Origin of the sequence: Clostridium algidicarnis, from assembly GCF_000703125.1 — a bacterium.
Classification (GTDB): Bacteria; Bacillota; Clostridia; order Clostridiales; family Clostridiaceae; genus Clostridium_L; species Clostridium_L algidicarnis.
In genome coordinates this window covers 513,015-628,357 of the sequence record NZ_JNLN01000001.1, presented here as the reverse complement: position 1 = coordinate 628,357, position 115,343 = coordinate 513,015, and the positions used below count along the sequence as shown (strand labels likewise).

General features: G+C 30.3%; 108 protein-coding genes and 2 pseudogenes (2 of these 110 cut by a window edge). 88 read left to right on the top strand and 22 right to left on the bottom strand.

Annotated elements, in window-relative coordinates:
* The 5 genes in view from BV55_RS14775 to BV55_RS0103050 are tightly spaced (at most 59 nt apart) and all read left to right on the top strand, a layout consistent with a single transcriptional unit that may run on beyond the window.
* On the top strand, nucleotides 1-1,173 hold the 3' portion of the coding sequence (locus tag BV55_RS14775) for a Mu transposase C-terminal domain-containing protein (protein ID WP_242850845.1). The gene continues 756 nt to the left of window position 1, outside the view; the window shows 1,173 of its 1,929 coding nt (coding positions 757-1,929); its start codon lies beyond the left edge, outside the window; it ends in the stop codon at nucleotides 1,171-1,173.
* A 26-nt stretch (nucleotides 1,174-1,199) separates the two neighbouring features.
* Nucleotides 1,200-1,376, top strand: coding sequence for a hypothetical protein (locus tag BV55_RS15790; RefSeq protein ID WP_242850844.1), 177 nt, complete (start codon nucleotides 1,200-1,202; stop codon nucleotides 1,374-1,376).
* Entirely contained in the window at nucleotides 1,366-3,048 is a 1,683-nt protein-coding gene (locus tag BV55_RS0103060; RefSeq protein WP_423752099.1) for an ATP-binding protein, read from the top strand. The genes BV55_RS15790 and BV55_RS0103060 overlap by 11 nt, the downstream gene beginning before the upstream one ends.
* 59 nt (nucleotides 3,049-3,107) lie before the next feature.
* On the top strand, nucleotides 3,108-4,988 hold the full coding sequence (locus BV55_RS0103055) for a TnsD family Tn7-like transposition protein (protein ID WP_029451290.1): 1,881 nt from the start codon (nucleotides 3,108-3,110) through the stop codon (nucleotides 4,986-4,988).
* Nucleotides 4,981-6,498, top strand: coding sequence for a Tn7-like element transposition protein TnsE (locus BV55_RS0103050; RefSeq protein ID WP_029451288.1), 1,518 nt, complete (start codon nucleotides 4,981-4,983; stop codon nucleotides 6,496-6,498). The genes BV55_RS0103055 and BV55_RS0103050 overlap by 8 nt, the downstream gene beginning before the upstream one ends.
* A 294-nt stretch (nucleotides 6,499-6,792) precedes the next feature.
* On the opposite strand, the gene BV55_RS0103045 is transcribed toward BV55_RS0103050, so the two are convergent.
* Complete coding sequence (locus tag BV55_RS0103045; protein ID WP_029451287.1) at nucleotides 6,793-7,416, bottom strand: hypothetical protein; 624 nt, start codon at nucleotides 7,414-7,416, stop codon at nucleotides 6,793-6,795.
* A gap of 597 nt (nucleotides 7,417-8,013) precedes the next feature.
* Here BV55_RS0103045 and BV55_RS0103040 point away from each other — a divergent pair.
* From BV55_RS0103040 to BV55_RS0103025, 4 genes are all read left to right on the top strand, one after another.
* Nucleotides 8,014-10,131: an ATP-binding protein gene (locus BV55_RS0103040; protein WP_029451286.1), complete on the top strand. Its 2,118-nt coding sequence runs from the start codon at nucleotides 8,014-8,016 to the stop codon at nucleotides 10,129-10,131.
* Nucleotide 10,132: 1 nt separating this feature from the next.
* Entirely contained in the window at nucleotides 10,133-11,656 is a 1,524-nt protein-coding gene (locus tag BV55_RS0103035; protein WP_029451285.1) for a hypothetical protein, read from the top strand.
* Between the two features lie 199 nt (nucleotides 11,657-11,855).
* A complete protein-coding gene (locus BV55_RS0103030; protein ID WP_242850843.1) occupies nucleotides 11,856-13,106 on the top strand; it encodes a DNA cytosine methyltransferase in 1,251 nt (416 codons plus the stop codon).
* 247 nt (nucleotides 13,107-13,353) lie between these two features.
* A complete protein-coding gene (locus tag BV55_RS0103025; RefSeq protein ID WP_029451283.1) occupies nucleotides 13,354-15,030 on the top strand; it encodes an NERD domain-containing protein in 1,677 nt (558 codons plus the stop codon).
* Nucleotides 15,031-15,386: 356 nt separating this feature from the next.
* On the opposite strand, the gene BV55_RS0103020 is transcribed toward BV55_RS0103025, so the two are convergent.
* Together BV55_RS0103020 and BV55_RS0103015 are read right to left on the bottom strand one after the other, a co-directional pair.
* On the bottom strand, nucleotides 15,387-15,797 hold the full coding sequence (locus BV55_RS0103020; protein WP_242850842.1) for a HepT-like ribonuclease domain-containing protein: 411 nt from the start codon (nucleotides 15,795-15,797) through the stop codon (nucleotides 15,387-15,389).
* Nucleotides 15,760-15,990 carry a nucleotidyltransferase domain-containing protein gene (locus BV55_RS0103015; RefSeq protein WP_198023186.1) on the bottom strand — a complete coding sequence of 77 codons (231 nt, stop codon included), beginning with the start codon at nucleotides 15,988-15,990 and terminating at the stop codon, nucleotides 15,760-15,762. Before BV55_RS0103015 ends, BV55_RS0103020 begins: the two co-directional genes overlap by 38 nt.
* Nucleotides 15,991-16,363: 373 nt before the next feature.
* Between BV55_RS0103015 and BV55_RS0103010 the strand changes: the two genes are divergently transcribed.
* The 26 genes from BV55_RS0103010 (at nucleotide 16,364) to BV55_RS0102880 (ending at nucleotide 43,909) form a co-directional block, all read left to right on the top strand.
* A complete protein-coding gene (locus BV55_RS0103010; RefSeq protein ID WP_029451280.1) occupies nucleotides 16,364-17,086 on the top strand; it encodes a DUF5058 family protein in 723 nt (240 codons plus the stop codon).
* Between the two features lie 12 nt (nucleotides 17,087-17,098).
* Nucleotides 17,099-17,815 (top strand): hypothetical protein, encoded by a 717-nt coding sequence (locus BV55_RS0103005; RefSeq protein ID WP_051652381.1) that lies wholly within the window; start codon nucleotides 17,099-17,101, stop codon nucleotides 17,813-17,815.
* Nucleotides 17,816-17,879: 64 nt separating this feature from the next.
* Nucleotides 17,880-19,046, top strand: coding sequence for a M20 metallopeptidase family protein (locus tag BV55_RS0103000; protein ID WP_029451278.1), 1,167 nt, complete (start codon nucleotides 17,880-17,882; stop codon nucleotides 19,044-19,046).
* A gap of 87 nt (nucleotides 19,047-19,133) precedes the next feature.
* A complete protein-coding gene (locus tag BV55_RS0102995; RefSeq protein ID WP_029451277.1) occupies nucleotides 19,134-20,747 on the top strand; it encodes a PucR family transcriptional regulator in 1,614 nt (537 codons plus the stop codon).
* A gap of 878 nt (nucleotides 20,748-21,625) precedes the next feature.
* Nucleotides 21,626-22,057, top strand: coding sequence for an NUDIX hydrolase (locus tag BV55_RS0102985; protein ID WP_029451276.1), 432 nt, complete (start codon nucleotides 21,626-21,628; stop codon nucleotides 22,055-22,057).
* Between the two features lie 150 nt (nucleotides 22,058-22,207).
* Nucleotides 22,208-22,981, top strand: coding sequence for an MBL fold metallo-hydrolase (locus tag BV55_RS0102980; RefSeq protein ID WP_029451275.1), 774 nt, complete (start codon nucleotides 22,208-22,210; stop codon nucleotides 22,979-22,981).
* 19 nt (nucleotides 22,982-23,000) lie between these two features.
* Nucleotides 23,001-23,276, top strand: coding sequence for a hypothetical protein (locus BV55_RS0102975; RefSeq protein ID WP_198023185.1), 276 nt, complete (start codon nucleotides 23,001-23,003; stop codon nucleotides 23,274-23,276).
* A 273-nt stretch (nucleotides 23,277-23,549) separates the two neighbouring features.
* Nucleotides 23,550-24,833: a hypothetical protein gene (locus BV55_RS0102970; protein WP_029451273.1), complete on the top strand. Its 1,284-nt coding sequence runs from the start codon at nucleotides 23,550-23,552 to the stop codon at nucleotides 24,831-24,833.
* Nucleotides 24,834-25,486: 653 nt separating this feature from the next.
* Complete coding sequence (locus tag BV55_RS0102965; protein ID WP_029451272.1) at nucleotides 25,487-26,197, top strand: DUF5058 family protein; 711 nt, start codon at nucleotides 25,487-25,489, stop codon at nucleotides 26,195-26,197.
* A gap of 21 nt (nucleotides 26,198-26,218) precedes the next feature.
* Complete coding sequence (locus BV55_RS0102960; protein WP_029451271.1) at nucleotides 26,219-26,893, top strand: hypothetical protein; 675 nt, start codon at nucleotides 26,219-26,221, stop codon at nucleotides 26,891-26,893.
* Between the two features lie 97 nt (nucleotides 26,894-26,990).
* The gene (locus BV55_RS0102955) at nucleotides 26,991-28,112 is read left to right on the top strand and encodes a M20/M25/M40 family metallo-hydrolase (RefSeq protein ID WP_035794233.1); all 1,122 of its coding nucleotides are present in this window, start codon (nucleotides 26,991-26,993) and stop codon (nucleotides 28,110-28,112) included.
* 13 nt (nucleotides 28,113-28,125) lie between these two features.
* Nucleotides 28,126-29,457, top strand: coding sequence for an amidohydrolase (locus BV55_RS0102950; RefSeq protein WP_029451269.1), 1,332 nt, complete (start codon nucleotides 28,126-28,128; stop codon nucleotides 29,455-29,457).
* Nucleotides 29,458-29,795: 338 nt separating this feature from the next.
* Nucleotides 29,796-30,368: a class I SAM-dependent methyltransferase gene (locus BV55_RS0102945; RefSeq protein WP_029451268.1), complete on the top strand. Its 573-nt coding sequence runs from the start codon at nucleotides 29,796-29,798 to the stop codon at nucleotides 30,366-30,368.
* Nucleotides 30,334-30,528, top strand: a complete 195-nt coding sequence (locus tag BV55_RS0102940; protein ID WP_029451266.1) for a hypothetical protein — start codon at nucleotides 30,334-30,336, stop codon at nucleotides 30,526-30,528. Before BV55_RS0102945 ends, BV55_RS0102940 begins: the two co-directional genes overlap by 35 nt.
* 187 nt (nucleotides 30,529-30,715) lie before the next feature.
* Entirely contained in the window at nucleotides 30,716-30,901 is a 186-nt protein-coding gene (locus BV55_RS14770; protein WP_051652380.1) for a VOC family protein, read from the top strand.
* Nucleotides 30,902-31,466: 565 nt separating this feature from the next.
* The gene (locus BV55_RS0102930) at nucleotides 31,467-32,987 is read left to right on the top strand and encodes a CoA-acylating methylmalonate-semialdehyde dehydrogenase (RefSeq protein ID WP_029451265.1); all 1,521 of its coding nucleotides are present in this window, start codon (nucleotides 31,467-31,469) and stop codon (nucleotides 32,985-32,987) included.
* A 136-nt stretch (nucleotides 32,988-33,123) separates the two neighbouring features.
* On the top strand, nucleotides 33,124-33,969 hold the full coding sequence (locus BV55_RS0102925) for a class II fructose-bisphosphate aldolase (protein WP_029451264.1): 846 nt from the start codon (nucleotides 33,124-33,126) through the stop codon (nucleotides 33,967-33,969).
* 11 nt (nucleotides 33,970-33,980) lie between these two features.
* Nucleotides 33,981-34,997: a 5-dehydro-2-deoxygluconokinase gene (iolC, locus tag BV55_RS0102920; RefSeq protein ID WP_029451263.1), complete on the top strand. Its 1,017-nt coding sequence runs from the start codon at nucleotides 33,981-33,983 to the stop codon at nucleotides 34,995-34,997.
* 12 nt (nucleotides 34,998-35,009) lie between these two features.
* A complete protein-coding gene (locus tag BV55_RS0102915; RefSeq protein WP_029451261.1) occupies nucleotides 35,010-35,798 on the top strand; it encodes a 5-deoxy-glucuronate isomerase in 789 nt (262 codons plus the stop codon).
* A gap of 40 nt (nucleotides 35,799-35,838) precedes the next feature.
* Nucleotides 35,839-37,773: a 3D-(3,5/4)-trihydroxycyclohexane-1,2-dione acylhydrolase (decyclizing) gene (gene iolD, locus BV55_RS0102910; RefSeq protein WP_029451260.1), complete on the top strand. Its 1,935-nt coding sequence runs from the start codon at nucleotides 35,839-35,841 to the stop codon at nucleotides 37,771-37,773.
* Between the two features lie 18 nt (nucleotides 37,774-37,791).
* On the top strand, nucleotides 37,792-38,805 hold the full coding sequence (gene iolG, locus BV55_RS0102905) for an inositol 2-dehydrogenase (protein ID WP_029451259.1): 1,014 nt from the start codon (nucleotides 37,792-37,794) through the stop codon (nucleotides 38,803-38,805).
* A 19-nt stretch (nucleotides 38,806-38,824) separates the two neighbouring features.
* On the top strand, nucleotides 38,825-39,721 hold the full coding sequence (gene iolE, locus BV55_RS0102900; protein WP_029451258.1) for a myo-inosose-2 dehydratase: 897 nt from the start codon (nucleotides 38,825-38,827) through the stop codon (nucleotides 39,719-39,721).
* A gap of 25 nt (nucleotides 39,722-39,746) precedes the next feature.
* Nucleotides 39,747-41,342 (top strand): solute:sodium symporter family transporter, encoded by a 1,596-nt coding sequence (locus BV55_RS0102895; protein WP_029451257.1) that lies wholly within the window; start codon nucleotides 39,747-39,749, stop codon nucleotides 41,340-41,342.
* A 47-nt stretch (nucleotides 41,343-41,389) separates the two neighbouring features.
* Entirely contained in the window at nucleotides 41,390-42,412 is a 1,023-nt protein-coding gene (locus tag BV55_RS0102890) for a Gfo/Idh/MocA family protein (RefSeq protein ID WP_029451256.1), read from the top strand.
* Nucleotides 42,413-42,637: 225 nt separating this feature from the next.
* Nucleotides 42,638-43,393 (top strand): DeoR/GlpR family DNA-binding transcription regulator, encoded by a 756-nt coding sequence (locus BV55_RS0102885; protein WP_029451254.1) that lies wholly within the window; start codon nucleotides 42,638-42,640, stop codon nucleotides 43,391-43,393.
* A gap of 126 nt (nucleotides 43,394-43,519) precedes the next feature.
* Nucleotides 43,520-43,909, top strand: a complete 390-nt coding sequence (locus tag BV55_RS0102880) for a tautomerase family protein (RefSeq protein ID WP_029451253.1) — start codon at nucleotides 43,520-43,522, stop codon at nucleotides 43,907-43,909.
* A gap of 113 nt (nucleotides 43,910-44,022) precedes the next feature.
* Here the strand turns inward: BV55_RS0102880 and BV55_RS0102875 are convergent, their stop codons facing one another.
* Complete coding sequence (locus BV55_RS0102875; protein WP_029451251.1) at nucleotides 44,023-44,652, bottom strand: DUF3267 domain-containing protein; 630 nt, start codon at nucleotides 44,650-44,652, stop codon at nucleotides 44,023-44,025.
* Between the two features lie 283 nt (nucleotides 44,653-44,935).
* Between BV55_RS0102875 and BV55_RS0102870 the strand changes: the two genes are divergently transcribed.
* The 6 genes from BV55_RS0102870 to BV55_RS0102845 all read left to right on the top strand — a co-directional run bounded on the left by BV55_RS0102870 (nucleotide 44,936) and on the right by BV55_RS0102845 (nucleotide 49,589).
* A complete protein-coding gene (locus tag BV55_RS0102870) occupies nucleotides 44,936-45,274 on the top strand; it encodes a DUF2500 domain-containing protein (protein ID WP_029451249.1) in 339 nt (112 codons plus the stop codon).
* Nucleotides 45,275-45,310: 36 nt separating this feature from the next.
* Entirely contained in the window at nucleotides 45,311-45,925 is a 615-nt protein-coding gene (locus BV55_RS0102865) for a VanZ family protein (protein ID WP_029451247.1), read from the top strand.
* A 171-nt stretch (nucleotides 45,926-46,096) separates the two neighbouring features.
* Nucleotides 46,097-48,382: a heavy metal translocating P-type ATPase gene (locus BV55_RS0102860; protein ID WP_029451246.1), complete on the top strand. Its 2,286-nt coding sequence runs from the start codon at nucleotides 46,097-46,099 to the stop codon at nucleotides 48,380-48,382.
* Nucleotides 48,383-48,488: 106 nt separating this feature from the next.
* A complete protein-coding gene (locus BV55_RS0102855) occupies nucleotides 48,489-48,716 on the top strand; it encodes a heavy-metal-associated domain-containing protein (protein WP_035794231.1) in 228 nt (75 codons plus the stop codon).
* Nucleotides 48,717-48,788: 72 nt separating this feature from the next.
* Nucleotides 48,789-49,052 carry a metal-sensing transcriptional repressor gene (locus BV55_RS0102850; RefSeq protein WP_029451243.1) on the top strand — a complete coding sequence of 88 codons (264 nt, stop codon included), beginning with the start codon at nucleotides 48,789-48,791 and terminating at the stop codon, nucleotides 49,050-49,052.
* Between the two features lie 270 nt (nucleotides 49,053-49,322).
* Nucleotides 49,323-49,589 (top strand): hypothetical protein, encoded by a 267-nt coding sequence (locus BV55_RS0102845; protein WP_029451241.1) that lies wholly within the window; start codon nucleotides 49,323-49,325, stop codon nucleotides 49,587-49,589.
* A gap of 103 nt (nucleotides 49,590-49,692) precedes the next feature.
* On the opposite strand, the gene BV55_RS0102840 is transcribed toward BV55_RS0102845, so the two are convergent.
* Nucleotides 49,693-50,250 carry a GNAT family N-acetyltransferase gene (locus tag BV55_RS0102840; RefSeq protein ID WP_029451240.1) on the bottom strand — a complete coding sequence of 186 codons (558 nt, stop codon included), beginning with the start codon at nucleotides 50,248-50,250 and terminating at the stop codon, nucleotides 49,693-49,695.
* Between the two features lie 552 nt (nucleotides 50,251-50,802).
* Between BV55_RS0102840 and BV55_RS0102835 the strand changes: the two genes are divergently transcribed.
* Nucleotides 50,803-51,105, top strand: a complete 303-nt coding sequence (locus BV55_RS0102835; RefSeq protein WP_029451239.1) for a hypothetical protein — start codon at nucleotides 50,803-50,805, stop codon at nucleotides 51,103-51,105.
* Nucleotides 51,106-51,168: 63 nt separating this feature from the next.
* Here the strand turns inward: BV55_RS0102835 and tnpB are convergent.
* Nucleotides 51,169-52,241, bottom strand: a pseudogene (gene tnpB / locus BV55_RS14765) (IS200/IS605 family element RNA-guided endonuclease TnpB).
* A 255-nt stretch (nucleotides 52,242-52,496) separates the two neighbouring features.
* On the opposite strand from tnpB, the gene BV55_RS15245 reads away from it, so the two are divergent.
* From BV55_RS15245 to BV55_RS0102820, 3 genes are all read left to right on the top strand, one after another.
* Entirely contained in the window at nucleotides 52,497-52,700 is a 204-nt protein-coding gene (locus BV55_RS15245) for a DnaB-like helicase N-terminal domain-containing protein (protein ID WP_157469692.1), read from the top strand.
* Nucleotides 52,672-53,478 (top strand): replicative DNA helicase, encoded by an 807-nt coding sequence (locus BV55_RS0102825; RefSeq protein WP_198023183.1) that lies wholly within the window; start codon nucleotides 52,672-52,674, stop codon nucleotides 53,476-53,478. Before BV55_RS15245 ends, BV55_RS0102825 begins: the two co-directional genes overlap by 29 nt.
* 121 nt (nucleotides 53,479-53,599) lie before the next feature.
* On the top strand, nucleotides 53,600-54,163 hold the full coding sequence (locus BV55_RS0102820; RefSeq protein ID WP_029451234.1) for a hypothetical protein: 564 nt from the start codon (nucleotides 53,600-53,602) through the stop codon (nucleotides 54,161-54,163).
* Nucleotides 54,164-54,292: 129 nt separating this feature from the next.
* On the opposite strand, the gene BV55_RS0102810 is transcribed toward BV55_RS0102820, so the two are convergent.
* Together BV55_RS0102810 and BV55_RS0102805 are read right to left on the bottom strand one after the other, a co-directional pair.
* Nucleotides 54,293-54,655, bottom strand: a complete 363-nt coding sequence (locus tag BV55_RS0102810) for a DUF6483 family protein (protein WP_035794225.1) — start codon at nucleotides 54,653-54,655, stop codon at nucleotides 54,293-54,295.
* 135 nt (nucleotides 54,656-54,790) lie between these two features.
* On the bottom strand, nucleotides 54,791-55,363 hold the full coding sequence (locus BV55_RS0102805; protein WP_029451232.1) for a nucleoside/nucleotide kinase family protein: 573 nt from the start codon (nucleotides 55,361-55,363) through the stop codon (nucleotides 54,791-54,793).
* 200 nt (nucleotides 55,364-55,563) lie between these two features.
* Between BV55_RS0102805 and BV55_RS15645 the strand changes: the two genes are divergently transcribed.
* From BV55_RS15645 to BV55_RS0102790, 3 genes are all read left to right on the top strand, one after another.
* Nucleotides 55,564-55,704, top strand: a complete 141-nt coding sequence (locus tag BV55_RS15645; protein ID WP_198023182.1) for a hypothetical protein — start codon at nucleotides 55,564-55,566, stop codon at nucleotides 55,702-55,704.
* Nucleotides 55,705-56,136: 432 nt separating this feature from the next.
* A complete protein-coding gene (locus BV55_RS0102795; RefSeq protein ID WP_029451231.1) occupies nucleotides 56,137-56,733 on the top strand; it encodes a hypothetical protein in 597 nt (198 codons plus the stop codon).
* A 24-nt stretch (nucleotides 56,734-56,757) separates the two neighbouring features.
* Nucleotides 56,758-57,141, top strand: coding sequence for a hypothetical protein (locus BV55_RS0102790; protein ID WP_029451230.1), 384 nt, complete (start codon nucleotides 56,758-56,760; stop codon nucleotides 57,139-57,141).
* A 151-nt stretch (nucleotides 57,142-57,292) separates the two neighbouring features.
* Here the strand turns inward: BV55_RS0102790 and BV55_RS0102785 are convergent, their stop codons facing one another.
* The 4 genes from BV55_RS0102785 to BV55_RS0102770 all read right to left on the bottom strand — a co-directional run bounded on the left by BV55_RS0102785 (nucleotide 57,293) and on the right by BV55_RS0102770 (nucleotide 59,570).
* Entirely contained in the window at nucleotides 57,293-57,724 is a 432-nt protein-coding gene (locus BV55_RS0102785; protein ID WP_029451229.1) for a hypothetical protein, read from the bottom strand.
* Between the two features lie 117 nt (nucleotides 57,725-57,841).
* Nucleotides 57,842-58,657 (bottom strand): GNAT family N-acetyltransferase, encoded by an 816-nt coding sequence (locus BV55_RS14760; RefSeq protein WP_035794223.1) that lies wholly within the window; start codon nucleotides 58,655-58,657, stop codon nucleotides 57,842-57,844.
* 276 nt (nucleotides 58,658-58,933) lie between these two features.
* On the bottom strand, nucleotides 58,934-59,365 hold the full coding sequence (locus tag BV55_RS0102775) for a hypothetical protein (RefSeq protein WP_029451227.1): 432 nt from the start codon (nucleotides 59,363-59,365) through the stop codon (nucleotides 58,934-58,936).
* Nucleotides 59,358-59,570, bottom strand: coding sequence for a helix-turn-helix transcriptional regulator (locus BV55_RS0102770; protein WP_029451226.1), 213 nt, complete (start codon nucleotides 59,568-59,570; stop codon nucleotides 59,358-59,360). Before BV55_RS0102770 ends, BV55_RS0102775 begins: the two co-directional genes overlap by 8 nt.
* 213 nt (nucleotides 59,571-59,783) lie before the next feature.
* Between BV55_RS0102770 and BV55_RS0102765 the strand changes: the two genes are divergently transcribed.
* Both BV55_RS0102765 and BV55_RS14755 read left to right on the top strand, forming a co-directional pair.
* Nucleotides 59,784-60,098 (top strand): PadR family transcriptional regulator, encoded by a 315-nt coding sequence (locus BV55_RS0102765; protein ID WP_029451225.1) that lies wholly within the window; start codon nucleotides 59,784-59,786, stop codon nucleotides 60,096-60,098.
* Between the two features lie 15 nt (nucleotides 60,099-60,113).
* Nucleotides 60,114-60,629: a DUF2812 domain-containing protein gene (locus BV55_RS14755; protein ID WP_242850841.1), complete on the top strand. Its 516-nt coding sequence runs from the start codon at nucleotides 60,114-60,116 to the stop codon at nucleotides 60,627-60,629.
* A 334-nt stretch (nucleotides 60,630-60,963) separates the two neighbouring features.
* On the opposite strand, the gene BV55_RS0102755 is transcribed toward BV55_RS14755, so the two are convergent.
* From BV55_RS0102755 to BV55_RS0102745, 3 genes are all read right to left on the bottom strand, one after another.
* Entirely contained in the window at nucleotides 60,964-62,070 is a 1,107-nt protein-coding gene (locus tag BV55_RS0102755) for a hypothetical protein (protein ID WP_029451224.1), read from the bottom strand.
* Nucleotides 62,071-62,142: 72 nt separating this feature from the next.
* The gene (locus BV55_RS0102750) at nucleotides 62,143-62,580 is read right to left on the bottom strand and encodes a GNAT family N-acetyltransferase (protein WP_029451223.1); all 438 of its coding nucleotides are present in this window, start codon (nucleotides 62,578-62,580) and stop codon (nucleotides 62,143-62,145) included.
* Between the two features lie 235 nt (nucleotides 62,581-62,815).
* A complete protein-coding gene (locus tag BV55_RS0102745) occupies nucleotides 62,816-63,829 on the bottom strand; it encodes a LacI family DNA-binding transcriptional regulator (protein ID WP_029451222.1) in 1,014 nt (337 codons plus the stop codon).
* Nucleotides 63,830-64,021: 192 nt separating this feature from the next.
* Between BV55_RS0102745 and BV55_RS0102740 the strand changes: the two genes are divergently transcribed.
* The 7 genes from BV55_RS0102740 to BV55_RS0102705 all read left to right on the top strand — a co-directional run bounded on the left by BV55_RS0102740 (nucleotide 64,022) and on the right by BV55_RS0102705 (nucleotide 72,463).
* Nucleotides 64,022-64,435 (top strand): GNAT family N-acetyltransferase, encoded by a 414-nt coding sequence (locus BV55_RS0102740; RefSeq protein WP_029451221.1) that lies wholly within the window; start codon nucleotides 64,022-64,024, stop codon nucleotides 64,433-64,435.
* Nucleotides 64,414-65,361, top strand: a complete 948-nt coding sequence (gene rbsK / locus BV55_RS0102735) for a ribokinase (RefSeq protein WP_084170483.1) — start codon at nucleotides 64,414-64,416, stop codon at nucleotides 65,359-65,361. Before BV55_RS0102740 ends, rbsK begins: the two co-directional genes overlap by 22 nt.
* A gap of 102 nt (nucleotides 65,362-65,463) precedes the next feature.
* Nucleotides 65,464-66,384: a ribonucleoside hydrolase RihC gene (gene rihC, locus BV55_RS0102725; RefSeq protein WP_029451219.1), complete on the top strand. Its 921-nt coding sequence runs from the start codon at nucleotides 65,464-65,466 to the stop codon at nucleotides 66,382-66,384.
* Nucleotides 66,385-66,411: 27 nt separating this feature from the next.
* The gene (gene dcuC, locus BV55_RS0102720; protein ID WP_029451218.1) at nucleotides 66,412-67,818 is read left to right on the top strand and encodes a C4-dicarboxylate transporter DcuC; all 1,407 of its coding nucleotides are present in this window, start codon (nucleotides 66,412-66,414) and stop codon (nucleotides 67,816-67,818) included.
* Nucleotides 67,819-68,186: 368 nt separating this feature from the next.
* Entirely contained in the window at nucleotides 68,187-69,062 is an 876-nt protein-coding gene (locus tag BV55_RS0102715) for an SPL family radical SAM protein (protein WP_029451217.1), read from the top strand.
* A 277-nt stretch (nucleotides 69,063-69,339) separates the two neighbouring features.
* A complete protein-coding gene (gene htpG / locus BV55_RS0102710; RefSeq protein ID WP_029451216.1) occupies nucleotides 69,340-71,223 on the top strand; it encodes a molecular chaperone HtpG in 1,884 nt (627 codons plus the stop codon).
* A gap of 253 nt (nucleotides 71,224-71,476) precedes the next feature.
* Nucleotides 71,477-72,463 (top strand): ketoacyl-ACP synthase III, encoded by a 987-nt coding sequence (locus BV55_RS0102705; protein WP_029451215.1) that lies wholly within the window; start codon nucleotides 71,477-71,479, stop codon nucleotides 72,461-72,463.
* A gap of 131 nt (nucleotides 72,464-72,594) precedes the next feature.
* On the opposite strand, the gene BV55_RS0102700 is transcribed toward BV55_RS0102705, so the two are convergent.
* Nucleotides 72,595-72,990: a hypothetical protein gene (locus BV55_RS0102700; RefSeq protein WP_198023181.1), complete on the bottom strand. Its 396-nt coding sequence runs from the start codon at nucleotides 72,988-72,990 to the stop codon at nucleotides 72,595-72,597.
* Nucleotides 72,991-73,359: 369 nt separating this feature from the next.
* Between BV55_RS0102700 and BV55_RS0102695 the strand changes: the two genes are divergently transcribed.
* Nucleotides 73,360-75,354, top strand: coding sequence for a methyl-accepting chemotaxis protein (locus BV55_RS0102695; protein ID WP_029451213.1), 1,995 nt, complete (start codon nucleotides 73,360-73,362; stop codon nucleotides 75,352-75,354).
* A gap of 136 nt (nucleotides 75,355-75,490) precedes the next feature.
* On the opposite strand, the gene BV55_RS0102690 is transcribed toward BV55_RS0102695, so the two are convergent.
* Nucleotides 75,491-76,246 (bottom strand): DeoR/GlpR family DNA-binding transcription regulator, encoded by a 756-nt coding sequence (locus BV55_RS0102690; RefSeq protein WP_029451212.1) that lies wholly within the window; start codon nucleotides 76,244-76,246, stop codon nucleotides 75,491-75,493.
* A 165-nt stretch (nucleotides 76,247-76,411) separates the two neighbouring features.
* Here BV55_RS0102690 and BV55_RS0102685 point away from each other — a divergent pair, with 165 nt between their 5' ends.
* The 12 genes from BV55_RS0102685 to BV55_RS0102630 all read left to right on the top strand — a co-directional run bounded on the left by BV55_RS0102685 (nucleotide 76,412) and on the right by BV55_RS0102630 (nucleotide 93,626).
* On the top strand, nucleotides 76,412-77,110 hold the full coding sequence (locus BV55_RS0102685) for a class II aldolase/adducin family protein (protein WP_029451211.1): 699 nt from the start codon (nucleotides 76,412-76,414) through the stop codon (nucleotides 77,108-77,110).
* Nucleotides 77,111-77,140: 30 nt separating this feature from the next.
* Nucleotides 77,141-78,622, top strand: a complete 1,482-nt coding sequence (locus BV55_RS0102680) for a rhamnulokinase (RefSeq protein ID WP_029451209.1) — start codon at nucleotides 77,141-77,143, stop codon at nucleotides 78,620-78,622.
* Nucleotides 78,623-78,633: 11 nt separating this feature from the next.
* Nucleotides 78,634-80,397 carry an L-fucose isomerase gene (locus tag BV55_RS0102675; protein ID WP_029451208.1) on the top strand — a complete coding sequence of 588 codons (1,764 nt, stop codon included), beginning with the start codon at nucleotides 78,634-78,636 and terminating at the stop codon, nucleotides 80,395-80,397.
* Nucleotides 80,398-80,473: 76 nt separating this feature from the next.
* Nucleotides 80,474-81,787, top strand: a complete 1,314-nt coding sequence (locus BV55_RS0102670) for an ABC transporter substrate-binding protein (RefSeq protein WP_242850840.1) — start codon at nucleotides 80,474-80,476, stop codon at nucleotides 81,785-81,787.
* Nucleotides 81,788-81,874: 87 nt separating this feature from the next.
* The gene (locus tag BV55_RS0102665) at nucleotides 81,875-82,774 is read left to right on the top strand and encodes a carbohydrate ABC transporter permease (RefSeq protein WP_029451206.1); all 900 of its coding nucleotides are present in this window, start codon (nucleotides 81,875-81,877) and stop codon (nucleotides 82,772-82,774) included.
* Nucleotides 82,774-83,622, top strand: a complete 849-nt coding sequence (locus BV55_RS0102660) for a carbohydrate ABC transporter permease (protein ID WP_029451205.1) — start codon at nucleotides 82,774-82,776, stop codon at nucleotides 83,620-83,622. Before BV55_RS0102665 ends, BV55_RS0102660 begins: the two co-directional genes overlap by 1 nt.
* Before the next feature lie 19 nt (nucleotides 83,623-83,641).
* Nucleotides 83,642-85,639: an alpha-amylase family protein gene (locus BV55_RS0102655; RefSeq protein WP_029451204.1), complete on the top strand. Its 1,998-nt coding sequence runs from the start codon at nucleotides 83,642-83,644 to the stop codon at nucleotides 85,637-85,639.
* 147 nt (nucleotides 85,640-85,786) lie between these two features.
* Entirely contained in the window at nucleotides 85,787-87,229 is a 1,443-nt protein-coding gene (locus BV55_RS0102650; RefSeq protein ID WP_029451203.1) for a leucyl aminopeptidase, read from the top strand.
* A gap of 6 nt (nucleotides 87,230-87,235) precedes the next feature.
* Nucleotides 87,236-89,905: a transglutaminase domain-containing protein gene (locus tag BV55_RS0102645; protein WP_029451202.1), complete on the top strand. Its 2,670-nt coding sequence runs from the start codon at nucleotides 87,236-87,238 to the stop codon at nucleotides 89,903-89,905.
* 328 nt (nucleotides 89,906-90,233) lie between these two features.
* The gene (locus tag BV55_RS0102640; RefSeq protein ID WP_035794220.1) at nucleotides 90,234-91,556 is read left to right on the top strand and encodes an ATP-binding protein; all 1,323 of its coding nucleotides are present in this window, start codon (nucleotides 90,234-90,236) and stop codon (nucleotides 91,554-91,556) included.
* Between the two features lie 4 nt (nucleotides 91,557-91,560).
* A complete protein-coding gene (locus tag BV55_RS0102635) occupies nucleotides 91,561-92,436 on the top strand; it encodes a DNA-binding domain-containing protein (RefSeq protein WP_029451200.1) in 876 nt (291 codons plus the stop codon).
* A 140-nt stretch (nucleotides 92,437-92,576) separates the two neighbouring features.
* Entirely contained in the window at nucleotides 92,577-93,626 is a 1,050-nt protein-coding gene (locus BV55_RS0102630) for a PTS sugar transporter subunit IIC (protein WP_029451199.1), read from the top strand.
* Nucleotides 93,627-93,888: 262 nt separating this feature from the next.
* On the opposite strand, the gene BV55_RS0102625 is transcribed toward BV55_RS0102630, so the two are convergent.
* Nucleotides 93,889-95,535: a SulP family inorganic anion transporter gene (locus BV55_RS0102625; protein ID WP_029451198.1), complete on the bottom strand. Its 1,647-nt coding sequence runs from the start codon at nucleotides 95,533-95,535 to the stop codon at nucleotides 93,889-93,891.
* 83 nt (nucleotides 95,536-95,618) lie between these two features.
* Complete coding sequence (locus BV55_RS0102620; RefSeq protein WP_084170479.1) at nucleotides 95,619-96,467, bottom strand: class I SAM-dependent methyltransferase; 849 nt, start codon at nucleotides 96,465-96,467, stop codon at nucleotides 95,619-95,621.
* Nucleotides 96,468-96,692: 225 nt separating this feature from the next.
* Here BV55_RS0102620 and BV55_RS0102615 point away from each other — a divergent pair, with 225 nt between their 5' ends.
* The 9 genes and pseudogenes from BV55_RS0102615 to BV55_RS0102575 all read left to right on the top strand — a co-directional run bounded on the left by BV55_RS0102615 (nucleotide 96,693) and on the right by BV55_RS0102575 (nucleotide 104,376).
* Complete coding sequence (locus BV55_RS0102615) at nucleotides 96,693-97,229, top strand: chromate transporter (RefSeq protein ID WP_029451195.1); 537 nt, start codon at nucleotides 96,693-96,695, stop codon at nucleotides 97,227-97,229.
* Between the two features lies 1 nt (nucleotide 97,230).
* On the top strand, nucleotides 97,231-97,761 hold the full coding sequence (locus BV55_RS0102610; RefSeq protein ID WP_423752098.1) for a chromate transporter: 531 nt from the start codon (nucleotides 97,231-97,233) through the stop codon (nucleotides 97,759-97,761).
* A 382-nt stretch (nucleotides 97,762-98,143) separates the two neighbouring features.
* Nucleotides 98,144-98,857: pseudogene (locus tag BV55_RS15240) on the top strand (ArsA-related P-loop ATPase); the annotation flags it as partial.
* Nucleotides 98,858-98,953: 96 nt separating this feature from the next.
* Nucleotides 98,954-100,012, top strand: a complete 1,059-nt coding sequence (arsB, locus tag BV55_RS0102600; RefSeq protein WP_029451192.1) for an ACR3 family arsenite efflux transporter — start codon at nucleotides 98,954-98,956, stop codon at nucleotides 100,010-100,012.
* A gap of 173 nt (nucleotides 100,013-100,185) precedes the next feature.
* Entirely contained in the window at nucleotides 100,186-100,572 is a 387-nt protein-coding gene (locus tag BV55_RS0102595) for an ArsR/SmtB family transcription factor (RefSeq protein WP_029451191.1), read from the top strand.
* Nucleotides 100,573-100,588: 16 nt separating this feature from the next.
* Nucleotides 100,589-100,987, top strand: coding sequence for an arsenate reductase ArsC (locus tag BV55_RS0102590; RefSeq protein WP_029451190.1), 399 nt, complete (start codon nucleotides 100,589-100,591; stop codon nucleotides 100,985-100,987).
* On the top strand, nucleotides 100,984-101,478 hold the full coding sequence (locus BV55_RS0102585; protein WP_029451189.1) for a GNAT family N-acetyltransferase: 495 nt from the start codon (nucleotides 100,984-100,986) through the stop codon (nucleotides 101,476-101,478). Before BV55_RS0102590 ends, BV55_RS0102585 begins: the two co-directional genes overlap by 4 nt.
* 87 nt (nucleotides 101,479-101,565) lie before the next feature.
* The gene (locus BV55_RS0102580; protein WP_029451188.1) at nucleotides 101,566-103,545 is read left to right on the top strand and encodes a WG repeat-containing protein; all 1,980 of its coding nucleotides are present in this window, start codon (nucleotides 101,566-101,568) and stop codon (nucleotides 103,543-103,545) included.
* Nucleotides 103,546-103,635: 90 nt separating this feature from the next.
* Complete coding sequence (locus BV55_RS0102575; protein ID WP_029451187.1) at nucleotides 103,636-104,376, top strand: Yip1 family protein; 741 nt, start codon at nucleotides 103,636-103,638, stop codon at nucleotides 104,374-104,376.
* A gap of 71 nt (nucleotides 104,377-104,447) precedes the next feature.
* Here BV55_RS0102575 and BV55_RS0102570 read toward each other — a convergent pair whose 3' ends face one another.
* From BV55_RS0102570 to BV55_RS0102560, 3 genes are read right to left on the bottom strand one after another with little or no spacing between them, the layout of a single operon-like run.
* Entirely contained in the window at nucleotides 104,448-105,761 is a 1,314-nt protein-coding gene (locus BV55_RS0102570; protein WP_029451186.1) for an ABC transporter permease, read from the bottom strand.
* A gap of 1 nt (nucleotide 105,762) precedes the next feature.
* Nucleotides 105,763-106,668 (bottom strand): COG1361 family protein, encoded by a 906-nt coding sequence (locus tag BV55_RS0102565; protein ID WP_029451185.1) that lies wholly within the window; start codon nucleotides 106,666-106,668, stop codon nucleotides 105,763-105,765.
* 18 nt (nucleotides 106,669-106,686) lie between these two features.
* Nucleotides 106,687-107,355 (bottom strand): ABC transporter ATP-binding protein, encoded by a 669-nt coding sequence (locus tag BV55_RS0102560; RefSeq protein ID WP_029451183.1) that lies wholly within the window; start codon nucleotides 107,353-107,355, stop codon nucleotides 106,687-106,689.
* A gap of 405 nt (nucleotides 107,356-107,760) precedes the next feature.
* Between BV55_RS0102560 and BV55_RS0102550 the strand changes: the two genes are divergently transcribed.
* The 9 genes from BV55_RS0102550 to BV55_RS0102510 all read left to right on the top strand — a co-directional run.
* Nucleotides 107,761-108,459 (top strand): hypothetical protein, encoded by a 699-nt coding sequence (locus BV55_RS0102550; protein ID WP_029451182.1) that lies wholly within the window; start codon nucleotides 107,761-107,763, stop codon nucleotides 108,457-108,459.
* 201 nt (nucleotides 108,460-108,660) lie between these two features.
* Nucleotides 108,661-108,807: a hypothetical protein gene (locus tag BV55_RS15505; protein WP_157469591.1), complete on the top strand. Its 147-nt coding sequence runs from the start codon at nucleotides 108,661-108,663 to the stop codon at nucleotides 108,805-108,807.
* A gap of 320 nt (nucleotides 108,808-109,127) precedes the next feature.
* Entirely contained in the window at nucleotides 109,128-110,309 is a 1,182-nt protein-coding gene (locus tag BV55_RS0102540; RefSeq protein WP_029451181.1) for a 1-propanol dehydrogenase PduQ, read from the top strand.
* A gap of 196 nt (nucleotides 110,310-110,505) precedes the next feature.
* Entirely contained in the window at nucleotides 110,506-110,850 is a 345-nt protein-coding gene (eutS, locus tag BV55_RS0102535) for an ethanolamine utilization microcompartment protein EutS (RefSeq protein WP_035794219.1), read from the top strand.
* An 11-nt stretch (nucleotides 110,851-110,861) separates the two neighbouring features.
* On the top strand, nucleotides 110,862-111,296 hold the full coding sequence (locus BV55_RS0102530; RefSeq protein WP_198023179.1) for a EutP/PduV family microcompartment system protein: 435 nt from the start codon (nucleotides 110,862-110,864) through the stop codon (nucleotides 111,294-111,296).
* A gap of 66 nt (nucleotides 111,297-111,362) precedes the next feature.
* On the top strand, nucleotides 111,363-111,941 hold the full coding sequence (locus BV55_RS0102525) for an ANTAR domain-containing response regulator (protein WP_029451178.1): 579 nt from the start codon (nucleotides 111,363-111,365) through the stop codon (nucleotides 111,939-111,941).
* A gap of 14 nt (nucleotides 111,942-111,955) precedes the next feature.
* Nucleotides 111,956-113,371: a histidine kinase N-terminal domain-containing protein gene (locus BV55_RS0102520; RefSeq protein ID WP_029451177.1), complete on the top strand. Its 1,416-nt coding sequence runs from the start codon at nucleotides 111,956-111,958 to the stop codon at nucleotides 113,369-113,371.
* 308 nt (nucleotides 113,372-113,679) lie between these two features.
* Nucleotides 113,680-115,116 (top strand): ethanolamine ammonia-lyase reactivating factor EutA, encoded by a 1,437-nt coding sequence (eutA, locus tag BV55_RS0102515; RefSeq protein ID WP_029451176.1) that lies wholly within the window; start codon nucleotides 113,680-113,682, stop codon nucleotides 115,114-115,116.
* Nucleotides 115,117-115,139: 23 nt separating this feature from the next.
* Nucleotides 115,140-115,343, top strand: the 5' portion of a protein-coding gene (locus BV55_RS0102510; RefSeq protein WP_029451175.1) for an ethanolamine ammonia-lyase subunit EutB. Its footprint extends 1,164 nt past the window's final position; only the first 204 of its 1,368 coding nucleotides appear in the window; it begins with the start codon at nucleotides 115,140-115,142; its stop codon lies off the right edge, out of view.

Here is a 115,343-nt window from a genome sequence, read left to right as displayed (position 1 = left end):
AAAAAAGATATTGTACTAAGAGATAGTGACAAAGAATTTAATTTGAATCACAGACCTTTATTAAGTAATTCTACAATTGAAACAGATGGGCCAGGAACAAGATTTCAGATTGATGCAACTATAGCTGATGTTTACATAGTAAGTTCTTTAAATAGAAAAAGAATCATAGGTAGACCAATTGTATATGCAATAATAGATGTATTTTCTAGATTAATTACAGGGATTTATGTTGGACTAGAAGGCCCATCTTGGCTTGGAGCCATGATGGCATTAGATAATATGATTGCTGATAAAGTTGAGTTTTGTAAAAGATATGGAATAGATATTACTGAGGAGCAATGGCCATCAAAACATTTACCAGATATTATAATAGCCGATAGAGGTGAATTCGAAGGTTATTCACCTGAAAATATAATTAATAATTTAAATGTGAAAATAGAAAATACTTCTCCCTATCGTGGGGATTTAAAAGGTATAGTTGAAAGAAATTTTAGAACCTTAAATACTAAAGTAAAGCATAAAACGCCAGGTGCGATACAAAAGGAATTCAGAAAAAGAGGAGATAAAGACTATAGATTAGATTCATCTTTAACCCTTGAAGAATTCACAAGATTATATATAAATATTGTGTTGCATCATAATAGAAGTCTTATAGAAAAATATCCTTTTGAAAAAGAAATGTTAGAAGATGAAATACTGCCAATACCTATTCAACTTTGGAATTGGGGAATTCAAAACAAAAAAGGTAGATTAAAGACAGTTGATAGAGATGTATTAAGATTAAACCTTCTACCAAGGGGAAAAGCAAGTGTTTCAAGAGCAGGAATAAAATTTAAGGGATTATCTTATAGTTCAAACAAAGCTATTAGTCAACAATGGTTTATTAAGCCCACGACTAGAAGCATTGAGATTGTACATGATCCAAGAAACGTAAATAAAGTATATATTCCACATGACAATGGTCTAGGTTATGAAGAATGCTATTTATTAGAGAGCTGCAATCAATATAAAAATTGCTTATTGGAAGAGATAATTTTTAATCAGGAGTTATTAGCAGAATTAAAGGAGAAACATTTAAGAGAGCAAAATCAAAGCAATATTGATTTAGAAAAGGAAATAGAGAAAATAGTTAAAGTGGCAGAGAAAGCAAAATTAGACAGCTTAAAGGTATAAGAAATAACAGGATTATTGAAAAAGAAATGAATAGAGAAACAGAAGCTTTTGAAATCGGTGAACACAAAAGTGATATCAATAAAGTTGCTGAAGTAATAGAGTTACCAACTAGAAATGTTGAAGTAGATGAAAAGGAAGCACTAGGTGGCAACAGAATAATGGAATTGCTTAAAAAGAAAAGAGATGAAAGACGTGAAAAATAATGAAGCAATATTTACTTTAAAAGGTGAGTATGAGAAAGCTGCTTATAAAACACAAGAGCTAGAAGAATATAAAAATAATCCCTTCATTGAAGCCTTACCTAATATTTTTAATGATGAGGATGTGGTAGATAAATTCACATTATTCCCACAGATAAACAATGAAGATAGAATTAAAGCACCAAATATAAGATACCATATTATAAAAAGAGCCAAAAATTTTGTTCAACCTTTGCCAATTCATATTATTTTAGAAAGAAGATTATCTGCATTAATAAGACGGGGATATTTAGATAGAAACCCAATAGATAAAGCTTTTTTAGAACGGTTAATGATATTAAATGAGCTAAGTGATGAAGTAGCTGATGATAAGGTTATTAATGAAAGAATGAGTCATATTAGATCAACAGCAGATAGTCTTGCAGTTATAGGAATTTCAGGTATTGGAAAAACTACAGCAATAGAAAGACTATTATTAATGTATCCTCAAATAATAAAACATGAGGAATATGGAGGGCAATATTTTAGTAGAACTCAAATAGTATGGTTGAAAATAGATTGCCCATATGATGGTAGGTTATCAACTCTATGTAAGAGTTTTTTTAAAACAATCGATGATTTATTAGGTACAAGGTATTTAGAGAAGTTTGGTTATGCTAATAGGATAACTTCAACAATGATGCTTCACATGACAACCTTAGCAAGCATGTATGGCATAGGAGTACTAGTAATCGATGAGATTCAACATTTATTAAATGCTAAAAATGATATGGAAGATATGCTTAATTTCTTTGTTACTTTAAGTAATACAGTAGGTATTCCTACAGTTTTAATAGGAACAAGTAAGGCTCAACAGTTGTTCAAGGGTAATTTTAGGCAAGCTAGGAGAGCAGCCAGTGAAGGGGCGATAATGTGGGATAGGATGTCAAAGGATAGCGAGGAATGGAGTTTCTTTTTAGAAACATTGTGGGATTTTCAATGTTTACAGGAGGAGACTAAACTTACTAAGGAAATTAAAGAAGTATTTTATGATGAATGCCAGGGGATAACTGCAGTTGCAGTTAATTTGTACATACTAGCTCAAGAAAGGGCATTATTACAAGGAAAAGAGAAAATTACAGTTGGCATTATAAGAGCTACAGCAAAAGAGGACCTATATATGATTCAACCAATGATTAAGGCGCTTAGAACAAATGATATTTTTGAAATAATGAAATATGAAGATATATCTATAATTTTAGATGAAATAGCAATCAACTATAAAAGTGATATGGAGCTTAACGGAAGAGTTCGTGAAGCCTTTAATGAAAGAAAAAAATCTATAGAATTAATGAGAAGAAGTACAGTGGAAAATCTTATCTTTGATTTAAAATCAATGGATTTATTTAAAAATTTAGATGATGTAGATATTAAAAAAATATGTGAAAGAGCTGTTAATGAAACTAACGTTAATGAGGAATACAGTAGTCTAAAGAGAGTAGTTTTACAAAAGGCTTTGGAGCAAGAAGAAAAGGATAAACAAAGCAATGAAAAAACCACAAAAATAGAAACTATAAATCAGGGGTTACTAGCTTTATATGAAAAAGCAAAAAAGGATAAAGTACATCCTTATGATGTATTGAAAAAGAATGGATATATAAAAGATCCAATTGAGGAATTTTTAAAAGTCGAATAAGTCAAATTAGTATAGGGGATGGGCGGTTAAAAATGCACAAGAAAGGATGAGTATTTACGATACATTTTTTTACCGATCCATATAAAGATGAGCTTATTTATTCTGCTGTTTCAAGATATCATTTTTATACTGGAAATATAGATTATAAGGATACTATTGAGGAATGCTTTGGGAAAAGAACTATTGTGCCATCATTTGATATAGGCAGTCCCATAGAGGAATTAGCAAAGAATATAGGTGGAAAGTACACAGCGGATTATCTAATAAAAAATCATACTATATTACCTTACTATACTCCTTTTCTGCCAATTAAAAGACGTGAAGAAATAATTAAAGAAATTAAATATAAGGATTGCAGTGGGATTTATAATAAAATTGGTATTACAGCAGGCAGTGTGTGCAAGAAAAATGGTATATATTACTGTCCTATTTGTGTCCAAAATGATATAGATACCAGTGGTGAAGCTTATATCCATAGAGAACATCAACTACAAGGGATTTTTATATGTCCTCATCATGGAGAACTATTGAAAAAATATAAGGTAATCAAAAATGATGTAAGCAGACTTGAATTTATTAGGTTTGAAAAGCAGCTGCTTGATATTAAAAGTGAACCTGAAATTGTTAAAAATTACGATATGATGCTAAAACTTTCTAAGAACGCGTACCATTTATTGCAAAATGATTTCATAAGGACTGATAAAAAAGCTATTCTGGAAAAATATAAAAATCTTCTTAATGAAAAGGGTTTAACTACTTCAGGCAATAGGATAAAGCAAAGGGAACTTTATGAGGAATTTATAAATTTTTATGGTGAAGAGTTTTTAAAAGTTATGGAATCTAGCATAGATAATGATGATGAGTATAATTGGCTTAGGGTAATAACTAGGGATTTAAAAAGAACAGTTCATCCAGTAAGGCACCTATTATTGATAAATTTCTTGTCAGGAAATATTAATAAGTTTTTCCATGATTCAAGTGATAATTATAGCCCATTCGGTAAAGGCCCCTGGCCTTGCTTAAATAAGGTAGAAAATCATTACAAAAAGGATGTAATAAATAATTTAAAGATAACAGATGATTATAAAAGTAGGTTGCCTGTTGGTACTTTCAGTTGTGATTGTGGCTTTGTATATTCAAGAAAAGGACCAGATAAAGTAAGTAGTGATAGATATAGAGTTGGGAGAATAAAGAATTTTGGTGGGGTTTGGGAAGATAGGCTTAAAGGGTACTTAAAGGAAAAGAAATATGGACTTAGAGAAGTAGCAAAACTTATGTGCTGTGATCCTAAGACTATATTAAAGTTTGATTTTATATTAGGAACAAATATGTTTCAAAATAACAATAGATACATAAAGGATAAAGAAGCTACTACTGAAACTGATAAGTTAAGTGATTATAAAAATCGTATATTAACCAATATAGCAAGTAATCCTTCAGCAACAAGGACTGAAATCAGAAATATGTGTAAAAAAGAATATACTTTTGTCTATAGGAAGGATAAAGAATGGCTTTATGAGAAACTTCCAATAGGAACTAAAAGAATTAATCATAATATTCTAGTGGATTGGAGTAAGAGAGATAATGAGTTTTTATTTATTGTGAAAAATAAGTATGAGGAATTAATGGATAGTGAAGAACCTATAAGAATAACAAAATCCAGTATTGGTAGGGAGGTAGGTATACTCACAGCGCTAGAAAAGAATATTGATAAATTACCTAATACGGAAAAGTATCTAAATGAAACAATTGAGACTGTTGAAGAGTTTCAAATTAGAAGATGTAAAAAGATAATTAACAATAAAATGGATAAAGGTGAACCAATAAAGATATGGGAAATACAAAGAATTGCTGGAATTAGAAGTGAAGCTTTTAAAAAAATAGAAGTTGTGATATTGGAATATATTGATTTACAAGATAATAGGGGGATATATGAGTAAGGAAGCAGTGATTATAAAAAATTGGCCTTTCAGTAAAGGTGAAAAAGTAAAGCTAACTTGGATAGGAGAGCCTTTTAAACATAATAATAAATGGATGGTTTATGCTTATTTTAGGAGTACTAATAATACTAGGCGAATAATGCTAGATTGGGCTAGTACCCATTTTCTATCTGTAGGAAAATATTATGCTAATGGGAATCTCAATAATGGTGAAACAAAGGAAGATATAGAGATTATTGATATTAATTTAAATGGTGTTAAGCCAGAATATAGGGAAAGAGATTGGAATATAAGTGGTGCTGGCTTTAGTGTGCAAACAAAATCTAAGACTTTTAATTTTTATAAAAATGGTTCCTTATATACTATACCTATAATTGAAATCATAAGAGCTATTTTAGCACCTGATAAATTTATGCTAAATAGAATATTAGAAATGGATACTTTAGAAAATTATTTTATATATGAATTAAATAGAAGTAATCTAGATATCCACTTTACAGCTGAATATGAAGCTAAATATATAAAAGGCGAAAAAGTTAATCACTTAGCGTGGATACTTACAAATGAGTCAGTGCTTAGGATGTTTAATAGTATTGGACAAGGAATCTGGGAAAAGAAAGAATTAAAATATGATTTTTTACTTGAGAGGTTTAATATAAGGGCTAGAGTTGAAAGGAAAGATAAATTTATTAAGGTATTAGAGATTATATCTCTTTATAAAAAGAAAATTAATGTAGAAGAAATAAATGTATTTCATCCAAGCTTAGAAGAAACAATTTCATCAAATGATCCTAAAAAAAGAAAATATGTGAGTAAAAATGATAAAGGTGATAGAGAACTTGACCCTGATGCAGATGGATCAACAAAAGATTCGGAAGGAATAGATACTTTTATGCTTAACCACGAATATGAAAGAGAGCCTAAAATAAAGAAGAAAAAAACTGGTAGAAAGGTTACAAGAAATAAAGAAGATAAAAATACTAAAACCTATGTTTTAGATAGTAATAATCTCAGAACAACTGCAGATACTGGTGGAGAAAATGTTATTAGGGGGTTAGAGTTTAGAAATTTAGCTGAAATTAAAGAAATAGGTGAGCTTCAAGAATTTATAGAAGTGTTAAAGTTATTAGAAGAGAGACAGGATGTAAAATCAGTGGATATAATAATTGATAATCTTCCTGAAGGTAAAAGGTTTTCAAAATTAAATGATGGAATAAGAAACCGAAAATGTGGAATTGGGAAAATTATTATGGTCGATGGTAGAGAGAATTGCTTAATTGAGGTGGAAAGAGAAGATAAGGCGTTGTCGATGTTAGTATTGAAATCTAATAACCAGGCTAATTGGAAAAGCATTTATAACATACTAATAATGGGATTAGTTAATGAAAGCGGAAAATGGAGCAATAGTGAGATTGAAAAAATTAAAGAATTGGAAATAACAGTTCTTAGAAATAAGCATATTAATAAAAATGTGTATGAAAAAGCAACTCATATATATGAAAAATTATAGGAGATAAAGGTTTTATCTGGGTATAAATAATAAAATTGTAGAGTAATCTTATGATAATAAAATAAATATTGATGGTAAATTATACAAATAAGTTCTATGTAGAGTATCTTAAAATTACTTTGATATAATAGACGTATAACAATTTATTTAAAGATATTATTAGAAACTGAGAATAAAAATATTAACGAAACTGATGATAAATCCATTAGTTATAATATAACTACACTTGAGAATATATTATTAAATAAAAAAATTCGTATTAGCAAAGAGAGTAATATACATATTTTTCATTGTTTATTCAAAGCAAAAGTCCCAGAAATCATTCATGTAGTGGCAAAGCTCATTAAATTTCTCAACAAAAATTTGATCACAGGTATTCTCATGGCTAATCAAGTTTTGGCATTCCACCTGTGTTTCTTTCAGTGAAGATGTTGAATATCTTGAATTTTTTAAATTGGTATAATCATCTTCGTTTTCATCAGCATCTTGAATTTCAAAGTAAACATCTATTTCATCTATAATTTGCTTCAAAATTAATTTTGAGGTATTAATCCAATATCCACTATTGCAGGTGTTTAGTGATATGTCTTCAAAATAAAAATCAACGATACTTAAATCAATGTATTTATCGGTTCTATTTGCTTTAATTAAATTTATTGAGTTATCAATTTCACTTAATTTTAAAAAATGACTTTTTTTAGGGCAATCTTCTTTTATATCCGTTAGAAAATTACGAAAGTAATTTAGTGCATTCAATTTATTTTCAAACGCAATAAAGCAGACTTGTCTTACTCCAGTGTTAGGATCATTTATACTAGCGTTAATTAGATAATTTTTTGGATTCCAATTATGATGTATTGATGAATGATTTGTACTATCTACTTCTTCAGGTGTATAAATATGAAACGAACTATTCATTTTATTTCCTCCTTTGTTGGTTATATTAAGTGTTAAAAATAAAATATTATTAATAGTGTATTCTAGATAGAAGTTACAAAAATGATATTGTTATGCTCAATATCCATTAAATTAAGTATAACACAAATTATGATATATATAACAAAAAAAATTGGCCCTATACAAGATTTTATTTTAGTTTGAACAACCTGTTATAAAGTTAAAAACACATTCTAAAACCAGAATAAAGTCATGACAATAGGTTGATTTTATAGTTACTTTTTATTGTATCGTACTGTGTAATTATGCATAAGTGATTATTTTTAAATAATTTTAAAAATATTGCAAGAATTAACTTCTAATAGATTGGAAGAGTACGGTTTTTCAATAATGGTTAATGAAACCAAAATAAATTTGTAGTATAATGGTATTGGAATTAGTTAGGAAGAGTGGTAAATGGAGTAATAATAATTTCATTTAGGCAAATATATAATATTCATTTGAAATAAACAGTAAAAATATAGTACCACAAATATTCATAGTAGACAAAAAATGATTTTTCATGAGATATATTAAAATGAATAAAAATATTGTATAGATTTAAAGGAAGGTGTAATAATGAGCGAACCCATTGTTTTTAAACCAAGAGCTAGGCTTATGTCGCAGTTAGGTGAACAATTAATAAAGGACGAGAACATTGCAGTTTTAGAATTAATAAAAAATTCGTATGATGCTGATGCTAAAGAGGTTTCGATAACTATGGAGAATATAGAAAATCCAGAATCTGCTGTAATTATCATAGAAGATAATGGAGATGGCATGTCTTTAGATATAGTTAAAAACTGTTGGATGGAGCCAGGAACCGATAATAAAGAGCAAAAATTAAAAGAAATGATAGAAAATAATATACGTAGCAATCTTAATAGGTTGCCAATGGGCGAGAAGGGTATAGGAAGATTTGGGGTACATAAATTAGGAAATAAGATAACATTGATAACCAGAGCTGAAGATAGTAAGGAAGTTTGTATTGAAATTGATTGGACAATCTTTAGTTCTAATAAATATTTATCAGATATTCCAATTGAAGTAACTGAGCGTGATTCTTCATATCGATTTTTAAACAATAGCGTAAAAGGAACTAAAATTATTATAGAAAAGCTTAAAACTACATGGAGTAGAGGTAAAATAAGGGAATTATATCGTTCAATTAATTCATTGAATTCACCGTTTAAGTCTATTGATTCATTTAAAGTTTCTTTCAATATTGATAAAACTGATTGGCTTAAGGGACTTTTAGAATATGATGATATTAAAGAATATGCATTATTTAAAGTCAAGATGACATTATCTGGTGATAAGATTAAAAATTATGTATATGATTTTACACCTTGGAAATCAATGTCAAAGCTTAGTGAAAGACATAATCCAATTACTGAAATAGACATGGTAAGATCAATTAGAAAAGAAAATGGGATGGGCAAAACAAGGAAAGTATTAGAACCAATTGATTTAAATAAATGTAAAATAGGAGATGTGGAAATAGAATTATTAAGTTTTGATTTAGATTCTAATATTCTTAAAATGGAGCTAACGGATATACAAGGTATAAAAACTTATTTAAATACCAATGGTGGTATATTTGTATATCGTGACAACATTAGAATATATGAATCAAATAAAAATGATTGGCTTGGATTAGGAGTAAGTCGTGTTAATTCGCCAGGAGACAAAATAAGTAATAATTTAGTATTGGGTAGTGTTAATATAAATCGTGATGAAAGTTCTGACTTAAAAGAAAAGACAAATAGAGAGGGTTTTATTGAGGATAGTGCATATGATCTTTTTTGTGAAGCAGTTCTTTTTGCAGTACAAAAGTTTGAAAGAGATCGTGCTCAGGATAAATTGTATTTAAAGAAATACTATGGCGTTACATCAAAATCTGAACCTGTTATGGCAGAGGTTACTATACTTAAGGAAAAAGTGGAAAAGAAAATTTTTGATGAAAGTCTAAAAAAAGAAATTTTTGGGTGTTTAAGTAATATTGAAACACAATATAAACATATAACCGAAGTTTATCAAAAAAGTTCAAGCGCAGGGCTGAGTATGAGTGTAGTTTTGCATGAAATAGATAAAATTATTTCTGAACTTGAACATGCTATTATAGCTGAAGATGCATCAGAGCATGTAAGATTTTTGGTAAACCGATTAGGTACTTTAACTGATGGTTATGCGTCTGTAGTTAAATCTAAAACAATTAAATATTTTGACCTTAAGAAAATAATAACACAATCATTATTTATGGTGGATTTTAGGCTTCAAGCACATGAGATTATAGTAGATAAACAGTACATGAAGAGTAATATTGATTCAAAAGTCAAGGGTAATGAAAGTCTTATAGCTAGTAGCATTATAAACATGGTAGATAATTCAATTTGGTGGTTACAGTATGCTAAAATACAGTCTAAAAAAATGTACTTTGATATATCACGTGATATTCCAGGATATTTAAGCATTATTATTGCTGATAATGGTAAAGGATTCACAATTCCAACAGATATGGCTACAAGGGCATTTATATCAGATAAGCCAAGTGGAATGGGCTTAGGGCTTCATCTAGCTAGTGAGTTAATGAAACAACACGGTGGTGAATTGAAGTTCCCAGAATTTAATGATTTACAAATACCAGAGGAATATAAACAAGGAGCTATATTAGCTTTAGCATTTAAGGAGAAATAAAATGGAGTTAACATTTAAACATAACGTTTTAATAATTGATGATAGGTATGAAGAAGCAGTACCACTTATTCAAGCATTGTCTATAAAAGGGGTTTATACAATATATTGGGATGGTAAGGTAGAAAATAAACCTCAGAATCCATTGAATGGAATAAGATTTGTTTTTTTAGATATGAGATTTTCAGCTGTTACTGATCAACGGTCTATTAATACATTTTTATTTACATTACTAAAATCAGCAATTAATATAGAAAATGGACCATATGTTTTATTTATTTGGAGTAAACATGACAATGAATATTTAGAAGGTTTTAAAAAGGAACTTTTAGAACAAGCAGGAATTGCTAAACCATATTTAATTATTAACATGGAAAAAAGTAATTTTATACAAACGGTGTATGAAAAAAATGAAGTGTATGAAGAGATAGCGAGCACATTAGATACTAAAGAGTTACCACAAATAAAAAAAGAAATTTTAGAAGTATTAAACAACTTTAATATCAATGATAGGAATGAAATGGTAGTAATTAAAGAAAATGGATCAGAAAATCTAATAATTAAATTAGAAGAAAAAATAAAAGAAATCAGTTCACTAAATATTCTATTTATGTGGGAAAAAATCGTGAATTTAGCAGCAATAAATTTAGTTAATACAGTATCGGATTTTTCGGAGTTCAATGAAGATTGGGATAACAATATTAAAACCCTTATTCAAAATTTAGCTGTAGCTAACGCAGGAAAGTCTTTAGGACAATCGGCCCAAGAGTATATTATTAATGCATTATCAGCCTTAAATCAAATGTTACCAGATGAGCTAGTAAATCAATTGGTTAGAGAGAAGATTGATGAGGAAACATTTGACTTCATTAAGAACCATTGTATTACAAAGACTATTAATGGGATCGCTTATTCAATCACAAAAGCAAATAAAAAATATCTTATTAAAAAAGGCAGTACAGATTACAAGAATTTTAAAACAATAGATGAACTTGAAAAGGATTCTGAAAAAAAATTACTCATTGAGCTATATAGTGAATATGTGAAGTTATTAGGTAAAAGTAATTTTAAGTTGTTATGTGAAAGTGCTACACTTGATGAAATAAAGAAACCTGGAAGTATTTATAATGCAAAAGATGATGTACTATTAAGGGACTTATGTAATTCAATATTTAAAAAAACAGAAATTAAAGAAATAACAAATATTAGTTTAATTAAATTAGACATATCTTCATCTTGTGATTATTCGCAGAATAAGCTTAAAAGAGTAAGAATAATACCAGGTATAATATTTGGAGAGGAATATTTTTCATATATTGATAATACCGAAGATATATATTGCACACCTGAAGTGGAGATAAAAGGTAAGTTATCAAAAATTGGATTTAACTTTAATTTTATAACAAATACATGTAAAAGTGAACTAACAGAATCCGATAGAATATTTTCATTTCGTGAGTTACTTTTATTGGAAATAAAACAAAAATTAGCAGCTTATATATTGCGGGTTGGAATTATGAATATGTAAAATTATTTTTTTATATATGTTATTATTAAGTTCAAAGGGATAATAAACGGGATTTTACTATTTTGAAGAGCAAGGTTTTCTATATTTCAAAATAAATTTGTCAAAGGTATATTTACAATCCAAACCTAACCTGGTATTCTGATAATGAAGGAATAAAAGAACATTGTACGAGGTGGTGAGGAATATTAATTATTTAGATTTGTTTTCAGGAACGGGAGGACTTTCAGAAGGGTTTTTAAGATCTGGGTTTGAGCCTGTAGCACACATTGAAATTGATGGCAATGCATGTAAAACTTTAGAAACAAGATCTGCATACTATTATCTTAAAAGAAATAACAATATGGATATATATAGAAAATATCAAACGAGTTATAATAAAAAAGAAAATGAAAAAGAAAAAGCAAGAAAGATTCTTTTGTCGAGTATTCCTCAAGGGATTATAGAGCCTATTTTGAATATAGAGATTTCAGAAAAAACTTTGCCCAAAATATTTGAACAGATTGATAATAGAATAAACATTTTAGGTAGAAGAGAGATTGATCTCATAATTGGGGGACCTCCATGCCAAGCCTATTCCTTAGTTGGAAGAGCAAGGGATGAAAATAATATGGAGGATGATCCTAGAAACTATTTGTACAAGCTATATGTAAGATTCCTAACAAAATATAAACCTAAAGCGTTTGTGTTTGAGAATGTTCCAGGTATATTAACAGCTTTTGATGGGAACATATTTAGGAATATTCAAGCTTATATGAAAAGAGTAGGATATAATATCGAAGCACATAAAATTGATGCTAGAGATTTCGGTGTTCTTCAAAGTAGAAAAAGAATAATTATTATTGGATGGAGAAAAGATTTGGAATTTTGTTACCCAGCTATTGAACCATGCAATTTCAATTATACAGTAAATGATATACTTACCGATCTTCCTAAACTTAATGCGGGAGAAACATATACAAAATTTACTTATAGAAAAAAACCTAATCATTATCTATTAAGCACAAAATTGAGGGAGACAGGGGATGTACTTACTCATCACATAGCTAGACCACATATTCAAAGGGATTTAGATATTTACAAAATTGCAGTAAATAAATTGAATAGCGAAATGACAAGAATAAAATATACGGATTTACCAGAAGAGTTAAGGACTCATAATAACTTGGAATCTTTTCTTGATAGATATAAAGTTGTTGCAGGAAATCAAAAATATGCACATACAATGGTCGCCCATATATCTAGAGATGGACATCATTATATTCATCCAGATATAACACAGAACAGATCTATCACAGTTAGAGAAGCTGCTAGAATTCAATCTTTTCCAGATGATTATTATTTTGAAGGATCAAGAACTTCAAATTTTGTACAAATAGGTAATGCAGTACCACCGTTGATGTCAGAAAAAATTGCACAATGGTTTAAAGCTAGATTAAATATTTTAGAATAAAAAGTTTAGACTCCTTACCGCATAACATAGTAAGGAGTTTAAACTTTTAATCCTTTCCATAAACCCACATTTGTTAAAAAAATTACTTTTAAAATGCTTAGCAAGGCAAAAATGAGAAAGGCTAAATCACATTACCATGTGGAATTTTTTTAGCTGTGTTGAATATTTAGTGGTTACTATTATATTAAAATATAGTTATATAGGCTAAAACTAATATTATAATAAATAGATTTTTGGAGGGGATATCTTGAATAAGGAGGAAATTTGTAGTTTTTTAATTGAGAATAACAATGAAGCAATTAGGTTGTACAAGGAATATTTAAATGAATGGATAGATAATAACTTTATGTATTTTCAGTCTGATATTTCAATGATACATATGCCAATAAATCCGGATAGATCATGTAATCCAGATTATATACTTCGTAAATATATAATAGAACTAAAACTAAATAATAAAAAATATTTTGATCAAAAGGATAAAAATATGTTTTTTATTGAGCTAAGTGAAAAAGTGCTTAATGATATTAAAAGTTATTTATTAAAGTTTAATAAAAATTTAGTAAATATAATTCTTTTATTTTGCTATAGCATTTCATCATATAATAGAGAATTAGGTTTTAATATTGTAAGCTTCCAACAAAATGGAGAGTGTATAGATGTAGAAAATCAAATTTTAAACTTATTATGTACAATAATGACAAAAAATATGATTTTTGATACGGATACTGAATGGTATACAACAAAAATCGAACAATTTATTGCAACTGAGGATGAAGCTTTAGAATTATTAATTAAAATTATTTCTTCAGAGGAATATGCATCAAAAAAATCAATGAATTTTACAGATGCAATTTTAAAAGAGTTACTAACTTTGAGCCATGTATTAGTATTAATAATACATACAAGACAAGATTTAACAAAAGGCATAAATAAGATGTCAATTATGGAGATAGATAGTGAAGGTATTATAAATGCACATGAGGCATTTGATTGGGGTAATACGGAAGTATCAAATTATGATTATAGATTTGATATGGATTGGAGTGAATATAGTGAACAGCTCACAGATGAATTAGACAATGAGATATTTTGTAAACATGGATTCTATTTACATGATGTTGCTATATTAGAGAAGATGCTTATACTTGATAAAGAGATAACGATTGGTGACAAAAATAAATATTTGGAAATGATAACGGATATAGGTATAGAGGAGAAGAGAGCAGAAAAATTATTTGATTATTTTTCTTTCAATAGAAATAAGGAAAAAATAGTAACAGAAAAACTATATAAATATTTGATTACTGAATATTATGATATGTCTTTCCAAAAAATCTTTATTAATTTTGATGATACTTATTTTATATGCTATAAGTTTTTGGCTAAATATGCTTTGAAATATTTTATAGCTTCGGTATTTAATAGCCCAAATAAATTTATTGAACATGAAATAGTTGCAAATAAAATTACAGACTCTTTTTGCAAAAGTGTTGAAAAGGTATTGAAAAATGCTTATCCACAGTGTAAAACTATTACGAATTATTATTGCAGTAATGATAGAGAGATAGATGTGGTTCTTATATTACAAAATAAAATTTATCTTATTGAATGTAAAAGATTGGCTTTTGCCGAAACAAGTAATAATATTCAAAATATGTATAAGAGTCTAACAAAAGATTATATAAACCAGCTAGACAAAGAGTTAGAAGCTTTTGAGAAAAATATGGACAAAATATTAAGTAGTTTTATGAAGGATAAATTAATTGACAGTGAACTTATTGGGAAATATGAACTGAAAGGACTAATTGTGACAAAAGAATTTTCACCTGCACATATTCAACAATTGAAATATCCAATATTGATTAAAGATAAATTAATTGAATATATAAATAATGATATTAAAAAGCATAAAGATTTTTGATCAAACTTTATTATAAAAATTAAGAAGTCCCTAAGATTTAATTATTTAGTTTTGGTCAAACTTTATTATAATAAAATACTGAATTTTATGGGATTAAGCCATTTATACATGGTATTCTGATCAATCTTTTTTATAAAGCTACAACTTGTGTCCACTACAAATAAACTCACTCAAATAAAAGCAAACTCGTTCAAACAGAAAAAAAGTTCAATGGAAATAATTATTATGGATATGCTATGTTTTAGAGAATGTAGTATGGAAAATTAAAAACAAATATAAGAATGTAAAAGACTGCATGTTCTCATCTAAGGTGAGAGTGTGAAGTCTTTTATTTTATTACGCTTGCACTTGGTAATTTACTGGGAGTCTGTGGTGTTGCCCAAGGTCTTGTCACTAATAACTAATCTTATTCTTTCAGAAGAGATTTCTAGAAATAAATCTAAAGTTATTATTTCAGATTTGCATATGTCGATAATTCTTTTTCTTGCTAACTTCCTTTGATAATAATCATGAGTATATCTATTCCTAAGCCTCACTATCCCTTGAAGTTTCTTAGAATCATTTGAAGATATGAATCCAAAGTTTGATGATAATTCTATTATATCTACCCCTGATTTATTAGGGATATAATTTTCTGTTGTTACTAAATATGTTTCACACATATCTAGTATAAATTCACAGAAAGAATTAAAGTAAGATATCATAGCTTCATCTACTATTTCATCCTCACTATTTGGATTTCTCTTTAAACACTCTCTTATTCTCACTAAAATGATGAGTTAAATAATCTTCTATTTCCATTTTCATAGTCCATTCTAACTCTGTATTAGAAAGAACTATAACATCTATGTCACTTCGCTCCTTGTCCCAGCAGCTTTCATTGTAACTTCCAAAAGTACATAAGGCTATAACATCATAAATCATATCAATATCTATTCCACTATCTTTAATTAATTTCATAATATCCTCCATTCTCATTTCTCTTGAATACATAGATAACATCCTAAATTACTATGTACAGAATTTTGTCAGCATCTCGATTCACTCATAATTAATTCAATATTCCTACTTATTAACAGTTGAAATCTTATTTAATGAAAAAATACGTTTATTTTTCTATTTTCAATTGATCAGGAAGAGGGTTTTATCTATTTACTAAAGTATGAAATATTTAATTTTAGGTTACTGTTGATATCAATATAGTGAAAATGTTTTCATTTATTTATAAAAATAGTAAAGATTATTGCACTGCTTAATTAAATCAAAAAGAGTATAATCGAATCAATAAATTAAATACATAAAAATATTAAAATAATTCATTAGGAGGAATAATATGAATGAAACAATGAAAATTGCTAACAGTCCAATGATGTGGATTTTATCTATACTGATTGTTGCCAATGTAATCATTCAGTCGATTATCTTTTATCGATTAGCAAAAAAACATGTGGGAAATACAAACTTATTAAAACGAGAGGAGGTAAAAAAGGCCTTTAAGATTGGAGCTATAGGAACTATCGGACCAGCTTTTGCTGTTTTTGCCGTAGCTATGGCTCTGATTGCCCAAATTGGAGGACCTATCACTTTAGCTAGAGTTGGGATTATTGGATCAGCTTCTTTTGAAATGATTTCAGCCCAAATAGGCAGTGCTGGTACAGCAGGAACACCGGAATTTATGCCAAATATGCTAGCTACAGCTGCTTGGGTAATGACATTAGGTGGAGCAGGATGGCTGATTGTAGTGTTTTTTGCAACAAAACATATTGATAAACTTCAAGAAACAATTAAAAAGACCAATCCATTAACAATTGCTTATATGTCTGTTTTTGCACCTTTTATTATTTTCTTTACATTAGGTTATAAAGAAGTAATCAATAAAGGAATTTTAAAAAAACAAATGGATTTAGCTCCTATGGCAGCTCTAATTGTTGGTGCTGTAACAGTTGTTATTATAAATAAAATCGTCGAAAAAAATAGCTCAAAAAAATGGCTCAAAGAATGGTCTATGGGATTTGCTGTTATTTCTGCCATGATTGTTGGTAGCATTATACGATAGAAGGAGGAAACTATGGAAAATAATAAACCACAAACAATAAAACAATTCCACAAGTCAGTTCACTTATGGGGAAGAATCACAATAGGAGTTGCCTTACTGTGTACCATGACTATACCAATTTACTTAACTTTCGTATTAGGTTATTATCCTAATTCAGCAGATATTATATCAGGATTAATTTCTATTGTAGGGTTTGTTGGGGTAATCTGGATTGTAGAACCGATTTCTTACTTCCCAACATTAGGTCCAGCTGGAACATATATGTCTTTTCTATCAGGAAACATAGGTAACATGCGTCTTCCTGTTATTGTAGCCACTCAGGATGCATTGGAACTGACTCCTGGATCTGAGGAAGCAGAAGTTGCGGGGATTTTTGCAATTATTTCATCAACTTTTACAAACCTAGCCATTTTAGCTATTGTTATGATAGTTGGACAAGCTATTATTAGTATTTTACCTGCTAAAATAATGCAAGCATTTAATTTTGCTCTTCCAGGTATACTTGGTTCTATGTTGGTTATGATGGGTTCTAAGTTGAAATTACATAAACTAATAGCTTTAGTTGCTATTTCAGTTGCAATTATGGTATTCATTCAACTTTCACCTAGCTTTTTGCCAGAGAGCTTAGCTAAGATAATTTCATCTGCTGACGTAGGGATTGTAGCTATAATTGGAATTGTCTATTCAATTTTAATGGCGAAGAATGATAATAAAGACAAAATTGCTTAAAGACAGAGGAATAAACATTTATTTTGTATAGTATAAAATTAAAAATATAGAAAGGAAGGTTTATATGAATTTTATTGATAAAGTAAAAAAATTTGAACCAAAAATAATTGAGAATAGGAGATATCTTCATCAAAATCCAGAACTAAGCGGACAAGAGTTTGAAACTCAAAAATATATTATTAAGCAGTTAGATGAACTAAATATACCTTACGAAAAAGTGGGTACTACCTCTTTAGTAGGTTATATTAAAGGAGGAAAAGCAGGTAAGACAGTTGCTCTTCGTGCTGACATTGATGCTCTTCCTATTATTGAGCAATCGGGAGCTTCTTATTCATCCAAGAAAGAAGGCTTAATGCATGCTTGCGGGCATGATGGACATACTGCTATGTTGTTGGGAGCAGCTCGAATGTTAAAAGAAGTTAAAGATGAATTACCAGGTGATATCAAACTGTTATTTCAAGAAGGGGAAGAAAATTTTACTGGCGCTCAAAAAGTTATAGAAGATGGAGGGATGGACGGAGTCGATGCTGTGTTTGGTATGCATGGAATGCCAATTGATGTAGGCTTTTATGATATAGCACCTGGTTATCGTATGGCTGGTTGTGACACTATACATGTTAAATTTGAAGGGATATCTGGACATGGATCCATACCACACTTAGCTAAAGACACTGTTCTTCCAGCCGCAGAGTTTGTGACACAGCTAAATGCTATGATTACTAAATTTGTTGATTCACAGTCTCCTCTTGTTCTTACAGTTGGAAAATTTGATGCGGGAACAAAAGCTAATATTATTTCCAAATATGCTAAGTTAGATATTTCTATGAGGTATTTGCATGAAGAAACTCGTAAAGCTATTCATGAAAAGATTCATAATTTAGCAAAAGGACTTGCTATCATTTATGATATCAAGATCGACGTTGAGATCGAAGAAAGTACAATTAGTATGAGTAACGATGAAAAAATTGCAGAGATTGCGAATAAATCTGCTGAAAAAGTATTTGGACCGAATAAAAATGTCCATGGTCCTATTATGATGGGATCAGAAGACATGCCCTATTATTTTCAAAAAGCACCGGGAGCATATGCTCTAGTGGGCTATTTCAATAAAGAAAAAAATAATATCTATTTCCCTCATAACGAAAAATTCAATATTGATGAGAATTATATGAAATTAGGAGCTGCTCTACATGCTCAATTTGCTTGGGATTATCTTAATGAAAATAGCTAATATGATTTAAATAATCTAGTACAAACACTATAAAGCTCTATATTTGTGATATAATCCAAAACATATTATAAATAGGGAGGTCTTTTTATGGGATTAGAAATCAGAGAAATTTTAAGGTCGGATTATTTTAAAGATTTTAAAGTACTTGCAGGACATAATGGTTTAAACAAACAGATTCAAGGAATTGCTATCCTTGATGCCCCTGATGGATATAAATGGACAAAAGGACGTGAATTGGTAATATCATCGGGATACATCTTTAAAGCTTATCCTAATTTATTCGAAAAATATATGAATGATGAGAAATTTAGAGACATTTCTGGGATGGCAATTAAAATAGATAGATATTTGAAAGAAATAGACAAAAGTGTATTGGATAAATTTAATGAATATAATATACCGTTAATAAGTGTACCAAATGAGCCGTCATGGATGGATATAATAAATGCTTTAAATGTTTTGGTTATGAATACTACTATGAAACAATTTAAGATAGACAGTATAAATGCAAGGACTATATCTGATGTATCATATCAAAATAGAAAGATAAATAAAATATTATATAAAATAGAAAAAGAAATGAATTTTCCAGCGATGCTATATGACATACTAAATGATAAAGAATATTGTAGCTCACATAAGTTTGAAGAAATTTCAGCAGAACTAGAGTTGTCAGATTTTTGGGAACCTTCGTTTGATTATACTACAGAAATTATATGTGATAACTTAGATATAACCAGATACAGATTTATTGATAAAAAATACAAAGCTCCCTTTAGTTGGATTAAGATACCAGTAATAATTGATGAGAAAGTAAAGGCTTATTTTATTGTATTGGAAGCTGAAGGTTTGATAGACTATTTTGATCAATTTAAACTTAGAATAGGATTTTTACTTATTCAATCTCTCTACGAGCAGATACTTGTATCTCAAAATTTACGAGATGCGGGATTTAAAAACTTTATAAGTGATATAATAAACAAAAAATTATTAGATAAAGATAATATTTTAGAAAGAGGAAGAGAATTAGACTTAGATATGCATATAAAATATATAACAGTGGTAGCAAAAGAAAAACAATGTAAAAATTTCATAGAAACAGAAGCTATTGAAAGAAACTTCCAAATGATTTTTGGTAAAATACAAGCAAGAATATCATTTGTAAGTGAAAGTAGCTATTTAATTTTAATTCCTATTGACAAAAATATATCAACAGAAGATAATGTGAAAAATACGAAAAAATTAATTGATAAATTCAATAATTTGGTAAAACCTGATAGGTTGAATATTAATTTAAATTTTGGAATATCTGATATTCCAACCCTTTTAATGGATACATATAAAAGTTATAAAAGAGCTTTAAAAGCTTTAGAAATGGGGAATATGCTGTATAGAGATTTTTATTATATTACTTACTCTGAACTAGGACCATTAGTTTGGATGGATATAAAACATGATGAAATAAATATAATGGAAAACGGCATTAAAAACTTGTTAGTTAAAGATAAAGATAGAGAACTTGTTAAAACTCTAGATACTTATTTAGGATCAAATATGAATTACAGTTTAACTGCTAAAAAATTATTTGTTCATATTAACACCGTGAGAAAGAGAATAGAATGTATAAATGAATTAATAGATATTGATTTAGAAGATCCAATAAGTAGACTTAAGTTAGAAATACTTCTTAAATTAAGATAAAATAAAGATGTGATTTTATAATCGCATCTTTATTTTATCGTATATACTATTATGAACATTTTTTTTATTATAAAAAACAATATTTACATTCAAGTACTGGATTGCTAATACTTTTACCATTATTATCTCTAAGTCCACAATCATTAAGTATCCTCGTTAATTCACTGCCTGTATATCCTTACCCCAATGCGTGAGATAGTGCTTCTACTTCTTCTTTTGATATTAACTATTTCATAAACACCACAAGGCTTTTTTATTGTAAAATCAGCAGTTCTTAAATATAACTTTTCTATTCTTAAAGATTTAAAAGGAAAATTCCATTGTGATACACTTCTAAGAATAAAAATGGGCAGGTTAATTATAAATACCTCGTGTAAAATAATGGATGATAATTCAAATAAAATAGTTGTCCACTTTTAATTGGCTTAAACTGTATACTGGATGATTCACACAAATGGTATAATGTGATAGTTGGAAAAGGTGGAAAAAGAGTTTAATAAGTCAAATTTAAATGTATCGGAGATGGAAAGAAAAAAGCAGTTATCGTATTTAATATGTACATTAATTGGATACTTTCTTCCTGTAAGTACTTCCATCATTTTAATATTAGTTTTGTTAAACAGCGTATAAAATAGATAAATATAAGGGGATAAGAGGATAAAAATTAAGATAATAAACCAAGACACAAAATCCACGTACAGGCATTGTGTTTTTGTTTTTTTTATTAGAGATAAAAAAGAAGGTGAAAAGAGTTGTTTATAGAAGATATAAGTAATTAGTATTATATGATGAAGATGGCATTAGATATCATTCAAAGGATTTATTGGGATTAAGAGAAAGAATAAAGTAGTAGTTTAGTTATTTGAGGGAGGATTTATATGGAAACTAAAGTATATGATTTAGGAACAATGAAGGAGGAAGAATTAAAATTTGCCGTTATAGTATCGAAGTTTAATGGTAAATTCGTATATGTTAGGCATAAGGAAAGAAAAACCTTTGAAGTTCCAGGTGGACATAGAGAATTAAATGAAGATATTAATGATACAGCATCAAGGGAATTATGGGAAGAAACAGGAGCAGTTAAATTTAGTATAGAGCCTATATTTGATTATTTATGTGATTACTCTGTTGGAGACAAAAGGACAGGTAAAAGTTATGGAAGAGTCTATTATGCAGAAATTGATGAAATAGGAGAATTGCCTAATTTAGAAATTGGAGAGGTTCAGTTATTTGATCATATGCCAGAGAATTTAACATATCCACAGATTCAACCAGTTTTACTTAATGAAGTAGAGAAGAGAATAAAGTGAGTATAGTTAAGAAGTTAATGATGTAGATAAACTAAATGCTGAAATAGTTTTTTCATTAACAAAAATTAATGATAATTTAGTGTTAGAGTTTAAGGATACAGAAGGTAATGACATAGAGGTTTATTTAGAGTTTAATAAAGGAGAGTTAACATGTATGAATGGTTTGAAATTGAAAAGATTGATGATGAAACCTATGCAATAAGTGAATATGGACATTGGGAAAAAGTACATTCCTATTTATTAATAGGCAAAATATATGCTTTGTTAATTGATACAGGCTTAGGTATAGGAAATATTAAAAATGAAGTTGATAAGTTGACAAAATTACCGGTGATAGTAGTGACAACACATGTACATTGGGATCATATAGGTGGACATGGTTTATTTAAGGACATTTATGTTCATAAAGGTGATGCAGAATGGCTAAAAAGCGGTATTCCTGTTCCACTTAATGTAATTAAAAGAAATATTGAAGCAGAGCCTTTTAGTAAAAAGCCACCAATAGAATTTAATATAGACAATTATAAAATTTATATTGGAGAGCCAACTAGAATATTAAAGGATGATGATATTATAGATATTGGTTCAAGAAAAATAAGAATTATACATACTCCAGGACATTCACCAGGGCATATTTGCCTTTTTGAAGAAGAAAAGGGATATTTGTATACAGGGGACTTAGTTTATAAAGGAACTTTATACGCATTTTATCCAAGTACAGATCCTATACTCTTTAAGCAATCTATTGATAAAATTAGTAGTTTAAAAGAAATAACAAAGATATTACCTGCACATAATGAGTTGAATGTAGAAGTGAATTTAATAAATAATATTAAGAATGCATTTAAAGATATAGAAGATAAAGATATGTTAAAGCAGGGAAATGGAATATTTGATTTTGTTGATTTTAAGATACATATATAATTCATATATTTTATATGAAATGAACGATAAATACATCAATAAAATTGAATTTAACCAAGGAGAAGTTATTAATTTTGAATATTCTCTTCAAGAAGAAAAGGGAAGTTTAGAGCTACAAATTAGAGATGAAGATGGTAAAATAGTTGAAAGTAAAAAAGGCAGCGGTGAAGCAAATATAGAGTTAAAAATTGACAAAACCCAAAAATATCAAGTGACTCTTAGACTCAGGTGGAGTTTGCTTATAAGGAATACATCTCTCCATATGAGCCTTAGAAGAACTTATCCAGGGGCGTAGCAGCCGTCATCTCCACCTTGAAAAGGATAGTGGCGTTACGGATGGTAGCCATCGGATAAAATAATAATTTTAGCAAAAAAGGCAAAGGGAAAGTACAGTTTAGAATGGTCTAAGAGGTAATAGAGTGAAAGAAAAGAATGAAGGAAAATAAGGAATACCTACTTAGCGTTCTTCATTTTTTTATTACTTCTGAGAGTTTGATTGTAGATTATAACCGAAGATGTGGTATAATTTTCTTATATATAACTAATTGTTTTATGATAGGAGATATATATGAAAATTGCTATAATGGGAGCTTCGGATTCAGTTGAAAAGATATACAAAGTTCTTTCAGCAGAACATAAGGATATAGAGTTTGTTAAATATGCAGAGGATGAGATAAAAAAACTTATTGATATGACAAGGGATATGGACTTTGAAATAGATGGTATATTTTTGACTGGCATAGGTGTTTATTCTGAAATAACTTCAAAAATAAGATTTGAAAAACCAGTTGTGTATACGGAAAGAGGTATTATAGGTATCATTAAAGCTTTATGGGAATTTTATATGGAGTGGGGCGATACAAAGAGTACAAGGATTGCTTTAGATATAATTGAAGAAAAAGATCTGATTGAGGTACTTAATGAGTTTAATATTCAGGTTAAAAGTTATGATATTCAAAAATATTTACCTTCTAAAAATGAAGGGGATTATCTTAAGTATTATTTAGAAAAATACCAGTCTGGGAATATTGATTGTATTTTCACCTCCTTTGGATATATATATAATTATTTAAAAAAGCATAATATTCCTGTTTATAGGATACAGGCAACGAATATTGATATTAAAAATCGATTCTTTAAGTTGAAAAATAGTGTTAGTTTAAAAAGCATCAATGAATGTGCAATTCAAGTGCAGATCATTGAGGTAATAGAAGGGAATGTCGGGCTATATGACAGTAAAAATCACAATCTTCAATTGGAAGAAGAAATTCTTATGTATTCTAAAGAAATTGAAGGTATGATGCAGACTATTAATCCAAATGAGTATCTTATTATATCTAATAAAGGTGCAGCATTAAGTGTAGAAAATATAAGTTCTTTATACAGAATAATAAATGGCTGTAAGTCAAAAAACATTATATTAGGTGTAGGCATAGGTGAGGGTGTAACCATTTATCAATCTGAAAATAATGCAAGAAATGCTTTAAGAAAGAGTACTTCTGAAAAGCAGGGTAATATTTATTTTTATGATGGTGAAAATGTAGTAGGACCCATCTTTAAGAAAAATCAAATCAAATATAAAAATTTAGTAGATGAAGAAACCCTAAAATTATCTAAGGAAATTGGAATTAGCTATCAATATATTGAGAAGATTAGTAGTGTAATAAAGAAACTAGGAAGAGATGAATTTACAAGTAAAGAACTGTCTGAAATTCTTTTTATAAGTGAGCGTAGTGCTAATCGTATTTTAAAAAGTATTATAGATAAAGGTTATGGAGAAGAGTCAAATTTAGAAAATTCTTTAGGAGTTGGAAGGCCACGTCGCAAAATTAAGATTAAACTAAAACCATAAAGTAATGCTTATAATTCCAGTAGAAATTTGATTTTTATTGGAATTATATTTTTTTCTACGTGTTTAAAGGCTGGCAAGTTATGAAGCTATTACATTATCATAAATGAATCATAGAAATCACAGATAATTCTTAATAATTGTTGACAATTAAAAAAAGATGTATTATAATTTGAGATAATTTAAGACCTATTTAAGTCATAGTTAAAAACAATTAAGGACATATTAAGGTCATGTATAAACATAATTAAAGTTCTATTTAATGAATAAGCAGATGCAATTAAAGGCCTATTTGGGACAAATCCAAAAGATAGTTAGAGTTATTTTTTTAGTAGTAATTTATATTTTAACAAAGTAAGTCTAGTTATCTTTTTAATTAACAATTTAAATTCAGGTAAAACATCACTATGTAGAAAACGTTTTTATTATTCAAACAAATAACTTGTTAAATTTTATAAAAGGGAGTGATACGGAGTTTAATACTTGAATCTATTTATAATTTAGTAAGCAATTTATTAATAATGAATACATAAGCTTTATAACATTCATAATAAGTTTGAGTAGTTTGTAAAATTTAAACGTTTTAAATATTATTTCTAGAAGTTAAGATATTACTTAGACTAAGGAATTAAAAAGTGAAAGGGTGGGGGTAAACAATGAAAGAAGCAAATCATTTATATTATGCGAATCATCCTATTATGTGGATTGTATCTATAATAGGTATATCTGTTGTATTAATACAATCTGTATTAATAATGAGAAAATCAATTAAAGCTGGTTTAGATATGGGGATGGATTATTCTAGGATTAAGAAGGGGATTAAAACAAGTGCTATTGGTAGCATTGGGCCTGCATTGGGTGTTGTTGGAAGTTTACTTGCTTTATTAGTTACTATGGGATCACCTATATCTGCATTTAGATTAAGTGTAATTGGGGGTTCTAACTTTGAAGCTATGGCTGCTAACTTTGGGGCTAAAGCTTTAGGATCAGAACTATCTACTAGCATGACTCCTGTAGTATTTACAAATGCGTTATGGACAATGGCTTTAGGGTCAATTGGATGGATAGTGTTTGTATTTTTATTTGGACATAAAATGGATAAGGTAAATAACTTATTAACAAGTGGAAGAAAAGCACTATTACCAGCTGTTAGTATAGGAGCGATGCTTGGATCTTTTGCTTACTTTAATGTAGGTAATTATCTAAAGGTTAGAACAAATCCTGATGTAACCATTGCTGCAATTTCAGGTCTTATTATTATGATGGTCTGTTTGAAATTAGGAGAGAAAAAGACTAAATGGCTAAAAGATTGGGCTCTAACCATTGCAATGTTTGGAGGAGCAATTATTGGAACTTTAACATTTTAAAATAAAGGAGGATTATAATAAATGAGCGTTTATGAAAAATACATTAAAGATATTACAAAGATCGGTAGATCTACTATGATTCTTGGACTGATTGTGAGTTTTTTACCTCCACTTGTTATGACATTTGGATTTGGATTTAACCCTGGACTTGGAGCAATTTTAGCTGGAGCAATTTCTCAAATATCAGTTTCTGGTGCTTTTTATTTTAGTGAACCTATTAGTTACTTTCCTATTGTAGGTAGGGCAGGATTATATATGGGATTCTTGTCTGGAAATTTGGTAAATATGAGGATTCCAGCGGCGGTATCATCTTTAGAGGGATCTGGTTATGAGTCTGGTACTGATGAAGGTGCTATTATGGGAACTATAGGAATAGGAGTTTCTATATGGGTTGGTATTGTATTTTTATTAGTATCTGTATTTGCTGGGCAGACATTGCTAGCTAGCTTACCACAGTCTATTAGCAGAATGTTATCTCTTATTATTCCTGCATTATTTGGTGGTGTATTTGGACAATTTGCATTAAAATCACCTAAGTCAGGTGTATTTGCACTTGCTGTTGCTTTTATAATGACAAAGGTTGTTGCTATTATTCCAGGAAAACCATCATTTATCATTACTCTAGTTTCAGTATTTGCAACCATTGCATTTGCTAAGAGACAATTAATTAAGAAAATAGATAAAGAGGAAGCTTAATCAACTTAGAGTATAATTTTTGGTTTGAAAATGCTTGATAGAAAAATACTTAGTTTTTATGTAGTGTTATAAATAGATTATACAAGGAGGTACCATAGTGAATAAGGAAAGATTATTAAATAATTTAGTGGAAATGTTAGAGATTCATTCACCTTCAAAAAAAGAAGGGGAGTACGGAAAGTATCTTGTGAATTTATTAAAAGACATGGGTGCTCTAATATACCTAGATAAAGGGTATGTAGAATATGGTGGGGACTGTCCTTCAATAATAGCTAAGTTCCCTGGTGATATAGAAGGCGAGGGTGTAACTCTTGCTGCTCATATGGATGTGGTAGAGCCTAATTTAAATGTGAAACCAATAGTAGAGGGTAATATAATTAAATCAGATGGGACAACCACCTTAGGTGGAGATGATAAAGGTGGAATAGCAAGTATTATTGAAGTCTTGAGAACTATTAAAGAGGAAAATATATCACATGAGGATATCTATATTGTTTTAACACCATGTGAGGAAATCGGTATGCTTGGAGCCAAGCATTTTGATTGGACGAAGGTACCAGAAGACATGTTCCCTGCAAAGAATATGATTGTTGTTGATAACTCTGGAAAGGCTGGGCTTATTGCACATACTGCCCCAAGTAAATATGATATTGAAATTTGCTTTAAAGGTAAAAAGGCTCATGCGGGTATAGAGCCTGAAAAGGGAATCAATGCTATAATGTTGGCAGCACATTCTTTGTCTCGTATGAATGTAGGGAGAATTGATGATTTAACAACATCCAACATTTCAAAAATAGACTCTGAGTTTCCATCAAATATAGTTCCCGATGTCTGTAGGATTACTGGAGAGGTTAGAAGTCACTTTGAAGATAAAATTTTAGGGATTATTGAATCTTATAAAAAGATATGTGATGAATCCATTGAAAAATTTGGTGGTAGCTACAAGTTAGATTATAAGTGTGATTACCCTACATTAAAACCAAAGGATAATTTGATTTTTGCAAAACAATTTGCTAAAATATATGAAAAGTTAAATATTTCCTCTAAGCTTCAGGTTATTGGTGGAGGATCAGACAGTAATATATTTGCAAAACAAGGATTTAACTCAATTATTATTGGAGTTGGAATGAACAATGTACATACTGTTGAAGAATATTTAGAAATTGATGAACTAGTAAAGACAACAGAGGCCATTGTTAGATATATAAAAAAGGACTGATTAATATATGGGTATGAGTAAAGAAATAATGAAGGCTAAAGTAATTTCTACAATTGAGGAAAATAGGGATTTGATTTTTAATATAGGTAGAAAGATCTATAAAAATCCTGAGCTTGGCTATAAAGAATTTGAAACTACAAAACTTGTGAAGGAATTTTTTGAAAATGAATTAAATTTAGATATGGTAGATGGTATTGCGTGTACTGGTTGTAGGGCTAAAATAAATGAGGAAAAGCCTGGCCCAAGGGTTGCAGTTCTAGGTGAATTAGATGGCATAGTTTGCAATGCTCATAAGGATTCTTTAAGTTCAGGGGCTTCTCATACTTGCGGTCATAATATACAAATTGCAGGGATGATAGGTGTGGCAATTGGTCTTATAAAGTCAGGGGTATATAAAGAGCTAGATGGTAAGATTGATTTTATTGCAACACCTGCAGAAGAATTTATAGAGATAGATTACAGAAGCAAACTAAAGGAAGAGGGCGTTATTCAATATTTTGGAGGAAAACAGGAATTAATAAGAAAAGGTGCCTTCGATGATGTTGATATGGCAGTTATGTTCCATGCTTTAGATGTTGGTGATAAAAAGGTATTAGTTGGGACTGTAAGCAACGGATTTATTGGAAAGAATATTAAGTTTATTGGTAGGGAGGCTCATGCGGGTAACTCGCCACATAAAGGGGTAAATGCACTTAATGCAGCTGTCCTTGCCATGAACAATATAAATGCTCAAAGGGAAACCTTTAAAGATAGTGATAGAGTAAGAATTCATCCAATTATAACAAAGGGTGGGGACATCGTAAATGTTGTACCTGCCGATGTTCGAATGGAATCATATACAAGGGCAAGAACTGTAGAGGCAATGATAGATGCAAATACAAAAGTTAATAGATCATTAATTGCTGGAGCTATGGCTGTAGGTGCTAATATTGAAATCAAAGAATTGCCAGGATACTTGCCGATTTTAAAACATCAAGAAATGGAAGATATATTATTTAAGAACCTAATAGAGCTTGGAATTACAAAGGATGATATAGTACAAGAAAGCGACTTTTCAGGTTCCTTCGATTTAGGTGATGTATCTCATATAATGCCAACCTTGCATCCTATGTTCGGTGGAATAAAAGGAGAGCTTCATTCAAAAGATTATTGTATAGTTAATGAAGAATATATTTATTTAGAGCCAGCTAAATCATTAGCTTTAACTATAGTAGACCTACTTTTTGATGATGCAAAAGAGGCTAAAAGTATTCTTGATAACTTTGTTCCTGCTATGACAAAAGAAGAATATCTAAATTTCATGAATTCAAATGACAAGCTTATAAAAAGAGAGTTCTTAGATTAAATACAAGGCTTAATTAAGGATAAATCATAATAATAAAAAGTCATAAGATAAATATGTCTTATGGCTTTTTATTATGTTTTACATTATGTGTTATAGAATACTTATTGATAATATGTTAGTAGTTTTAATTGATATTTCTAAACAAAATAATACACAAGGCAATAACCCTTAAAAAGTTATAATTGTTAAATATAGAGGTAGGGGGATAAGTAAATAAGAGGAATTTATAAGAGAAAAAAGAATAAGTATATTATACCAATAAAACAGTAAACTAGATTTTTATAAATGTAGAAGTATTTGTAAGATAGGTCGAAATACATCAAGGGGGATATTCTAAAATGGAATATATAGGAAATGAAGAATACTGGGATGAAAAATTTGTGAATAGGAGTAATGAACCATTACGTCCTGAAAAATCATTAGTTGAAAATATAGGATACTTTAAAAGAGGGCATGTTCTTGATATTGCATGTGGAGACGGTAGGAACACTTTGTTTTTAATTAAGAATAGCTTCAAAGTGACAGGGGTTGATTTCAGTAATGAAGCACTTTCACGATTGGAAATGTTCGCAAAAACAAATAATTACTATGTAAATATAAAGCAAATTGATTTAAGTAGATCCAATTCATTATATGATATTGGTATATTCGATAATATTTTAGTTAATCATTATAGATTAAGCAAAGAGCAACTTGCAGATATTGAAAATCATATATTTGATAATGGTATTTTATTTGTCTCTGGTTTTGGAGATAAGCACAAGGTTGACTCTAAAATCAGAAAAGAAGATTTAATTCAACAAAGTGATTTTGAAGATATAAACAAGTCATTTGAGTTAATTAAATATATTGAAAATCAAGATGATAGAGGATTTTTTGTTACTTATATTTTTCGTAAGAAAAAACGTTAAGAAGGAAACTTATGATGGAATAATGTTTGGAGCTATTAACGATTTAAGAAATTTAGGCAAATTAGCAGTCTATAATTTAGGGTTAGAAGAGGTAGTTAAAAATGCTCCTAAAAGATTATCGCTGAAGGCTCTAGCGTATTTGGCACAAGATTATAAATAGAGATAATAAGAGACTATTATTTGAAGTATGCTTTACATAAAAATTGAACCTTAAACCTAATTATGTACCATAGACGTCTAAAAAATTTTATAGTAAAATGTTTATATTACTATCCACTACATAAAAATTGAGTAGGTTTTAGTAAAATGGAAGTGTATATTTATATATTTTAGATGGAGGGTATTTTATGTTAAAAAATATTGCCCATGTGGGCTTAACAGTATCAAATATAGAAGAATCAATTAAATTTTATAAAATAGAAAACAAATTAAATCAAACTTCTATTTCTGAACTATGCTTTTATGTAGAAAATATTGATGAAACTTATAAAACACTAAAATCAAAGGGTGTGGAGTTTTTATCAGAGCCTTAATACTTTGATTTAACATCACAAGGCTTTGGAAAAAGTAAAGCCGTATATCTTAAAGATCCAGATGGAATTGTTCTAGAACTTATGGAGTGTATTGATTAGGTCTTAGGATAGAAAGAATATAGAAATCATTTTTTAGTTAAAGAAAATAATAGCAAAAGAGTCATATAGATAATCTATGTGACTTTTTTTGCAATATTTCAAAGGTATCACAAGTTAGTGGTACACTTGCTCAAGATATAACCAAAACCAAATACAAGGCGAAGGAATTGATTAAGTGTTGACATAATACGATTAAATGATATATAATATAACCATAAAGTAACAACGATGTAACAGTAACTTAATATAGCAAAAAAATATACATGGAACTATGCAAGATAATAAGAAAACGATTCCTTTGATTGAGTTAATTCATAATTTACATTATAACAATAACAAAATGTTGTAAAAGACAAATATATGTAGGAACAAATTGGATTATGAATACTAAAAAGGATAAAAGGTTAACAAATTTAGTAAAATAAATAAATTAATTATTTTGAATATAAAATTTAGGAGGTATATTATGAATGAAATAAAAAAGTTAAAGTTTTTTAGTAATGGTAAATGGCAAGAATCAAAAACAAACAAATATATGGATGTTTGTGATCCAAGTACTGGCGAGGTAATTGCAAAAGCGCCATGTTGCACTGAGGAAGAAGTTAATCTTGCGATAAAATCTGCAAGGGATGCATTTCCTAAGTGGTCTCAGATGCCTGTAATGAAAAGGGCACAAATAATGTTTAAATTTAGAAATATTCTTGCAGAACATTTAGATGAGCTTACTGAAATAGTAGCAAAGGAGAACGGTAAGGTATGGAATGAAGCAAGAGGTGATATTTTAAAGGTTATGGAACCTGTAGAACTAGCATGTGGAATTCCAAGTCTTATGATGGGTGAGTCACTTATGAACACTTCTACTGGGTATGACACTGTTTTATATCGTGAATCTGTAGGTGTTTATGCTGGAATAGCTCCATTCAATTTCCCAGGAATGATACCTATGGGATGGATGACCCCTCTTTGTATAGCAGCAGGAAACACGATTGTAATAAAGGCAGCTTCAATGTGCCCAATGACAGCAATGAAATGTGCGGAACTTTGGCAAGAAGCAGGTCTTCCAGATGGGGTTTTAAATATAGTTACATGTAGTAGAGTTGAAGCTGAATTATTTTTGACACATCCAGATGTTAATGGAATAAGTTTTGTTGGATCAACTTCTGTTGGCAAGCATATTTATGGAACGGCAGCTTTAAATGGAAAAAGGGTACAGGCACTTTGCGAGGCAAAGAATCACGGTTTAGTACTTGAAGACGCAGCACTTGAGAGAACAGCTCGTGGAATCATAAACTCTAGCTTTGGATGCGCAGGTCAAAGATGTATGGCACTTCCAGTGGTTGTAGTTCAAGAAAGTATAGCGGATAGATTGGTTGAACTTTTAACTGAGTATGCAAAAGAACTTAAAATAGGACCAGCTTATGATAAGACTTCTTTACTTGGGCCTGTTATATCTAAAGCTCACAAGGAATCAGTTCTAAGTTGGATAGATAAGGGAATAGAAGAAGGCGCAAAGCTTGTTCTTGATGGAAGAAATGTAACTGTAGAGGGATTTGAAAAGGGGTTTTATGTTGGACCTACAATATTAGACCATGTAACATCTGAAATGACAGTTGGAGATATAGAAATATTTGGACCAGTTATATGTATAAAAAGAGTAAAAGACTTTGAAGAAGGAATTCAATTAATGAATAAAAATCCATTGGCAAATGGTTCAGTAATATTCACACAAAGTGGATATTTCAGCCGTGAATTTGCAAGAAGAACAGATGGTGGAATGGTGGGCGTTAATGTTGGAATTCCAGTACCAATTGGTATTTTCCCTTTTACAGGACATAAAAACTCATTTTTTGGAGATTTGCATGCACTTGGTAAGGATGGTGTAAGATTTTACACTGAAACTAAGGCTGTAACAACAACTTGGTTTGATGAAGAAGAGAAAAAGAATAAAAATGTAGATACTTGGGATGGGTCATTAGAAACTAAATAACTTTTTAGGAAAAAGTACACCTGTAGTTTAAATTACAGGTGTACTTTAAGAATAAATAAAAGGGAACAGTCATAGCGGAAATCAGAGAAGTAATATAAAGGTTTAACTATGAATTTAAAAGGAAGAGGTGAAATAGATGTCACTAGTGAATATGAGAGATCTATTGAGTAAAGCAGAAAAAGGAAAATATGCAGTTGGATCTTTTAGCGTAGCAAACATGGAGATGTTAATGGGTGCTATAAAGGCGGCTGAAGAGTTAAACTCTCCAATTATAATTCAAATTGCAGAAGTAAGATTAAATTATTCACCATTACATTTAATTGGACCTATGATGGTTGCAGGAGCTGCTAAAGCAAAGGTTCCAGTGGCTATACATTTTGATCATGGATTAACATTAGAAAAGATAAAGGAAGCTCTTGAGATTGGATTTACTTCAGTTATGGTGGATGGATCAAAGTACTTACTAGAAGATAATATAAAATTAACAAAAGAAGTTATGGATGAAGCAAAAAGATATAATGCTGCAGTAGAAGCTGAAATAGGGATTGTTGGTGGAAGTGAAGATGGTTCAGAAAACCTATCAGTATTGTGTACTAGTGCAAGTGAAGCAAAAAGATTTTATAGCGAAACGTGTGTTGATGCATTAGCAGTAGCAATAGGGAATGCCCACGGAACTTATTTAGAAAATCCCAAGTTGAATTTTGAAGTTTTAGATAAAATAAATAAAGATGTAGATGTTCCATTAGTATTACATGGGGGAACAGGAATAAGTAATGATGATTTTAAAAAATGTATAAGTCTTGGAATTAGAAAAATAAATATAGCAACTGCAACATTTGATTCAGTAGAAAAAAACATTAGGAAATTATATGAACAATCTGAAGAAGCTGATTACTTTAAATTGCATCAGAAAGAAGTAGAAGGTGCATATCTTAATGTGAAAAGGCACATAGAAGTATTTGGAAGCGAAAATAAAGCGTAGGAGGTAAGGTAATGGGTTACATTGAATTTGATAATAGTAAAGAGTTTGATATCGTTCCATTAGGTAGGGCTGCAATTGATTTTAATCCCGTTGATATAAATAGGCCTCTTTCAGAAAGTAAAACTTTTAAAAAATACTTAGGTGGATCACCAGCTAATACTGCGGTTGGGCTTGCAAGATTAGGTAAGAAGGTGGGATTCATTGGCAAAGTATCAAATGATAGTTTTGGTCAATTTGTTGTAAGTTATTTTAAAAATGAAGGAATAGATACTTCGGAAATTTGTTTTGCTAAAAATGGAGAAAATTTAGGGCTTACTTTTACTGAAATACTTAGTCCAACAGAAAGTAGCATTTTAATGTACAGAAACGGTGTTGCGGATTTAGCCTTAGAGGTTGATGAAATCAACGAGGCATACATTAAAAATACTAAAGCCATTATAATATCGGGAACAGCCTTAGCACAGAGTCCATCAAGGGAATCTTCGTTAAAGGCATTAGAGTATGCAAAAAAGAATAATACAGTAGTTATTTTTGATATAGATTATAGAGAATATTCATGGGCTAATAAGGATGATATAGCTATTTATTATTCTATAGTTGCAAAGAACAGTGATATTATAATAGGATCAAGAGAAGAGTTTGATTTAACGCAAGGCTTAATTGGAAAGGATATCAGTGATCAGGAAACCGCTAATAGATGGTTTAATTATGGTAGTAAGATTGTTGTTATAAAGCATGGTAAAGAGGGATCAACTGCTTATACTTCAGATAAAAAGAGTTTTAGTATAAAGCCTTTTCCAATTAAACTTCTTAAATCTTTTGGTGGAGGGGATGCATATGGATCAGCATTTATTTATGGATTACTTGAAGGATGGGATATTATTGACTGTTTAGAGTTTGGTAGTGCTTCAGCTTCAATGTTAGTTGCGAGTCACAGTTGCTCAGATGCAATGCCAACAGTAGAGGAGATTAAGGAATTTATAAGAAAGAGTAAAGAAGAATATGGAGAAATGGTTGCAAAATTATAAGGGGTGATTCAAATGGTAGAGAGCTTAGGCAATCTAAAATACGGTGAAAATATACTATGCGAAATTAACGGTAAAAACAAAGAAATGTTAATGGATATTAATGTAGTGAAACTTGCAAAAGGTTCTATTAAAAAGTACTATTCAGATTTTAAAGAATTGGCTATATTGATTTTAGTAGGGAAAATTGAAATTAGGTGGTCTGGAAATAAGAAAGTAATAAAGAGAAATTCAGTATTTGATGAAAATCCTTGGTGCCTACATGTTTCAAAGGATACGGAGGTTGAAGTAGAAACTTTAGAAGATAGTGAAATACTTGTTCAATTTACAGATAACAAAAATGCCTTTAAAGCAAAGTTATATTCTCCAGAAGATTGTAAGAGTGATGTATTTGGTGAGGGGGTATGGAATGGTACTGCAAGAAGAGTAGTGAGAACAGTATTTGACTATAAAAATGCACCATATTCAAATATGGTAATGGGAGAAGTTATAACTTATCCTGGTAAGTGGTCAAGTTATCCTCCACACTATCATCCACAACCTGAAGTTTACTATTATAGATTTAATAAGCCCCAAGGGTTCGGCTTGTGTCTAATAGGTGAAAATGCTTATAAGATAACAGATGAAAGTTTTGCTTCAATTAAGGGTGGAGTTGTTCATCCTCAAACATCTGCACCAGGTTATGCTATGTACTATTGTTGGATGATAAGACATTTAGAAAATGATCCATGGACAGATAGAATAGATGATAAAGATCATTCATGGCTTTGGGACAAGGATGCAAAGATATGGCCAGAAAAATAGTATAGCATAAATGATTAATTATGAGATAAGGAGGTTTAAAATGGGTACGATTAGACTAACCACTGCACAAGCATTGATCAAGTTTTTAAATAACCAGTTTATAAGCTTTGGTGGTAAAGAAGAAAGATTTGTGGAAGGCGTTTTTACCATATTTGGTCATGGAAATGTACTGGGTATTGGTCAAGCACTAGAACAAGATCCTGGTGAATTAATAGTTCATCAAGGTAGAAATGAACAAGGTATGGCTCAAGCAGCTGTAGCATTCGCTAAACAAAAAAGAAGAAAGCAAATTTATGCATGCACATCATCTGTAGGGCCAGGGGCTGCTAATATGATAACCGCTGCAGCAACAGCAACAGCAAATAATATACCTGTATTATTACTGCCGGGGGATACATTTGCTACAAGGCAACCAGATCCAGTACTTCAACAAGTAGAACAAGAGCATAATGCCTCAATTACAACAAATGATGCGTTTAAGGCTGTGACTAAATATTGGGATAGAGTGAATAGACCTGAACAATTGATGTCAGCTATGATAAATGCAATGAGAGTGTTAACAGATGAGGGAGATACTGGAGCTGTATGCATTGCATTACCACAAGATGTTCAAGCAGAAGCTTATGATTATCCGGATTATTTCTTTAAGAAGAAAATACATAGAATTGAAAGAAGAAAAGGTACAGATGCAGAACTCGAAGATGCTATAAGATTAATAAGTACAAAGAAAAAACCATTGATCATTTGTGGCGGAGGAGCTAAATATTCAATGTCAGGCGAAGAGTTAAAGAAATTTGCTGAAGAATTTAATATACCAATTGCTGAAACACAGGCAGGGAAAAGTGCATTAGAATCAACCCATCACTTAAACTTAGGTGGTATTGGAGTTACAGGGAACCTTGCTGCAAATCTTATAGCTAAAGATGCTGACTTAATAATAGGGCTTGGAACAAGATTCACAGATTTTACATCAGGGTCTAAAGGATTATTTAAAAATGATGAAGTTGAATTTTTAACAATAAATACATCTAGATACAATGCAAATAAAATGGATGCTACTAAAGTAGTTGGGGATGTATTGGTTAATTTAGAACAACTTAGATATGATCTTATTAAAAAAGGATATAAGAGCCAGTACAACAATGAGATATCTGATGCCAAAAGTAAATGGGAAAAAGAAGTTAAGAGATTATATAGTATAAAATATAGCAAGGATAATTTTAAACCTGAAGTATCAGGACAAAATGAAGATAGTTTAAAAGAGTTTTATGAACTTGTGGGACAAGCACTTCCTCAAACCACAGTTATAGGTGAAATTAATAATTTCCTTCAAAAGGACTATGTTGTAGTTGGAGCTGCAGGCAGTTTGCCAGGTGATCTACAAAGATTATGGGTTTCAAAAGATAAATATAGCTACCATATGGAATACGGTTATTCATGTATGGGATACGAAATATCAGGAGCTTTAGGAGTGAAGTTTGCAGAACCTAACAAAGAAGTATATGCAATGGTTGGTGATGGAAGTTACTTAATGCTTCATTCTGAATTAGTAACATCTATTCAAGAAAATAAGAAGATAAATGTATTATTATTTAATAATAGTGGATTTGGTTGCATTAACAATCTAGAAATGGGAAATGGAATGGGTAGCTTTGGAACAGAGTTTAGATATAGGAATGAAAAAAACGGCAAGCTTAATGGTGGATTAATTTCAATAGATTTTGCTAAATCTGCTGAAGGATATGGAGTAAAAACATATACAGTTAGAACTATAAAAGAACTTAAAGAAGCATTAGTAGATGCAAAAAGACAAACTATATCTACTTTAATAGATATAAAGGTACTTCCAAAAACAATGACAGATGGTTATGAATCTTGGTGGCATGTAGGAGTAGCTGAGGTATCTAATAAGGATTCAATAAAAGATGCTTATGTTAATAAAGAAAATAATCTTGTAAATATAAAAAAATACTAATAAAAGGAGAGAGGCATTATGTTAAATATCGGAATTATTGGTGCAGGAAGAATTGGAAAGGTACATGGAGAAAGTATAACAAGATATGTTAAGGAGGCTAAAATTAAATCAATTGCTGATTCATACTTAAATGATGATACAAGACAATGGGCAAAGGATAAGGGAATTCTTGAAGTGTATACTGACTATAAAAAGATATTAAATGATCCAGAAATTGATGCAGTATTAATTTGTTCATCAACAGATACACACTCACCAATCTCAATAGAAGCAATAAGAGCAGGGAAACACGTTTTCTGTGAAAAGCCGATAGATCATGATTTATCTAGAATAAAGGAAGTTATTGATGAATTAGGCAAATCTAAGGTTAAGTATCAAGTAGGATTTAATAGAAGATTTGATCATAACTTTAAATCGATTAAAAGTGCAGTGGCTAGTGGGAAAATTGGACAACCCCATATTTTGAAAATAACTTCAAGAGATCCTGAACCACCTTCAATAGACTATGTAAAGGTTTCAGGTGGTATGTTTTTAGATATGACAATTCATGACTTTGATATGGCTAGATATCTTTTAGATAGTGAAGTTGTAGAGGTTTACGCAATGGGTGGAGTATTAATTGATAGTGCTATAGGAAAGGCTGGAGACGTTGATACAGCTATAGTAACATTAAAGATGCAAAACGGAACTTTAGCAGTAATTGATAACTCAAGAAAGTCAGCTTATGGATATGATCAAAGAGCGGAAGTATTTGGATCATTAGGTCAAGTTTCAGTAGCAAATGATAGCGGTTCAACAGCGGTAATATCAAATGAGGCTGGTGTTACAGGTGAAAAACCATTATTTTTCTTCCTAGAAAGATATATGCAAGCTTATGCTGAAGAAATAACAGAATTTGTTGAGGCAATTGTAAACGATAAAGATACATCGGTAAACGCTGAAGATGGCTTACAAGCTGTATTAATTGGTGAAGCTGCGACAAAATCCCTACATGAGAATAGACCAGTTAAACTATCTGAAATTAAATTTTAATAATTAGGAGGAATTAATTATGTTGAATAGTAAGAAGGTTAAATTAGGTATTGCTCCAATTGCGTGGACAAATGATGATATGCCAGACTTAGGCAAAGAAAATACTTTTGATCAGTGCTTGAGTGAAGTAGCGTTATCAGGATTTAAAGGAACAGAGGTAGGAAATAAGTATCCAAGAGATGTAAAGGTTTTAAAAAGGGCGTTAGAACTTAGGGGATTAGAAATTGCAAGTGCATGGTTTAGTTCATTCTTAACTACGAAACCATATGAAGAAACTAAGGCTGAATTTATTAAACATAGAGATTTTCTACATGACTTAGGATCAAGTGTAATAGTTGTAGCGGAGCAAGGTTATAGTATACAAGGCGAATTAGATACTGCGGTATTTGGTGGAAAACACCATTTCAATGAGGAAGAATGGGAGTTGCTCGGAAGTGGATTAAACAAGTTAGGAAAATTAGCTCAAGATAAGGGAATGAAAGTTGTTTATCATCATCACATGGGAACGGGAGTACAAACAACTGCTGAGATAGACAAGCTTATGAGTATTACTGATGAAAATTTAGTTTATTTATTGTTCGATTCAGGTCATTTGGTATATTCAGGTGAAGATCATATAGCCATACTTAAAAAATATATAAATAGAATTAAACATGTTCATCTAAAAGACATTAGACCAGAGATAGTAAAAGAAGTTAAAGATCAGAAACTTAGTTTCTTAAAAGGAGTTAGATTAGGGGCATTTACAGTGCCAGGAGATGGAAGCATAGATTTTAAGCCAATATTTAAGATCTTAGAAGAGAATAATTATGAGGGCTGGCTACTAGTGGAAGCAGAGCAAGATCCAGCAAAGGCAAATCCGTTTGAATATGCAGTAAAAGCAAGAAAATATATTAAAGAGGAATGTGCAATATAATTTTTTATAAGAAGGAGGTGAATTAATGAATCTCTTTTCAGTAATTACATTTATAACTATTGTTGCAACTGTATGGTTTATTGCTTGGAAAAAATCACAATCAATTAACAAAGACGATGAGGCTGGATTTTTTCTTGGGGGACGAAGCTTAACAGGAGTTACAATTGCTGGAACAATTTTAATGACCAATCTATCTACTGAACAAATTGTTGGGCAAAATGGTCAAAGCTACGTAGCGGGAATGGAGGTAATGGCTTGGGAAGTTACAGCTGCCTTTGCTTGTGTATTATTAGCCTTTATCTTTTTACCTAAATACTTAAAACATGGAATTACAACTATTTCTGATTTTATTGAAATTCGTTACGATACAGCGACTAAGAGAATTATATCATTTTTATTCTTAGTAAGTTATATGATTACCTTTTTACCAGTAGTATTGTTTTCAGGTGCCTTAGTTTTCAACAGGCTTTTCCATGTGGACAAATTATTAAATGTAGATTGCCAGGGTGCAATTATTATTGTAGCAGCATTTATCGGTTTAGTTGGTCTCTTATATGTATTAATAGGAGGAATATCTTTAAGTGCTTTTAGTGATACTATTTATGGAGTAGGTTTAATTATTGGAGGTATATCAATCCCAATTTTAGGGTTAATAGTGTTGGGCAAAGGTAGCTTTAATGGAGGTATTCATTCAATAATCCAAAATACACCGGAAAAGTTAAACGCCATCGGTGCACTTGACTCAAAATTAATTCCTTGGCCAACATTGTTCTTTGGGATGTTTTTCAATAATCTATTTTATTGGTGCACTAATCAAATGATTGTTCAAAAAGCATTAGCTGGAAAAAATCTTAAAGAAGCGCAAAAAGGTGCTTTGTATGTAGGATTCTTCAAAATATTCGGAGCAATGTTTTTAGTCTTCCCAGGGGTTATTGCATATAATATGTTTGGAGAAACCCTTAAAATAGCTGATGATGCTTATCCATCCTTAGTCACAGCAGTACTTCCAACATGGGCTTATGGTATTTTTGGAGCAGTAATTTTTGGCGCTATTTTAAGTTCTTTCGCAGGGGCGCTCAATAGCACCTCAACATTATTCGCATTAGATTTTTACAAACCAGTATTTAGACCTAAAGCTTCTAGTAAAGAAGTTGTCAGAGTTGGAAAGTTAGTCACAATATTAGTAGCAATAGTTTCGATAATTGTTGCACCACTTATTTGTTATGCACCAGCAGGTTTGTATACTTTCCTCCAAGAATATAATGGATTTTACAATATGCCATTATTAGCAATTATTCTTCTTGGGTTCTATACAAAACGTGTTCCAGCCTTAGCCGCAAAGGTGACAATGGTTTTTCACATTGTAGCTTATATGTTTTCTAAATTTTTCTTAGCTGATATTAACTTTTTATATATATTAAGTGTTCTATTTTTCTTAGATGTTTTATTAATGTTATTCATTGGTAAAATAAAACCGTTAAAAACACCATTTCAAATTAAAGAAAATCAGAATAAAGTTGATTTAACGCCTTGGAAAAGTGGAAAGTATATCGGAGTATTTGTTGTTGTTTGTATGGTAGGAATGTATATATTATTCTCGCCAATAGGAATCGCAAAGTAAAAGAAAAATGGTGTCTATACTACTCGATATTAAGGAGGAAATAGAAAATGGAAAATGTTAAAGTTGGAATTGTAGGATTAGGTAGGTTAGGTAAAATACACGCTCTAAATTTATCAAAACAAATACCAGGGTGTACTCTTGTAGCTGCTTGTAGCTTAATCAAAGAGGAATTAGATTTTGCAGTAAATAATCTTGGAGTAACAGAAACTTATAAAACGTATGAAGAAATGATTGGAAGTTCAAATCTTAATGCGGTATGTATTGTTTCGCCTTCAGGCTTTCATTGCAAGCAAATTAGACAAGCTATGGATAAGAACTTACATGTGTTCAGTGAGAAACCAATAGGATTAGATATTAAAGATATTGAAGAAACTCAAAGAGTTATTGAAGCTCATCCAGAACAAGTTTTCATGTTAGGATTTATGAGACGTTATGATGAATCCTATAAATATGCTAAGCAAATGGTTGATAATGGAGAATTAGGAGAATTAACTATTGTTCGTAGTTATGGAATAGATCCAAGTGAGGGAATGGAAAGCTTTGTGAAATTCGCAGGAAATAGTAATAGTGGTGGTCTATTTGCAGATATGTCTATCCATGATATTGATTTAGTAAGATGGTTTACGAAAAAAGAAGTTTCTAAAGTTTGGGCAATGGGAAAAAATGCAGCTTATCCAGAACTTGATGCGGTGAATGAGTTAGAAACTGGAGCGGCAATGATGCAATTAGAAGATAAAACTATGGCAATTTTAATAGCAGGAAGAAACTGCCTTCATGGTTATCATGTAGAGACAGAGTTAATAGGAACAAAAGGCATGCTTCGAATCGCAACAGTTCCTGAGAAAAATTTAGTAACAATAATGAATGAGCATGGAATTATTAGACCTTGCTCTCAAAACTTTCCAGAACGATTTAAACAAGCTTTTATTAGTGAACTACAAGAATTTATACTATGCATACAAGAAAAGCGTCAACCAGAGGCAAGAGCATTTGATGGATTACAAGCTACAAAAGTCGCACTTGCTTGTAAAAAATCTTGCGAAACTAACGAATTGGTTGAAATTAGGTAAAAAAACCAATATGTAAAGATGAGGATATAAGAAGAAAATAAGATAATAAAAGTATATATAACTGAAAAGATTAAAAATAAAGATAGATTATATACTATATATAATTTATCTTTATTTTATGAAAGAATTTATTTTTTTTATAATATATAAATGGTATATTTAAATTGTCTTAAGTATTGTTTATTGATATAATTATATCTATTAACCAAGAAAGGAAAGTAGAGTATGAAAGCTAATAGAGTTAAAGAAATTGAGGAATATATAATAAGCAATGAATCGGTCTCTTTAGATTCACTATGCGACATTTTTAGAATATCTAAAAATACCATTCGCAGAGATATAAATGAACTTGTAAAAAAGGGTACCGTAAAAAAAGTTTATGGCGGAGTGACAGCCATTATTAAACCCTTAATTCCTTTCGAAGAAAGAAACATTAAAAATAATTATAAAAAAATTGCCATAGCTAAGGCGGCATCTGATTTTGTAAATGATGGAGATGTTATATTCATAGATTCTGGTACAACAACACTTAATATGATAGATTTCTTAAAAAATAAAAACAATGTAACGATACTTACTAATAATTTGAACGTTATAGTAAACGCACTACCATTTCCAAATTTAAATGTTATTTGTGCTGGAGGAAGACTGATAAGAAAAACCAATTCTTTTGAGGTAATACATGCTCTTGCAATATTAAAAGACTATAATATAAATAAGGCATTTATGGCTGCTACAGGTGTTTCTATATCTAATGGAGCTACAAATTCTTCATCATTAGAATATAAACTTAAAAAAATCATAGTAGAAAAGAGTAATGAGTTATTCTTATTAGTAGACTCTTCTAAATTTGATGTTTCCGCACTTATGACCTATTGCCAATTAAGCGATATAGATCATCTTATAACAGATAAGAAACCCGCCGAAAAATATATAGAGTTTTTTAAAGAAAATAAAATTAATTTTAGTGTATCTGAATAATATTTAAGGAGCACTATTTACAATAAATTATAGAGTAATTGTGGAAAAACACTAAGGTTAGATTGAAAATATCTAACCCTTTGAAGCTGGGAAAATTAAGTTTGCTAAATAATAGGAGGTTTTTAAATGCCATTAATTCGTTTTGATATGATTGAAGGAAGAACTGATACAGAGATAACAAAAATACTAGATGTTTCACACAAAGTAACAGTGGATGCGTTTCAAGTCCCAGAAGGAGATCGTTATCAAATTGTTAATCAGCATCATCAATATGAAATGATTATTAAAGATACCGGATTAGGGTTTGAACGTTCTAAAAATGTCATTGTTATTACCATCACCACTCGTAAGCGCACAACTGAGGAAAAAGAAGATTTCTATAATAAGTTAGTTCTTGCATTAAAACAAGAATGTGATATTGAGGCAGTAGATATTATGGTTTCAATGGTTGTTAATGAAGATGAAGATTGGAGTTTTGCTTTTGGAGAAGCACAATTTTTAACGGGTAAACTTTAAGTAATCTTGTGAACTTTTACATTTATTCATGAGGTACATATAGAATTAGATGAGTATTAATGTAATAACCCCTGCACATTCTCATATAAGGTGAGAGGGTGCAGGGTTTTAATTTACTTATCTAAAAACCAATATGTATGAAATCCATAATTTTGAACTAATGCATTTTTAGGCACCTGTCTAAGGGATAAATAGAATTTCAAGTAATCACCTACACCAGATACAATATTAATCATGGCAAAAATAATTATTGTGTGTGAAATCAATGCATTAAAATCAAAAGCACCAAGAATCCAAAATGCATAGGGGATAAATCCTAAAATTACGTTTGGACAAATAACAATCCATAAAAAACGTTTTTTTGAAACTGATTTATTGCAGTATACAAAGGCAGCTAACTCACTTGGCTTGACCCATATTTCCTTAATGGCTTTTTTAGGGAAGGCAAAGGCGTGTAAAAACTCATGAATAATAGTAAAAACTGTTGATAAAACAGAAGCAATCATAGTGCTAATTATTAGATTTGAAGCGTTAATACTTTGGGATGATATATTAAAAATCCGTATTTTAATGAGAATTAATATTATTAAAGTAATAAACATGGGCAAAGAAAGTAATCCACCCATTAAAAAAGCACTAGTAAGATTATTAGGTTCCTTATATTGTATAGCTTGTTTCGGTAAAACCCCAGTTAAAATCTGTGACTCATCTTTGTATTTACCCATATATTTTATATTATACATAATCCTTTTCTCCTTAAATAATTATAAATTATTACAATAATCCTTAGTACAACTTTCCATATAAATAATATACCATAAAACAATTTAATATGCAGTATAAGCAAGTCCAGGGATTTAAGGCATAAATAGAGATTAGTTCAATTTGGTATTGTGATTTTTAAGACAAATGTTTAATTGAAATTAGAATATCATAAATGAATAATAATTTATTAAAAGATAGAAGGAAAATAAAGAGATAAATAGAAGAGTATATAGAATAATAAATGATTTTGGAGGTTTTAATATGTATGGATTTAGAATATTGTTTTTTGCTATATTTGCTTTAATAATTTTTAAGGGTATTAGAACATATATGAAAAATGAGAAATCGCCAATTATATCTACTAAAGCACAACTTATTAAGAAAAAGAGAGATATGCATACTCAAACAGATGCTAATGGAGTGATGACAACTAATGAGACTTTAATATTGATATTTAAACTAGATACTGAAAGTGAACTTAAATTTACTGTTGGGGGGCGTATTTTTAGAAGTGTACCAGAGTATGAATGGGGAAGCTTAACTTTTCAAGGGACACGGTTTTTAAAATTTGAATCAGTAAGTGGAGTTGTTGAAAAATAAATTTAAGAATGGAATTAATAGTTAGGAGAGGGATACATGGGTTATTTCATTGAAAAAGAGTTCTTAGTTATTTTTGTAATACCGTTGTATTTAATAGTATCAGGAATTATAATATTTTTAAAAAAGAAAAAAGGTGAGAAGGTAGATTCTTTTAGAGAGATTGTTAAGTTTGGTTTTGTGTTATATATAATTGCACTTATAGGAGTTACTCTATTTCCGATTAGAATTGGATATGGGAGACAATCTATTACTATGATTAATATGGGAATCAACTATATACCCTTTAAATCAATAATTTATGATATTGGACAGATTGGTATTGGATCATTTTCAGTGGGCTTCCAAATTAAATTATTGATTATGAATGTTTTAGGAAACCTTATTTTATTTATGCCTATAGGTTTTATAGTACCTGTTTTATGGAAAAAGGTTAATTCATTAAAGGATATTGTGTTTGTTGGATTTATAGCTTCTTTGTCTATTGAGCTTTTGCAACTTTTAGAGAACTTCTTAAATATAGGATTTTTTAGAGTTGTGGATGTAGATGATTTGATACTTAATGTGTTGGGGGCAATTTTGGGATATATGGCTTATAAATTAGCAAAGTTAGTTGTTACAAAATACAAAATTAAAGGGCAAAAATGTAGGTAACAAAAAAGATGAAGGACGTGTAGGTAAATCCTACGCATATCTTCATCTTTTATTTAGTTTAAGCTAGTGATTTATACTGTAATAGTTATTGACAAACCAAAATTAAGGATGTAAACTTTATATATACACCCCACGGGGGGTGTAGTACCGAAATAATAGTGAGGTGATGATATGAATCAAAAGTTTAATGTAACAGGTATGACTTGTTCATCTTGTTCGGCTAATGTTGAAAAGGCAGTTAGAAAACTTTCAGGTGTTGATACGGTGAATGTGAATTTGCTTTCAAATAGCATGACAGTTGATTACAAGGACGCTGATATTGATAGTACCACCATAATAAAAGCTATTCAGGATGCTGGTTATGATGCTTCTATATTTGTACGTGGATCAAGTTACTCTAAAAGAATAGAAAAATCAGTAAATCCAGTGGAGGAAGAGTTAAAGGAAATGAAAAGTCGTATAATTATTTCTTTTGCTTTTCTAATTCCACTAATGTATGTATCTATGGGGCATATGCTTAATCTTCCTCATCCTAAATGGCTCATGGGACCAGAAAATGCAATAACCTTTGCATTTATTCAATTGTTACTTACAATGCCAGTTGTTTATGTGAATTGTAAGTATTATCAAGTTGGTTTTAAGACCTTATTTCATGGAAGGCCTAATATGGATTCGCTTATAGCTATAGGGTCAGGGGCAGCATTAATATATGGGATATTTGCAATTTTCAAGATAGGGTATGGGCTTGGACATAATAATTTAGATATGGTGAATCAATATTCAATGGATTTGTATTTTGAGTCCGCTGCAATGATTTTAGCTTTGATAACTATGGGTAAGTTTTTAGAAGCTAGGGCAAAAGGAAGGACATCTGAGGCTATAACAAAACTAATGGATCTTGCACCTAAGACTGCATCAGTTATTAGAAATGGTGAGGAAGTTGAAATTCCGTCTCAGGATGTAGTTATAGATGATATAATAATTGTAAGGCCTGGCCAGAGTATAGCAGTAGATGGCATTATAATAGAGGGTAGTTCAGCCGTTGATCAATCAGCTCTAACAGGTGAGAGTATTCCCGTAGAAAAGAATATAGGGGACAGGGTAATAGCAGCTACTATAAATAAAACAGGATCTTTCAAGTTTAAAGCTGAGAAGGTTGGAGATGATACAACTCTAGCAAAGATTATTCAGCTAGTAGAAGATGCTAGCTCCTCTAAGGCACCTATTGCAAAGATGGCAGATAAGATCAGTGGAATATTTGTGCCTGTGGTAATAAGTATAGCAGTTATTGCTACAATTGTGTGGCTACTTTTAGGACAGCCTTTTGAATTTGCTATGTCTATAGGAATTGCAATATTAGTAATTTCTTGTCCTTGTGCTTTAGGACTTGCAACTCCAGTTGCCATAATGGTTGGAACTGGGAAGGGTGCATCTAATGGAATACTTATTAAATCAGCTGAGGCTTTGGAAAGTCTTCACACTGTAAGTACTGTAGTTCTCGATAAAACAGGTACAATCACAGAAGGAAAACCAGTAGTTACAGATATAATTACAAAAGGCTCGGAAAGTGAAGAAAGACTTTTACAAATAGCCGCATCAATTGAAAGCTCCTCAGAACATCCATTAGCAGAAGCTATTTTAGAAAAGGCTAAAGAAAGAGGAATATCACTTAGAAATGTTGATAATTTTAATTCTATTTCAGGCAGAGGTATAGTTGGTATAATAGATGGAAAACAATATACTGCAGGTAACTTAGCATTGATGAAGGATAGAGAAATTAATGTAGAGATTCTAAAAGATACTTCAGATGAATTTGCTATGGATGGTAAAACACCCTTATACTTTGCAGAGGATAAAAATCTTCTTGGAATTATTGCTGTAGCAGATGTAGTTAAAGCCACAAGCCGTAAAGCAATAGATAACTTTAAGGCTATGGGAATTAATGTAGTAATGCTTACAGGGGATAATAAAAAAACAGCAGAGGCAATTAGAAAACAGCTAAATATTGATAGAGTTGTGGCTGAAGTATTACCACAGGATAAGGAAAAAGAAATTAGAAATATACAAGCAAGTGGTAAAAAGGTTGCAATGATTGGTGATGGAATCAACGATGCACCTGCTCTAGCAAGAGCCGATGTTGGTATTGCAATTGGTGCAGGTACAGATATTGCTATTGAATCTGCTGATATAGTTTTAATGAAGAGTGATTTATTAGATGCTGTTACAGCGGTTCAATTAAGTAAAGCCACAATTAAAAACATTAAAGAAAACTTGTTTTGGGCATTTTTCTATAATGTATTAGGAATACCACTTGCAGCGGGAGTGTTTTACACAGCCTTTGGCTTAAAGCTTAACCCAATGTTTGGAGCAGCAGCTATGAGTATGAGTTCAGTGTTTGTAGTATCTAATGCTTTAAGATTAAAGTTCTTTAAACCAAAATATAAAAATATAAATTAATAAATATAGATCAATAGTATATAATCTTTATATAAAAGTATAAAAGTATAAAAATTATAACTTGCGTTTTAATACGCTAAATATATTAAAAGGAGAGATTTAAATTATGAAAAAGATAATAGAAATTGAAGGTATGAATTGTGCACATTGCGTGGCTAAAGTTACAAAGGCATTAAATGCTATTGAAGGTGTAGATGCTAAAGTAGACCTTAAAAAGAAAAGTGCAGTAGTTACTTTAAAAAATGATATAGAGGATCAAGTATTTAAAGATGCCATAGAAGAAGTAGATTTTAAGGTTGTTTCCATTAAAGAAAAAAAGGGCTTATTTAGCTAATAAGCTTATACCTTTCAAATTAAATAATAGAAGTAATATAACTAAAATAAACATTATAAGGAGGTGGCATCTATGAAAGCAGACAAGGTAAAGACCACACGTCTTTTGAAAACAGCAAGGGGACAAATAGATGGTATCTTGAAAATGGTTGAGGAAGATAGATATTGTATTGATATCTCAAATCAACTTATGGCAACTCAAGCCATTCTACGTAACATAAATAAAGATGTGCTTAAAAGCCACATTGGAGGTTGCGTAAAAGAAGCCTTTGAAGTAGGCAATGAGGAAGAAAAAATTGATGAAATAATGGCCATTATGGATAAGCTATCAAAATAGTATATGTTTAAAGAGAAGGCCGATGAAGTGATTCTTAGAAGAACTTATAAAGGGGCGTAGCAGCCGTCATCTCCAACCTTGAAGAGGATAGGGGTGTTACGGATGATAGCCATGGGATAAATAGTCATAAAAAACGGACAGATATACATGTCCGTTTTTTATTTAATTGAATATTGATGAATTATTGCATTTAAACATGAACTTATATGGTGTATAATTACATTAACGGCATTCTATAGGTGGCTAAAATTGTAATTAGGAGGAGTATTTATGATTTATTTTTCTAATGTATTAACATTTCTTATTTTTATAATGTTAGGTGCTAATGTTGCTAAAAAAACCATGAAATATACTAATAAAGGTTATAATTATGGTCTATTACTTTTAGCAGTTATATCATTTTGGATAGGTAAAAGCACCTATTTAGTTAAGATTTTTGATTTTGAGGTTAATTTATCTATTGCATTAATTGCATGGTTTTTAGGGATACTCATAAGACGACTTACATTAAAATATCCATTGAAAAAGGTAAATTAGATATTAAAAGATGAATGCGTTGTAGGAGATAAACCTATAAATGACTTCATCTTTTATATTGAAAAGTATTTTAAAAAGTTCATATAATTTCATTAATACTATATTAAGATATAGCACTTTTATTAAATTCTTCTTTTAAAATTGCATAACTTTTTAAATCTTTTGGTACTCCATTCTTTATAACGTCTTGTTTACGAGTGCCTTCATACTTCATTCCTATCTTTTCCATTACTCTATAAGAACCTACATTAAAATCCATGCATAATGCATATATTTTATTTAAATTTAGCTCTTTAAACCCATATTCTACAAGAGCTTTAGATGATTCAGTACAATACCCTTTATTAAAGTAAGGCACTCCAATCCAATAAGATAATTCTGCTTTTCTGTGAATATTGTTCATCATTAGTGCTATTGTGCCTATTAATTCATTACTGTCTTTTTTTATTATTGCATATATAATTCCTTTCTTATTAATGAAAATATCTTTATGTGAATTAATCCATAGTTCTGCCATTCCATCTTCGTAGGGATGTGGAACATTGAGAGTTGTTGTTGCTATTTTTGAATCTCCAGCGAGCTCTTTTACTCTACCAGAATCAGATATTTCAAATGGTCTTAATAGTAAATTATCTGTATGAATTACTGGTTGAATAGGCACAATTATCCCCCTCCCCTATTAATATTCTAATTAAATAAAGTTAATCTAAGGTTTTACAATATATTACTTAATAATAATATATAGTATTATTAGGGGATGTGCAACATACTCAGATTACATATTATCTAAAATCTACATAAGTATAAAAAATACAAGCCCCTTAGAAGGGGCAATGACAATAAGAATAATAACAATAATAATATAAATAAGAATAATAATATAAATAAGAATAATAATATAAATAACAATATGAATAATAAAGAATAACAATAACTATGAAAATTAACATTAAAGAGCAAAAAGAGACCCAGCTAAAATGATCTTTTGATTATTTTAGCTGGGCCTCTTTTTGTTGTCTTACTATAAGAATTTCAGATGTTAGGGGTGAGGTAAGTTCTTTTTACTTTCACTATTTATTTATAATTTTTAATATTTACAACTTGGATACTGTAAATATAACTACAAATATAATTAATTTTAAATTATTAGTGTAACTTCATTAAGTTCTGCATACTTAATGATTAGAGAAGTTACTATTAAGGAGGTTTTAGTGTGGCAAAGTATAGAAGCATTTTGGTTGAATTTTGGAGAGATAATTTCATTGTAAAGTTGTCCTTTGAGGAAAAAAGTTTTTACCAATATTTAATGAACAATCCAGGTAGTAGTCAATGTGGTATTTACTCATTCTCTCTTTCTATAGCTGGATTTGAGACAGGCTTAAGTAATGACAGGGTAAAGGAATTGCTTGAAAAGTTTGTAGCTGATGAAAAGATTCTTTATGATGGAAAGACCGAGGAAATTATGATAGTGAACTACTCGCCACCTAAGAGGTGTGAGCTTCTTGGTCAATACTAATACTGTAGCAAGTTTACCCAAGCTATCAAGGTCATTCCAACCTCTCTAACAATATGTCTTATATTATATTGCTAGTTTTAGTAGATTTTTAGCAGCATTTATATCTCTATCCATTATCATTCCACATACTGGACATATATAGATTCTGCAGGATAAATCTTTTGTTTGACTTGATTTATTACCACAGTTAGAACATAGCTGACTACTTGCATAATTTGATGGTGCTATTATGATTTCTCTACCATACCATTTTGCTTTATAAGTGAGCATTCTTCTAAATTCTGCAAAGCTAACATCAGCTATTGATTTTGCTAATTTATGATTCTTTATCATGTTGTTTACTTGCAAGTCCTCAATCACTATAACTTGGTTTTCGTTAATTAATTGAGTGCTTACTTTATGCAAAAAATCATTTCTTTGGTTAGCTATTTTCTCGTGCAATTTAGCAACTTTAATTCTACTCTTTTTCCTATTGTTGCTTCCTTTTTGTTTTCTTGATAAATCCTTTTGAAGCTTAGCTAATCTTTTTTCTGATCTCTTTAAGTGTTTAGCATTACTGAAAAACACCCCATCACTTGTTATTGCGAATTCCTTGATGCCTAGATCTACACTTATTTAGGTAACTGAGCAATCTCAGTATCAACTAATATAGATATGAAATACTTGCCACTGGGTACTTGTGATATAGTGCAAGACTTAATCAATCCATTGAACCTTCTATGTTGCTCTATCTTAATCATAGACTTTAGTTTAGGTACTTTGATGTGGTTATTTTCAATGGATACAGTACCATTCTGATTATTAGTTGTGTAATTATTAGTATTAGATTTCTTCTTGAACCTCGGAAATCCAACAGATTTATCTCTAAAAAAGTTCTTATATGCTTTATCTAAATTCATTTGAGCATTAGCCAGTGCTAGGCTATCAACTTCTTTTAGCCACTCAAATTCGCCCTTGTACTTTGCTGGTGTAGGATATTTTACCGACTTAATATCTAGATCCTTATTTTCTTCATATGACTTAATTCTTTCAGCTAACATTTTATTATATATAAACCTAGTGCATCCAAAAGTTTTGGCTAGGTATGTTTTTTGTTCTTCATTTGGATATAGTCTGAATTTATAAGCCTTTAGCATTTTATCACCTCTTTTCATAATTAATCATAATAGTATTATGTCAAAAGGTTATTATTTTATGTATCGAACCTAAAATAATAAGGGCTATTCATCCCTCACCTGCAGAGGATGGGAGAATTTCACCCGTTTTGTTAAAAGAATAAAGAGTAAAAGCTTTTTATCTAAGTTTTATGAGCTTTGTAAAAGCACCAAGTTCTCTTTAGATACTATGCTTGAAGATATTGACATAATAAAAGATCACTCAAAGGAAAAGTTATCAAAGATTTTTATATAACAAGTCACAAAATTATTTATAAGGGCATGGTAGAACTTTATAGTAAAAGTGAAAATATAACGCCTATAACCTTATTCGAAAATCTAAACTCATTTTCAGGGGAAATAGGAGGAATAAGCTGTAGAGGACATGGACATTATTCTTCAAAACTATTTAATGATTCTAGAAAAAAGATTAAAGGGTGAGGATCAAGGTTTGACCTTAAAAACAGGTCTTAGTAATTTAGATAATTTTATTGGTGGTTTTGAAAGGCATAATTTAAATATATTAGCAGGCAGACCATCTATGGGTAAGTCCTTGGTAAGCCTTACTATGGCTCTTAATATGGTAATTAAAAGTAAGCTTAAAGTAGCATTTTTCCATTTAGAGATGGGTCAGTTACCAACTGTTGAAAGAATTTTATCGAATTCAGCTACTATACCTATGAAGATCTTAAAAACTGGAAAGTTAAAGGATGATCAGTGGAGCAGAATAGTAGGGGCTTGTGACAAAATATCTAAATCAAACTTTCATATGTTCAATGATATCTATACCTTAAGGAGTATAACGGCAGAATGTAAGAGGATTAAGTTTCAAAAGGGCTTGGATGTGGTGTTCATTGACTACCTTCAACTTATAGAAATAGGTAAGCTTAAGGAAAATAGAAATTTAGATATATCCTTCATATCAAGGCAGCTAAAGCTTTTAGCAAAGGAACTTGATATAACAATAGTTGTATTATCACAACTTTCACGTGCTCTTGAATCTAGATCAAATCATAGACCAATGCTGTCGGACCTTAGAGAATCAGGGGCCATAGAGCAAGATGCAGACCTTGTTATATTTTTATATAGAGATGAATACTACAATCCAGATAGTGAAGATAAAGATTTAATAGAATTTATAATAGGCAAACATAGAAATGGTACTGTAGGCACAGTAAAAATGAAGTGGAGTGGGGAATATCAAAGTGTTGGTTCTTAGAAAGGTTATTAATATATAAAAGGTTATCAATATATAAAGCTATTAATATATATAATTTATTAATTATATAAAGCATTTTTAACATGGAAAAATTATTAATATATAAGGAGGAAATTTTATAATGTTAGATAGAAATTTTAAGGGTGGTAGCTCTATAGTTAAAGAGACAAGTTCAAAAGTAGGTAATTCTATAATAGGAGGAGCAAGCTTAATATTAGATAATTCAGTAGTGGGTGGGACAAGCCTAGTAGAAAATGATTCTGTAATGAGGGGAGCAAATCTTAGAGAAGATAATCCCATAATGAGAGAGGTAGCCTTCGAGAAGTTCTTCCAGATTATGAACCTCATGGCATTTAATAAAGTACTACTTTGGAAGGTAGATTATGATACCTATGTTAATGAAGACGGAGCCTATATTCTTAGGATAAATTATAATAAGTTTTATGGTAAATTACTAGATTACTGCAAAACCTATAATATAAGCCACCCAAGCTTAAACATAAAGGCATTTAAATATACATTAAAAGACAAGCCTTATTGCTTAAATTATAGTGGCATAGGTTGGCTAAAAAAGGATGCTAGTAGCGATGAATCTTATTGTATGAGATGTGGATTTATAGATATTAAAGCCCTTCAAGCTAGGGGGATATTTATAGATGATCTACTTTATAATAATAGATTATAAAAACCTTCAAAGAGTGTGGGGAAGGTTAAGTGTTTTTATAAAAGGACCTTTTTGTTACACATACAGATGATAATGGCAAATATGAAGTGGAATTAGAAGCACGGATCAATGGATCAGGGGTGTATACTTTTAAGATTTCGGTAACTTAGATTTTTCAATTATATTTTTGATATCTTTTAGTCCTTGATAAATTTCACATTTTGAAAAGTTATTCTTTATTAATTCATCATCACTTTTAGAAAGCAGTATATTGTAAAAATCCTCTGCAATACTATACACCTCTTTTGATGGATGCTTTGTTACCTCATTGAAAAGAACATTTTCCGCTTTATTGTACTCTCCTTTAAGGATAAGATTTTTTAATGTTATAGGTAGAATAGTTAATGAATTCACATTTCCAAAATCAATGTTTTCATACATTGTAACGTCTTCTTGCATAACCATTGACGCAAGTGCTTTACCAAGTTGCTTTATAAGTTTTTCTATATTCATAAATGCCTCCTTATTGTTTTCTTCCTTCTTATATCTAGTGTAACACACGCTGCAATTATTGAGTATAGACTACATATAAAGAATGTAGTCTATCTATTATCTTTTAATTACAATTTAGTGCACAATTTATGAACATTACGAATTAAATTCATTCGTTTTGCTCTCATAATTTATTTTTATTATATCCATAACTTGTTTGACAATCTCACCTAAATACATACTGCCATCTATAACATAATCCGAATTTGGCAGAATAGTCTTTAGCATTTCTTCATATGCAATTCTCGCATATTTCAAATAAAAACTCATATCTTCCCTGATTTCATCTCCAGTAGAATTAAGCATATCACGCAACACACGTCTTGCCATTGCAATATCTAAAGGAGTGTCAATGAAAATCGTACAATCTATAAATGGTTTGATCAAATCATTTTTATATGCAAACGGATAATCCAATAAAATATATTGAACCTCATTATCTCCTATGAATTTCAATATATCTTTTTTTAGTGGTTCTAAGTTCCATACATTGTAATCTGCTCCATTCATAACCCATTGATGAAAATCATCAACTTCTCCTTCGAAATCATAATCATCAAAATGAAGTGATTTAGCACTTTTCATTTTTTTCTTGAGTTCGTTTATTATCGTTGTTTTTCCACCTGCTGTAACACCTGACACTGATATTATTAATGTTTTCTTTATCATAAGTACCTTCTTATTAACCTTATTTTCGTATCATATCATTAGTAAGTTTTTTGGATTTAGGGCTTGTTATATCATATTTTGGAGCCTTTAAAGGTATGTTTTTCGCAATGAAAATAAGTAATTGATTTATTTGTGAAAGTAATAGTCGATTATATGTAACTAATATTGATATAATTGTACTTATGATGACACCTTCCTTTTTGGAGATTTTTGTTGGGTTCGATACAACAATTATATCAGAAAAGAGGGGGGCATTGTTTTTTACGTTTAAAATAGCACAAACCCTTGCAATAGCAAGGATTGAAATAAATAAAACAAAGGTAGTGTTAACACTATCTTAAAATTCAGCGAGGTCAGTTCTGACCTTGATAGCTTGGGTAAACTTGTTTCATTAGAGATATTGACTAAGAAGCCATCCACTTCCCACAATGGTGATAGTTCACGTATACTATTTTAGAAATAGTAAAAGAGTTAGATACTAATAAAGAAAGAATATTTATTGTATAGTTAATTATAACCTATCCATAGAGAGCGAAAAAGAAAAAGAAAAAAGGGGTTTTTTAAATTAGTTTAGAAAGTAAAAATTATTTATCTCCGACAGGTTTTGACAACTATTTCAAACCTTAGTACTGTATAATAGAATATATAATACTAAAAGAAATATTATTTAACAAATGATCAATTCATTTGAAAAGGGTAAAACAAATTAAGGTTTTATCATTATAATTACACTTATTTTAATAATATCTTTTAAAATTAAAGGAGGATTATTAATGAAAAGTATTTCTTTTATTAAAACAAGTTTGCTAATAGTATTCATTTTGTTAATATCAAACCTAACAGTATTTGCAAATGTTTCAGACAAGGTATCGAACCTAACAGTATCTGAAAGCATCTCTGGTAAAATTGATGACGTACCTAATGTCCCTGTTAGAAGAATCTGGCACAGGTCAACTAAAAGAACTTTACGTCCAGACTATATAAAAAATCAAGAGTATTTTCAATACAGAGGATTTGAAGGTTGGTTATCTTTAGTCAATATTGTTACTGACGAAGGTGGGTACCTTTGTATTTATGAAGGATATCTATATAATCCTGAATATCCTATACCTTCACCAGCCAAAGTACTAGATCCCACTATGGAGATTGAAAAAACAGATTATGAAGTGAATACTCATAAAAAGTATATTTATCATACTGTTAACTATAAAACGGGATTCGATATAAAAAAGTATTATGTATATAATGATGGTGCGTATATTGGCAGATTAGAATTAGATGAGATATGGGGAAACAAAGATGGAACTTGGGATGCTATCTATAAGGGATATGTTACAAGTAATCATCATATGAAATCTATTGAAGATTAATAATTTTGAAGGGAGGTGTTTAGTATGATTAATAAATTAAGCAAAAAAACCTTATTATTTTTATGTCTTATAATTCTTTCATTTAGTGTTGCTTGCTCAAATAAAAACATTACTGAAGAATTTTCAAATACTACCTGGGAATCTAGTGATAAATTATTAGCTTTAAAATTCACAAGTGATTCATTATCTATAGACATAAACGTAAAGCCAAATATAAATGAGACAGACATCGAAAAAGGCAAAAAATATGAAGAGATATATGATATGGGCACTCATAAAAATGTAAAAGTTGAAAAAAACGATAATAATATAAAAATATTTAATAAAGATGGATTAAATTTGGAATTTGAAATTATTTCTGAAAGTGAAATAAAAGATAAAGATAACAATGTTTTCAACAAGAAATAAAATTTACAATAATAGATTGTAGCATATGATAAGAGAAATAAAATGGATAAAAAACGACCACTGATTCGGGTTCAGTGGTCTAAACCTTTATAGATCCCAAACTATAAGTAAAGGATTATTTAAATATAGTATAACACAATTTAATGAGAAGTTATTGAAGATATCTTTTGCATTGGTCTACATTATCTTGCTCAAGCTTTAAGAGTCTACTCGCTAAATCAAGGATTTCTTTATCGGCATTAGGATATTCCTTTAACTTTTTTGTTATATCTATAATACCCATGGTACTACCTTGAATCAGCATTTCTGAAATATGGGAAGGACTTTTATCTAATAGTGTATTTATATTTATCATAAGATAACTAGATACCTTAGAAAAGACATTAATATCTTTAGACTCTTTGTTAAACTGTTTTATTTTTTGATTTGATGCAGAGTGAATCATTTTGTACTCAGCTAATTGAGAGTGTAGTACCTTTTTATATTCTTCATCTTTGCATATACCAATTAGTTGTTTTATTGTATCTGTGCCCATTCCAGAATTTTGGTGGATATAATTTAAAAATTCAACATTGCCATTCATGAAAACACCTCCATAATATAGTGTTCTCTAATAAATGGTTTTTTATTATAATTATAAAGACGTAATTTATATATTTATCTAAGTTCTTCAATTCTTTTTTTAACCTTCTAATTGACTTTATTTTCGTATCATATCATTTTGAGCTTCACCTTTGTTAGCAATAAACCCTACGCTTTCATATAGTTTTATTGCGTGCTTATTACATTCATCTGCCATTAGGAATGCTCTTTTAGCACCCTTAGATTTTCCATAGGATAATGCTTGATTTAACAAGGCTTTAGCTATTCCTCTTCGCTGATATTCAGGAAGCACTGCTATTTCACGTACCCATAATACTGCACCATCACTTTCACCATGGCCATAAATCGTTACACAAATAATACCTGTTATCTTGTCATTTTCACGATGCACTAAAACTGCACTATCTTTACCATCTAACGAAACTGCATTTGGTTCTGTCACTTTAATCCATTGTTTCATCCATTCCTCAGTTTGACCTGAAAATCCCCTGCTTTGTCCCCTACAAGAAAGTGTTACCTCAGATGCCTCTTTGCAATCATACTCCTTTAAAAATTCCATTGAGTTCACCTGATCTAAACTCTTAGAAATATCATTCTGGAAATAAGCATTCCATATGGCATATATATGGAACGCATTCTTTCTAAATTCCTCAATCCATTCAGTTGGAATAAAAGTTATCAGCGCTTTTTCATTTGATTTATTTACCTCTTTAAGTAAAATGGAGGCACTATTAGTTGCCCAATGAAATTCATGTAGCCCTGCTTCCACATTAAATCCAAAAGTCAAAATTAGCTTCTCATTACTATAAAGTACATCATAGTCTGAAATCTCTTCGTACTCGGTATATTTCATTGAAGAATATTTGTAATCATTTAACTGTTCTTTTATATTGTCAAAGACATCTTTTTTCATAATTAGGTCTCCTTTACTTTATGTTTTATTACAAAGGTGAATTAAATGTTATAATAAGTCACTGTTAATATATTCTATAGGAGGTACGATAATCCTCTAGTATCAAGTGATTCTTAGACTCAGGTGGAATTTGCTTATAAGGAATACATCTCTCCATCAAAGGCTTAGAAGAAATTATCCAGAGGCGTAGCAGCCGTCATCCCCACCTTGAAGAGGAGAGGGGTGTTACGGATGGTAGCCATCGGATAAATATAATAGGCTTTAAAATAAATTATACTAATCATCTAACCCATCAGAATGGTTTTTCTTTATAAAATATCCAACTGAAAATGCTGCCAAAAAGCATATAAATACTATTAATCCTCCTATTAAAGCACGAGTAAAAGGTATTTCATTAGAAAATATTAGAGATATAAATATAAATAAAGCACCAACCGTAATAGAAAGTATTAAAATCCACTTATAAGAATTGAATATAGAGCTTTTTTCTGGATCTTCATTATCTACTGAAATCCCCATATTAAGAAAGCTCATTATTACACCAGTTAAAATAAATACAAGAAACAATGGAATATCTGAAAAACTTTTACCATCCATAAAATGTTCTTTACATAAAATGATGATTATGCCAAGGGTTTGAAACAAAAAAGCAATACGAATATTTTTTAAGTTTCTTAAAACTAAACGTTCATCTTTGATTTTATTCATGATTCATAACTCTCCATTCTATCCAAAATAATTCATCTAAGGTCTTATTAACTGCATAACATAGGTCTAGGCATAGCTTCAAGGTAGGATTATACTTACCTTTTTCTATTAAACTAATGGTTTGACGAGTAACACCTATTTTCTCTGCTAATTGTTGCTGGGTTAAATTTACTTCAATTCGAGCTAGCTTTAATTTATTATACAACTTATTAATCCCTCCTTGAAGTCAGTATAACATATATATACTACATGATTCAATATATATATTCCATATTTCAATATATATATTGAAATACATCTAAAATAGTCTTAATTATTGATGTGGCTATATTTTTAATATTGACATATACAGTTGAACTGTATATAATAAGACTATATAGTATAACTGTATAGTTTTGTTGGCTAATTGGAGGAGAATATGAATAGAGATAAAAGTTTACCATTAACAGAAACCACCTACTATGTACTTTTAGCATTACTAGAACCTGCTCATGGTTATATTATTATGCAAAAGGTTGAAGAATTAAGTAATTATCAAGTTAAGATAGCAGCAGGGACACTTTATGGTGCTATTGAGAACTTACTAAAACAAAAATTCATACAATCGGTGAAAAGTGATGATGCTAGGCGAAAGGTTTATGTTATTACTGAAAAAGGAAAAGAAGTTTTACAATTAGATTTTGAAAGAATGAATTTTATGATTGATATAACAAGAAGTTTAATAAAATTCTAATTTGGGGGTATTAAGATGAGAAAATTTAAATTTTTCATTAATTATGATAAAGAAGAGAAATGGTTAAACGACATGGCTAAAAAAGGATATGAGTTAGAAACGGCATCTTTTGGGTATAAGTTTAGTTTTACAAAACCCGAAAATACTAAAATAAGAATTGATTATAGAATTTTTAAAAATAAAGGGGGTTTTATGGATTATAGTGCTCTATTTGAAGATAGTGGTTGGAAACATATATCTGGTAATAAAAGTTGTGGAGCACAATATTTCAAAAAAATTAATGAAAATGGTGATGAGGATATTTTTTCAGATGATATGTCAAAAGCAGCAAGGTACAAAAGATTATCTGATATGTGGATAGGACTTGCAGTAGTATATTTACCTATTTCTATAGCACTGGCATTAAATCAGTTCTTAATCCTAAATTATTATATTATACACCAGGGCTATGGGAAATGTCTGGAATATCATTTTGGAGACGTTTTTTATTTGAAACGCCTTTTGCAGCGGGAAGAGGTTTACTGTGGCTAGTTATTCCAATAGCATTAGTTTTATATATTTGTTTTTCAGTTAAAGCTAAAATGCTATATTACAAACAAAAAAATCTTCAGTAAATTTATCTAAAGAAAACCAAGTGACATCGCTATTTTCATCTTTCTTTACGATGAGTCTCACTTTTTCATTTGCGATAAGAACATATGCTATGGAAAGGTGTAGGTGTGCACTAATATACTTATTTCTTCTCTTGCCTCTTTAATTGCAACCTGTAAAAAGTCGGTATATCCAATATTAATTTTTATTGAGTCCCGTGTACCGAATGATATGCATGGTGGTGTGATATTATATAATGCTTTTACAACCTAATTTACGAAACTACATAACTAAAATTACCTGTGTTAGGTATGTCAATTATGTGGGCTCCAATTAATAGGTCCGTTACTCTTGAATATAGTAGGTGATACCACCAAATGAAATATTCTTCAAAAGATATTTCATTTGAATATACAGAATTATTATAGCTATAATGGATACTTTTATGATTTTCCTCAAAAATATCTATATAATCATCCTTTATAATATTAGCTATATCATTTAATCTATAAAAATCATCTTCATTTAGAACTGGAATATTAATTTTAGTACCCTTCATTATTCCCAAACTATTAAATCCACTTATAAGATTTTGAGTTAGTTCATAGTCCTTTTCGTTAAAAAACTTTAAAAGTTCTTTCAACAAGTATCCTTTAAGATCATTTACACTTTTAAAATTAAAACTACCAAAGTATGTTTCCAAATAAAGTTTATCAATTGTATGAAAGTTAATTCCATTTCTTTCATTCCCATAAAGCCCAAATGCAATATCTCCATAATATCTAAACATATTTCCGTATATGCCCAATGATTCTTTTTCAGTATGTTTATATTTCTCTTGTAATGAATAATAGTAATTCATACCATTTCGGCTTGTTCTTTCAGATTTCAAAAATAACTTTTCTACATTATCTATTTGTATAGAGTCTAATACAACATTACTTAAAATAAATAGAGATATTTCATTAAATTTAAATTGTTTAAAGCATTCAAATTTATATGTTTCTTTCTTTATGTCATCAAATTTATCCTCAATCAATTTTACAACGTTATATGCGGTTTTATCTAATTGTTCATTTAATTTATTCCCTTCTTCTAATGAAATAACCATTAAATAAGGAATATACTTATTTTCTTTCTTTATAATAAGTTCTTCTTTAAGCAATAGCTCTAATCTATCAGATAATTCCTTTTGTGACCATCCAAAATATCTACTTATTTCACTAATTTTTATTTTATTGTGTAGTAATACACATATATCTTTTAGATTATACTCATTTATATTAAGCTTTGGAAAATTATTTCCTTTAGAAATCATTTTATTTTCATACTCAAATTGTAAAATTTCTTTTATTATATTAGTTTGGTTAAAATTACTCATTTCTAATTACTCCTTATAACTTCTTAATAGATTACAGTTATGGCATAATTTAAGAAGAATGTGTCTTAAATATTAAATCTTTTTATACATAGGAATAAGAAAAGTAGACTTTTTATAAAAGAGTCTAGAATAAAATCTTTGGTGTTTATCCTCAAAGGTTGTAGATAAGTCTATTTTTTGTGCACCTTGTTTCTTTACTAAGGTTTCTAGTTCTTGTAATATTTTAGTTCCTAATCCTTTGTTTTGATATTCTCTAAACACCAGTATTTCTTCCAAATAAAAAAGCAGAACATCGTCAAAGTATTTAAAACAGCCCACTGCAAATCCTACCAATTCAGATTCATCATATAGCCCAATACCGTAAAAATATGGTGTCAAAAAGATTTGCTCAAGTCTTTTCTTAGCTAAATCATATGTCCATTTGCCACCTTCATCATTGTAGTAGATTATATATTTGTTTATTAAGCAATCTAAATCTTCTATTGTTAATTCTTTGTATTTATATTTCATAACAAAAACCTCCTAGTATAAGTTTGTGTAGATCCGAATAAACTTAATTAATGCCATTAATTACATACAACATAAATAACACGACTTCGCATGTTTCTACCATTGAGCACTTACATCTTTTTTACAAAAGTAAAGTAAATTTTATAGTAAATCCTTGTTAATATATTCGGAAACAAAAATAGGAATACTCTAATTACAAGATAATGTCTTGGTGGACATTACATATTTTTAAAAGTTACACTATATTTTTAACGCTTTTTTTTATAATTAGCTCAGGATCTAAGCATATCTTTTTAATTGCTGTTTCTTCATTTTTAATAAGGCTAAGCATCAAGTCACAAGCTGTTTTTCCTAGATTTGAAATGTTTTGATTAATAGAAGTTATGCCTGGACCCAGGATAAAGTCATTTAATAAGTTATCGTAGCTTACAATAGACAAGTATTCAGGAACTTTTATATCCTTTTCGCTTAATCGTTTAAGAAGTCCAAGGGTCATCATATCATTTGTAACAAATACAGCAGTGGTGTGATTTTTGATTATCATATCGCCAGTATTATAGCCACTTTGCATACGATAATCTCCTTCAATAATGTAATCTTTCTTTATTTCTAAACCATGTTCCTGCATTGCTTTTTTATAGCCTTCAAAGCGTGATACAGTGTTTTTTGAATAAATTGAATTTGTAATACAAGAAATTTTAGAATGTCCATTTTCAATTAAATGCTTTGTTGCAAGATAAGAGCCTTTTACATTATTGAAATACACCTGATTACAGTTTAATTCATCGAAAACCCGATCAATCATTATATAGGGTATGGTTAATTTCTTTAGCCTTAAACATACCTCTTCTTTATTATTATATGCGGAATTAGAAATAGTAATAAAAAGACCATCTATACCTCTTGCTAATAATAGGTCCAACAAATAAAGATCTTCTTTATATTCATCATTTGAGTTTACTATAATCAAAGCATATCCAAATTGCCTGCAATAAGTTTCAATGGTTTTGGTAAGCCTTGAGAAAAATATGTTTTCAATATCAGGAATAATTAGTCCAAGGGTTTTGGTTTCATTTGTAATTAGGCTTCTTGCATTAATATTTGGAGTGTAATTATTATCTTTTGCAATCTTTTTAATTAAATCTTTTTTTTCACTAGAGATTCTACAAGGTTTATTATTTAAAACTAAAGACACAGAGGTTATGGATACGTTTGCCTGTTTAGCAATATCTTTTAACTTAATTTTCATTTTAATCACCAAAATAAGTATATCATATTATTTGTGAAATTTTTGTTAAATACAATTGAATATATAAAATAAAAAAACATACTATATTTCATGAAAAAAATCAAAAAGATTCATGAAAAATGTTGACAACGGTTACACCTGATGATATCATATTTCATATTGATAAAACGTTTTACCACAGGGGATGTTAAAATGAAAATATGTAAAAATGGATTAACATGGGATATATATCACAGCATAAGGCAGTATGCAAATATGCAACAATATCATAAAGAAGATATTATCGAAGCATTAAAAAACACGATTTATAGTGTGGTTATATATGATAATGAAAATCCTATTGCTATTGGAAGAGTAGTTGGAGATGGAAGAATTGTATTTTTCATAAAAGATGTGGTGGTTCATCCTAAGTATAGAAGTAAAAGGATAGGAAAAATGGTTGTAGATAACTTATTAGATTATATAGAATCATGTTGCTGTGAAAATGCTTATATAGGGCTTATGGCTATGCCTAATACAGAAGGATTTTATGAAAGATTTGGGTTTGTACAAAGGCCAAGTGAAGGATTTGGAGCAGGTATGATTTGCTTAAAGAGAAAGAAGTGATAAATAGTATGAGAAAAGTTATTGTAGTTGGAAGTCTTAATATGGATCTTACAATTAAAGTTGATAATATTCCGAGTAAGGGTGAGACTATCCAAGGTCATGATTTTTTGCTAAATGCAGGTGGTAAAGGTGGAAATCAAGCAGTTGCAGCAGTAAAATCAAATGCAGAGGTATCATTTATAGGAAGTGTTGGAGATGATCCTTTTGGAGCTGAAGTGCTAAGTGCTTTAAAAAATAATGGAATTAATACAGATGGTATTGAAGTACATAAAAAACAACCCACGGGTATAGCGATGATTGTATGCCATGAAAATGATAATAGGATAATTTTAAATCCAGGTGCAAATTACGATTTAACCTTTAATCTTGCAAAGGATAACTTAGATAAACTTGCAAGTAAAGAAGATATATTTGTAACTCAATTTGAAAACAATGTAGATACGACTCTTAAGTTAATAGAGTATGCAAAAGGTATTGGAATGGTAACAGTATTAAATCCAGCACCAGCTAAGCTATTTAAAGATGAGTATTATAAACATATAGATATTTTAGTTATTAACCAAAGTGAATGTAAGCTGTTAACGGATATATATCCTAACAACTCCAAGGAGTGTGAAAGGGCAGCAAAGATCCTTCAAAATAAGGGAGCAAAAAATATTATAATTACATTAGGGTCAAAAGGTAGTATAACTGTAACCTTAGATGAAGTAATTAGGATAAATGCATATAAGGTGGAGACTGTTGACTCTACGGCCGCAGGAGATTCATTTATAGGAGCCTTAGTAGCAAAGATATCTTTTGGTAGTCCTTTATACGAAGCTTTATTATATGCAACAAAGGTTTCTGCTCTAACTGTTACAAGAGAAGGAGCTCAAATATCTATTCCAACTCTTGAAGAAGTTGATAAGTTTTTTGAAAATAAATAAAAATTCAATAAATTTGTTGAAAACAAATAAAAGGCTAACAAAATCTTTAAATATACTTAAAAAGCAAATAAATTGTTCAAATATAAAGGAGGCTGAAGCCCAATGAACAAAAGAAAATTAATAATAGACACTGACCCAGGTATCGATGACGCAATAGCAATAGCCATAGGACTATTTTCGGATAAAATAGATGTAGAACTTATAACAACTGTAGCTGGAAATGTTAGTCTTGATTTAGTAACTGAGAACACATTAAAACTATTGACCTTTTTTGGGAAAAGTATACCTGTAGCAAAAGGTCTTGAAGAGCCTTTACTTGAAAAGTTTGATGATGCAAAAAATGTTCATGGTGCATCGGGAATGGATGGATATGACTTTGGAGAGCCATGTCGTAGTAATTTATTAGAAGAACATGCAGTTGAGGCAATGAGAAGGACTATTCTTCAAAGTGAAACTCCAATAACTATAATGGCTATTGGACCACTTACAAATATTGCAGTGTTATTAAAAATGTACCCAGAAGTTAAAGCTAATATTGATGAAATTGTATTTATGGGTGGATCTTTGACAAGAGGAAATAAGACAGTTATGGGTGAATTTAATATAGCAACAGACCCACAGGCAGCTAAAATTGTATTTATGAGTGGAGTAAAGCTAGTAATGGCAGGATTAGATATGGGGCTTAAGGCACTAGTATACCCAGAGGATAGTGAAGAAATTAAAACCTTCGGAAAAACTGGTCACATGATGTATTCATTATTCCAAAAGTATAGAGGCGGAAGCTTTAAAACAGGATTAAAAATGTATGATAGCTGTGCAATAGCTTATATACTTTGTCCTGAAATGTATGAGATAACAGAAACATTTATAGATGTTGAAACACAAAGTAACTTAACTATGGGTTGCACTATAGTTGACTTAAAAGGATATCTCGGAAAAGCGCCAAATGCAAAGGTGTGTACAGACATAAATCCAAATATATTTAAAGAATGGTTTATGAGTTCAATTAAAAACTGTATATAAAATAAATATAAGGGAGAGGAATTTATTATGAACAATTTTATAATGATTGGGACAGCTATTATTGCAATTGCTTTAGTAATATACATGCTAATAAAGAAAATGGATATAAAAATAACCCTATTTGCTATTGGTATAATATTAATGTATATTTCCATTGCAATGGGAAATGGTATAGCAATTAAAAAGTTTGAGTCTACAGGTCTCATACTACTTGACCCATTAAAAGCCACAGCAGATATCTTTAAACAAACCTTATCAGCGGCAGGATTTATCATTTTGATCTTAGGCGGATACTCAGCTTATATGAGTAAAATAGGAGCAAATGATGTTACTGTAAGTGTTTTAACAAAACCAATAGGTAAAATTAAATCAACTTATATATTAGTTCCAATTGTATTTTTACTAGGTAACTTACTTTCTTTAGTAATTCCAAGTGCTTCTAACTTAGCAATTATATTATTAGCTACATTATTTCCAGTTTTAAAAAGGTCAGGCATGAGTACATTAACAGCGGCGGCAGTTATTGCCACAACGGCAACAGTAATACCAACACCTCTTGGAAGTGACAATGTTGCAATTGCTCAAGAACTAGCGAAATTTCCAGCCTATGCAGGATTAACAGTAACAGATTATGTGCTTAAATATCATGCTATAGTTTCAATTCCTACACTAGGGTTCATGGCAGTTTTACATTATTTTTGGCAAAAGTTTATGGATAAAAAACAAGTAAATAACTTGGATCAAGAAGAGGTTGAAATAAAAGCAGTTAGTGAAATTAAGGGATCGGCACTATTTAAAACAGTATATGCATTACTACCATTACTGCCAATATTATTATTGATTATGGTTTACTTCACAGGTTCATCATCAGCATTATCAGTAGAAGTAGCATCAATCTTAAGTTTTATCATTGCAATTATTTGTGAATTAGTTAGGCACAAGGGAGATAAAAAGGTTTTGGAAGAAACAGAAGCCTTCTTTAAGGGAATGGCAGGTGGAGTTTCAATTGTGGCATTATTGGTAGCAGCAAGTGTATTTGTAGCAGGATTAAACTCAATTGGATTGATTAGTACTTTACAAAAGACTATGATTTCTACACAAGGTACAGGCATGGGAATAGTTCTTCCACTAATATTGGTAGCATTATCTATGCTAATAGTATTGCTTTCAGGTAGTGGGACAGCCTTATTCTTTGCAATGATTCCATTAATAGTTCCATTAGCAGAGGCAGCAGGAATTAGCCCTATTGCAATTTCAGTTCCAATGGGACTTGCAGGAAATCTAATGAGAGCAGTGTCACCAGTGGCAGCAGTTACCGTAATTGTAGCAGGATCTGTAAAGAAAAATGCTCTAGACGTTGTAAAAAGGACATCGGTGCCAATGGTTGGTGGAGTTATATTCATGTTTATTCTATCAATGATAATGTTCTTATAGATAGAATGAACAGGAAGAGCAATTTTATTTGTAGCAATTGGGGCAAGTTTTTTAAATTACTATACACCTTACTTAGATATAAATTCATATTAGAAGTTTAATGAATTTAATATAATAATAGGTCAAAAAAAGAACAGAAAGTTTAATAATCTGTTCTTTTTTTGTATGTAGTATTTTATAGGTGTTATATGAAAGCCTTAGTAATATGATATAATTTATAGTGAGAGATTATACTCTAAAATACGAAGACTTTTAATCAAGTAATTCTTAGGTTCAGGTGGAGTTTTATTATGAGAAGTACTTTCTCCATCTGAACTTTACAAGTATAGTTAAGACTATTAGACAAATTTAGTTTGTAGGAGAACATTATGCATGAAATAGAGGTAAAAGGAATCTTATCTGCAAAGAATGGGATGAATATATATCGTGGTTGTACACATGGTTGTATTTATTGCGATTCTAGGAGCAGATGTTATCAGATTAATCATGATTTTGAAGACATAGAAGTAAAAACAAATGCACCAAAGCTATTGGAGGATGTACTGCGTAGAAAACGAAAAAAGTGTATGGTAGCTACGGGAGCTATGTGCGATTCATACATCCATTTAGAAGAAAACCTTAGGAACACTAGGAAGTGTCTTGAGATTATTAATACTTATGGATTTGGACTTTCTATACAGACTAAGTCTGCAAGAATTTTAAAAGACCTAGATTTACTGAAAGACATTAATGAGAAGACAAAGTGTGTAGTTCAGATGACACTTACAACTTATGATGAAGATTTGTGCAGGGTTATTGAACCAAATGTGAGCACTACAAAAGAACGGTTTGAAGTGTTAAAGGTTATGCGTGATAATGGAATTCCTACAGTAGTTTGGCTATGTCCCATTTTGCCATTTATAAATGATACAGAAGAGAATATAAGGGGCATTCTTAATTATTGTGTAGAGGCGAAGGTACATGGCATTATCTGTTTTGGTATGGGAGTGACTATGAGGGACGGAAATCGGGAATGTTTTTACAAGAAACTGGATGAATATTTTCCGGGTATGAAAGATAGGTATATAGAAAGGTATGGCTACTCCTATGAATTAACTAGTGCTAACAATAAGAAGTTAATGAAGATTTTAAGAGATGTATGTGCATCCAATGATATTTTGTTTGGTGTGGATCAATGCTTTGAATATCTTCATAAATTTGAGGATAAAAAAGGTTATGAGCAGTTAGTGCTTCCTGGACTATAAATCCATCAGATATTCTTCATACATTTTCATTTCAATATTGACATGTTAAATAAAATATGGTATATCTGTATTAGGAGTTAGCACTCACTCTTATAGAGTGCTAACAGTAGAGTGACTATTTGAGCACTAGGGTCTAAGACATCTTAGAAAATAACTGTGTATGTGTTTTTAATACATTTACTACTTATGTTTGGGGCTTAAAGAGTTTTCTATATTATATTTTTTACTGCGCTACATTTTTTGTTACGTGGTTTTTATTCTGAAGGGAGAGAATTACATGGAAACAAAAGAATTTAAAGCAGAATCTAAAAGACTGCTAGATCTAATGATTAATTCAATTTATACTCATAAGGAAATATTTTTAAGGGAACTTATATCTAACTCTAGTGATGCTATTGATAAAATTTATTACAGAGCATTAACAGATGATAGTCTAAGCTTTGATAAGGAAAGCTACTATGTAAAGATAGCAGCAGATAAGGAAAATAGAATATTAAAGATTACTGACACTGGTATAGGTATGACAAAGGAAGAGTTAGAAAATAACCTTGGGGTTATAGCAAAAAGCGGATCTTTAGCTTTTAAGAAGGAAAATGATTCTAAGGATGGCCATGACATTATAGGTCAGTTTGGTGTTGGTTTTTATGCTGCATTTATGGTAGCTGAAACAGTTACTGTGATTAGTAAATCTTTAGATAGTGATGAAGCTTACAAGTGGGAGTCTAAAGGAGCAGAAGGTTATACCATAGAGCCTTGTACAAAGGATTCTGTTGGTACTGAAATAATATTAAAGATTAAAGAAAATACTGAAGATGAAAATTACGACGAGTACTTAGATGAATATAGATTAAAAGAAATCATTAAAAAGTATTCTGATTTTATAAGATACCCAATAAAGATGGATATAACTAATACTAAATTAAAAGAGGGCACTGAAGATGAGTATGAAGAGTATATAGAAGAACAAAGTATTAACTCAATGGTGCCAATATGGAAGAAAAACAAAAGTGAGCTTAAAGAAGAGGATTATGATAAGTTTTATGAGGAAAAACATTACGGATATGATAAGCCTTTAAAGCATATTCATATAATTGTAGATGGAGCTGTTAGATATAACTCAATATTATTTATTCCACAAAACACTCCTTATGATTATTACACAAAGGAATATGAAAAAGGGTTAGAGCTATATTCAAGTGGAGTACTTATTATGGATAAATGCCAAGATTTATTACCAGACTACTTTAGTTTCGTAAAAGGTATGGTAGATTCAGAGGATTTATCTTTAAATATCTCAAGAGAAATGCTTCAACACGATAGACAGCTAAAACTTATTGCAAAAAACATTAAAAATAAGATTAAAAGTGAACTATTATCTTTATTGAAGAATGAAAGAGAAAAGTATGAAAAGTTCTATGAGTCCTTTGGTAGACAACTAAAATATGGAGTTTACAATGATTTTGGAACTGATAAAGAAATGTTACAAGATTTACTTATGTTCTATTCTTCTAAAGAGAAAAAGCTGGTAACTTTAGATGAATATATTTCTAGAATGCCTGAAAGTCAAAAATATATTTACTATGCATCAGGTGAGTCTAATGAAAGAATTGAAAAGCTTCCACAAACTGAATTAGTTGCAGAAGAAGGATATGAAATATTATACTTTACAGATGATGTGGACGAATTTACAATTAGGATGCTTATGTCCTATAAAGAAAAAGAATTTAGATCAGTTGCTAGCAATGACTTAGGTATTGAAACTAAGGAAAGTGAAAAAGAAGAAGAAAAAGCACAAAAAGAGGAGAATAAAGAACTCTTTGAATATATGACAAAAGCATTATCTGGAAAGATAAAAGAGGTAAGAGCATCTAAAAGATTAAAACATCATCCAGTATGTTTCTCTAATGATGGGGAAATATCTATAGAGATGGAAAAAATATTAAATTCAATGCCAAATAATCAAGAAATAAAGGCAGATAAGATACTAGAGATTAATACTAATCATGATGTATTTAAGGCTTTAAAGAGTGCTTTTGAAGGGGATAAAGAAAAATTAGATTTATATACTAATTTACTATATACTCAAGCACTATTAATTGAAGGATTACCAATTAATGACCCAGTAGAATTTACAAATGATATATGTAAGATAATGAAATAGATAAAAGATAAGGGCTTCCTATGTTTTGGAGGCTCTTTATTTATTTTACTATATAAACATATTAAGAGTTTATATGTAAGCTATAAAAATTGCTGATAGGTATTTACCAACAATTCTTTATTTTGATATACTGTTAGTTCAGGTTAAATTAAGATATGTACTAATCATTGTAATATAAGGTATGTAATTATATAATACAAATAGAAATAGAAATAGAAATAGAAATAATGACATAAAGAAATGGGGAAAACACATGACAAACATAAAAATTAGAGAAGTAGAAGTTTATCACCCAGAAAATCAGGTAAGAAACCAGTATTATTTAGATCATTTTAATAAACAAGGAAAGGACATAGATAGACTTCTTAAGGCCTTTGGAAAAGATAAACGCTATATCATAAATAATGCACATGAAAATACATTAACTATGGGAATAGAGGCGTCTAAAAAGGTTTTAGATAAGGCTGGCCTTACAGGAGAGGATATTGATCTGATTATATTTACAAGTCAGTTTCCAGAGTATACTATCCCACCTCAATCATTAATGGTTCACGAAGCCATAAAGGGAAAGGCTGAGACATTTTGTACTGATAGTAATACTGACTGTGTTGGCATGATCGTAGCATTTGATTATGCTAGTAGATATCTTAAAGGCAGTGATAACATGAAAAGAGCTCTTATAATAGGTGCTGACTATATGTCTGTACATTGTAGAGAAGAAGATGAATATACATATCCTTTATTCGGGGACAGTGCTTGTGCTGTAATACTTGAGAAAACGGAAGAGGATTGCGGATTCATAGATAGTTTTTATACTACTAATTCTGAATATCCAGATATTGTGAAGTTCCCTGCTTGTGGGGCTTCAAAAACTTATGAGAGTGAAATTAATGATAGAAAGGTTGACTGGACTCCCTTTGATGGATCTTTTATAATTCAGTATGCAAAGGAAAGTATAGATAAATTATTACAAAAGCACTCAATGAATTTTAATGATATTAATTGGTATTGTTTTTCTCAATTTGCGTTACCTATAATAGATGGCAGTGCAGAGAAATTTGAAGTTAGTAGAGATAAGTTTATTTATGTAGGAGATAAGTATGGATACACTGGTACTAGCAGCCCATTTATAGCATTATATGAAGGAATTAAAAGTGGACAAGTTAAAAGGGGTGACAATGTTGCTTTTTGGTCAATAGGTGGTAATTGGATAACTTGTGCTATGCTTATAAAGTATTAATACATACTAAAAAAACACAGGGTATTTTGAAATGTTATTTTAAAAATACCTAAAATCACCCCATTAAATATGGCCTGAAACAGTGTTTTTGATCATATTTAACGGGGTGTCTTCATATTTAATACCTTAATTTATATAACTTCCATATTGTCTAAGCCGACAGTTCTAGCAAGTCTACCAATTTGCATTTTTAAAATCACACTATTTTTAGAATTGCCTACAGTTGCTATAATTTTTTTAAAGTTATTAACTTTATACATTTCAAAGCAGCCTTGAAGTATAGGTAGTACCTCTGGTCTATTTAATTCTAAATTAGAGCAATCGAATTTCAATGTATATTCACCAGGTGTTATTTTAGCTACTTCAGCCTTATAGCATTTAACATATTCTGCACCATCTTCAGGTGTAAATACTCCCTCTGTAAAGATTTCCAATACCTTTGTTGTGGCATTTGTTTTGAAACTAAATTTATTTAATCCCTTCTCCATATGTACAGCGCCTCTTTCCATAAATTTAGGGTAGTTCATACCCCTTTTATTTTTGTAACGTTATTCCCTAAGTGGGACTTATTTGGTGTTTTTAGAGGGAAATTAAAAATGTTATCAAGGATAGTATATCATAAATTCAGTAAAAATATAATAAGTTATTTAATGCTATTATATAATGTGTTAAAATAATATGTATGTATTTTTTGGTGTAAAAAGATATTAAATGTTAATTAAGTATTATTGTTATTATTATAGTGATATCAATTGATTTTTAGGTTTAGGGAGAGTTTACTTACGGAAAATACTCCTCCATCTGAATTCTAGAACAATTTATGAAGGGGGGTAGCAATAGGATAAATCAGAATAATAATAAATAATTAATTAAAGCAAATTAATTAGGGGGAAATCATGAAAAGTATAAAAACAAAGCTAATAGTATTTTTAGGATTATTAATAGGGATTATATGTATAGGTTTTGGAGCACTATCTTTCATAAATTCATCGAAGGCATTAACTTCAAATATAGGAAAGACTATACCTAAGATCGCAGAACAATCAGCAAGTAACATTGAAGGAAGAATTCAAGGTCAGCTTACATCATTAGAAATTGTAGCAGCAAGAGAGGACATAAGAGATACTCAAAATTCATGGGAAAATAAAATGTCAGTTCTTTTAGAAGAGGTTGAAAGAAATAAAAGTATAATGATGGGTATAGCTAATAAGGATGGTTATGCGAAATATACTAATGGAAAAGATGCTAATATTAAAGATAGATCTTTTTTTCAAAAGGTAATGTCTGGCAAAAGTGATATATCGGATCCTTTAGTAAGCAAAGTGGATGGGACCATTGTAGTGGTATATGCCACTCCAATTAAAAATAATAATGAAGTGGTAGGTGCCTTACTTCAAGTAAGAGATGGTAATCAATTAAGTTCATTAACTAATCAGATTAAATTTGGAGAAACAGGCAGCGGATATATGATAAAAAAAGATGGGACAATTATATCACATAGTAATAAAGATTTAGTTATGAATATGTATAATACTGCTGAAGAAGCAAAAAAGGATGACAAATTACAAAAGTTAGCGGATATTGAAAATAAAATGGGTTTAGGAGAAACAGGAATAGGTGACTATGAATATGAGGGAATACATAAATACATAGGATATGCTCCAGTTAAAGGTACTGATTGGTCAGTAGGAGTAGTAGTGTCTAAAGATGAAGTATTGTCAGAACTTAATAGCATTAAAACATCTATTGAAGTATTATCCATATTATTTTTATTAATTGGAATTGGGGTAGTTTATGTTATTTCAGAAAGGATATCTAAAGGAATAAGATCAACTTCAAAACATTTAGACTTATTAGCAAAGGGAGATTTATGTGAAGAGGTTTCTCCTAAATATTTAAAGCTACAGGATGAAGTTGGGGACATGACTAATTCAATGAAAATAATGCAAGAATCATTAAGAAAGATGATAAATGGAATAAAGGATAGTTCTTCAAATATTAATATGCAATCAGAGAATCTATCAGCAGTTGCGGAAGAAATATCTAGCTCATCACAAAATGTTGCTGAAGCAATAAATCAAATAGCTGAAGGGACAAGCTCTCAATCTGAAGAATTAATAAATGTAACAGATATACTTGATGAGTTTAGCAATAAGTTATCTCAAATGGTAAGAGAAATACAAGTTGTAGATTCGAATTCTAGAGGAATTAGTGTAATGGCAAATGAAAGTAGCAGTGAAATGAATGAATTAAATGAGTCTGTAACAAATGTTAGTGTTTCATTTAAGAACTTTAGTGGGAAGATTACAGAGCTTGGAAAAGACGTAAATGAAATAAATGATATTACAACTATAATAAATAACATTGCAGAGCAAACAAATTTATTAGCATTAAATGCTGCTATCGAAGCAGCTAGGGCAGGAGAATCTGGAAGAGGTTTTTCTGTAGTTGCAGAAGAAATAAGAAAGCTTGCAGAGCAATCAAAAGTATCATCTGAAAGGATTAGTAAGTTAATAAGTGGAATATCTAAAAATACTAACACAATCGTGATGGATTCATCTAAAATGGATGATGAATTAATAAACCAAGTTAAAATTATTAATAATTCAATAGTATCTTTCACAAACATTATTGAAGCTGTAAATGAAGTTATTCCTAAAATAGAAATAGTTAAAAACTCAGCAGAAGATATAAATAAAGATAAAGATAGTATTTTATCTAGAGTAGATGGAGTATCCTCTGTTTCACTTGAAGTTTCAGCATCTTCAGAAGAAATAGCTGCATCCTCAGAAGAAACAAATGCAGCAACAGAAGAGGTAGCCGCATCAGCACAGATGCTTAGCAACATGACTAATGAAATGCTTCAAGAAGTAAACAAATTTAAGGTTTAAATAAAATACAAATTAAAAGTCAGAGATTCTTAATGAAAAAAATCATTGGAATCTCTGACTTTTTTGAATTTGTGTGCACCTCCGAGGTGTTCCCTTTTTATGGGAGCACCTCGGAGGTGCATCCATAAAATGGTGTTTAATATATTGCTTCACATCCAGATAATAAAATGCTATTTAATATTTTAGAAGAAGGCTCAATATCAGTGATAATAGCTTCTATATTTTCAAAGGAATCAAGCTTATAAAAGTTTGAGTGATTGAACTTACTACTGTCACATAAGAGTATGGTGCTTTTTGAATTTCTAATCATATGCTGCTTTACTAAAGCTTGCGTTTGACTAGCTTCATAGGCACCATTTTCATCTAGACCTCTGCAAGAAATTATAGAAAGATCTGCTTTGAAATTATCAATAAAGTTGCTTGTAAATTCTCCTACTATAGAGGTTGATCTAGTTTTTAGCTGTCCACCTGCTATGAAGGTGGTAATTGAATCTAGTTGAACTAATTCCAAGGCTGTCTTAACTCCATTAGTTACAACGGTTATATTATTATAATTTTTAAGAAGGTGGCAGATGCTTCCTACAGTACTGCTTGAATCTAAAAACAATGCATATCCATCAGAAATAAAATCTAAGGCAAGATTACATATGTAATTTTTCTCCTGTTGATTTTCAAGTTCTCTAAACATATGAGAATATTCTATGTTGAAATTTGGAACTAAAGAAGCTCCTCCGTGAAACCTTTTAATGAGGCCCGCCTTCTCAAGTTCTATTAAGTCTCGTCTTATAGTTGCTACGCTGCAATATAATTTTTCGCAAAGATAGCTTGTAGATACTTGCTTTTTTACCTTTAGTATATTAAGTATTTCCTCAGATCTCTCTTTTGAAAACATATTAACACTCTCCTTTGAACTAATGTGAACTTATATGAACAAATTATATCATTAAAAAGGGCATTTTAACAACAATATGTTCAAATATATACAAAGTGATATTAAAGGTTATAATAAAGTTGTAAGAATAAAATATAATAATTTATAAGATATAGGAGAAAAATGATGAATAAAAATGAAAATGAACTAAAAGAGCAAATATGTGATATTTGTCATAAAATGTGGCAACTTGGGTGGGTAGCTGCAAACGATGGTAATGTATCGGTAAAAATTGACGAAAATACTTTTTTAACAACACCAACAGGAATAAGTAAAAGTTTCATGACACCTGATAAGATAGTAAAGATAAATGCTAAAGGTGAAGTATTAGAAGCAAAGAATGAATATAAGCCTTCAAGTGAAATAAAGATGCATTTAAGATGCTATGAACAAAGAGATGACGTAGGTGCAGTAGTACATGCTCATCCACCGACAGCTACAGGTTTTGCCTTAGCTCATAAGAGTATGGATGTGTATTCATTAGTTGAATGTGTTATAAGTGTAGGCTCAGTACCTATAGCAGAATACGGTACGCCATCTACAGATGAAGTTCCTAATTCTATAACACCTTATCTTAAAGAACATGATGTTATACTTTTAGAAAATCATGGGGCATTAACAGTAGGAAAAGACTTAGTAACTGCTTATTATAGGATGGAAACTTTAGAACTTTGGGCTAAGACAAGCTTAGTAGCTCAGCTTTTAGGGGAAGAAAGGGAACTGTCTAGAGAAAATATTGATAGATTAATAAGTATGAGGAGTGCTTATAAGGTTTCAGGAAAACACCCTGGTTATAAAAAATACAATAAAGCTAAAGATGAATAAATTAATTAGTGGTGAATTGGAGGAGCGTAGATGTTAAAAAATGTTCTTGCTTTTGACTTAGGTGCTTCTAGTGGCCGAGGTATATTAGGTTCCTTTGATGGAAATAAGATTAAGCTTAAAGAAATTCATAGATTTGAAAATACACCTATTATTAAAGGTGAAAGGATGTATTGGGACTTAGAAAAACTATTTAGTGAAATTAAAAAGGCTATGAAGATGGGCGAAGCTGAAGGTGGATATGACAGCATTGGAATCGATACTTGGGGAGTGGATTATGGTCTTATAGACAAGAATGGAAATTTATTAGGAAATCCTGTCCATTATAGAGATACAAGAACTATAGGAATTATAAATAGTGTATCTCAAGATATAACAATGGATAAGCTATATACATTAACCGGAAACCAAATCATGGAGATAAACACCTTGTTTCAACTTTACTATGAGTATTCAAAAGAAGAGAAAATTATTGACAATGCAACAACTATTCTTATGATGCCAGACCTATTTAACTATCTTTTAACTGGGATAAGAAAATCGGAGAATACAATAGCATCAACAACTCAAATATTTGATCCTTATAATAAGAAATGGAATCAATATATTATAAATAAGCTTGGATTTAATAAGGATATATTCCCTGAAATTATTTCATCAGGAACAGAAATTGGTACTATTAAAGATGAATTAATAGAGGAACTTCAGATAAATATAAAAACTGTAATTGCTGTTTGTGGGCATGATACAGCAAGTGCCGTTGTGGCTGTGCCTTCTAAAAAGCCCTTTATATTTATATCTTGTGGAACTTGGTCTCTTTTGGGAACTGAACTAAAAGAACCTTTAATAAATGAAAAGTCCATGAAGTATAATATTACAAATGAAACTGGAGTGGATGGTACCACAACGTTTCTAAAAAATATAAGAGGACTTTGGCTTATACAAGAGACAAAGAGGTATTTTGAAAAAGAAGGTAAAAGTTACAGCTATAGTGATATTGAAAAAATTGCTTATGAGGCTGATGAATTCACCTGCTTTATAGATGTTGACTCAGATGAATTTCAACTATCGGGTGATATACCGCTAAAAGTTCAAAATTATGCAAAGAGTACAGGTCAGTACATACCTAAAACTCATGGAGAAATATTTAGGTGTATTTATGAAAGTCTTGCATTTAAATATAGATATACCTATGAACAAATAAGTGAATGTATAAAAGAAGAGTATAAATTGATACACATGGTGGGTGGTGGAATTAAGTCAAAATTATTATGTCAAATGACGGCGGAAGCCTTAGGACTTGAAGTAATTGCAGGACCAATTGAGGCAACAGCTATAGGCAACATAGTAGTTCAATTAATTGCACAAGGTGAAATTAAAAACCTTCAAGAAGGAAGAAATATAGTCAGAGAATCCTTTGAAATAGATAAATATATTCCATGTAAAAGTAAGATTTGGAATGATAACTATATTAAATATAAAAGTATAATTGAAAAGGTAGAAGATAAATTATAGGAGGAGATAATATGAGTTATCCTAAAATAGGGATAAGACCCACTATTGATGGACGGTGGGGAGGTGTAAGAGAGGGGCTGGAAGATCAAACGATGAACATGGCTAAAGCTGCAGCAAAGTTTTTAGAAGAAAACTTGTTGTATCCAGATGCAACTAAGGTAGAGTGCGTGATTTCAGATACCACCATTGGAGGATCTTACGAAGCCTCAAAGTGTGCTGAAAAATTTTCAACTGAAAACGTTTGTGCAACTTTAACTGTAACACCTTGTTGGTGTTATGGAAGTGAAACTATGGATTTAGATCCACTCACTATAAAGGCTGTATGGGGATTCAATGGAACAGAAAGACCAGGGGCTGTTTATTTAGCAGCTGTAATGGCAGCATACGCACAAAAGGGACTACCAGCATTCTCTATATACGGTAAGGATGTACAAGATTTAGATGATACAAAAATACCAGAAGACGTTAAAGAAAAAATATTAAGATTTGGGAAATGTGCTATAGCAGTGGGTGTTATGAAAAATAAATCATATGTTAATTTAGGTTCAGTAGCAATGGGGATAATGGGATCTTTCTGTGATCCAGAATTTTTTCAAAAGTATCTTGGAATAAGAGCTGAATGGGTAGACATGACGGAGATATTAAGAAGAATAAATAATGGAATTTATGATAATGAGGAATATGAAGTAGCAATTAAGTGGGTGCAGGAAAATTGTAAAGAAGGTTATGAGCTAAATACAGAGGACAAAAGACATTCAACTGAAAAGAAAAAAGAAGAGTGGGAGTTTGTAGTTAAAATGACTTTAGTCTGTAAAGATATCATGATAGGCAATCCAAGGTTAAAAGAATTAGGCTTTTTTGAAGAAGCTATGGGACGAAATGCTATTTTAGGAGGATTTCAAGGGCAAAGAATGTGGACAGACTGGCTACCTAATGGAGATTTTACAGAAGCTATTTTAAACTCATCCTTTGATTGGAATGGTAAAAAAGAGCCTACTACATTAGCTACAGAAAATGATACATTAAATGCGGTTTCCATGCTTTTCGGAAAACTTTTAACTGGAACTGCTAGTGTATTTGCAGATGTAAGAACTTACTGGAGTCCAGAGGCTGTACTAAGAGTTACAGGAAAAAAATTAGAGGGTAGGGCAGAAAATGGATTCATTCATTTAATTAATTCAGGAGCAGCAGCTTTAGATGCAGTAGGACTTTCAAAAGATAAATATGGTAAGAACTGCATTAAACCATGGTGGGATATGGAGTCAGATGATATTAATGCATGTCTTAAAGCAACTGATTGGTGCCCTGCAAATCTTGGATATTTTAGAGGGGGAGGATTTTCATCACACTTTAGAACTCAAAGTGAGATGCCTGTTACACTAATTAGATTAAATTTGGTTTATGGCATAGGACCAGTACTTCAAATTGCAGAAGGACATACGATTATACTTGAAGATGATATTCATAAAATATTAGATGAAAGAACAGATAAGACATGGCCAACAACATGGTTTGTTCCAAGGCTTGGAGTTAAAGGTTTTGAAGATGTATATAGCGTTATGAAAAACTGGGGGGCTAACCATGGGGCATTTAGCTATGGACATATAGGAAAAGAATTAATAACTTTAGCGAGTATGCTTAGAATACCGGTGTCACTTCATAATATTGAGGATAAGGATATATTTAGACCTCACAGTTTTGCAGCTTTTGGAACTAAAGATATAGAAAGTGCTGATTTTAGGGCTTGTAAGGCTTATGGACCATTATACAAATAAATATCATCTACAATGTTATTAAAAATAAAGTGGATACATTTTTTAAATGAAAAATAAAAAAGGTGGAGGGAAAAAAATGAAAAAGGTATTAGCATTATTACTTGCAGCGTCACTTAGTATTGGAATAGTAGGGTGTGGAAGCAAAGGAACAAGCACTGGTAAAGAAGATGGAGATAAAGTAGAAATAAGGCTTCTAACTAGAATGGCAGGTACATCTAATCAGGTAAAGATATATAAAGATATTATAAAAGAATTTGAAGCTAAGCATCCAGATGTAACTGTCGTGGATGAATCTCAAGGAGAAGAATCATCATTTAACAATAAATTAAAAACCGATTTAGCATCAGGGACACTTCCAAATATATTCAGAATTCAAGGGGTAGCTAACCTTGGAGACTATATTAAAGGTGGATTGTTGATGAATATGGACCCAATTTTAAAAGAAGATCCGAAATGGGGAGAAGGATTTACCAAGGGAGCTCTTAGTTACTATCAGGTTCAGGGGTATGAGGGTACTTATGGAATTCCTATGGAGTCAGGACTTGTTGGAGTATATTACAATGAAAAGCTGTTTAAAGAAGCAGGTATAGAAAAGTTTCCAGAAACTTGGACAGAATTTAAAGTAGCCATAAAAAAATTAAGTGATAACAAAGTTACACCAATTGCACTTGGAGCTAAAACTACCTACATGGCAGGGCACCTTCATGATCAGATATTTTATAAATGGATGGGTACAGAGGCAGCAAAAAAATTAGGATCTAGAGATGCCAAATGGACAGATCCAGAAGTAGTTAAAACATTAGGGTTTGTAAAAGAATTAAATGATATGAAAGCTTTTGGTGAAGATTCTGCTGGTATTAGCGATGATATAGTTTTAACAGAATTTCTTCAAGGAAAATCTGCTATGATTATTACTGGACCTTGGAACTTAGGTAAATTTACAAACCCAAGTGAAACTGAATATACTGAATCTATAAAAGTAGCTAAATTCCCTTATTTTGAAGAAAAACCTGAATTTAAAAATGATGATATGCAAATATTAAGCCCCTATATGGTTAATGGGAAGCTTGAAGGTAAAGAAAAGGAATATACAGTTGAATTACTAAAAATGTTAACTTCAGCTGAGGCTGCAAAAACATTTGCAGAAGAATCACAATTTCTTATTCCAAGAAAAGATATAGAAATTGATAAATCAAAAGTTTCCTCATTGTTTTTAGATAATATGAATTTAGGTGCAACTTCTACAGGAATAGCAGTAGATGTATTTGATTTTGATTCACTTCCATCTATGCAGGATAGAACTAGAAACTCAATAGTAAGTATGTTTATCGGAAAGACACCAGAGGAAGCAGCAAAAGAAATACAAGCTGAAATAGATAAGTCAAAATAAAGTAAGGTTAAATAAATATGAATAAATCAGTTATGAAGGTTCCAAGGATTTATCTTTGGAACCACCTTTAAAAAGGGGGATATTAGTTTGATTAAGTTAAAAAATAAAAAAGATAAATCGAAAGTAATACTTTTTTTAGTGCCAGCGTTATTAATTTACATAGTGTTTCTTATATTACCTATGTTTGGAGCCATATACTTTTCGACTGCTGATTGGAAAGGAATTATGGGCACACCTATAAACTTTGTAGGACTTAAAAACTACATTTCAGTATTTAAAGACCCAGCATTTATGCTGTCTTTAAAAAACATGACTAAGATGGTATTTTTCAGTGTGCTTTTCCATACACCAATAGCACTCCTATTAGCTGTTGCTATAAATACCAAATGCAGAGGATACAGATTTTTTAAGGTAATGTACTTTATACCAACTATATTTCCATTAACAGCAGTAGGATTATTGTGGTATTTTATATTTATGCCAAATGGTTCTTTAAATAAAATTCTAGAACTTATGGGATTTATGAATCTTGCAAAAGGATGGCTTATAAACCCAGCAACTGCAATGAATACTATAATATTTGTAAACATATGGGCTGGTATTGGATATTATATGGTTATATTGATGGCAGGTCTTACAACTATACCAGAAGAGGTTTATGAAGCGGCATCTATTGATGGGGCAACCTCTTTTAAAAAGTTCTTTCATATAACTATTCCAATGCTTAAACCAATTTTAAGTATGTGTATACTTATGGATATAATAGGGTCAATAAAAGTATTCGATCTTATTTTTGTAATGACTGAGGGTGGGCCTAATGGACTTACAAATCTTCCAACTACACTTATGTATTATCAAGCATTTAGATATGATAATTATGGAATTGGTAGCGCAATAGGGGTAATTATACTTGTGATTGCTTTAATTTTAACCATAGGAAGCAATTTTATTATGGATAAAAGAAAACAATATGAGGAGGGTAAATAATGAAAAGAGAAAAGTATAATCCAAATAAAAGGATAAATAATAAAATAGGGTTATATGCATTTCTAGGGATAATGTCCCTAGTATTTATATGCCCAATGTTGTTTACTATAATTTCATCTTTAAAACAAAATAATGAAATATTTAGTAATCCATTTAGCTTACCTAAAGTTTTTAGATATGAAAACTATATAGTAGCATGGAAAGAAGCTAATATGAGTAAATATTTTTTAAATAGTATTATGATCTCGTTAGCTACAGTTATAATTCTTGCAATTGTGGCATCTATGGCTGCATATGTACTTGCTAGATTTGATTTTAAGGTAAATAAATATATATCAATATTCTTTTTGTTAGGTATGATGATACCAATGCATACAATACTTGTGCCTGTTTCCTATTTAATTGGGAGACTAGGACTTAAAAATAATCTGGTGGCACTTGTACTGCTATATGTGGCCTTCTCACTTCCTTTTAGCATATTTGTATTAACAAACTTTATGAAGGGAATTAATTTATCACTAGAAGAGGCGGCAATTATAGATGGTGCAGGATATTTTCAAATATACACTAGAATTATATTGCCGTTATCAGTACCAGCAATATCTACCATATCAATATTTAATTTTCTAGGAGCTTGGAACAATATACTGTTCCCATTATTATTTATAAATGATGATAGATTAAAGCCTATTTCATTAGGGCTTTTAAATTTTAGTGGTGAGCGGGGATCTGAATATGGCCCCTTAATGGCAGCCATAGTAATTACAGTTGTAGTACCACTTATCATATACTTATTATTCCAAGAAAAAGTTGAAGGTGGACTAGCAGCAGGAGCTGTAAAAGAATAAATTATAGGGGGATTTTCATATGAATGAATTAAGGTATAGACAAGTCCATTTAGATTTTCATAGCAGTGAATATATAGAAGATGTGGCTAAGGAGTTTAAAAAGGAGGAGTTTGTAGCTACTTTAAAAAAGGCAAATGTTAATTCTATTACTTGTTTTGCAAGATGTCATCATGGGTGGCTATATTACCCTTCTAAAAATACACCGGAGCTTATACATCCGAATTTAACTAATCATAATTTATTATTAGAGCAAATTGAAGCTTGTCATGAAAATGATATTAGAGTGCCTATTTATACAACTGTTCAGTGGGATGGATATATTGCAAGAACACATAAAGAGTGGCTAGCTATAGATGAAAATGGTGAGTTTATTAATAGCCAAGGAGTTGAAGAGCCACATTTTTATTATACTATTTGTTTAAATAGTGACTATAGACAATACTTTAAAAGCCACCTTCAAGATATTATAGATGTTGTAGGTGTAGAGAATATAGATGGATTTTTTATGGACATACTTTTTAAAGTGGATTGCAATTGTAAACGTTGTGTGAAAAAAATGGAAGCTTTAGGTTTTGATTCAAAGGTTAAGGATAGTAGAATCGAGTATTCTATAGTGATGTTAGATGAATTTAAAAAGGAAATCACTGAATTTATAAATTCTAGAGCTCCAAAGGCAAGTATATTTTATAATAGCTCTCATATAGGACCAAATTCTAAGAAAGCCTTAGATGAATATACTCATTTAGAATTAGAATCTTTGCCTAGTGGTGGCTGGGGCTATGATCATTTTCCAGCAACGGTTAGGTATGCTAGAAATTTAGGGAAAGACATAATAGGTATGACAGGAAAGTTTCACACTTATTGGGGAGACTTTCATTCTCTAAAAAACAAGGCAGCATTAGAATTTGAATGTTTTAATATGCTAGCATTAGGGGCTGGATGTTCTATAGGAGATCAGCTTCATCCTAGTGGAAAGATGTCTAAAGCAGCTTATGATTTAATAGGTTCTGTTTATGAAAAGGTAAAAGAAAAGGAAGATTATTGCATAGGTGCAAAGCCAGTATCAGAAATAGCAGTACTAACCCCTGAAGAATTTTACTCTTTTAAAGATCATGACCTTGGCATTCCAAATGCTTTAATAGGAACAGTAAGGATGCTTCAAGAATTATCCTATCAATTTGAGATTATAGACAGTAAATTTGATTTTGAAAAATATAAGCTTATTATATTGCCAGATGATATAAAGTTTATGCCTACACTAGAGTCAAAACTTTTAGAATATATTAAAAATGGTGGTAAAGTAATTGGAACTAATAAGTCTTTAATAGATGATAAAAATAAAGATAGTAGTCTATATGGAATTTCTTATGAAGGTGAGTCAGAGTATTATAGAGATTTTATTTTACCTAATGATGTTATAGGAAAAGATTTATATAAAGAAGAGTATGTTATGTATTTAAGAGGCGCTAAAACTAAGGTTAATGACGCAAAAGTTTTAATGAATTCTATAGAACCTTATTTTAATAGAGAGGGTAAGACCTTTTGCTCACATCAACATACCCCCTCTTCAGGAAAAATTGGATATCCAGCAGCTACTAGAAAAGGAAATGTCATATATTTTGCACATCCTATATTTAAGATATATCGAAAAAATTGTGCTAGATGGTGCAAGTCAATTATAAAAGATGCTATAGAAATGCTTTTAGATCACAAGCTTGTTAATCATAACGGACCCTCTACAGTTATTACAGCTATAAATAGACAAGCAGACCATAATAGAGACATACTTCATGTCCTACACTATATAACAGAGAAACGTTCAGAAGATATCTATACAATAGAAGATGTTATTCCACTTTATAATTTAGAGTTTAAATTATATGTTGGAGAAAAACAGGTTAAGGCAGTAAAAGTGGTACCCAAGTTAAAATCTATAGATTTCACAAACACTGATGGTTATATAATATTTAATGTAGATAAAATAGAAGGACATAATATGTTTTCAATAGAATATTAATTTATGAAGTAAGCAGAAAGATTATTAAATATCATAAACCGTTATTCCATAAATTGGCTGCACCTCTGAGGTACTCCCTTTTTATGGGAGCACCTCAGAGGTGCAACCATAAAAAGGGAACTATTAAAATTAACTAGGAGTGATTTTATGATAAGTGTAGATAAACTTAAAAAATTTGATTTTAAGACTGTATTTGTTTATGAAGATGAAAGTATAAATGCAAATAGAAACTTAAATGATTTGCCAGAGAAGGTTAATAAGGTTTTTCATAAGAAATATAAGACAAGTATTCCTTTTATTGAAGAGGGGGGCGTTTCATTATTATATGTAGGCCTTGGTGAAAAATCAAAATTTAGTTTTAATAAGATTAAAGATATTGTGGCGTACAGTATAAAACAGATTAAAAAATATGAGGTAGAAGATATTTCTGTAGATGTTTCTATGTTTTTAAAAGAGTATGATGTTAGATGTATAACAGAGGTGGTACTTGGCATAAACTTAGGGCTTTATGAGTTAAAGAATTATAAAACATCAAAAAAACAAGAAAAATATAATATATTCATTCAAGGTTATGAAAGTTACAATGAGGAAAGAATAGTAGAAGAAATAAGACTCGGAACTAATATTTCTGATGGAGTTATGCTTGCAAGAGATTTAGTTAATACACCGGCAAATATGCTAACTCCTATAATTATGGCTGAAACAATAGCATCGATTCATGAAGGTACAGCAGTGGATGTAGAAGTTTTAGATGAGAATTACATTAAAAATACTGGTATGGAGGCTTTTTATACAGTTGGGAAAAGCAGTGGAAATCCTCCAAGACTTATTGTACTTAGATATTTAGCTGATCCTAGTAGCAAGGATATTACTGCACTTGTAGGTAAAGGAGTCACCTGTGATACTGGAGGATATTGCTTAAAACCTTCTAATTCTATGGAAGGTATAAAGGGAGATATGGCCGGTGGGGCTGCAGTTGTAGGAACTATATACTCTTTAGCAAAAAACAATATAAAGGCTAATGTAGTTGGAGTTATACCAGCATCGGAGAATAGAATTTCAAGAGAAAGCTTTATCCCAGGGGATGTAATAGGTTCAATGTCAGGGAAAACCATTGAAGTTTTAAATACAGATGCGGAAGGGCGTCTTATTTTAGCGGATGCTGTAACCTATGCCATTCAAAAGGAAGGTGCCTCTAAGATTATAGACATAGCAACATTAACAGGATCTGTGGTTAATGCCCTAGGGTTTAGTACAGCAGGAGTTTTGACAAATAATGATAAGTTTTTCAAGGAATTTAAAGAAGCCTACAATAAATCAGGCGAACAATATTGGAGATTTCCTATATGTGATGAACATCGTGATATGATAAAAAGTAACATAGCAGACATTAAAAACATGGGTAAAAGCTATTGTGGAACCATAACAGCAGGACTTTTTATTGAAGAGTTTGTGGAAAATATGCCTTGGATACATTTAGATATTGCTGGTACTGCCTGGGTAGATACTCCACTTTATGAATACCAATCCAAAGGGGCTACAGGGGCTGGGGTAACATCTATGTATTATTTATTTTTGGAAAAGGAGTAGATGTATATGGTATATACAAATGAGGTTCAAGAATATGCAAACTCTAAGTTTTGTGACATGTTAGAAATATGTGGCGGAAAAAAAGAAGATATACTTTATAAAATCTCATTATGCAATGAAGAGGAGCGGTTTTTGATTAAATATTTATATGCTTCTATGAATGTACATGATATTTTCAGTTATGATTTCGAACTTTTTTATGAGTATGTTAAACATGCAATATTTTTAAGAGAGACTTGTACTTGGACATATAAAATACCTGAAGATATATTTTTAAATTATGTGGTTCATTATCGTATAAACAATGAAGAAATAGAGGACTGTAGAAAGACATTTTACGACATGCTAAATTATAAATTGACAAATAAAAGCATGGAGGAAGCAATTTTAGAAGTTAACTATTGGTGTGCAGAGAAGGTAACATACAAGTCTACAGATGAAAGAACAGCATCACCACTAACCTTGTTAAAATGTGGATATGGAAGATGTGGAGAAGAGTCAACATTTACCGTTACAGCCCTTCGTAGTGTAGGAATTCCAGCAAGGCAGATATATACTCCAAGGTGGGCCCATTGTGATGACAACCATGCCTGGGTGGAAGTGTGGTGTGATGGAGAATGGCATTATCTTGGAGCCTGTGAGCCAGAAAAGGTCCTAGACAAAGGATGGTTTACATCAGCAGCTTCTAGGGCTATGATAATTCATAGTAGAATATTTTCTGGATATTTTAAAGATGAGGATGTAATTTCAAATAATAAGGTAGTAACTACTATAAATAATATTAGAAGTTATGCGAGTTCAAAGAAGATCACTGTTAAGGTACTAAACTTTAGAAATAAACCCGTAAAGGATGCAAAAGTAAGATTTCAAATACTAAATTATTCTGAATTTGCAAATATAGCTATATTAAATACGGATGAAAGTGGAAAAGTCTGCATAAATATAGGACTTGGAACTGTGGTAATTCATGTAGTAAAAGATAAAAAGTTCATGTACAAAGTAGTAAATACAAAAGATTTAGATGAAATAACTTTTAATATTAATGAATTTGTTTATAGTGAAGAAGAAATGGATACAATAAAAACCAACAAAGAAATCTTAAACAAAACAAATGAAAATATAAATGAAGAATACATAAATCTAGAAAATAGAAATAAAATAAGTAATGGACAGGATATAGATATAATTTCCCCAAGTGATAAAAAGGCTGTATATGCTCCTATAACTAAGGATGAGGAACTTCAACATAAGGAAAGAGTAACAAAATGTAATACCATAAGAGAAGAAAAAGATACAAAAACCACAAAAGATATCTTAAAATCAATAGATAATTTAGATGAATATGAGTCTAAAATAAAAGAAATATTATTGGATTCCATGGAAAATTATAATGAAATTTTAGAATTCTTGCGCTGTAGTTATAATAACCACAAATTTGAAGAAGCTATAAGTTTATTAAGCTGCCTTAAGAAAAAAGATTATATAGATAGTAAAGCTAATATTTTAACTGGGCATATTAATAATGCAGTTGAATTTACTGGAGATTATCCAAAAGAAATATATTTTAACTATGTACTTTGCCCTAGAATATATTTAGAATCCATAACTAATTACAGAGAGTTTATAATAAAGTATTTTAATAATGACTTAAAAGAAAGTTTTGTAAAAAAGCCCATAGAAATATGGAGTTATGTAAAACAAAGCATAAAAGAACTTAAAGAATATGAATACGAAGAACTATATACTACACCAGTAGCTTTGCTTAATGCGGGGATTGGAAGCTTAATGTCAAAGAAAATTTTGTTTGTTGCAATATGTAGAAGTATAGGAATACCTGCCAGAATAAATGAAATTGATTTATATATAGAATATTATGACAACGGATTTATAAAAGTAGAAGATAAGGATAAATTAATTACATCAGAGGTTATAATTAATAATGTTAGTCAATCAGAATTAAAATACTTTCAAAACCTATCTATAGCGGCATTAAAAAATGGAGTTTATAAAACCCTTAATTTAGATCAGAATATAAAAGGTAATGGCAATATTAATATAAGTCTAAATTTAGGTGATTATAGAATATTAACTTCAAATAGGCTTCCTAATGGGGGTGTATTTGTGAAAAAGTATACTTTTAACCTTAGGGCTGAAGAAACTAAGGTTATAGATATAAACCTTAGAGATATAAAAATATCAGATATGATGGAAAATTATGAAATTGATGATTTAAGTATTAAAGATAAAAATGATAATATAGTTAATCTTCATCAATTAGTAAAGGATAAGAAGTGCATTATTATTTGGATAGAGGAAGGTATGGAACCAACAGAGCATATATTAAATGAAATGATAAATAACTATAAAGATTTTAATGATATAAAAGCTAACATTATATTTATTTTAAAAGATATTAAGGCTCTTAAAAATAAAACTTTAGAAAAGGTTTATGAACTAATACCAAATATTAAAACTTGTTTTGACCATTCTAAAGAGAATATAAATAATATTGCTAGAAGAATGTATCTAGATCCGGATAAACTTCCATTGATACTTATAGCTGAGGGCTTAAAAACTGTGCAACACTCAAAAGAGTATATAAATGGAATTTATGCCACCAGTGGATATAATGTAGGTACAGCAGAACTTATTATTAAAATCATACAAGGCAACTAAGGTAAAGTTTAAAGTTAGAAGTGAATATTATATGGTGTTGTATTTAAATTATTTAAAAAAATAAGTATCAGTGAACATTATATAAATCTTTCACTTAAAGATTTATATGGATAATCATATAAAAAAACATGTATTAAGATTTTGTCTTTAAATACACTAAAAGCACGTATTTAGATTTTATCTTTAAATACATGCTTTTTTTATAATTATAAATATAATATAATCATGGTTAAGGTTGTTATTTATGTAACATAACTTTATAAAGATAAAAGGTTTTCAGATAAAAATGTCGAAATATTTATATAATACATATAAAAGGATGGATTTTATGGAGGAAGGTTTTAAGCTAAAAGAAAATATTATATTCATAGCAGCTATTGCAGCGCTATTTTCACAGGTTTATATGGGGATATTCGTAGAAAACTTTAATGTATCTTTCGGTATAGTAATACTAATAATAATTTTTTATGAAGAAGATACAGAAGATAAGTTAAAGACGGGGATGTTTTGTGGGCTCTTTGTCTGTATTTTAAGAGCATTTATATATTTTCTGCAGTCTGGAGGAGTACTTCATTATTTTAGTGAAGGATTAATTAATTACTTTCCAGAGACTATATTTTACACAAGTTATGTTATCTTCTATCTAATATTCAATAAGAGGATAAAAACAGTGAATAAACTTTTCTTTTATACCATAATCTGTGACCTTTTTGCTAACATTTCAGAAATGATGGTGAGGACTTATCTTTTAAAAGAGGTAGTTGGTATAAAAATATACATAGGTCTAGGTATAGTTGCAATATTAAGATCATCTTTCATATGGATTATATTAAATCTCATGAATAGATACAGTATAAAGCTTTTGAAAAAAGAACATAAAGATAGGTATATGAACCTTGTCATGGCTAGTTCAAGGATGAAAAGTGAAGTATATTTAATGGAAAAGACTATGGATAACGTTGAAATAGTTATGAGTAAATCCTATAAATTTTATAATGAAATAAAGTCCTTTAAAAAGTATCCAAAGTGGGAGAGTGAAGCAGTAGAAATAGCTAAGGATATACATGAAATAAAAAAGCAAATAGCACTTATATCAAGAGGGGTTATAGAGATAACTGATGATAAGGTTGATGAAAAGGTTATGGAGTTTTATGATGTTCTAGAGCTTATAGGTGAAATTATGGATCCTTCACTTAAAGATAAAAATATAAAGTTACATATAGAAAAAGGACAAAACTTCAACACTATGAAGCATTATTATTTAATTTCTATATTTAGAAATATTATAAATAACGCTATAGACTCAATAGATCAAAGACTATCAATAGATTCAAGTAGTCTATCAAAAAGTTATAATGGAAATATAGAATTAATTCATTACATAGTTGAAAGGGAAGATGAAAAATACCATGCCTTTAAGATTATAGATAATGGAAGGGGAATTTCAAAAAAGGATGCTGAACATATATTTAGTCCAGGATTTTCTACCAGGATAAACTTTGAAACTGGAAGTATTAATAGGGGACTTGGACTGAGCATTGTAAAAGATATAATAGAAGTGAAGTTAAAGGGAACAGTTAAATTTACTTCTATAGAGGATCAAGGTACAGAATTTATTATTTTAATCCCACAATCTGAACTAGAGGAGTGATTTTTTGAAAATACTTATAATAGATGATGATTTTAATATACATAAAATATTAACTATGATAATAGAACATGAAAAAATAGGTGAGGTAATAGAAAATAAGGATTTAGATAGTACTAATATTTTTAAATTAATAGGTAGAGAGAAACCTAAAATTATTATAGTTGATTTATTAATGCCAGGTAAGGATGGAATAGAAGTAATTAGAGAAATACGAAGCAAATATAACAATATAAAGTTTATTATGATATCTCAAGTAACATCAAAGGATATGATAGAAAAGGCTTATGAAAGTGGCATAGAATTTTTTATTAATAAACCTATAAATGCTATGGAAGTTAAAGCAGTTTTGTCTAGAGTGATAAATGATATAGTTATGAGAGAAAAGTTAAATAAAATACAAACCTTATTTGAAGTTGATAATTTTAAAATAAATGAAGCAGAATTAAATAACAAAGAGAGCTTTGACGAAAATGAAGAAGTTATGTCAAATGTTGAAGATAGTATTAAAGGTATTATGAAGCAAATAGGAATATTAAGCGAAGGCGGAGAAGAAGATATAATAAGAGCTTTAACATATATGATAGAACATGATGGCATTTTAGATAGAACAACTTTAAATGAATTTTTCAAAAAGATATCCTCTAAGCCTAAATCTACAGAACAAAGAATAAGAAGAACTGCATTTAGAGCCATGACAAATCTCGCTAGCCTTGGAATAGAAGATTATATGAATGAGACTTTTGCAGAGTTTTCTACTTCACTTTTTAGCTTTGATGAAATAAAAAAGGAAATGGATTTCATAAGGGGTAAGGGTAAAGAAAGAGGCAAAGTTAATTTAAAGAAGTTTTTACAAGGAATTCGTTATTATATTAACAAATAGTACTTATAAGAATATTATATAGCACATTATAAATACCAATTTGAAACTCCTTGAAACCTTACGAAGGTAAAGCGTTACAATCAGAATAATTAATAAGTTTGAATTGTTTTGATTAAAAATTTAAAGGAGTGAGCTTTATGATGGATATAATAATAGGTATAGGACTGTTACTATTTACACTAGCTTTATTTTCACTTTTTAGTTTTAAGGCGCCAAAAGGAAATAAAGCAATGTCGGGACTTGCAAATGCAGCAGTAGCAACTTTTCTTGTAGAGGCAATACATAAGTATATAAGTGGTGATCTTTTAAACTTAAGTTTTTTAAGACAGGTAGGAGAATCTTCAGGCTCCATGGGTGGAGTTGCAGCAGCTATATTAGTTCCAATAGCAATGGGGGTTAATCCTATATATGCAGTAGTAGCAGGAGTGGCTCTTGGAGGATATGGAATACTTCCAGGATTTGTTGCTGGATATATAGTAGGACTTGTAGCACCAATTATAGAGAAGAAACTTCCAGAAGGATTAGATACCATAGTTGGAGCACTTGTAATAGCACCTTTAGCAAGAGTTATAGCTTTAGGAGTGGATCCAATAGTAAACTCAACATTGATTAGCATAGGAGAAATGATATCCACAGCAGCACAGCAATCACCTTATGTAATGGGATTTTTACTTGGTGGAATAATGAAGATAACTTGTACATCTCCACTTAGTTCAATGGCACTTACTGCAATGATAGGACTTCAAGGTTTAGCTATGGGTATAGCTGCAATAGCCTGTGTTGGCGGTTCCTTCACAAACGGTATTATATTTAAAAAGCTAAAGCTTGGAAATAAAAGCAATGTAATAGCTGTTATGTTAGAACCCTTAACACAAGCTCATATTATAACACAGCATCCAATACCAATATATTGTTCGAATTTTTTAGGTGGAGGACTTGCAGGACTTGCAGCAGCATATTTTAAAATTATAAATAATGCACCAGGAACAGCATCTCCAATACCAGGACTTTTAGCACCTTTTGGATTTAATGATCCTATAAAAGTAGTTTTAGCCATTGCATTTGCAATAGCTGGAGGAACTGTAGCAGGACTTTTAGGTTCAGCAGTATTCAAAAATTATGGAAAGAATAAAAAAGTAGCTAGTCAAGAAACAGATGAATTAGGCATGGAAGATAAAGTAACTGCTTAGTAAAGGAAAATTTTATGAAAGCTTTAAGTATAGAAGAGTTAAGGGAATTAGATTTATTTAATTAATTAAAGGACTGTGATTAATATCACAGTCCTTTTGCTATTTTATAGGTAAAATAAAAGAATGAGATTTAAGGTACTTCATAAAGTCAGCGGAATTGATGATTGAGGGATTGAGTTTACTAAGTATATAAAAGAGTCCACAGCAAAGGCTAATTAAATAGTTAAGCTGTGGACTTTTAGTGTTATATGTTTATATATATTTACTGACAGTTAATATAAGTATTAGCCCTTTCAATGGCTCCATCTATATCATTACAAAAGTTATCTTCACCAAGAAGCTTTGTGAAACCATAATTTTCAAGTACTTTTAAAGGTCCTTCTTGTATTTCAAGTATTATAAGTTTTGTATGATGTTTTTCACAAAGATCATATAGCATTTCTAGTGAATGATATGCAGTAGCATCTATAAAAGGCACGCTTTCCATTTTTACTATTAATATTTTTGGAGGTGTACCCATTTCTCTTACTGCATTTACAAATTTATTTGCTGCAGCAAAGAAAAAAGGTCCACTAATTTCATAAATTGAAACATCCTTTGGAGTTTTCACATTTCTTATAACATCTGATACTTCATTATCATTAATATCATCTACTATGTATTTAACATCTGTAACCTCGGCCATCTTTTTCATAAATAAGAATGAAGAGAGGACAACGCCAACTCCTATGGCTACAACTAAATCTAAGAATATAGTTAAAATAAATGTAACTATAAACACTAAAGCATCACCTTTAGGTGCTTTGAAGATTTGTTTAAAGGCTTCCCATTCCATCATATTATAGGCTACAAGGACTAATATAGAAGCTAAAGAAGCCATTGGAATTAACTTTACATAAGGCATAAATAGCATCATAATAATTAAAATACCAAAAGAATGGACTATTCCAGCTACGGGAGTTCTACCTCCATTTTTAACATTAGCTGCAGTTCTTGCAATAGCTCCAGTAACAGGTATTCCACCGAACATACCTGAAAATATATTAGCTACTCCTTCAGCTATTAATTCCATATTAGAACGGTGTTTTCCGCCGATCATACCATCTGCAACTACTGCTGATAGTAGAGACTCAACCCCTGCAAGTATTGCAATAGTTAGAGCTGGCAGCATTAACTGATTTATCATTTCAAAGCTTACATTAGGTACTACAAGTTTTGGTAAGGCAGAAGATAGCTCCCCGAACTGACTTCCTATAGTATCAACTTTCAAATTAAACACCATGGTAATTATTGTTGCGATTATTATGGCAACAAAGGTTCCAGGTATCTTTTTGCTTATTTTAGGCCAAAAAATAATTATTAGAAGTGTTAAAATGGCAATGAATAAACTTTGAATATTAATAGTGTTCATACTATTAATATAGGCTGTCCACTTAGCTAAAAACTCTGAAGGAACTGAGCTCATAGTAAGGCCCAAAAAATCTTTTACCTGAGTAGACAGAATAACTATGGCAATACCACTAGTAAAGCCAGAAGTTATAGAAGATGGAATGTATTTTATAAGACCACCAAGTTTTAAAAGCCCCATAAGAATAAGGAAGATTCCTGCCATAATAGTTGAAATTAATAGGCCATCCATTCCGTATTTTTGGACAATGCCGTACACGATAACTACGAAAGCACCTGTAGGCCCACCGATTTGTACTCTACTACCACCTAGAAGTGAAACTATAAATCCACCAATGATTGCAGTATATAATCCCTTTTCAGGAGAAACACCAGAGGCTATGGCTAGAGCAATTGATAGTGGAAGTGCAATTATTGCAACTATAATTCCTGCACTAAAATCTTGCATAAATTGCTCTTTAGTATAACCTTTTAGACATGTAATTGACTTTGGAACTAACAAATTTATCACCCTCAAATCATATTTTTTACCCTTCAATTTTAAATTATACCATATAAAGTTAGAGGTGAAAAATAATGTGGGGTCTAAAAGCTTTTTTCGGCCACTAAAATAAAGGTTTTTGGAATGCCTTTATCAAAAGTTTCAGAAGATAAATTAGGTTCTTCATCTAAACTTTTAATAATAAAGCCTTCCTTTGCAACGGAACTTACTATTTCACCAATTGTCCATTTCCTAAGGAGTACTTTTTCGGGTTCATCAGTGTCATTTAAATATTTAGAATAGGATACTGACTTTTCTTCTAGTGAAGTATCAAAATAATCTCCTGTTACCTTATGTTTACGAATTTTTGCTGTAGAGCCTTTTGAGCTAATAAGCTTAGTAGAAATTGGGTGAAAGTCTCTTATAATAAATATGCCACCAGGTGATAAAAGCCTATGTACTAGATTTAAAAAAGGCTTTAAATCTGTAAAATAGTGAAGTATCCCCATTTCCGCAAATACTATATCATAATCAGAAGTAATCTTATCTTCAGGAAGTTTAAGTACATCTGATAAGATATACTCAATGTTAACCCCTGCCTCTTTTGCAAGTTCTAAAGCGTAACGCTTATTTCCCTTTGAAAAATCTACCACAGTTACATTTGCGTGAAGCAATGCTAAAGCTACAGCTTTATTACCGTTAGAGCCCATAAGGTTCATAACTTTCTTACCCTTTAAGTCTCCAAATTTATGGTAAAGTGTAGATATACTATGTGTTGGGTTTTCTTTAATCTTTTTTGCGGCATCTTTCGGAGAGCCTAATCTTTCAACCCAGGCATCATAAGTTTCTTTGTTCCAAGCCTCTTCATTTGAATTTAAAGATGATTTATTCAAACTCTCTTCATCTGAATTCAAAGATGCTTTTTTATCATCTATATTAGTTTTGCATTCCATTTAAAATCTCCCTTTATATTAAGTATTTGACTATTTACTAGAAAATATACTTTTACATTATATAATAAATTTCATTTAAATCCTATAATTAATCTCATATAAATTAAATTGAATTTATAATGCATAAAGAAAACCTATGTTAATCATAATAAAATCCAACTTTTAATGGGAGTATCCCTATGATATACTCACCCCTGTCACAGTAATTATTGTAGGAGGGGTTTTATGAAAGAATTAATTGTTATGTTTTTTAGTTTCTTTAAAATTGCAGCTTTTACCTTTGGTGGTGGGTATGCCATGATTCCTTTAATAGAAAAAGAAGTGGTTGAATCAAAAAAATGGATTTCAAAAGATGATTTTACAGATATCTTGGTTATATCTCAAAGCTTTCCTGGGGCACTTCCTGTAAATTCATCTTTATTTATAGGATATAAACTAGGGGGAGTTTTAGGAGCTATTGTTGCACTACTTGGGGTTATAATTCCATCATTTTTAATAATCCTTACTATAGCTACTTTTTTTATGAAGTTTAGAGATAACTATATAGTGGATAATGTATTTAAAGGCATTGGAGGGGCAGTTCCAGTATTAGTATTACTTGCAGTTAGAAGCTTATCTAAATCTGTAAAGAAGAATACCATAAATATACTAATTATAATAACATGTGTGGTTTCCATTACTGTTTTTAATGTTCATCCCGTTATAATGATATTCCTTGCAGCTATTTATGGAATAATTTTTCTAGGAAAGCAGGTGGTTTAAAGTGGACATGTTTTTTAAATTATATATGACATTTTTTAAAATAGGGGTTTTTGGATATGGTGGTGGATATGCCATGTTACCATTAATCGAAAGAGAAATAGTAACTAAAAATAACTGGTTAACATCTTCAGAGTTTTTAGATATTATAGGCATTTCACAAATGACTCCAGGACCTATTTCCATTAATTCAGCAACTTTTGTTGGGTATAGAATATGTGGATTTTGGGGAAGTGTTTTTGCAACTGTTGGGGTAGTATCATTTTCTTTTATTTTAGTTTCTATAGCTACCCATTACATATTAAAGTTTAAGAACTCAAAATTAATGAAATCAGCATTAATGGGTATGAGACCAGCCTTAATTGGACTTATAATAAGCGCATTTATTTCTCTTGCAAGGCAGTCTTATGTAGATTATAAATCTATTATAATAGGAGCAATAATACTTTTTATAAGCTTAAAGTCAAAAATTCATCCTATACTTGTTATTGTTGCAGCAGCACTACTTGGAGTAGGATTTTATGGGATGATTTAGTAGGTAACTTGAGTAAAGATTTATATGAAAATATCTAGTTCCAAAGATATATAACCAATATGTGGATAATTTTATCATATAACTAGTAAATATTTTTTATTGCAGTAATTATAGCGGTTATTTATCTTAATACTGGAGATAGATTAAAAAAACAATAAGGATTAAATTTAAGATAATATCTATAAGATTTTAATTAAAAGCAGTTGAAGCAGTTGAAGCAATTGAAAGCAATTGAAAGCAATTGAAAGCAATTAACTAGATAGTTGACAAAAATAATACTAAAGAATAGTATATGAGTATATAGTAATATAATCATATAAACTCATATTTTCATTAAAAGAGTAAAGCTAATTCATTTAGTGTAAGCTACGGGAGATATTAAATAAGAATGTTACAACTATCTTCATCATGGAGTGACTTTATTAGCGAAAGTACTCATGGAGCCTCTTGTTTAGGACAACTATCAGGATTAGAAAGCAAAAAGGATATGTATAAACATGCTGTAGAAACTTTAGGAGATGGTGAGGTAACTAAATTAATATTAATATCTAGAGCAGAATATTCACCACTTAAGGAAGCAGAACGAGCATCAAAAGAGCTTAGAGATTTAGGTGTTAATAATCAAATGATGGTTATAAATGGGATATTAGAGCTAGACGAAGGCTCAAAAGATGATGATGTATCAAATAAATTATATTCAAAATAACAAGAAGCATTAAAAAATATACCTGATTATTTAAAGAATATGGAAACTTATAGAATTCCACTAAGATCTTACAACATGACAGGAATTAAAAATATAAGGATGATGCTTAAGGAAAACTATTTAGAAACTGAAGAAGGTAAATTAAAAAGACAAGACATACCAAATCTTAAAGAATTAATTGATGATTTATATATTTCAAAGAAAAAGGTTATATTTACTATGGGTAAGGGAGGAGTAGGAAAGACAAGCTTAGCGGCAGTTATTGCTGTTGGACTTTCAAGAAAAGGTGTAAAGGTTCATTTGACAACTACAGACCCAGCACACCATTTAAAATTTGTAGTATTTGTAGTAAATGAAGACTTAGGAATAACATTAAGTAATATAAATGAAATCTCAAAGGGTAACTTCGTTGTAATACCCTGGAAAAGTGAAGAAATAAAAGGTAAAGAATTAGTAAACTTAATTAAATAGAAAAGAGGAGATAGTATGGAAAAGAGTAAAGGTGGTTCAGGCATTAGTTTTTTTGAAAGATATCTAACTTTGTGGGTAATTGTATGTATTGTACTTGGGGTTATGATAGGACAATTTATACCTATAATACCTGAAACATTAAGTAAATTTGAATATGCTAAGGTATCTATTCCAGTTGCGATATTAATATGGCTTATGATATATCCAATGATGCTTAAAATAGATTTTTCAAGTATAGTAAGAGCTACTAAAAAGCCTAAAGGACTTATTGTTACCTGTGTAACTAATTGGCTTATAAAACCATTTACTATGTATATAATTGCTTCGTTTTTCTTAAAGGTAGTTTTCAAGCCCATTATACCAGCAGACCTTGCTACAAGTTATTTAGCGGGAGCTATCCTTTTAGGTGCAGCACCTTGCACTGCCATGGTATTTGTTTGGAGTTATTTGACTAAGGGGGACGGGGCATATACATTAGTACAAGTGGCTATAAATGACCTCATATTATTAGTACTTTTTGCACCTATAGTAGCATTTTTATTAGGTGTTAGCAATGTACCTGTACCTTATGATACATTATTCTTATCCGTTATATTGTTTATTGTAGTACCGCTACTTGCAGGGTACCTATCAAGAGTTATAATAGTTAAGAAAAAGGGACTAGATTATTTCGAAAATGTATATATTAAAAAGTTTAGTAATGTAACAATAATAGGACTTTTATTAACACTTATAATATTATTTTCCTTCCAAGGAGAAACAATATTAAACAATCCAATTCATATTGTTCTAATTGCAATTCCGCTAATAATACAAACCTTTTTGATTTTTGGAGTAGCCTATGGATGGGCAAGGGCATGGAATTTGCCACATAGTATAGCAGCTCCTGCAGGAATGATAGGTGCTAGCAATTTCTTTGAACTTGCTGTAGCTGTAGCTATTTCACTATTTGGATTAAATTCTGGGGCAGCACTTGCAACAGTTGTTGGAGTACTAGTGGAAGTTCCAGTGATGCTTATCCTAGTTAGAATAGCTAATAATACAAGAAAGTATTTTAAATATGATAATGCATAGAAAGCTACATTATTAAAGGTTAATAATGTTATAATATAAGTAGAATTATATTATAGAAACGTAATTGCGTTAAGATAATGTGATTATATTAAGAAGATACGTTAATGTTAAGAAAGTGTAATTAACAAAGAAAGTTATTCTTTAATAAGAAAATAATCATATAGGAGCATAAAATGGATTTAATACAAATACTAAAAGCACTAGCAGATGAAAATAGAATGAGAATACTAAATGTATTAAAAAATGGAGAGATGTGTGTTGGAGAAATAGAGCATGTATTAGATATAAATCAATCTAATGCATCTAGGCATTTAAACAAATTAGGCACATTAAACTTAGTTTCCTATGAGAAAAAAGCTCAATGGGTTTATTATAAAATTAATGAAGATATGTTAACTGAATATAAGTTTTTAGAAGAATTAATTAATAATGAATTAAAAGGTATAGATATTTATAATAAAGATTTAGAAAAGTTAAGTGAGTATAGAAAAAGTGGGATAACCTGTGAGACTTTAAAGGAATGTGATATAAACTCAAAAAGCCCATGTAACTGTAAATAATGTTGGGAGGCTTCATATGAAACAAATTGTAGCATTTATATGTACAGGAAACTCTTGCAGAAGTCAAATGGCAGAAGGATTTGCTAAAAAGTATGGCTTTGATATTTTAAATATATATAGTGCAGGTACTATACCAGTGGAATCTGTAAATCCTGATGCAATTAAGGTTATGGAAGAGGTGGGAGTGGATATAAGAACACAATACCCAAAGACACTTAAAAGTATACCAGAGAATATAGATATTGTAATAACCATGGGATGCATAAAAGGATGTCCAGTAGTAAATTCAAAAATAGAAGAAGACTGGGGATTAGATGATCCTGCAGGGCAATCTTTAGATGAATTTAGAAGAGTTAGAGATATAATTGAAGAAAAAGTAATAGATTTAGTGAAAAGGGTTAGGGGGATAAAATGATCAGGCTTGCTACTATTTTAGACATGAATGAAATTATGGATATTGTTAAGGAAACAATTGTAGATATGGATAAAAATAATAATCATCAATGGAATAATGAGTATCCTTTAAGCAAGGATTTTGAAAAGGATATAGAAAATAAAGAACTACATGTAATAGAAGAAGAGGGAAGGGTTTCAGGATTTGCATGTATTAATAAGGATGAGCCTATAGAATACAAAGACATAAAATGGTCAAAAGACAAGGAGGCGTACATAATACATAGATTAGCTATTGCTTGTAAATACAGGGGAAGAGGAAATGCTTATAAGCTTATGAAGTTTGCTGAAAGCTTAGCTATAGAAAACAACATAAATTATTTAAAGACAGATACCATGTTTTCAAATCCAAATGCACAAAAGTTATTTGAAAAGTGTGGCTACAAATATGCTGGCATACTAAGATTTCAAGGAAGAGAGGAAAACTTCTTTTGCTATGAAAAGATAATTTAGGTATTTATTATAAAGGGCTAATGGTAACTTACCCGATACACCTTTCATATAATATTTTTAGAAGTACTATGTGAAAGGTGTATTATTTTGTATAATATAAGTTTAATCAATTTTATAAAAATATACTTACCTATAGGGGCCGAAATAGTAATTACAGAAGATAATAAGCCTCTAATAATAAGGGCGGATTTAAATGGTGATTATTTAGAAGAATTAATTGTAGTTTATAGGTGGCAAGGGAATCTTTATGTTATGGTATTAGAAAATAACTACGGAATTTTTGGATATTATGGGGTAAATTTTTCAAAAGATGAATTAATGAGACTTAGAAATCATATATTATCACATCTAAAAACTAGAAGTTTAGATTTATATCCAGCACCTTTGAACATGATAGGTGGAACTAAGTGGGGTTATATAAATGAAAGTGGTAAGTTCATAATTAAGCCTTATTACGATTCAGCTTCAAATTTCCAAGATAATGGACTTGCTATTGTTGGGGTAGGGAGTTTTTATGGAATTATAGATTATAACAATAACTATATAGTAAGTCCTAAATATAATTTTATAGGCGAGTTTTCAAATAACAGGGCTGTAGTTATGGATGATAAAGGGTTTAACATAATTAATGAAATGGGAAATATATTAACAAATAAGGATTATAGCTATATAGGAAACTTTAAAGACGGAAGAGCACAGTTTAATATCGAATCTTCTAATAATGATTTTCTTTATGGATTTTTAGGTAAGGAAGGGAAAGAAGTTATACCTGCAAAATATCAATATGTAAATGACTTTAGAGATGGAAAGGCTGTAGTTAAGATCAAAGAAAATGAGTATGCTTTAATAAATATTGATGGAATTATACTAAGTAAATACAATTATGCCTTTGTAGGTAGCTTAGGTGATGGACTCCTAGCATTTAAGGAAAATGAGGATGGGAAATATGGATATATTGATATAAATGGTAAGGTAATTATAAAACCACAATTTTATTATGCAGATGACTTTAGTTTTGGAAGAGCTATAGTAAATAATTCAGAGGATATTAAAAACAATTATGGGCTTATAGATAAACTTGGCTTTTATGTAATAAAACCTCAGTATAATTCTATAATTTCAATAGGAGAAAGCAGGGTAGCTGTCGGTATTCCAATAGATGAAAATTCACCTTATATAGGTTCAAAATATGCTATTTATGATACAAATGGTAATGCGCTTACAAAGTTTATTTATTACGGAGTTTCTAATTATAAAGGCGGAGTTGCTTCTGTTTATGATGAGAAGGAAACCTTTTTTATTGATAAAGAGGGGAAGAGAACTAAAGATTCGCCTATAGTAAGTGGTAGTGGGACTTTAACATTACAAAACAATCTTATAATGGCATTTGTGGATTATATAACTTCCTATTTTGATAAACAAGGTATCTTATTATGGAAAGAAAATTTAGTAATTCATTTAAATCAGCAATATAAGGTTGTAAAAGAAAAGTATAAGCCTAATAAGGATTATCTAGTTTATTATCCAAGAATTGAAGGAATGGAAGATAGAATTTTACAAAGTCAGGTTAATGATAAGCTTAAGGTTTTATCAAAGGCAAAGAAGGTAGAAGAGGATGTTCAATTAGGTTATAGTTATGTTGGAAACTTTCAGGTACAATTTTTTAAGAAGGAACTATTAGTATTAGAGCTTAATGGATATAACTACCCCTTTGGGGCAGCTCATGGTATGCCAACTAAGATGTATGCACATATAAATTTAGTTACAGGAGCCTTCTATGAGTTAAAAGATTTATTTAAAGAGGATAGCAATTACGTAAAAGTTCTAAGTGATATAGTAGGATACCAAATAAAAAGTGATCCGCAGTATTCTTATGTATTCCAAGATTCCTATACTGGAATAAAAGAAGATCAACCATTTTATATATCAAAAGATGGACTATATATTTACTTTTATCCTTATGATATTGGGCCTTACTCTGCAGGATTTCCTACTTTTAAAATACTATACAAAGATATTATTAATATAATTGATTTAAAAGGGGACTTTTGGAGGTCATTTAATTAAATGTTAAATCTACCATACAAGTGACTAAAATTATGGAAATTAGCATAGTGATGTGATAAAATGGTAATAGTAAATAAAAGGGGGAAAATCATGGAAGACAATAATTCAGTAGATAATATTCCAGTTTTAAAATTAACGCTCTGGGAAAAGGTAAAGAACTTTTTTGTTAACCCACAAAAACTTTTCGAGTATTATAAGGATAATGAAAGTTACGGGATTAGGCTTCTTATTGTGGTGGTATGCTCTGCTATCACAGCGCTTATTTTAGCAATAGCTTCTAAGGACAAACTAAGTGGAGCTGTAAGTGAATCAGTTAAAGGGGTGGATCCTGCTACTGCAGCTACGGCTCAGAAATTAGCAGGAGCTTTTACATCACCTATTTCAGCAGTAATTACCACGATAATTGTAACGATAATAGCCGTGTATTTTATGTCTTTAGTTTATTTTTTAATAGCTAAGATATTTAAGAGCACTGCAACTTATCGTCAAATGGTAGGGGTTTATTTAATATCATATTTTCCAGTACTAATAGGTGGAATAATAAAAGCTATTTATGATATTATAGCAAATAAACCTTTAGACTTAGCAGCCATTGCTGAAGCCGCCGCAAATATGACAATAGCTGATATTTTAATTTCAAAGCTTAATGTATTTGGTTTATGGCAAATGGTTTTAATAGCTATAGGTATAGCAGTTATTGGAAACATATCAAAGAAAAAGAGTGCAGCAGTTGTAATCATAGTATGGACTTTAGGATTTATATTAGCTATTGGGTCAAACTCAATAAAGAATATAGTACCGCCTACAACATCCGTAGCACCAGTAAAATAAAGGAAGCACCTCTGGGGTGCCTCCTTTAATTGGGAGCACCCTAGAGGTGCTCCCTTTTTATCCCAATATGTTTATTCTTCTTTTATAGAACTTATAACATCTAGTTTTGCTGCTTTTGAAGCAGGGACTACTCCTGAGAGGAAGCCCACTAGGGTGCTGAAGAGTAATATGAATAGAATAAGACCTGGCGACGCAGATGCTATTTTTATTTTCGGAACTTGTCCTTTAGTTATAAAGGCATTAGCTAACATATTTATAAGAAAATTAGCTATGAATCCTAGGGTAAGTCCAATAGTTCCACCCATAAGACCGATAGTGCAAGCTTCTCCTACAAATACTTTCTTTATATCATTAACACTTCCGCCTATTACTTTCATAATACCAATCTCTTTTTTTCTTTCATATATAGCCATGTTCATGGTATTTGTTATACCAAAGGCTGCTACTAATAAAGAAATTCCTGCAAGGGCTGCTAATATTAGTTTAACACCATCTAAAAGCTTTCCTATGCTACCTTGTATCTCTTTAAAAGAGTTTATTTGGTATCCATTTTCTTTTAATGTTTTTTCTGCTTCATCTATTTTGTTAGTGTCTTTTAGAACAACCTCTACACTGGTATATCCTTCTTCTTTATTCTCATCATTTTGAGTTTTAGAAGCCTTCCATTTTTTGATATCCTCTACAGTGCTTAGTGGAACTTTAACTGTAAAGTCATCCATGGCATTTTCTTTAGATATTCCAACTATAGTTAAGTTTATAGTATGCTCATCTTCTGTTTTAGAAGAGTCTTTAGCACCTGGCATCATTCCATTATTAGAGATATTTAACTTAAAGGATCTTCTTAATAAGGACTCAATTTCCTTTGAATCCACTTTGTCAGTAGGTTTATAGTCTAAAAGAAGAGTAGCCATTTTATATCCAAGGATTGCTTCATTTTTATTATCTGTTGGATAGCGGCCTACTAAAAGATCATCTTTTTTAGATAGTTCTTTCATAGGCATACCAGTAATACTAGCGCCGGTGCTAATCTTTTTATATTCTATATTACCGTAGTCATTAAGTTTTGGAATAACTGATTTAACAAAGGAATAGCTCTTTAAATCTTTTATGGCCTTTTTATCTAATTTAGTTTTTAGCTTTTTTTCATCAGGGGTTACAGGCGCCCCATAAGCTGAGGGTGGTATGGCTGGAGATACTGAGATTACTGAGGTATCAAACACAGAGCCAATCTCATCGGTTATATATTTTTTAAAACCATTTCCAAGGGATATTATGGTGAATATGGCTACAGAGCCAATTATAACACCTATCATGGTAAATATAGTTCTGCTTCTCCTTTTCCAAAGATTCTTCCAGATCATTTCTAATAAATCTGTAAGACGCATATTAAGAACCTAGTCCAAAAAGCTTTTTAAACACAGATTTAAAAGACCACTTTTTTTCTAAAGCTGGTTTTGAAGTAGTTACTACATTAGTACCTTTAATTGTGAATGGTTTTTCTATTTTGTTTTCTATGCCCATTTCATCATTAAAGCTAATGACTACATTACCAGAAGTATCTGATTCAAAACTTCCAAGAGCTTCATCAAAACTTTCCTCAACTTCAGCTTCCATGGCCCCTATATATTTTGAAATATTTTTATCGCCAGCTGTGATGTTTACCATAACGTTATTTAAAGATCCTTTACCTGCATTTAGAAAGCTTCCAGTTACATTTCCATTTTCTAAAGGTTTGAATTCAGTAATCATCATATTAGAAGTGTTTTTTACAATTATTCCACAAACCTTATTTATTTCTACTGGGGAGCTTCCACTTTCATTAAATGAACAATTAATATTAAAGTTGTATATTCCCGATTTAATGGATGGAGAACCTATAAGTTTTAAGGATATTTCTCCAGTTCCGCCTTTGTTTAATCCTCCATAATAGATTTCATTTGTAGTTCCAACTGGTGAAAAGCCTTCAAGAACATTTTTACCTTCAATACCTAATATACTTAAAGATATATTTTCAAGTTTATTTGAAGACTTATTTTCTATCTTAAAATTAAGGGTAAATTCCTTGCCTGGTTCTACAAAGGCAGGATCTGTTGTAACTTCAGATATAATAAGCTTTTTAGATTGTATACCTTGGCTTGGAGCTTGTACTTGCTGCATGCTGTTTGGAATTGCTCCATCACTTGGCGTTCCGGGAAGCCCCCCTTGAGTTTCAGCGAAGGCTGGAACAGTGTTAATACCAATGGATAAGGCAAGACCTAGGGCTAAAGTAATTTTTATAAAAGTCTTTTTCATATAAACCTCCTGTAATAATTATTCTAGTAGACCATCTTTCATTTTAATTATGCTGTCAGCATAATCACAAACCCTTTTAGAGTGAGTAACCACTACAAAGGTCATATTTAACGACTCATTAAGTCCTTTCAGTAAATCTAAGATTTCAACGCTTGTCTTACTATCTAGGTTTCCTGTGGGTTCGTCTGCAAGAATTATAGAAGGATTATTAACTAAGGCTCTAGCAATTGAAACTCTTTGTTGCTGTCCCCCTGAAAGCTCTGATGGCTTATGATTCATCCTATCTTTAAGACCTACATGTTCTAAAATATCTAGAACAGTTTTTTTCCTATTTACTTTAGACATGCCAGTAAAAATTAAAGGCATCTCAACATTTTCAAAGGCTGTTAATTGTGGAAGAAGGTTATAAGATTGAAATATAAATCCAATGTTTTTTCTTCTGAAAAGCGCACGCTGATTTTCGTTTAAATTATGCAAATTAGTATCAGCTATAGATACCTCACCCTTATCAAAGGGCATAAGTCCCCCTAAAATATTTAAAAGAGTAGACTTACCAGAGCCTGATTCGCCAATAATAGCAGTAAATTCTCCCTTTTCAATATTTAAACTAACCCCTCTTAAAATTTCAACTTGTACTTTACCCATTTGAAAGTTCTTTATTACATTAGAACATTGTACTAAGGACATTAATTCACCTCCATTTCACACTGAAAAATACGAACTACTACTATTATAACATTTTGCTAATATATGTTATATTAAATTTTCCATAAATATTAAAATTGTGAACTGTCCCCAAACATAGTTAAAACATCTTGACAGTAATATTACATAATAAGAATATATTGACATTAAGGGGGCATGATGGTATAATATTACAAATAATATAAAGGGGCAGGCATATATGAAATTTAAAAAGCTATTGCTTCTTGTTTTGCTCACAAGTACACTATTTATTTCTTGCAAGAAAGATACTGGTATAAATAATTTGGATAATGAAAAAAAGATAATATAGAATCCAAAGAAGTAGAGTATGAATTACTAGATTACCCCATTCGGAATATCACCGAGGATGATTATATAAAAAAGGTAGTGATAGATGAAAATTTATCATATAGGGGAAAAATTAATGAAAATGAAATAGCTGTGACCCGTAGAGATGATCGTAAGAATATATACTCTTATAATTTAGAAACAAAAGAGGAAACAAAGGTTTGTAAAGTTATTGATGATAAAAACTATCTATATGAGGTCTCAAACCATGGAGAATGGGTTGTTTGGATTGAAGATGAGGACAAAGTTGTAGGAAATGAAAATCTAAGCCAAGGGTTCAATTGGTTTGTAGCAGCAAAGAATTTAAAAGATGGTAGGGTCATAATAATTGATAAAGCTAAATATACTAAAGAGGAATTTGAATTGAAGGCGGATGAAATATATAATCCTATAAGAATTTCAATAGCAAATGATATAGTTGTTTATAGGTCTACAGATAAGAGAGAAGATGGAGCTGTAATAACAAAGATAATGAGTTATAACTTATCTGAAAATAAGCTTAAAGAAGTTGAAGTTTCAGATGAGGTGGAAAATGAGCTGTTAAATCATCCTAAGACTGATGGTAACAAGATAATATGGACGAGGTTAAGAACATTTGTTGATTACGGAAGAAACTTTTATAAATATTCTGATTTGTATTTATATGATATTAAAACCGAAGAAAAAAGGGTTGTAACAAAGGATATGTTTGTAAGCTCGGGAGCTATTAAGGATAATACTATAGTTATATCAATATAAAAGCCAGGTGAAGAGCTTGAGGATGATTTATTAATTTATGACTTAGATGCGGATAAGTTAAGCAAACTTATATATAAAGATAATGAAATTTATAAAGGATATGGTTATTTTGCTACAGGTGAAGTTCAAATAACGGATAAATATATATTCATAAGTATCGGTGGACACTCATCACGTTATATTTTTGATAGAAAAAATAAAGTGTATATAGATATGGTGGATGAGGAATTAGCGGCATATGGATATGGATTTAATAATAGCAATTCTATAGTATTTGAGAAAATCTTTAGGGAAGAGGATAAAGATGGTAATGGAGTTAAAGTAGATACTTACTATGAGCTAAAGTGATAAGTATGATTCAATAGAGCATTGCCAAGTATTATCCATATGAACAACTTCAAATCATCTTGACAGTAATATTTTAAAGTTATAAAATGAATATGTACAAATTTATAATATAAGGGTATACAATTTTAAAAAGATAATAAAGATAAAGTTACACAATGGCGTGTAATTATAAAGAGTGATGAAGCTCCTTAAGAATTTTCTTAGGGGGTTTTTATATTTTTATATAAAAATATAAATTTAAATAAAGCTAGCTAAGGAATAAATAAAGTTAAAACTAAAGAAACTAAAGAAAACAAAATTTAAACTTAGGAAGTGAAAGTATGAGTAATTTTAAAGTAGGACCTAATGTTTATTTTGGAGTTGGAAAGCTTGAAGAGCTTAGTAAGCTTCAATGTAAAAGGGTGTTCATTGTAACCGATCCATTTATGGTTACATCAGGAATGGTAACTAAGGTTACAGAAAATTTAGATGCTGCAAATATTGAATATGAAATTTTTTCTGACATAGTTCCAGATCCACCACTTGAAACAATATCAAAAGGAATTAAAGCTATGGATGCATTTAAACCAGAAGCTCTAATTGCATTAGGTGGAGGTTCAGCAATTGATGCTGCAAAGGCTATAAGTCACTTTAGAGATCTTATAAATAAAGGATTGAATAATGTATCAGAAGATAAAAAGGTTATGCTTATAGCTATACCAACTACTAGTGGTACAGGATCAGAAGTTACATCTTTCTCAGTTGTAACTGATAAAAAGTATAATGTTAAGTATCCATTAGTAGAGGAATCTATGGTTCCAGAGATGGCGATACTAGATGCAACCCTTGTGAAAAGTGTTCCAAATTTTATAACAGCAGATACAGGTATGGATGTGTTAACTCATGCAATAGAAGCTTACGTATCTACTGAGCATTCAGATTTTAGTGATGCTTTAGCAGAAAAAGCTATAAAGCTAGTATTTGAATACTTAGAAAAAGCATATAGAGATGGAAATGACCTAGAAGCAAGAGAAAAGATGCATAACGCTTCTTGCATAGCTGGAATGGCATTTACAAATGCTTCACTTGGAATAAACCATAGCATGGCTCACATACTAGGTGGAAGATTCCATATTCCTCATGGAAAAGCAAATGCAATATTACTTCCTTATGTTATAGAATTTAATGCAGACTTAAGTTCTGAAAATAGATTCGATAATAAAATTCAATATAGTGATACTGCAATAAGATATGCACAAATTGCTAAGTTCTTAAATCTTACAAGTAGCAATAATGTTAGAGAAGGTGTTAAGTCTTTAGTAAGAGCTATAAATTCTTTAAAGAAAACTTTAAGCATACCATATAGTGTTAAAGAGGTTAATATTAGCAAAAAGGACTTTGATGACAATCTAAAAGAGCTTTCAGAAATAGCTTTAAATGATAGTTGTACAATTACAAGTCCCAGGAAGCCAACAGTAGAAGAGTTTAACACATTATTTAAAGCTGTCTATGAGGGAAAATAATTATTATATAAACTTAAAAAAGGTTTTCAAAAACATTTGACAATTAAAGTAGATACTATTATAATTTAAATATAAGTTAAATAAACGTTAATTGTGCAACGGCGTACAATTATAATTAGAGCAATGAAGCTCCTTAAAATGCATTAATAATGCTTTAAGGAGCTTTTATGTCTTTAAATGGAATGGAGTGGGAAAGATGGAAGAGAAACAAAGAGTTATTCAGGAATATGTTCCTGGTAAACAGGTTACTTTAGCTCACTTAATTGCACATCCTAATAAATCAATATACAAAAAATTGGGACTTAGTGAAGAAAATGCAGAAGCAATAGGAATACTAACGATAACTCCAAGTGAAGCGGCCATAATAGCATCAGATGTTGCTACTAAAGCAGCAGGAGTTGAAATAGGATTTATTGATAGATTTAGTGGATCACTTGTGGTGCTTGGAGATGTTTCAAGCGTAGAGGCTGCTTTAAGAGAAGTTTGCAATGTACTTAAAAATGTTTTGAAATTCACAATCACTGATATAACAAAATCCTAGGAGGAAATAGTTTGAAAAAAATAATGCTTATAGGATCTATAGGAGCTGGAAAGACTACACTAAGTCAAGCTTTAATAGATGAAATCATAAGATATAAAAAGACGCAATCTATAGAGTTTGGTGATTATATAATAGATACTCCAGGAGAGTATTTAGATAACAGAGTATATTATAATGCACTAATAGTAACATCATCAGAAGCAGATGTAATTGCATTAGTTCAGGATTCAAGCAATGACACAAGTAACTTTCCACCAGGATTTGGTAGTATGTTTAATAAGGAAGTTATAGGTATTTGTACTAAAATCGATTTATGTAAGGATGAAAAGTCTCTAAAAAGAACTGAAGAATTTTTAATTACAGCAGGAGCTGAAAAAATATTTTGTGTAAATGCTGCAGAAAAAAAAGAAATTCAGGAATTAAAAAGATTTTTAGAGTGCAATTAAGATTTTTATGATAAAATGGTTTTAAAGAAATAACCTATAGATGTTTATTAAAAGAGGTGGAAGACCATGAACAAACGAATTGTAATAGCCGATGATGAACCTATTACAAGAATGGATATGAAGGAAATGCTAGAGGAAGAAGGCTACAATGTAGTAGCTGAAGCCTCAGATGGTTTTGATGTTATAGAGCTTGCAAGAAAGCATTTACCTGATTTAATAATTATGGACATAAAGATGCCACTTTTAGATGGCTTAAATGCAACTAAGATAATCTTAAAAGAAGAACTTGCAGGAGAAGTAATATTATTAAGTGCTTATAGTGATAAAATATTTATAGAAAAAGCTAAAGAAGTTGGAGCTATCGGTTATTTAGTGAAACCTATAGACAATAAATCTTTAGTTGCAACTATAGAAGTTTGTTTATCAAGACATAAGGAAATCAAAAAGATAAAAAAAGATGTTAAAGTTTTAGAAAAGAAGCTAGAGTCAAGAAAAATTATAGAAAAGGCCAAGGGCATACTCATGGCAAAAAATAATATTTCTGAAAATGATGCTTATACAAATATAAGAGATATTAGTATGCAAAAGAGAATAACCATGGAAGAAGTAGCTAGAATAATAATAATTAGCGAAGAAGAAGCTTAAAAGTAGGAATGAATATGAATGAAATAAGAGAAATGTGTTTAAAGTATACTTCTTTAACTGAAGATGATATTGAAATAATACAGAGCATAGCTAAAACTCTTCAATTTGTAGCTGATTCTTCAAAAGCTGACGTGTTTATAGATTGTATGGTGAAAAATGAAAAAGATGCTGCAATAGTAATTGCTAGTGCAAAAAATCGAGATGCAACATCTTTTTACAAAGAAAATGTTGTAGGGAAGCTTGCCATAAGGCAAAATGAACCTGCTGTACTAAGAACACTGCAAACGGGGATGCCCTCAAGAGATATTAAAGCAACTACACAAGAAAATATAATTGTAAAACAAAATGTTGAAGCTATAAAGAATCATAAAGATGAAGTTATTGCTGTTATTATTTCAGAACAAGATGTTACAGAAGACACAAAAGAAAGTAGAAAGCTAGCTATATTAGCAGAAACTAATGAAGAATTACTATCGCAAATAGAAAGTAAAAAGAGCAAGTATGAAGATGGAAATATAACATATCATATAGATGATGCTATACTTGTATTTGATGAAAATGGAGTATTAAGATTCAAAAATCCAGTAGCAGAAGAGTTGTACGAAAAGCTCGGTTATCATCAACAATTAGTTGGAATGGACTTTTCCAATTTATCATTATCAAAGTATACTATAGATGAGCTAATTGTTGGTAAGTCTATAGAAGTAGAAGAAGTAGATATTGGAGAAATGTGTTTCCAGGTAAAGTATATAGTTCAAAGTAGTAAGGTTTTAAAGGTAGTAATGCTTATAAAAGATATTACAGATTTAAAGGAAAAAGAAAGAGAATTAGTTTTAAAATCTGTGGTAATAAAAGAAATACATCATAGAGTGAAAAATAATCTTCAAACCATAGCAAGCCTTTTAAGACTTCAATCACGAAGGATTCAAGGCGAAGAGTTTAGAGCTGCCATAGATGATAGCATAAATAGAATTTTGAGTATAGCAATAACTCATGAAATGCTTGCAAAAGAAGGTATTGATGATGTTAATATAAAAGATGTTATATATAAGATTAAATCTTATATGATAAGCTTTGAAAAGAATGAAAAGTTAGATTTAGCAATTGAGGTTGTAGGTGATGATTTAATTATTAGTTCAGATAAGTCTACAGCAATATCATTAATTGTAAATGAAGCTATTCAAAATTGTTTAAAGCATGCTTTTGTTGGTAGGGAAACTGGAAAGATAACAATAAAAGTAGAAAAGGGAAATGTCTATTCAAAAATATCTGTCATAGATAATGGCGTAGGATTTAAAGTAGATGAAGCACCAAAAACTAGTTTAGGTCTTATGATAATGAATAGTTTAATTTCAGATAAGTTAAAAGGACAGATTGATATTCAATCTAACTCTATTGGAACAACCATGACTTTTGATTTTAAAAATTAAATTAGGAAATCCAAAGACAAAGTGGTTTTTGGTTATAGAAGGCAATGAAGCCCAGAATATTTATTAGAAAATATTTAAAAGTAATTTTAGATATGCTAATGAATATTCTGGGCTTTATTTTATCTAAGACAGTAGGTTTAATAACTCATTCTTTAGGGAAAGATAAAATTGTATTACCCTTAAATTAAGAGCATTACCAATAGTATATCCAACCTTGGCCTTAGTTTATAAAAAACAACAAAGGGGGAAGCCCGTAACTTATAACTTAACTTATTATTATAATAATTAAAGTTATATGCGGTAACGATATGAAAGAACAAATTTTAAGCGTAGGTATTGACATAGGAACGTCTACTACACAGTTAGTATTTACTCATATTACAATTGAAAATACAGCTAGTAATTTTTCAGTTCCACGAGTAAATATTGTAGATAAAGAAATAATATATAGAAGCGAAATTTATTTCACACCACTTATTACTCAAAAGAAAATAGATAAAGAAAAGGTAAAAGAGATAATAAAGGGTGAATATGAAAAAGCTAAAGTAAACATAAATGATGTGAAGACTGGAGCTGTAATAATAACAGGAGAAGCTGCAAGGAAAGAAAATGCTAATGATGTACTTCAGACATTAAGTGGATTTGCAGGAGATTTTGTTGTGGCAACAGCTGGACCTGATCTAGAATCAATAATTGCAGGACGAGGAGCTGGTGCCGATAAGGTGTCAGATGAAGAAAATGCTTATGTTGTAAATATTGATATAGGTGGAGGAACATCTAACTTAGCACTATTTAAAAATGGAGAGCTTGTTGATACAGGATGCATGGATATAGGCGGTAGACTTATTAAAATAGATATGGATACCAAAGAAATATATTATATATATCCTAAAATTAAAGAACTTGCAGAATCTATAGGAGTAAAAGTTGAAGTTGGAGATAAAGCAGACATATATAAGCTTCGAAAGATAGCACAAAGAATGGTTGGAATTATAGAAGAGTCTGTTTGTTTAAAAGAAAGAAGTAAGATGTATGACTATCTTCAAACCAATAAGGGACTAAAGGATGGTTACAACATAGAATATATAACATTTTCAGGTGGAGTAGCAGATTATGTATACAAAGAAGATTACAGTGACTACTTTAAATTTGGAGATATGGGAGTAATTTTAGGAGAAGAAATAAAAAAATCTAGTATACTTTCAAACTTAAAATTAAAACCAGCTCTTGAAACTATAAGAGCTACAGTAGTTGGAGCAGGATCACATACCACAGATATTAGTGGCAGCACAATTACTTATACTACAGAGGATGTCTTTCCAATTAAAAATCTTCCTATTTTGAAACTGTCAAAGAGTGATGAAGAGCAAGGATTTGAATCCATAGAAAAGGCAGTAAGAGAGAAAATAAGTTGGTTTAATGTAGAAAATGAAAGTCAATTAATAGCATTAGCTTTAAAAGGGAGTAAAAATCCTTCTTTTATAGATATACAAAACTTAGCAGCTTCAATTATAAAGGGAATGGAATCATTAATAAAAAGCAATTATCCGTTATTTGTAATTGTAGAAAATGATATAGCAAAAGTTTTAGGTCAAACCATTTATGCACAACTTGGCAGAAAGAATAATGTAATATGCATAGATAGTGTGAAGGTAGAAAATGGAGATTATATCGATATTGGAAAACCATTAGTAAATGGTAAGGTAGTCCCAGTAGTAATAAAAACCCTAGTATTTAATTCATAAATTTATTAAAAGGAGTGAACAAAATGATACTTAAAACTAAATTATTTGGAAAAACGTATCAGTTTAAGGACGTTAAAGAAGTATTAGCAAAAGCTAATGAAGATAAGTCCGGAGACAAATTAGCAGGAATAGCTGCACAATCAGCTCAAGAAAGAGTTGCAGCAAAGGTTGTATTAAGTCATCTCTTAGTTTCAGATATAAGAAACAACCCAGTTGTTCCTTATGAA

Coding starts and splice junctions, on each gene's coding strand:
- BV55_RS15790 (WP_242850844.1), top strand. CDS start 1,200: ATGAATAGAGAAACAGAAGCTTTTGAAATCGGTGAACACAAAAGTGAT.
- BV55_RS0103050 (WP_029451288.1), top strand. CDS start 4,981: ATGAGTAAGGAAGCAGTGATTATAAAAAATTGGCCTTTCAGTAAAGGT.
- BV55_RS0103045 (WP_029451287.1), bottom strand. CDS start 7,416: ATGAATAGTTCGTTTCATATTTATACACCTGAAGAAGTAGATAGTACA.
- BV55_RS0103040 (WP_029451286.1), top strand. CDS start 8,014: ATGAGCGAACCCATTGTTTTTAAACCAAGAGCTAGGCTTATGTCGCAG.
- BV55_RS0103035 (WP_029451285.1), top strand. CDS start 10,133: ATGGAGTTAACATTTAAACATAACGTTTTAATAATTGATGATAGGTAT.
- BV55_RS0103015 (WP_198023186.1), bottom strand. CDS start 15,990: ATGAAATTAATTAAAGATAGTGGAATAGATATTGATATGATTTATGAT.
- BV55_RS0103010 (WP_029451280.1), top strand. CDS start 16,364: ATGAATGAAACAATGAAAATTGCTAACAGTCCAATGATGTGGATTTTA.
- BV55_RS0103005 (WP_051652381.1), top strand. CDS start 17,099: ATGGAAAATAATAAACCACAAACAATAAAACAATTCCACAAGTCAGTT.
- BV55_RS0103000 (WP_029451278.1), top strand. CDS start 17,880: ATGAATTTTATTGATAAAGTAAAAAAATTTGAACCAAAAATAATTGAG.
- BV55_RS0102995 (WP_029451277.1), top strand. CDS start 19,134: ATGGGATTAGAAATCAGAGAAATTTTAAGGTCGGATTATTTTAAAGAT.
- BV55_RS0102985 (WP_029451276.1), top strand. CDS start 21,626: ATGGAAACTAAAGTATATGATTTAGGAACAATGAAGGAGGAAGAATTA.
- BV55_RS0102980 (WP_029451275.1), top strand. CDS start 22,208: ATGTATGAATGGTTTGAAATTGAAAAGATTGATGATGAAACCTATGCA.
- BV55_RS0102975 (WP_198023185.1), top strand. CDS start 23,001: ATGAACGATAAATACATCAATAAAATTGAATTTAACCAAGGAGAAGTT.
- BV55_RS0102970 (WP_029451273.1), top strand. CDS start 23,550: ATGAAAATTGCTATAATGGGAGCTTCGGATTCAGTTGAAAAGATATAC.
- BV55_RS0102965 (WP_029451272.1), top strand. CDS start 25,487: ATGAAAGAAGCAAATCATTTATATTATGCGAATCATCCTATTATGTGG.
- BV55_RS0102960 (WP_029451271.1), top strand. CDS start 26,219: ATGAGCGTTTATGAAAAATACATTAAAGATATTACAAAGATCGGTAGA.
- BV55_RS0102950 (WP_029451269.1), top strand. CDS start 28,126: ATGAGTAAAGAAATAATGAAGGCTAAAGTAATTTCTACAATTGAGGAA.
- BV55_RS0102945 (WP_029451268.1), top strand. CDS start 29,796: ATGGAATATATAGGAAATGAAGAATACTGGGATGAAAAATTTGTGAAT.
- BV55_RS14770 (WP_051652380.1), top strand. CDS start 30,716: ATGTTAAAAAATATTGCCCATGTGGGCTTAACAGTATCAAATATAGAA.
- BV55_RS0102930 (WP_029451265.1), top strand. CDS start 31,467: ATGAATGAAATAAAAAAGTTAAAGTTTTTTAGTAATGGTAAATGGCAA.
- BV55_RS0102925 (WP_029451264.1), top strand. CDS start 33,124: ATGTCACTAGTGAATATGAGAGATCTATTGAGTAAAGCAGAAAAAGGA.
- iolC (WP_029451263.1), top strand. CDS start 33,981: ATGGGTTACATTGAATTTGATAATAGTAAAGAGTTTGATATCGTTCCA.
- BV55_RS0102915 (WP_029451261.1), top strand. CDS start 35,010: ATGGTAGAGAGCTTAGGCAATCTAAAATACGGTGAAAATATACTATGC.
- iolD (WP_029451260.1), top strand. CDS start 35,839: ATGGGTACGATTAGACTAACCACTGCACAAGCATTGATCAAGTTTTTA.
- iolG (WP_029451259.1), top strand. CDS start 37,792: ATGTTAAATATCGGAATTATTGGTGCAGGAAGAATTGGAAAGGTACAT.
- iolE (WP_029451258.1), top strand. CDS start 38,825: ATGTTGAATAGTAAGAAGGTTAAATTAGGTATTGCTCCAATTGCGTGG.
- BV55_RS0102895 (WP_029451257.1), top strand. CDS start 39,747: ATGAATCTCTTTTCAGTAATTACATTTATAACTATTGTTGCAACTGTA.
- BV55_RS0102890 (WP_029451256.1), top strand. CDS start 41,390: ATGGAAAATGTTAAAGTTGGAATTGTAGGATTAGGTAGGTTAGGTAAA.
- BV55_RS0102885 (WP_029451254.1), top strand. CDS start 42,638: ATGAAAGCTAATAGAGTTAAAGAAATTGAGGAATATATAATAAGCAAT.
- BV55_RS0102880 (WP_029451253.1), top strand. CDS start 43,520: ATGCCATTAATTCGTTTTGATATGATTGAAGGAAGAACTGATACAGAG.
- BV55_RS0102875 (WP_029451251.1), bottom strand. CDS start 44,652: ATGTATAATATAAAATATATGGGTAAATACAAAGATGAGTCACAGATT.
- BV55_RS0102870 (WP_029451249.1), top strand. CDS start 44,936: ATGTATGGATTTAGAATATTGTTTTTTGCTATATTTGCTTTAATAATT.
- BV55_RS0102865 (WP_029451247.1), top strand. CDS start 45,311: ATGGGTTATTTCATTGAAAAAGAGTTCTTAGTTATTTTTGTAATACCG.
- BV55_RS0102860 (WP_029451246.1), top strand. CDS start 46,097: ATGAATCAAAAGTTTAATGTAACAGGTATGACTTGTTCATCTTGTTCG.
- BV55_RS0102855 (WP_035794231.1), top strand. CDS start 48,489: ATGAAAAAGATAATAGAAATTGAAGGTATGAATTGTGCACATTGCGTG.
- BV55_RS0102850 (WP_029451243.1), top strand. CDS start 48,789: ATGAAAGCAGACAAGGTAAAGACCACACGTCTTTTGAAAACAGCAAGG.
- BV55_RS0102845 (WP_029451241.1), top strand. CDS start 49,323: ATGATTTATTTTTCTAATGTATTAACATTTCTTATTTTTATAATGTTA.
- BV55_RS0102825 (WP_198023183.1), top strand. CDS start 52,672: ATGATTCTAGAAAAAAGATTAAAGGGTGAGGATCAAGGTTTGACCTTA.
- BV55_RS0102820 (WP_029451234.1), top strand. CDS start 53,600: ATGTTAGATAGAAATTTTAAGGGTGGTAGCTCTATAGTTAAAGAGACA.
- BV55_RS0102810 (WP_035794225.1), bottom strand. CDS start 54,655: ATGAATATAGAAAAACTTATAAAGCAACTTGGTAAAGCACTTGCGTCA.
- BV55_RS0102805 (WP_029451232.1), bottom strand. CDS start 55,363: ATGATAAAGAAAACATTAATAATATCAGTGTCAGGTGTTACAGCAGGT.
- BV55_RS0102795 (WP_029451231.1), top strand. CDS start 56,137: ATGAAAAGTATTTCTTTTATTAAAACAAGTTTGCTAATAGTATTCATT.
- BV55_RS0102790 (WP_029451230.1), top strand. CDS start 56,758: ATGATTAATAAATTAAGCAAAAAAACCTTATTATTTTTATGTCTTATA.
- BV55_RS0102785 (WP_029451229.1), bottom strand. CDS start 57,724: ATGAATGGCAATGTTGAATTTTTAAATTATATCCACCAAAATTCTGGA.
- BV55_RS14760 (WP_035794223.1), bottom strand. CDS start 58,657: ATGAAAAAAGATGTCTTTGACAATATAAAAGAACAGTTAAATGATTAC.
- BV55_RS0102775 (WP_029451227.1), bottom strand. CDS start 59,365: ATGAATAAAATCAAAGATGAACGTTTAGTTTTAAGAAACTTAAAAAAT.
- BV55_RS0102765 (WP_029451225.1), top strand. CDS start 59,784: ATGAATAGAGATAAAAGTTTACCATTAACAGAAACCACCTACTATGTA.
- BV55_RS14755 (WP_242850841.1), top strand. CDS start 60,114: ATGAGAAAATTTAAATTTTTCATTAATTATGATAAAGAAGAGAAATGG.
- BV55_RS0102755 (WP_029451224.1), bottom strand. CDS start 62,070: ATGAGTAATTTTAACCAAACTAATATAATAAAAGAAATTTTACAATTT.
- BV55_RS0102750 (WP_029451223.1), bottom strand. CDS start 62,580: ATGAAATATAAATACAAAGAATTAACAATAGAAGATTTAGATTGCTTA.
- BV55_RS0102745 (WP_029451222.1), bottom strand. CDS start 63,829: ATGAAAATTAAGTTAAAAGATATTGCTAAACAGGCAAACGTATCCATA.
- BV55_RS0102740 (WP_029451221.1), top strand. CDS start 64,022: ATGAAAATATGTAAAAATGGATTAACATGGGATATATATCACAGCATA.
- rihC (WP_029451219.1), top strand. CDS start 65,464: ATGAACAAAAGAAAATTAATAATAGACACTGACCCAGGTATCGATGAC.
- dcuC (WP_029451218.1), top strand. CDS start 66,412: ATGAACAATTTTATAATGATTGGGACAGCTATTATTGCAATTGCTTTA.
- BV55_RS0102715 (WP_029451217.1), top strand. CDS start 68,187: ATGCATGAAATAGAGGTAAAAGGAATCTTATCTGCAAAGAATGGGATG.
- htpG (WP_029451216.1), top strand. CDS start 69,340: ATGGAAACAAAAGAATTTAAAGCAGAATCTAAAAGACTGCTAGATCTA.
- BV55_RS0102705 (WP_029451215.1), top strand. CDS start 71,477: ATGACAAACATAAAAATTAGAGAAGTAGAAGTTTATCACCCAGAAAAT.
- BV55_RS0102700 (WP_198023181.1), bottom strand. CDS start 72,990: ATGAACTACCCTAAATTTATGGAAAGAGGCGCTGTACATATGGAGAAG.
- BV55_RS0102695 (WP_029451213.1), top strand. CDS start 73,360: ATGAAAAGTATAAAAACAAAGCTAATAGTATTTTTAGGATTATTAATA.
- BV55_RS0102690 (WP_029451212.1), bottom strand. CDS start 76,246: ATGTTTTCAAAAGAGAGATCTGAGGAAATACTTAATATACTAAAGGTA.
- BV55_RS0102685 (WP_029451211.1), top strand. CDS start 76,412: ATGAATAAAAATGAAAATGAACTAAAAGAGCAAATATGTGATATTTGT.
- BV55_RS0102680 (WP_029451209.1), top strand. CDS start 77,141: ATGTTAAAAAATGTTCTTGCTTTTGACTTAGGTGCTTCTAGTGGCCGA.
- BV55_RS0102675 (WP_029451208.1), top strand. CDS start 78,634: ATGAGTTATCCTAAAATAGGGATAAGACCCACTATTGATGGACGGTGG.
- BV55_RS0102670 (WP_242850840.1), top strand. CDS start 80,474: ATGAAAAAGGTATTAGCATTATTACTTGCAGCGTCACTTAGTATTGGA.
- BV55_RS0102660 (WP_029451205.1), top strand. CDS start 82,774: ATGAAAAGAGAAAAGTATAATCCAAATAAAAGGATAAATAATAAAATA.
- BV55_RS0102655 (WP_029451204.1), top strand. CDS start 83,642: ATGAATGAATTAAGGTATAGACAAGTCCATTTAGATTTTCATAGCAGT.
- BV55_RS0102650 (WP_029451203.1), top strand. CDS start 85,787: ATGATAAGTGTAGATAAACTTAAAAAATTTGATTTTAAGACTGTATTT.
- BV55_RS0102645 (WP_029451202.1), top strand. CDS start 87,236: ATGGTATATACAAATGAGGTTCAAGAATATGCAAACTCTAAGTTTTGT.
- BV55_RS0102640 (WP_035794220.1), top strand. CDS start 90,234: ATGGAGGAAGGTTTTAAGCTAAAAGAAAATATTATATTCATAGCAGCT.
- BV55_RS0102630 (WP_029451199.1), top strand. CDS start 92,577: ATGGATATAATAATAGGTATAGGACTGTTACTATTTACACTAGCTTTA.
- BV55_RS0102620 (WP_084170479.1), bottom strand. CDS start 96,467: ATGGAATGCAAAACTAATATAGATGATAAAAAAGCATCTTTGAATTCA.
- BV55_RS0102615 (WP_029451195.1), top strand. CDS start 96,693: ATGAAAGAATTAATTGTTATGTTTTTTAGTTTCTTTAAAATTGCAGCT.
- arsB (WP_029451192.1), top strand. CDS start 98,954: ATGGAAAAGAGTAAAGGTGGTTCAGGCATTAGTTTTTTTGAAAGATAT.
- BV55_RS0102595 (WP_029451191.1), top strand. CDS start 100,186: ATGGATTTAATACAAATACTAAAAGCACTAGCAGATGAAAATAGAATG.
- BV55_RS0102590 (WP_029451190.1), top strand. CDS start 100,589: ATGAAACAAATTGTAGCATTTATATGTACAGGAAACTCTTGCAGAAGT.
- BV55_RS0102585 (WP_029451189.1), top strand. CDS start 100,984: ATGATCAGGCTTGCTACTATTTTAGACATGAATGAAATTATGGATATT.
- BV55_RS0102575 (WP_029451187.1), top strand. CDS start 103,636: ATGGAAGACAATAATTCAGTAGATAATATTCCAGTTTTAAAATTAACG.
- BV55_RS0102570 (WP_029451186.1), bottom strand. CDS start 105,761: ATGCGTCTTACAGATTTATTAGAAATGATCTGGAAGAATCTTTGGAAA.
- BV55_RS0102565 (WP_029451185.1), bottom strand. CDS start 106,668: ATGAAAAAGACTTTTATAAAAATTACTTTAGCCCTAGGTCTTGCCTTA.
- BV55_RS0102560 (WP_029451183.1), bottom strand. CDS start 107,355: ATGTCCTTAGTACAATGTTCTAATGTAATAAAGAACTTTCAAATGGGT.
- BV55_RS0102540 (WP_029451181.1), top strand. CDS start 109,128: ATGAGTAATTTTAAAGTAGGACCTAATGTTTATTTTGGAGTTGGAAAG.
- eutS (WP_035794219.1), top strand. CDS start 110,506: ATGGAAGAGAAACAAAGAGTTATTCAGGAATATGTTCCTGGTAAACAG.
- BV55_RS0102525 (WP_029451178.1), top strand. CDS start 111,363: ATGAACAAACGAATTGTAATAGCCGATGATGAACCTATTACAAGAATG.
- BV55_RS0102520 (WP_029451177.1), top strand. CDS start 111,956: ATGAATGAAATAAGAGAAATGTGTTTAAAGTATACTTCTTTAACTGAA.
- eutA (WP_029451176.1), top strand. CDS start 113,680: ATGAAAGAACAAATTTTAAGCGTAGGTATTGACATAGGAACGTCTACT.